103 protein-coding genes and 1 pseudogene (1 of these 104 only partly in view) are annotated in these 115,343 nt (G+C 69.1%); 41 read left to right on the forward strand and 63 right to left on the reverse strand.

Annotated features, from left to right (window positions below; genetic code table 11):
* Nucleotides 1–280, reverse strand: partial view of a TetR/AcrR family transcriptional regulator gene (locus tag ABH933_RS09905; RefSeq protein WP_429416184.1) — the beginning only. 311 nt of this gene lie to the left of the window's left edge; the window shows 280 of its 591 coding nt (coding positions 1–280); it begins with the start codon at nucleotides 278–280; its stop codon lies off the left edge, out of view.
* A gap of 87 nt (nucleotides 281–367) precedes the next feature.
* Between ABH933_RS09905 and ABH933_RS09910 the strand changes: the two genes are divergently transcribed.
* Complete coding sequence (locus ABH933_RS09910) at nucleotides 368–1,348, forward strand: quinone oxidoreductase family protein (protein WP_429416187.1); 981 nt, start codon at nucleotides 368–370, stop codon at nucleotides 1,346–1,348.
* A gap of 172 nt (nucleotides 1,349–1,520) precedes the next feature.
* Here ABH933_RS09910 and nusB read toward each other — a convergent pair whose 3' ends face one another.
* From nusB to ABH933_RS09925, 3 genes are read right to left on the reverse strand one after another with little or no spacing between them, the layout of a single operon-like run.
* The gene (gene nusB / locus ABH933_RS09915; protein WP_429416190.1) at nucleotides 1,521–2,030 is read right to left on the reverse strand and encodes a transcription antitermination factor NusB; all 510 of its coding nucleotides are present in this window, start codon (nucleotides 2,028–2,030) and stop codon (nucleotides 1,521–1,523) included.
* 20 nt (nucleotides 2,031–2,050) lie between these two features.
* Complete coding sequence (efp, locus tag ABH933_RS09920; RefSeq protein WP_215920940.1) at nucleotides 2,051–2,614, reverse strand: elongation factor P; 564 nt, start codon at nucleotides 2,612–2,614, stop codon at nucleotides 2,051–2,053.
* A gap of 41 nt (nucleotides 2,615–2,655) precedes the next feature.
* Nucleotides 2,656–3,777 carry a M24 family metallopeptidase gene (locus ABH933_RS09925; RefSeq protein ID WP_429416193.1) on the reverse strand — a complete coding sequence of 374 codons (1,122 nt, stop codon included), beginning with the start codon at nucleotides 3,775–3,777 and terminating at the stop codon, nucleotides 2,656–2,658.
* Nucleotides 3,778–3,997: 220 nt separating this feature from the next.
* Here ABH933_RS09925 and ABH933_RS09930 point away from each other — a divergent pair, with 220 nt between their 5' ends.
* The 4 genes and pseudogenes from ABH933_RS09930 (at nucleotide 3,998) to aroB (ending at nucleotide 8,713) form a co-directional block, all read left to right on the forward strand.
* On the forward strand, nucleotides 3,998–4,564 hold the full coding sequence (locus ABH933_RS09930) for a prepilin peptidase (RefSeq protein ID WP_429416196.1): 567 nt from the start codon (nucleotides 3,998–4,000) through the stop codon (nucleotides 4,562–4,564).
* Between the two features lie 362 nt (nucleotides 4,565–4,926).
* Nucleotides 4,927–6,150 (forward strand): chorismate synthase, encoded by a 1,224-nt coding sequence (gene aroC, locus ABH933_RS09935; protein WP_429416200.1) that lies wholly within the window; start codon nucleotides 4,927–4,929, stop codon nucleotides 6,148–6,150.
* Nucleotides 6,147–6,665: pseudogene (locus ABH933_RS09940) on the forward strand (shikimate kinase); the annotation flags it as partial. The gene aroC and the pseudogene ABH933_RS09940, both read left to right, overlap by 4 nt.
* 908 nt (nucleotides 6,666–7,573) lie before the next feature.
* Nucleotides 7,574–8,713 carry a 3-dehydroquinate synthase gene (gene aroB, locus ABH933_RS09945; RefSeq protein WP_429416203.1) on the forward strand — a complete coding sequence of 380 codons (1,140 nt, stop codon included), beginning with the start codon at nucleotides 7,574–7,576 and terminating at the stop codon, nucleotides 8,711–8,713.
* 205 nt (nucleotides 8,714–8,918) lie between these two features.
* Here the strand turns inward: aroB and ABH933_RS09950 are convergent, their stop codons facing one another.
* The 8 genes from ABH933_RS09950 to ABH933_RS09985 all read right to left on the reverse strand — a co-directional run bounded on the left by ABH933_RS09950 (nucleotide 8,919) and on the right by ABH933_RS09985 (nucleotide 19,210).
* Nucleotides 8,919–9,401 (reverse strand): B-4DMT family transporter, encoded by a 483-nt coding sequence (locus ABH933_RS09950; protein WP_429416206.1) that lies wholly within the window; start codon nucleotides 9,399–9,401, stop codon nucleotides 8,919–8,921.
* Nucleotides 9,402–9,479: 78 nt separating this feature from the next.
* Nucleotides 9,480–10,298, reverse strand: a complete 819-nt coding sequence (locus ABH933_RS09955) for a shikimate dehydrogenase (protein ID WP_429416209.1) — start codon at nucleotides 10,296–10,298, stop codon at nucleotides 9,480–9,482.
* A complete protein-coding gene (gene mltG, locus ABH933_RS09960; RefSeq protein WP_429416212.1) occupies nucleotides 10,288–12,315 on the reverse strand; it encodes an endolytic transglycosylase MltG in 2,028 nt (675 codons plus the stop codon). The genes ABH933_RS09955 and mltG overlap by 11 nt, the downstream gene beginning before the upstream one ends.
* Nucleotides 12,312–12,848, reverse strand: coding sequence for a Holliday junction resolvase RuvX (gene ruvX, locus ABH933_RS09965; RefSeq protein WP_429417761.1), 537 nt, complete (start codon nucleotides 12,846–12,848; stop codon nucleotides 12,312–12,314). Before ruvX ends, mltG begins: the two co-directional genes overlap by 4 nt.
* Nucleotides 12,848–15,511, reverse strand: coding sequence for an alanine--tRNA ligase (gene alaS / locus ABH933_RS09970; protein WP_429416214.1), 2,664 nt, complete (start codon nucleotides 15,509–15,511; stop codon nucleotides 12,848–12,850). The genes ruvX and alaS overlap by 1 nt, the downstream gene beginning before the upstream one ends.
* 76 nt (nucleotides 15,512–15,587) lie before the next feature.
* On the reverse strand, nucleotides 15,588–16,940 hold the full coding sequence (locus ABH933_RS09975) for a replication-associated recombination protein A (protein ID WP_429416217.1): 1,353 nt from the start codon (nucleotides 16,938–16,940) through the stop codon (nucleotides 15,588–15,590).
* 327 nt (nucleotides 16,941–17,267) lie between these two features.
* Nucleotides 17,268–17,894, reverse strand: a complete 627-nt coding sequence (locus tag ABH933_RS09980) for a TetR family transcriptional regulator (RefSeq protein WP_429416220.1) — start codon at nucleotides 17,892–17,894, stop codon at nucleotides 17,268–17,270.
* Between the two features lie 146 nt (nucleotides 17,895–18,040).
* The gene (locus ABH933_RS09985) at nucleotides 18,041–19,210 is read right to left on the reverse strand and encodes a phosphotransferase family protein (RefSeq protein ID WP_429416223.1); all 1,170 of its coding nucleotides are present in this window, start codon (nucleotides 19,208–19,210) and stop codon (nucleotides 18,041–18,043) included.
* Nucleotides 19,211–19,493: 283 nt separating this feature from the next.
* Between ABH933_RS09985 and ABH933_RS09990 the strand changes: the two genes are divergently transcribed.
* The gene (locus ABH933_RS09990; protein ID WP_429416226.1) at nucleotides 19,494–20,723 is read left to right on the forward strand and encodes a hypothetical protein; all 1,230 of its coding nucleotides are present in this window, start codon (nucleotides 19,494–19,496) and stop codon (nucleotides 20,721–20,723) included.
* On the opposite strand, the gene ABH933_RS09995 is transcribed toward ABH933_RS09990, so the two are convergent.
* Together ABH933_RS09995 and aspS are read right to left on the reverse strand one after the other, a co-directional pair.
* Nucleotides 20,724–21,647 (reverse strand): DUF389 domain-containing protein, encoded by a 924-nt coding sequence (locus tag ABH933_RS09995; protein WP_429416229.1) that lies wholly within the window; start codon nucleotides 21,645–21,647, stop codon nucleotides 20,724–20,726.
* A 289-nt stretch (nucleotides 21,648–21,936) separates the two neighbouring features.
* Nucleotides 21,937–23,742, reverse strand: coding sequence for an aspartate--tRNA ligase (aspS, locus tag ABH933_RS10000; RefSeq protein ID WP_429416232.1), 1,806 nt, complete (start codon nucleotides 23,740–23,742; stop codon nucleotides 21,937–21,939).
* Between the two features lie 174 nt (nucleotides 23,743–23,916).
* Between aspS and ypfJ the strand changes: the two genes are divergently transcribed.
* Both ypfJ and ABH933_RS10010 read left to right on the forward strand, forming a co-directional pair.
* A complete protein-coding gene (ypfJ, locus tag ABH933_RS10005) occupies nucleotides 23,917–24,837 on the forward strand; it encodes a KPN_02809 family neutral zinc metallopeptidase (RefSeq protein WP_429416235.1) in 921 nt (306 codons plus the stop codon).
* 92 nt (nucleotides 24,838–24,929) lie between these two features.
* Entirely contained in the window at nucleotides 24,930–25,661 is a 732-nt protein-coding gene (locus ABH933_RS10010; protein WP_429416238.1) for a hypothetical protein, read from the forward strand.
* Between the two features lie 28 nt (nucleotides 25,662–25,689).
* Here ABH933_RS10010 and ABH933_RS10015 read toward each other — a convergent pair whose 3' ends face one another.
* The 4 genes from ABH933_RS10015 to ABH933_RS10030 all read right to left on the reverse strand — a co-directional run bounded on the left by ABH933_RS10015 (nucleotide 25,690) and on the right by ABH933_RS10030 (nucleotide 30,973).
* Nucleotides 25,690–26,769 carry a 2-oxoacid:ferredoxin oxidoreductase subunit beta gene (locus ABH933_RS10015; RefSeq protein ID WP_429416241.1) on the reverse strand — a complete coding sequence of 360 codons (1,080 nt, stop codon included), beginning with the start codon at nucleotides 26,767–26,769 and terminating at the stop codon, nucleotides 25,690–25,692.
* Nucleotides 26,769–28,775 (reverse strand): 2-oxoacid:acceptor oxidoreductase subunit alpha, encoded by a 2,007-nt coding sequence (locus ABH933_RS10020; protein WP_429416244.1) that lies wholly within the window; start codon nucleotides 28,773–28,775, stop codon nucleotides 26,769–26,771. The genes ABH933_RS10015 and ABH933_RS10020 overlap by 1 nt, the downstream gene beginning before the upstream one ends.
* A gap of 135 nt (nucleotides 28,776–28,910) precedes the next feature.
* Nucleotides 28,911–29,927: an Rv2578c family radical SAM protein gene (locus tag ABH933_RS10025; protein WP_429416247.1), complete on the reverse strand. Its 1,017-nt coding sequence runs from the start codon at nucleotides 29,925–29,927 to the stop codon at nucleotides 28,911–28,913.
* A 50-nt stretch (nucleotides 29,928–29,977) separates the two neighbouring features.
* Nucleotides 29,978–30,973, reverse strand: coding sequence for an NAD-dependent epimerase/dehydratase family protein (locus ABH933_RS10030; protein ID WP_429416250.1), 996 nt, complete (start codon nucleotides 30,971–30,973; stop codon nucleotides 29,978–29,980).
* Nucleotides 30,974–31,217: 244 nt separating this feature from the next.
* Here ABH933_RS10030 and ABH933_RS10035 point away from each other — a divergent pair, with 244 nt between their 5' ends.
* The 3 genes from ABH933_RS10035 to ABH933_RS10045 all read left to right on the forward strand — a co-directional run bounded on the left by ABH933_RS10035 (nucleotide 31,218) and on the right by ABH933_RS10045 (nucleotide 34,496).
* Nucleotides 31,218–31,544 (forward strand): type VII secretion target, encoded by a 327-nt coding sequence (locus ABH933_RS10035; protein WP_429416253.1) that lies wholly within the window; start codon nucleotides 31,218–31,220, stop codon nucleotides 31,542–31,544.
* Between the two features lie 3 nt (nucleotides 31,545–31,547).
* Entirely contained in the window at nucleotides 31,548–33,152 is a 1,605-nt protein-coding gene (locus tag ABH933_RS10040) for a hypothetical protein (RefSeq protein ID WP_429416255.1), read from the forward strand.
* Nucleotides 33,153–33,626: 474 nt separating this feature from the next.
* Nucleotides 33,627–34,496 (forward strand): TIGR03619 family F420-dependent LLM class oxidoreductase, encoded by an 870-nt coding sequence (locus tag ABH933_RS10045; RefSeq protein WP_215920901.1) that lies wholly within the window; start codon nucleotides 33,627–33,629, stop codon nucleotides 34,494–34,496.
* A 296-nt stretch (nucleotides 34,497–34,792) separates the two neighbouring features.
* Here the strand turns inward: ABH933_RS10045 and ABH933_RS10050 are convergent, their stop codons facing one another.
* Entirely contained in the window at nucleotides 34,793–35,437 is a 645-nt protein-coding gene (locus ABH933_RS10050) for a hypothetical protein (RefSeq protein WP_429416258.1), read from the reverse strand.
* Between the two features lie 104 nt (nucleotides 35,438–35,541).
* A complete protein-coding gene (hisS, locus tag ABH933_RS10055) occupies nucleotides 35,542–36,819 on the reverse strand; it encodes a histidine--tRNA ligase (RefSeq protein ID WP_429417763.1) in 1,278 nt (425 codons plus the stop codon).
* 319 nt (nucleotides 36,820–37,138) lie between these two features.
* On the opposite strand from hisS, the gene ABH933_RS10060 reads away from it, so the two are divergent.
* Together ABH933_RS10060 and ABH933_RS10065 are read left to right on the forward strand one after the other, a co-directional pair.
* Entirely contained in the window at nucleotides 37,139–38,035 is an 897-nt protein-coding gene (locus ABH933_RS10060) for a peptidylprolyl isomerase (RefSeq protein WP_429416261.1), read from the forward strand.
* 440 nt (nucleotides 38,036–38,475) lie between these two features.
* Nucleotides 38,476–38,973 (forward strand): hypothetical protein, encoded by a 498-nt coding sequence (locus tag ABH933_RS10065; RefSeq protein WP_245401543.1) that lies wholly within the window; start codon nucleotides 38,476–38,478, stop codon nucleotides 38,971–38,973.
* Nucleotides 38,974–39,396: 423 nt separating this feature from the next.
* Here ABH933_RS10065 and ABH933_RS10070 read toward each other — a convergent pair whose 3' ends face one another.
* From ABH933_RS10070 to ABH933_RS10135, 14 genes are all read right to left on the reverse strand, one after another.
* The gene (locus ABH933_RS10070) at nucleotides 39,397–40,137 is read right to left on the reverse strand and encodes a DUF4913 domain-containing protein (RefSeq protein WP_429416264.1); all 741 of its coding nucleotides are present in this window, start codon (nucleotides 40,135–40,137) and stop codon (nucleotides 39,397–39,399) included.
* Entirely contained in the window at nucleotides 40,134–42,044 is a 1,911-nt protein-coding gene (locus tag ABH933_RS10075; RefSeq protein ID WP_429416266.1) for a type IV secretory system conjugative DNA transfer family protein, read from the reverse strand. Before ABH933_RS10075 ends, ABH933_RS10070 begins: the two co-directional genes overlap by 4 nt.
* Before the next feature lie 37 nt (nucleotides 42,045–42,081).
* Complete coding sequence (locus ABH933_RS10080) at nucleotides 42,082–42,630, reverse strand: hypothetical protein (protein ID WP_429416269.1); 549 nt, start codon at nucleotides 42,628–42,630, stop codon at nucleotides 42,082–42,084.
* Nucleotides 42,631–42,755: 125 nt separating this feature from the next.
* On the reverse strand, nucleotides 42,756–44,510 hold the full coding sequence (locus ABH933_RS10085) for a peptidoglycan DD-metalloendopeptidase family protein (RefSeq protein ID WP_429416272.1): 1,755 nt from the start codon (nucleotides 44,508–44,510) through the stop codon (nucleotides 42,756–42,758).
* Nucleotides 44,511–44,574: 64 nt separating this feature from the next.
* Complete coding sequence (locus ABH933_RS10090) at nucleotides 44,575–44,883, reverse strand: transposase (RefSeq protein ID WP_215920892.1); 309 nt, start codon at nucleotides 44,881–44,883, stop codon at nucleotides 44,575–44,577.
* Between the two features lie 61 nt (nucleotides 44,884–44,944).
* Complete coding sequence (locus ABH933_RS10095) at nucleotides 44,945–48,184, reverse strand: hypothetical protein (RefSeq protein ID WP_429416276.1); 3,240 nt, start codon at nucleotides 48,182–48,184, stop codon at nucleotides 44,945–44,947.
* Between the two features lie 6 nt (nucleotides 48,185–48,190).
* Nucleotides 48,191–49,681 carry an SCO6880 family protein gene (locus tag ABH933_RS10100; RefSeq protein WP_429416279.1) on the reverse strand — a complete coding sequence of 497 codons (1,491 nt, stop codon included), beginning with the start codon at nucleotides 49,679–49,681 and terminating at the stop codon, nucleotides 48,191–48,193.
* Nucleotides 49,678–51,147 carry a hypothetical protein gene (locus ABH933_RS10105; RefSeq protein WP_429416282.1) on the reverse strand — a complete coding sequence of 490 codons (1,470 nt, stop codon included), beginning with the start codon at nucleotides 51,145–51,147 and terminating at the stop codon, nucleotides 49,678–49,680. The genes ABH933_RS10100 and ABH933_RS10105 overlap by 4 nt, the downstream gene beginning before the upstream one ends.
* A 92-nt stretch (nucleotides 51,148–51,239) precedes the next feature.
* Nucleotides 51,240–52,067 carry a hypothetical protein gene (locus ABH933_RS10110; protein ID WP_429416285.1) on the reverse strand — a complete coding sequence of 276 codons (828 nt, stop codon included), beginning with the start codon at nucleotides 52,065–52,067 and terminating at the stop codon, nucleotides 51,240–51,242.
* The gene (locus ABH933_RS10115) at nucleotides 52,064–52,279 is read right to left on the reverse strand and encodes a hypothetical protein (protein WP_429416288.1); all 216 of its coding nucleotides are present in this window, start codon (nucleotides 52,277–52,279) and stop codon (nucleotides 52,064–52,066) included. Before ABH933_RS10115 ends, ABH933_RS10110 begins: the two co-directional genes overlap by 4 nt.
* Before the next feature lie 44 nt (nucleotides 52,280–52,323).
* Nucleotides 52,324–52,620: a hypothetical protein gene (locus ABH933_RS10120; protein ID WP_215920884.1), complete on the reverse strand. Its 297-nt coding sequence runs from the start codon at nucleotides 52,618–52,620 to the stop codon at nucleotides 52,324–52,326.
* A 122-nt stretch (nucleotides 52,621–52,742) separates the two neighbouring features.
* On the reverse strand, nucleotides 52,743–53,417 hold the full coding sequence (locus ABH933_RS10125; protein ID WP_429416291.1) for a hypothetical protein: 675 nt from the start codon (nucleotides 53,415–53,417) through the stop codon (nucleotides 52,743–52,745).
* Nucleotides 53,414–54,298 (reverse strand): MinD/ParA family ATP-binding protein, encoded by an 885-nt coding sequence (locus tag ABH933_RS10130; protein ID WP_429416294.1) that lies wholly within the window; start codon nucleotides 54,296–54,298, stop codon nucleotides 53,414–53,416. The genes ABH933_RS10125 and ABH933_RS10130 overlap by 4 nt, the downstream gene beginning before the upstream one ends.
* Before the next feature lie 16 nt (nucleotides 54,299–54,314).
* Nucleotides 54,315–55,877, reverse strand: a complete 1,563-nt coding sequence (locus tag ABH933_RS10135) for a hypothetical protein (RefSeq protein WP_429416297.1) — start codon at nucleotides 55,875–55,877, stop codon at nucleotides 54,315–54,317.
* Between the two features lie 1,112 nt (nucleotides 55,878–56,989).
* Here ABH933_RS10135 and ABH933_RS10140 point away from each other — a divergent pair.
* Nucleotides 56,990–57,985 carry a DMT family transporter gene (locus tag ABH933_RS10140; RefSeq protein WP_429416300.1) on the forward strand — a complete coding sequence of 332 codons (996 nt, stop codon included), beginning with the start codon at nucleotides 56,990–56,992 and terminating at the stop codon, nucleotides 57,983–57,985.
* Nucleotides 57,986–58,030: 45 nt separating this feature from the next.
* Here ABH933_RS10140 and ABH933_RS10145 read toward each other — a convergent pair whose 3' ends face one another.
* The 10 genes from ABH933_RS10145 to yajC all read right to left on the reverse strand — a co-directional run bounded on the left by ABH933_RS10145 (nucleotide 58,031) and on the right by yajC (nucleotide 70,831).
* On the reverse strand, nucleotides 58,031–58,774 hold the full coding sequence (locus tag ABH933_RS10145) for an SDR family NAD(P)-dependent oxidoreductase (RefSeq protein WP_429416303.1): 744 nt from the start codon (nucleotides 58,772–58,774) through the stop codon (nucleotides 58,031–58,033).
* Nucleotides 58,775–59,060: 286 nt separating this feature from the next.
* Complete coding sequence (locus ABH933_RS10150) at nucleotides 59,061–61,457, reverse strand: RelA/SpoT family protein (protein ID WP_429416306.1); 2,397 nt, start codon at nucleotides 61,455–61,457, stop codon at nucleotides 59,061–59,063.
* A gap of 270 nt (nucleotides 61,458–61,727) precedes the next feature.
* The gene (locus ABH933_RS10155) at nucleotides 61,728–63,317 is read right to left on the reverse strand and encodes an ABC-F family ATP-binding cassette domain-containing protein (protein ID WP_429416310.1); all 1,590 of its coding nucleotides are present in this window, start codon (nucleotides 63,315–63,317) and stop codon (nucleotides 61,728–61,730) included.
* Between the two features lie 189 nt (nucleotides 63,318–63,506).
* A complete protein-coding gene (locus ABH933_RS10160) occupies nucleotides 63,507–63,950 on the reverse strand; it encodes a nitroreductase/quinone reductase family protein (protein ID WP_429416313.1) in 444 nt (147 codons plus the stop codon).
* Between the two features lie 319 nt (nucleotides 63,951–64,269).
* The gene (locus ABH933_RS10165) at nucleotides 64,270–64,683 is read right to left on the reverse strand and encodes a hypothetical protein (protein ID WP_429416316.1); all 414 of its coding nucleotides are present in this window, start codon (nucleotides 64,681–64,683) and stop codon (nucleotides 64,270–64,272) included.
* Between the two features lie 52 nt (nucleotides 64,684–64,735).
* On the reverse strand, nucleotides 64,736–65,308 hold the full coding sequence (locus ABH933_RS10170) for an adenine phosphoribosyltransferase (RefSeq protein ID WP_429416319.1): 573 nt from the start codon (nucleotides 65,306–65,308) through the stop codon (nucleotides 64,736–64,738).
* Between the two features lie 65 nt (nucleotides 65,309–65,373).
* Nucleotides 65,374–67,089: an ABC transporter substrate-binding protein gene (locus ABH933_RS10175; RefSeq protein WP_429416321.1), complete on the reverse strand. Its 1,716-nt coding sequence runs from the start codon at nucleotides 67,087–67,089 to the stop codon at nucleotides 65,374–65,376.
* Nucleotides 67,090–67,145: 56 nt separating this feature from the next.
* Nucleotides 67,146–68,354, reverse strand: a complete 1,209-nt coding sequence (secF, locus tag ABH933_RS10180; protein ID WP_429416324.1) for a protein translocase subunit SecF — start codon at nucleotides 68,352–68,354, stop codon at nucleotides 67,146–67,148.
* 2 nt (nucleotides 68,355–68,356) lie between these two features.
* Nucleotides 68,357–70,297: a protein translocase subunit SecD gene (secD, locus tag ABH933_RS10185; protein ID WP_429416327.1), complete on the reverse strand. Its 1,941-nt coding sequence runs from the start codon at nucleotides 70,295–70,297 to the stop codon at nucleotides 68,357–68,359.
* A gap of 171 nt (nucleotides 70,298–70,468) precedes the next feature.
* On the reverse strand, nucleotides 70,469–70,831 hold the full coding sequence (gene yajC / locus ABH933_RS10190; RefSeq protein ID WP_429416329.1) for a preprotein translocase subunit YajC: 363 nt from the start codon (nucleotides 70,829–70,831) through the stop codon (nucleotides 70,469–70,471).
* A 511-nt stretch (nucleotides 70,832–71,342) separates the two neighbouring features.
* Between yajC and ABH933_RS10195 the strand changes: the two genes are divergently transcribed.
* Nucleotides 71,343–71,726 (forward strand): hypothetical protein, encoded by a 384-nt coding sequence (locus ABH933_RS10195; RefSeq protein ID WP_429416332.1) that lies wholly within the window; start codon nucleotides 71,343–71,345, stop codon nucleotides 71,724–71,726.
* A gap of 109 nt (nucleotides 71,727–71,835) precedes the next feature.
* A complete protein-coding gene (locus ABH933_RS10200; protein WP_429416334.1) occupies nucleotides 71,836–72,015 on the forward strand; it encodes a hypothetical protein in 180 nt (59 codons plus the stop codon).
* A gap of 43 nt (nucleotides 72,016–72,058) precedes the next feature.
* Here the strand turns inward: ABH933_RS10200 and ABH933_RS10205 are convergent, their stop codons facing one another.
* Entirely contained in the window at nucleotides 72,059–73,546 is a 1,488-nt protein-coding gene (locus ABH933_RS10205; RefSeq protein WP_429416337.1) for a flavin-containing monooxygenase, read from the reverse strand.
* Nucleotides 73,547–73,700: 154 nt separating this feature from the next.
* Between ABH933_RS10205 and ABH933_RS10210 the strand changes: the two genes are divergently transcribed.
* Nucleotides 73,701–74,252: a DivIVA domain-containing protein gene (locus ABH933_RS10210; protein ID WP_429416340.1), complete on the forward strand. Its 552-nt coding sequence runs from the start codon at nucleotides 73,701–73,703 to the stop codon at nucleotides 74,250–74,252.
* Here the strand turns inward: ABH933_RS10210 and ABH933_RS10215 are convergent.
* Both ABH933_RS10215 and ABH933_RS10220 read right to left on the reverse strand, forming a co-directional pair.
* Entirely contained in the window at nucleotides 74,249–75,259 is a 1,011-nt protein-coding gene (locus tag ABH933_RS10215) for an RNA polymerase subunit sigma-70 (RefSeq protein ID WP_429416343.1), read from the reverse strand. The genes ABH933_RS10210 and ABH933_RS10215 overlap by 4 nt on opposite strands.
* A gap of 46 nt (nucleotides 75,260–75,305) precedes the next feature.
* A complete protein-coding gene (locus tag ABH933_RS10220) occupies nucleotides 75,306–76,046 on the reverse strand; it encodes an SDR family NAD(P)-dependent oxidoreductase (protein ID WP_429416346.1) in 741 nt (246 codons plus the stop codon).
* Between the two features lie 432 nt (nucleotides 76,047–76,478).
* Between ABH933_RS10220 and ABH933_RS10225 the strand changes: the two genes are divergently transcribed.
* Entirely contained in the window at nucleotides 76,479–77,333 is an 855-nt protein-coding gene (locus ABH933_RS10225) for a C40 family peptidase (protein WP_429416349.1), read from the forward strand.
* A gap of 118 nt (nucleotides 77,334–77,451) precedes the next feature.
* Here the strand turns inward: ABH933_RS10225 and ABH933_RS10230 are convergent, their stop codons facing one another.
* Both ABH933_RS10230 and ABH933_RS10235 read right to left on the reverse strand, forming a co-directional pair.
* On the reverse strand, nucleotides 77,452–77,658 hold the full coding sequence (locus tag ABH933_RS10230) for a DUF397 domain-containing protein (RefSeq protein ID WP_215920840.1): 207 nt from the start codon (nucleotides 77,656–77,658) through the stop codon (nucleotides 77,452–77,454).
* Entirely contained in the window at nucleotides 77,655–78,527 is an 873-nt protein-coding gene (locus tag ABH933_RS10235; RefSeq protein WP_429416353.1) for a helix-turn-helix domain-containing protein, read from the reverse strand. The genes ABH933_RS10230 and ABH933_RS10235 overlap by 4 nt, the downstream gene beginning before the upstream one ends.
* Nucleotides 78,528–79,039: 512 nt before the next feature.
* Between ABH933_RS10235 and ABH933_RS10240 the strand changes: the two genes are divergently transcribed.
* The 4 genes from ABH933_RS10240 to ABH933_RS10255 all read left to right on the forward strand — a co-directional run bounded on the left by ABH933_RS10240 (nucleotide 79,040) and on the right by ABH933_RS10255 (nucleotide 83,107).
* Nucleotides 79,040–80,500: an AMP nucleosidase gene (locus ABH933_RS10240; protein ID WP_429416355.1), complete on the forward strand. Its 1,461-nt coding sequence runs from the start codon at nucleotides 79,040–79,042 to the stop codon at nucleotides 80,498–80,500.
* Between the two features lie 164 nt (nucleotides 80,501–80,664).
* Complete coding sequence (locus ABH933_RS10245) at nucleotides 80,665–81,813, forward strand: tetratricopeptide repeat protein (RefSeq protein WP_429416357.1); 1,149 nt, start codon at nucleotides 80,665–80,667, stop codon at nucleotides 81,811–81,813.
* 30 nt (nucleotides 81,814–81,843) lie between these two features.
* Complete coding sequence (locus ABH933_RS10250; protein WP_215920833.1) at nucleotides 81,844–82,185, forward strand: hypothetical protein; 342 nt, start codon at nucleotides 81,844–81,846, stop codon at nucleotides 82,183–82,185.
* 157 nt (nucleotides 82,186–82,342) lie between these two features.
* The gene (locus tag ABH933_RS10255; protein ID WP_429416360.1) at nucleotides 82,343–83,107 is read left to right on the forward strand and encodes a hypothetical protein; all 765 of its coding nucleotides are present in this window, start codon (nucleotides 82,343–82,345) and stop codon (nucleotides 83,105–83,107) included.
* Here ABH933_RS10255 and ABH933_RS10260 read toward each other — a convergent pair.
* On the reverse strand, nucleotides 83,092–83,631 hold the full coding sequence (locus tag ABH933_RS10260; protein ID WP_429416363.1) for a hypothetical protein: 540 nt from the start codon (nucleotides 83,629–83,631) through the stop codon (nucleotides 83,092–83,094). The two genes, ABH933_RS10255 and ABH933_RS10260, sit on opposite strands and share 16 nt — an antisense overlap.
* 163 nt (nucleotides 83,632–83,794) lie before the next feature.
* On the opposite strand from ABH933_RS10260, the gene ABH933_RS10265 reads away from it, so the two are divergent.
* Nucleotides 83,795–84,418 carry a hypothetical protein gene (locus ABH933_RS10265; protein ID WP_429416366.1) on the forward strand — a complete coding sequence of 208 codons (624 nt, stop codon included), beginning with the start codon at nucleotides 83,795–83,797 and terminating at the stop codon, nucleotides 84,416–84,418.
* Between the two features lie 7 nt (nucleotides 84,419–84,425).
* Here the strand turns inward: ABH933_RS10265 and ABH933_RS10270 are convergent, their stop codons facing one another.
* Nucleotides 84,426–84,848 (reverse strand): DUF1707 SHOCT-like domain-containing protein, encoded by a 423-nt coding sequence (locus ABH933_RS10270; RefSeq protein WP_429416368.1) that lies wholly within the window; start codon nucleotides 84,846–84,848, stop codon nucleotides 84,426–84,428.
* 347 nt (nucleotides 84,849–85,195) lie between these two features.
* Between ABH933_RS10270 and ABH933_RS10275 the strand changes: the two genes are divergently transcribed.
* Complete coding sequence (locus ABH933_RS10275) at nucleotides 85,196–86,590, forward strand: ATP-binding protein (RefSeq protein ID WP_429416371.1); 1,395 nt, start codon at nucleotides 85,196–85,198, stop codon at nucleotides 86,588–86,590.
* Nucleotides 86,587–88,539 (forward strand): vWA domain-containing protein, encoded by a 1,953-nt coding sequence (locus ABH933_RS10280; RefSeq protein WP_429416374.1) that lies wholly within the window; start codon nucleotides 86,587–86,589, stop codon nucleotides 88,537–88,539. The genes ABH933_RS10275 and ABH933_RS10280 overlap by 4 nt, the downstream gene beginning before the upstream one ends.
* Before the next feature lie 75 nt (nucleotides 88,540–88,614).
* On the opposite strand, the gene ruvB is transcribed toward ABH933_RS10280, so the two are convergent.
* The 6 genes from ruvB to ABH933_RS10310 form a co-directional block, all read right to left on the reverse strand.
* Nucleotides 88,615–89,697: a Holliday junction branch migration DNA helicase RuvB gene (gene ruvB / locus ABH933_RS10285; protein WP_215920821.1), complete on the reverse strand. Its 1,083-nt coding sequence runs from the start codon at nucleotides 89,695–89,697 to the stop codon at nucleotides 88,615–88,617.
* Nucleotides 89,698–89,851: 154 nt separating this feature from the next.
* Nucleotides 89,852–90,457, reverse strand: coding sequence for a Holliday junction branch migration protein RuvA (ruvA, locus tag ABH933_RS10290; RefSeq protein ID WP_429416379.1), 606 nt, complete (start codon nucleotides 90,455–90,457; stop codon nucleotides 89,852–89,854).
* Complete coding sequence (gene ruvC / locus ABH933_RS10295) at nucleotides 90,454–91,023, reverse strand: crossover junction endodeoxyribonuclease RuvC (protein ID WP_429417765.1); 570 nt, start codon at nucleotides 91,021–91,023, stop codon at nucleotides 90,454–90,456. The genes ruvA and ruvC overlap by 4 nt, the downstream gene beginning before the upstream one ends.
* Before the next feature lie 257 nt (nucleotides 91,024–91,280).
* Nucleotides 91,281–91,793 (reverse strand): O-acetyl-ADP-ribose deacetylase, encoded by a 513-nt coding sequence (locus tag ABH933_RS10300; RefSeq protein ID WP_429416382.1) that lies wholly within the window; start codon nucleotides 91,791–91,793, stop codon nucleotides 91,281–91,283.
* Nucleotides 91,794–91,930: 137 nt separating this feature from the next.
* Complete coding sequence (locus tag ABH933_RS10305; RefSeq protein WP_429416385.1) at nucleotides 91,931–92,521, reverse strand: hypothetical protein; 591 nt, start codon at nucleotides 92,519–92,521, stop codon at nucleotides 91,931–91,933.
* Between the two features lie 168 nt (nucleotides 92,522–92,689).
* The gene (locus tag ABH933_RS10310; RefSeq protein ID WP_429417767.1) at nucleotides 92,690–94,120 is read right to left on the reverse strand and encodes a mannitol dehydrogenase family protein; all 1,431 of its coding nucleotides are present in this window, start codon (nucleotides 94,118–94,120) and stop codon (nucleotides 92,690–92,692) included.
* Nucleotides 94,121–94,237: 117 nt separating this feature from the next.
* Between ABH933_RS10310 and ABH933_RS10315 the strand changes: the two genes are divergently transcribed.
* Genes ABH933_RS10315 through ABH933_RS10335 form a run of 5 tightly spaced genes read left to right on the forward strand, consistent with a single transcriptional unit; the run spans nucleotide 94,238 to nucleotide 99,580 of the window.
* A complete protein-coding gene (locus ABH933_RS10315; RefSeq protein WP_215920811.1) occupies nucleotides 94,238–95,209 on the forward strand; it encodes a sugar-binding transcriptional regulator in 972 nt (323 codons plus the stop codon).
* Nucleotides 95,210–95,215: 6 nt separating this feature from the next.
* Nucleotides 95,216–96,622 (forward strand): ABC transporter substrate-binding protein, encoded by a 1,407-nt coding sequence (locus ABH933_RS10320; protein ID WP_429416388.1) that lies wholly within the window; start codon nucleotides 95,216–95,218, stop codon nucleotides 96,620–96,622.
* Between the two features lies 1 nt (nucleotide 96,623).
* A complete protein-coding gene (locus ABH933_RS10325) occupies nucleotides 96,624–97,574 on the forward strand; it encodes a carbohydrate ABC transporter permease (protein ID WP_429416391.1) in 951 nt (316 codons plus the stop codon).
* Nucleotides 97,571–98,446, forward strand: coding sequence for a carbohydrate ABC transporter permease (locus tag ABH933_RS10330; RefSeq protein ID WP_429416394.1), 876 nt, complete (start codon nucleotides 97,571–97,573; stop codon nucleotides 98,444–98,446). The genes ABH933_RS10325 and ABH933_RS10330 overlap by 4 nt, the downstream gene beginning before the upstream one ends.
* 21 nt (nucleotides 98,447–98,467) lie before the next feature.
* Entirely contained in the window at nucleotides 98,468–99,580 is a 1,113-nt protein-coding gene (locus tag ABH933_RS10335) for an ABC transporter ATP-binding protein (protein ID WP_429416397.1), read from the forward strand.
* A gap of 34 nt (nucleotides 99,581–99,614) precedes the next feature.
* On the opposite strand, the gene ABH933_RS10340 is transcribed toward ABH933_RS10335, so the two are convergent.
* The 3 genes from ABH933_RS10340 to ABH933_RS10350 are packed head-to-tail and all read right to left on the reverse strand — an operon-like array spanning nucleotide 99,615 to nucleotide 101,179.
* The gene (locus ABH933_RS10340) at nucleotides 99,615–100,733 is read right to left on the reverse strand and encodes an ABC transporter permease (protein WP_429416400.1); all 1,119 of its coding nucleotides are present in this window, start codon (nucleotides 100,731–100,733) and stop codon (nucleotides 99,615–99,617) included.
* Complete coding sequence (locus tag ABH933_RS10345; RefSeq protein ID WP_429416402.1) at nucleotides 100,734–100,856, reverse strand: hypothetical protein; 123 nt, start codon at nucleotides 100,854–100,856, stop codon at nucleotides 100,734–100,736.
* Nucleotides 100,853–101,179 (reverse strand): ATP-binding cassette domain-containing protein, encoded by a 327-nt coding sequence (locus tag ABH933_RS10350; protein ID WP_429416405.1) that lies wholly within the window; start codon nucleotides 101,177–101,179, stop codon nucleotides 100,853–100,855. Before ABH933_RS10350 ends, ABH933_RS10345 begins: the two co-directional genes overlap by 4 nt.
* Before the next feature lie 49 nt (nucleotides 101,180–101,228).
* Here ABH933_RS10350 and ABH933_RS10355 point away from each other — a divergent pair, with 49 nt between their 5' ends.
* On the forward strand, nucleotides 101,229–101,471 hold the full coding sequence (locus ABH933_RS10355) for a hypothetical protein (RefSeq protein ID WP_429416408.1): 243 nt from the start codon (nucleotides 101,229–101,231) through the stop codon (nucleotides 101,469–101,471).
* 235 nt (nucleotides 101,472–101,706) lie between these two features.
* Here the strand turns inward: ABH933_RS10355 and ABH933_RS10360 are convergent, their stop codons facing one another.
* Nucleotides 101,707–102,303, reverse strand: coding sequence for a TetR family transcriptional regulator (locus ABH933_RS10360; RefSeq protein ID WP_429416411.1), 597 nt, complete (start codon nucleotides 102,301–102,303; stop codon nucleotides 101,707–101,709).
* Nucleotides 102,304–102,447: 144 nt separating this feature from the next.
* On the opposite strand from ABH933_RS10360, the gene ABH933_RS10365 reads away from it, so the two are divergent.
* From ABH933_RS10365 to ABH933_RS10405, 9 genes are all read left to right on the forward strand, one after another.
* The gene (locus ABH933_RS10365) at nucleotides 102,448–102,912 is read left to right on the forward strand and encodes a nuclear transport factor 2 family protein (RefSeq protein WP_429416414.1); all 465 of its coding nucleotides are present in this window, start codon (nucleotides 102,448–102,450) and stop codon (nucleotides 102,910–102,912) included.
* A gap of 337 nt (nucleotides 102,913–103,249) precedes the next feature.
* A complete protein-coding gene (locus ABH933_RS10370; RefSeq protein ID WP_429416417.1) occupies nucleotides 103,250–103,489 on the forward strand; it encodes a sensor histidine kinase in 240 nt (79 codons plus the stop codon).
* A 211-nt stretch (nucleotides 103,490–103,700) separates the two neighbouring features.
* On the forward strand, nucleotides 103,701–104,045 hold the full coding sequence (locus tag ABH933_RS10375; protein WP_429416420.1) for a response regulator transcription factor: 345 nt from the start codon (nucleotides 103,701–103,703) through the stop codon (nucleotides 104,043–104,045).
* Nucleotides 104,046–104,134: 89 nt separating this feature from the next.
* A complete protein-coding gene (locus ABH933_RS10380) occupies nucleotides 104,135–104,362 on the forward strand; it encodes a DMT family transporter (RefSeq protein ID WP_429416423.1) in 228 nt (75 codons plus the stop codon).
* 92 nt (nucleotides 104,363–104,454) lie between these two features.
* Nucleotides 104,455–105,774, forward strand: coding sequence for a DUF2254 domain-containing protein (locus ABH933_RS10385; RefSeq protein ID WP_429416426.1), 1,320 nt, complete (start codon nucleotides 104,455–104,457; stop codon nucleotides 105,772–105,774).
* 141 nt (nucleotides 105,775–105,915) lie between these two features.
* A complete protein-coding gene (locus ABH933_RS10390) occupies nucleotides 105,916–107,319 on the forward strand; it encodes an alpha/beta hydrolase-fold protein (RefSeq protein WP_429417769.1) in 1,404 nt (467 codons plus the stop codon).
* Nucleotides 107,320–107,578: 259 nt separating this feature from the next.
* Nucleotides 107,579–109,105, forward strand: a complete 1,527-nt coding sequence (locus tag ABH933_RS10395) for a MutS-related protein (RefSeq protein ID WP_429416429.1) — start codon at nucleotides 107,579–107,581, stop codon at nucleotides 109,103–109,105.
* Nucleotides 109,106–109,238: 133 nt separating this feature from the next.
* Entirely contained in the window at nucleotides 109,239–110,765 is a 1,527-nt protein-coding gene (locus tag ABH933_RS10400) for a MutS-related protein (protein ID WP_429416432.1), read from the forward strand.
* Between the two features lie 62 nt (nucleotides 110,766–110,827).
* A complete protein-coding gene (locus ABH933_RS10405; RefSeq protein ID WP_429416435.1) occupies nucleotides 110,828–111,472 on the forward strand; it encodes a TMEM175 family protein in 645 nt (214 codons plus the stop codon).
* 293 nt (nucleotides 111,473–111,765) lie between these two features.
* Here the strand turns inward: ABH933_RS10405 and ABH933_RS10410 are convergent, their stop codons facing one another.
* Complete coding sequence (locus ABH933_RS10410) at nucleotides 111,766–112,518, reverse strand: YebC/PmpR family DNA-binding transcriptional regulator (protein WP_429416438.1); 753 nt, start codon at nucleotides 112,516–112,518, stop codon at nucleotides 111,766–111,768.
* A 162-nt stretch (nucleotides 112,519–112,680) separates the two neighbouring features.
* The gene (gene pdxT / locus ABH933_RS10415) at nucleotides 112,681–113,298 is read right to left on the reverse strand and encodes a pyridoxal 5'-phosphate synthase glutaminase subunit PdxT (RefSeq protein WP_429416441.1); all 618 of its coding nucleotides are present in this window, start codon (nucleotides 113,296–113,298) and stop codon (nucleotides 112,681–112,683) included.
* A gap of 130 nt (nucleotides 113,299–113,428) precedes the next feature.
* Between pdxT and ABH933_RS10420 the strand changes: the two genes are divergently transcribed.
* A complete protein-coding gene (locus tag ABH933_RS10420; RefSeq protein ID WP_429416444.1) occupies nucleotides 113,429–115,234 on the forward strand; it encodes an APC family permease in 1,806 nt (601 codons plus the stop codon).
* Nucleotides 115,235–115,343: the final 109 nt, after the last annotated feature.

A 115,343-nucleotide genomic window follows, 5' to 3' on the forward strand; every position in this document is an offset into this window, starting at 1 on the left:
ACCGTTCCCGCGCGGGCGCACCGGGCCCCAGCGGCGGCGGGCCGTGCTGGACCGCCTCCCGCAGCGCGACCGCGCGCTCGCGCATCAACTCGTGCAGCAGGCCCGCGCGGCTGCCGAACCGATGGAAGACCGTGCCCTTACCCACCCCCGCAGCGGCCGCGACGCGCTCCATCGTGATGCCCTCGGCGCCGTGCTCGTACAGCAGCGCCGCGGTCGCCGCGAGTATCGCGCGCCGGTTGCGCGCGGCATCGGCACGTTCCTTGCGGGGCTCGTCGACCATTCCACCTCTTCTCTCGTTGACAACTTGACCGGCGGTCCATATCGTCGTTGCTATCAACTTGACCGTCAGTCCACTTATGGAGTTGTGATGCAGGCAATCGTAATGACAGCAGCCGGCGAGCCCGAGGTGCTCCAGCCCCGGGAGGCTCCCGAACCGCACCCCGAACACGGGGAAATCGTCGTGCGGACCACGGCGATTCCCGTCCTCTACGCCGAGACCCTGCTGCGCTCGGGGGCCTTCCCGATGCCCGCCGCACTGCCGGAGATCTTCGGTTTCCAGGTGACGGGATCGGTCGCGGAGATCGGCGCCGGCGTGGACCCGCAACTGCTGGGCGCGCGGGTGGTCGCGACGACCGCGGGCACCGGCGCATACGCGGAATCGGCCCGCGTCCCAGCCGAATTCGCCACCCCGATCCCCGACGGCGTTTCCGACGACGACGCCGCGGCCGTGCTGATGGGTGGTTCGGTCGCGCATGCCCTGCTCGACCGGGCCGCGCTGACCGGCGCGGAGACCGTCCTGGTGCAGGTCTCGACGTCCGGTGTCGGCGGCTATCTCACGCAGCTGGCCAGAAAATTCGGGGCCGCACGGGTCATCGCCACCGCGAGCGGCGACAAGGCCGACCGCGCGCGGGCGCTCGGCGCGGACGAGGTCGTCGACCATCGCGCCCCCGGCTGGCCGCAGCGGCTGCGCGAAATCCTCGGGGATACCACGGTGGACGTCGTCTTCGACGCCTTCGGCGGCGATACCGCGCGGGACCTCCTCGAGGTCATGACCCCGGCCACCGGGCGCATGCTCGGCTACGGCCAGCTGTCGGGAGCGCCCGCCGCGATCACACCGGCCGATCTAGCCCTCCGCGGCCTGACCTACACCTCCTGCACCGGTCCCGCGTGGCTCGGCCGGGTCGCCGCCACCCGCGCGGACGTGCTGGATCACGCGGCCGCCGGACTCATCACCCCGCTCATCGATCGGGTGCTCCCCCTGGACGAGGCGGCGCGTGCGCACCGCCTCGTCCAGGAGCGGGCCACGACGGGAACCATCATCCTGCGGCCGAATCGAGCTGTCGGATAGCGCGATTGCCCGCATCGCGCGGACAGACACCGGCACAGCGGCCGGTGTCCGGTCGCGTGCGCGATCGACGTGACACGGATTCGGTTCGGCGACAGCGCGATACCGGATCCGGCCCGTGACGCGACGAACCGCCCGGCCGAATCTCGAAGCGGCGCGGGCGGTTCGGGCTAGCTCAGGAACGCTCGGTGGGTCCGGTGGAGCGGGTCGCCGCCGCGGCGGCGCGAACCTGGGGCGCCACCTGGACGACCTGGCCGAGCACACCGTTGATGAAGCTCGGCGAGTCGTCGGTGGACAGCTCCTTGGCCAGCTCCACCGCCTCGTCCACCGCGACCACCGGCGGAACATCGTTGGCGTGGAACAGCTCCCACACCGCCACGCGCAGGATCGCGCGGTCCACCGCGGGCAGCCGGGACAGCGTCCACTCCTGCAGGTACGACTCGATGGTGCCGTCGACCCGATCCAGATCGTCCGCGACGCCCTCGACCAGGGTCCGGGTGTACGGATTCACCGGCGCGACCGACTCGTCACCGGTGGACAGCTGCACCCGCTCGTCGATCAGATCGGCCGGGTCCACATCGCGCGCCTCGGCCTCGAACAGCAGGTCCACCGCCCGGCGGCGGGCCTTGTGCCGCGCACCGAACTTCTTGTACTGGGACTTCTTGTCCCCCGACTTATCGGCCACATTTACCATTATCAGCCGGGTCAGGAGTTGACGCGGCTGATGTACGAGCCGTCGCGGGTATCGATGCGCAGCTTGTCACCCTGGTTGATGAACAGCGGCACCTGCACCTCGGCGCCGGTCTCGACGGTGGCGGGCTTGGTACCGGCGCTCGACCGGTCGCCCTGCAGGCCCGGCTCGGTGTGGGTCACCACAACGTCGATCGCGACCGGAAGCTCCACGAACAGCGCCTCGCCCTCGTGCATCGCGATCTGCACCTGCATGTTCTCCAGCAGGAAGCCGGCCGACCTGCCCAGCACGCCCTCGCCCAGGTGGATCTGGTCGTAGGTCTCGCCGTCCATGAAGATGAAGTCCTGCCCGTCGTGGTACAGGTAGGTCATGTCGCGGCGGTCGACGGTGGCGGTCTCCACCTTGACTCCGGCGTTGAACGTCTTGTCGACAACCTTGCCCGACATCACGTTCTTCAGCTTGGTGCGCACGAAGGCGGGCCCCTTGCCCGGCTTGACGTGCTGGAACTCGACGATCTGCTGCAGCTGATTGTCGATCTTCAGCACGAGGCCGTTCTTGAAGTCGCTGGTGTCCGCCACTGTCCTCGGATCTCCTGTCCTGGTCCTTACCGCGACCGGCGTCACTCGACGACGATCAGGTCTTTGCTGGTGAGCGTGAGCAGCTCGGAACCCCCCTCGTGTACCACGAGCGTATCCTCGATCCGGACACCGCCGCGGCCTGGGAAGTACACACCCGGTTCGACGGTCACCGCCACGCCATCGAGCAGTGTACCCGTGCCGGTTTTGGCGAGTCCGGGCGCTTCGTGAATCCGCAGGCCCACGCCATGGCCGAGGCCGTGCACGAACAGCTCGCCGTGCCCCGCCGCCTCGATCACCCCGCGTGCGGCCGCGTCCACCTCTGCGCAGCCCGCCCCGGGCTTGAGCGCCTTGCGACCGGCCCGCTGCGACTCGCGGACCAGGGCATACACCTCACACTGCCAATCGTCGGGCGCGCCGAGCGCCAGGGTGCGCGTCATGTCCGAGTGGTAGCCGTTGACGACCGCACCGAAGTCGAGCTTGACGAAATCCCCGGTCGCCAGGACCGCATCGGTCGGACGGTGATGCGGCACTGCGGAATTCACCCCGGTGGCGACGATGGTCTCGAAGGCCACGGCGTCCGCGCCGTGCTCGAACATCAGCCATTCCAGGTCGCGCGCGACCTGTCGCTCGGTACGGCCGGGCCGCAGCGCGCCCCGCTCGATCAGCGCGGCCAGTGCGGCGTCACCGGCCGCACACGCCGCGCGCAGCTGTTCGACCTCGTAGCCGTCCTTCACCATGCGCAGCTGCTCGACCAGCCCAGGCGCCGCGACCAGTTCCAGGCCCGTGGCCTGCGCGACGAATCCGCGATGCTCGTCGACGGTGACGATGTGGCTCTCGTACCCCACCCGGCCGGTCTGCCACTCACCCGCCAACTCCACGATCCGGCGCGCGCTCGCCCGCGCGATCTCCGCGCGCAGATCGGGCACCTGCTCGCCGACCTGGGTGATATACCGGCCGTCGGTGCAGATCACGGTGCGGTCCTCGGCCGTGTCCCAGGCATACACCAGCAGGGCCGCATTGGATCCGGTGAAGCCGGTCAGGTATCTGATGTTGATCAGATCCGTCACCAGCAGGGCATCGGCCCCGTTCTCCACGAGCAGGTCACGCAGCGCTGCCCGGCGGGCGGCATGATCCGGAATCCGGGCGTGGGGATCAGCAGACATGTATTCAACGCTACCGCTGCCGGGCCGTGGCATCGTCATGTCATATCCCCAACGCATCCCCAGGGCGCCGTCCGGCTCCACCACGGCAGGTCTGGATGAGCACCTGCAAGAATGCGTTCGACATCCTGATTCGTAATCGATGCCTATCCACATGCGCGGAGTTATCCACATTTCGCGATCGAGGGCCCCGCGGCACCCCTCCCGCAGGCACGATTGCGGCATGACGCTTCTCCCCGCCGCGGCCGCCCTGGTGGTGTGGTGTGGGCTGCTGAGCGCCATCGACCTGCGCGAGCGGCGCCTGCCGAATTCGTTGACCGTCACCGGCGCGGTGGGCGTACTCGCCTTCGCAATCGCAACCGGTCGTGCCGGCGCCGCGATCACGGGCGCGCTGCTGCTTGCGCTCCCCTACCTGGCGTGTCATCTGATCTCGCCCGCCGCGATCGGCGCGGGAGACGTGAAGCTGGCGCTCGGCCTCGGCGGCGCTGCGGCCTGCGGTGGCGCCCAGGCATGGGTGTGGGCCGCGATCATCGCCCCGGTTCTGACGGCCGTCGCTGGTGCGGCATTACTCGTTCCTTGGCAACGCGTTACCCCTCGGCTCGACATCCGAACGCACCGACGCCGCGGCCTGCAGCGGGACCATGTGAGTGGGTGCGAGGGACGCGCGACGGCAGCCGGACGTGATCGTGGGGCCGGGCTCGGCCCCCGGGCCTCGCCCCCGGATTCGGCTGTGCCGCACGGACCGTCGATGTGCCTGTCGACCGTAGCCGCGCTGCTGATGACTCGCTGACACCCGCATGCCGGTCGCGGGCACGCCGCCCCACGCCATAGTCCGGACACCCCGAGCGCCGATTGCCTCGTCCACATGCAACCCAGCCCTGCGGCATTCGGCGCCGAATCCGGCCTGGCCTCGGACAGTGCCGCAACTCGGCCGCGCCCGTCGTGCGTTGACGACAGCGCGCTCGCCGACGTCACCGGGAACGCCGTACACAGGGCACGGGCACGAATCCGCCCGCGGGTCCACGGCGACGGCCGTGTAGCTGCGATTTCCCCGCCCAGCTGCGGATCCGGGTGGCCGACACAGGCGGCTGATCCGGCACGTGGGCGGGCCAGATGTCCGGGTGGCCGCGCTGACGTGGAAAGATGTGAAGCGTGCTGCGCTGGATAACTGCCGGAGAATCCCACGGTCCCGCCCTGGTCACGATCCTGGAGGGGATGGTCGCCGGGGTCGAGGTGACCTCTGCCGATATCGCCGAGCAGCTGGGCCGCCGCCGCCTGGGCTACGGGCGTGGCGCGCGGATGAAGTTCGAGGCGGACAAGGTCACCGTGATCGGCGGTGTCCGGCACGGTCGCACCCAGGTCGGCCCGATCGCCATCGAGATCGCCAATTCCGAGTGGCCCAAGTGGACCGAGGTCATGTCCGCGGACCCGGTCGACGAGGCCGAACTGGCCGATATGGCCCGCAATGCGCCGCTGACCCGTCCCCGGCCGGGCCACGCCGATTACTCCGGGATGCTCAAGTACGGCTTCGACGACGCGCGCCCGGTCCTCGAGCGCGCCAGCGCCCGCGAGACCGCGGCGCGGGTGGCCGCCGGCGCGGTCGCCAAGGCGTTCCTGCGCCAGGCCCTTGGCGTGGAGGTCATCTCCCACGTGGTCTCCATCGGTACCGCGGCGGCCCCCGCCGGTGTCGTGCCCACGGCCGCGGATCTGCCCGCGATCGATGAGAGTCCGGTGCGCGCGTTCGACAAGCAAGCCGAGGCGGCGATGATCGCCGAGATCGAGGCTGCCAAGAAGGACGGCGACACCCTCGGCGGTGTCGTGGAGGTCGTGGTGGAGGGCCTGCCCGTCGGGCTGGGCTCGTTCTCCAGCGGCGACAGCCGCCTGGACTCTCGCCTCGCCGCCGCGCTCATGGGCATCCAGGCCATGAAGGGTGTCGAGGTCGGCGACGGCTTCGAGACCGCCCGACGCCGCGGCAGCGCCGCCCACGACGAGATGCGTCCCGGCCCCGACGGCGTGCTGCGGTCCACCAACCGCGCCGGCGGCCTCGAGGGCGGCATGACCAACGGCGAGCCGCTGCGGGTGCGTGCGGCGATGAAGCCGATCTCCACGGTGCCCCGCGCGCTGTCCACGGTCGACATGACCACCGGCGAGCAGGCCGTGGCCATCCATCAGCGCTCGGACGTGTGCGCGGTCCCGGCGGCGGGCGTCGTCGCCGAGGCCATGGTCGCGCTCGTCGTGGCGCAGGCCGTGCTCGAGAAGTTCGGCGGCGACTCGCTGCCCGAAACCGTCGGCAACCTCACCAGCTACCTGAAACGGCTCAGTGCGCGTCCGCACATGCCGTCCGCCCCAGATCCCACCACCTCGGTCAGCTCATGACCCCCGAGCCCGGCCCGCACCCGGCGAGCGTGGTGCTGGTCGGCCCGCCGGGAGCTGGAAAATCCACGATCGGCCGCAAACTCGCGCGCGAACTCGGCGCCGAACTGGTCGACACGGACGCCGTGATCGAGGCCGAGACCGGTCGCACCATCCCGGAGATCTTCACCGCCGACGGCGAACCCGAGTTCCGGCGCATCGAGGAGGACGTCGTGCGCCGGGCGGTCCTGGCCGAGCGCGGCATCGTCTCGCTCGGCGGCGGCGCGATCCTGTCGACAGCGACCCGCGAGCTGTTGCGCGACCGTACCGTCGTGTATCTGGAAATCAGTGTCGCGGAGGGACTTCGGCGCACCGGCGCGACGACGCATCGGCCGCTGCTGGCGGGCGCCGACCCCGCGGCGAAATACCGTGAACTCATGCGCACTCGCCGTCCGCTCTACCGAGAGGTCGCCTCGGTGCGGGTACGCACCGAGGGGCGCAGTCCCGGCCGGGTCGTTCGCAACATCCTCGCGCGGCTGGGCATGGAACCGGCGGAGCCGAAACCCGTTGTGACACAGGCACGACCGGCCGAGGGCTCGGGCGCCGCGAATCGGCGGTCGCGGCGACGCCGCCGCGGCGGGCGCTCCGGGGCCAACCGCGCCGCCGCCACCACCGCGCCCGCCACACGCGGCCAGGACGGTGGAACCCCCGAGAGCACCGGGGGCAAACCCACCGACACCGTCGCCGATTCGAGTGCGGCACAGCAAGACTCACCCGCGGGTGCGTCCGGTGCACCCCATCGGTCCCGCCGCTCACGCCGTGGGGGCCGCCGCCGCTCGAGAGGCCCGAACGCCGCGACGCCGCAACACCGGCAATCGTCCCCGACCGGTCGGAAAACCGAACCATCCACGGCGGACACGCAGTCCGGCCGGAGCCCAGCGCACGAATCGGGCTCCGGTTCGGCACGATGCGACAGCGGTTTCCCGAGCGCACCCCTCTCGGGAACGCCGCCCCTGCCCGCGAAGACCGCCGAGTCCGCAACCGGTGCGGCACAGCAGCGTTCGGCACGCTCGCGCGGCCACCGGGCCGCGAGGCGCCCCGCCGGTCCGCCCGCCCCGAGCTCGGATCCCGCGGCAGCCCTACCGGGTCCGGCGGGACGCACCACTGCCGCCGCATCGGACCCGACACGACGGACCACTGCGGCCGTGCCGGATCCGGCAGGACGGACCGCTGCCGCCGCATCGGATCCGGCGGCACGGACGACGGCGGCCGCATCGGATCCGGCGCGACGAACTGCGGCGAATGCCTCGGAACCGGCCCAATCAGACGCTGATTCCCCCGCCGCACAACAGAATTCCGGCGCATCGGCACGGTCCGGCCGCTCCCGGCGGGCCCACGCGCGGCGCCCACGCACCATACGAGCACAACGAGAATCGGAGCAGAGCGCATGAGTGAGCGCACCATCGACCCGGCCGAGCCGACCCGCATCGACGTTCGCACCGCCGATCCGTACCCGGTCATCATCGGGCGCGGGCTGCTGGGCGATCTCGTCGAACAGGTCACCGGCCGCCCCGGCGTGCGCACCGTCGCGATCTTCCATCAGCCGCCGCTGGCCGAGACGGCCGAGGTGGTCCGGGCGGCCCTGGCCGACAAGGGGATCGACGCACATCGCATCGAGATCCCCGATGCCGAGGCGGGCAAGGATCTGCCCGTGGCCGGGTTCTGCTGGGAGGTGCTGGGCCGCATCGGACTCACTCGCCAGGACATGGTGATCAGCCTGGGCGGCGGCGCGGCCACCGACCTGTCCGGCTTCGTGGCCGCCACCTGGATGCGCGGGGTGCAGGTTATTCACGTGCCCACGACGCTGCTGGCGATGGTCGACGCGGCGGTCGGCGGCAAGACGGGCATCAACACCGAGGCCGGAAAGAATCTCGTCGGCTCCTTCCACGAACCGGCAGCGGTCATGGTGGACCTGGCGACCCTGGAAACGGTGCCGCGCAACGAGATCGTCGCCGGCATGGCCGAGATCATCAAGGCCGGATTCATCGCCGACCCGGTGATCCTCGAGCTCATCGAGCGCGATCCGGCCGCCGCGCTGGACCCGACCGGCGATATGCTGCCCGAGCTGGTGCGCCGCGCCATCCAGGTCAAGGCCGATGTGGTGGCCGCCGACCTCAAGGAATCCAGCCTGCGCGAGATCCTGAACTACGGCCACACCCTCGGGCACGCCATCGAGCGCCGCGAGCGGTACCGCTGGCGGCACGGCGCGGCCGTATCGGTGGGCCTGGTCTTCGCCGCCGAACTGGGCCGCCTCGCGGGCCGCCTCGACGACGCCACCGCCGACCGGCACCGCGCGGTGCTCGCGAGCGTCGGCCTGCCGACCACCTACGACGCCGACGCGCTCCCGCAACTGCTGGACACCATGCAGACCGACAAGAAGACCCGCGCGGGCATCGTGCGCTTCGTTGTGCTGGACGGCCTGGCCAAGCCCGGCCGCCTCGAGGGCCCCGACCCCGCGCTGCTGGCCGCCGCCTACGCCACCATCGCCCGGGAGGACGCACCCAGCAGCGGCGCGGTACTGCTGTAAGACGCCGCCATCTTCGAGCTGGGCGCCGGCTCGACTCCCACGGCACCTGGGCAAACGCCTCGGAACGGTCGTCCGACCGGTATCGCACACTCATCGAGGTCGACAATGCCGCCCCGGACACTATGTCCGGGGCGGCATTTCATCGTCCGGTCAACCCGGCGCCGGGATTACCCAGCGCGGGTGAATCATTCGAGCGTGGAAGAGCTCAGGCAGGAGTGGCGGCGGCGGGTGCCGGCGGCTGGGTGCGGGCCGCGGCCTTGGTGTTCTCCCTGGCGACCAGGAAACGGCCGGCCGCGACGCCGATCATGGCCGGCACGAAGATCATCAGCAAAATGAACGCGGCGCCCGCGGTGATCTCGAAGCCCAGCCCGTTGTCGCCGAGATCGAACTTCGGGACGAAATCGAGCAGCCAGGCCACCACCGCAGAGCCGAGGCCGCCGGCGATGGCCGCCTTCAGCCAGCGCATGGTCAGATCCACGCCGCCGCGCTCCGGATCGGGATTGGCCCGCCGATCACCCCGGCCGTCGGCCAGACCCCACACCACACCCGTCGCGACCAGCACGATCAGGCACAGCAACCGCATCCAGGAACCCTGGGTCGGCCAGTAGATCATCCCGAAGCCCAGCACGGTCCGCAGGACGACGGTCAGCGCCCCGAGGACTACGGCGCGTAACACCCACGCATTCATGTCGACCACCCTAACGTGCCGGAGGATTCGAAAAAACAATAACCGGTTACAGAAATATCATTGCGTCGCGGCGCGGCCCTATTCCCTCAGGGCCGCGGCCATGGCCGCGCGGGGCGCGGGCCTGCCGGTGAACTGCTCGACCTGGCCGTATGCCTGATTCAGGAGCATATCCAGACCGCTGACGACCGTCCGGCCCGCACGCGCGGCTGCCGCGGCCAGCAGCGTCGGCCAGGGGTTGTAAATGGCGTCCAGCAGCACCGGCGCGACGGCCACCGCGTCGGCGATCGGCGCGGCAGCCACCGCGGGGACGGTGCTCACGACCGCGTCGGCGTGACCGCATGCCGCCCGCACCCCCGCCGGGTCGAAATCGATGACCGTGACCGACATGCCCAGGCGCTGAGCCAATTCCACCGCCCCAGCGGCCCGGCCGCGATCGCGCGCCACCACCGTCACCGCCTGCGCGCCCAGCTCCGCCAGGCCCAGCAGCGCCGGACGCGCGGTACCGCCCGCGCCCAAGACGACCGCGGCCGCGACCTTCTCGATCCCGCCGCCCTGCAGCGCACCGCGCACCCCGTCGACGTCGGTGCAGTCCGCGCGCCATCCGGTGGCGGTGCGCACCAGGGTGTTCGCCGAGCCGACCAGTACCGCGCGCTCGGTGCGTTCGCCGGCGACCGCCAGCGCGGCCTCCTTGCCCGGCATCGTCACCGACAGGCCCACCCACTCCGGGCCCAGCCCGGCGACGAATCCGGGCAGCCCTTCGGCGGTGCATTCGATGCGCTCGTAGGTCCAGTCCAGCCCCAGCTCGCGATAGGCGGCCAGGTGCAGCTGCGGCGAACGCGAATGCGCGATCGGGCTGCCCAGCACCGCCGCGCGGCGGTGGTCGCGATTATCGTCCACTGTCGAGAATTCCGCTCTGCCTGGCCTTTTCGATATTGCGCTGGTGCTCGCTGTAGCTGTCGGTGAACAGCGTCGTGCCCTGTTTGTCCACCGTGACGAAGTACAGCCACGGCCCCGCCGTCGGATTCTCCATCGCGCGCATGGCGCCCAGCGACGGCGAGGAGATCGGGGTCGCCGGCAGACCCGCCATCGCATAGGTGTTCCACGGAGTCTTGCGGTCCCGGTCGGCGTCGGTGGTGGCGACCTCCGTGCTCGACAAGGTGTAGTTCACGGTGGAATCGAACTCGAGCGGCATATTGGCGTTGAGCCGATTCACGATCACCCGCGCCACCCTCGGCATGTCCGCGGGCAGCGCCTCGCGCTCCACGAGCGACGACGCGATCAGCGTCTGATACGGACTCAGGCTGATGCCCGCGGCCGGGTTGGGTGTCAGCAGGCCCGTCGACTCGTAGCTGTGGGCGCTGGCCGAGACCAGCTGGGCCAGAATCTGGGCCGGCGTGCCGCTGGGATCGAAATCCCATGTGCCCGCAGCGATCAGGCCCTCGAGCTGGCGGGTGCGATCGGGCACCTGACGGACCTGGGCCATGGCCCACTGCGGTACCCCCAAGGCGTTCAGGTCCGTGCCGGCGCCCGCCTGGTCGAGCTGTTCGTAGGTCAGGCACTTCTTTGCCGCACCGGTGCCGATGCAACTGGCGTCGGCGATCTTTCGATAGATGCCGTCGTTGCGCGAGCGGGTGTTCACATCGGTCGAGTCGTGCAGCCGACGCCCCTCGGAGATCACCACGTTGCCGACGCGCGAATCCTTGCTCATCAGCGCGGTCGCCGCATCCTCACCCTTGATGTGGGTGGGTATCGCGTAATAGCCGGGCTGCAACGAATTCATGCCCGAATCGCGCACCGCCGCCTGATAGAAGGCACCGGTGCTCTTCACGACTCCTTTGTCGAGCATGGCCTTGGCGATCTGCTCGGCGGTATCGCCCGGATGCACCTGCACCACCGCCAGCGGACCCGGCGGGCCCGCGTAGTCCTCCGGGCCCCCGACCCGGCCCATGATCTTGTAGCCCGCATACACCGCGGCCACCGCGAACAGCACCACGAAGACGGTGCCGACATACATCAGGTTGCGCCGCCGCCGCTTTCGCTCGGCGGCCTTGCGCGAGGCGACACGGGACTTGCGGCCGCGCGATCCCCGGCCGCGCTCCGACGGCTCCCGCCGCCCCTTCTGCGCGCCGCCCTTGGTGGCCGTGCGCGGACCGCGAGCAGTCTGCTTGCGGGCGGGCTCCTCGGCCTGGCGCCTGCCGCGGCGCGGTGCAGGCCGGGCGGGCGATTCGGCCATCAGTTCCTGGTCGTAGGCTTCCTCCGGATATTCGCCGGTGCCATAACCTCGGCCGTCGTATTCGCCCTGCTCGGGCTCGCCGTAACCCTGGTCGGCATACCCGTGGTCGGGATAGTTCTGGCCGTAGCCTCGGTCGCCGTAGTCCTGGTCGGCGTAGTCGTGGTAGCCGACCTGCGGGTGACTCTGGTCGTAACCGTGCTGGTCGTAGCCCTGATCGCCGTAACCCTGCTGGTCGTAGCCCTGATCGGCGTAACCGTGCGCGCCATGCTGCGGCTCGTACCCGTGCTCGCCCTGGTAACCGCCGTCGTAAGCGTCGCTGTACCGCGGGATGACGCCGGTGTCCTGGTATTCGTCCCAATCGTCCTCGTCCGGGGCCGCGTGCCGGGCGCGACGACCGCGGGCGGGCCGACCCCCTCCGCCGCCCCGAGCGGCCTCCGCGGCCTTGGCCCCACGCCCGGATCCGAGGTCGCCGCCGCGGCCGGAACGCGCACGATCGCCGCGGCGCGCCCGGGGCTCGTCCCCGCCCGCCGCGCGCATCTCACCGCTGCGAGCGGCCGGGATTTCACTGCTGCGGGCCGCCGGGGACTCGGTATCGCCCCAATCCTGATCGGAACGGCGGTAACGGCGTTCCTCGGTACTCTGCCGAAGGCGTTCCTCCGCTCGGAGCCAGCGGTCATTCATCCGCCTACCCCGTCGCCTGCGTCACCGGCCGACCTTAACACCGCACTCCGTTCGTCCAACCATCCTTGCAGGATCGATACGGCCGCCGCCTGGTCGATCATCTGCCGCTGGCCACGTGCGCGAACTCCACTGTCTCGCAATGCACGTGCAGCTGTCACCGTAGTCAAACGTTCGTCGGAAAGTCGTATCGGCACGGCTGGGCACAGTGCTTGCAAATCTTTAGCAAATCTCACGGCCATGGTGGCGGACGTGCCGTTCTCGCCGCGGAGCGTGCGAGGAAGGCCGACGATCACCTCGACGGCCTCGTACTCCCGCATAATTTCGGCAATCCTGGCCAGATCCGTTGCCGGCGCGCGGTTCCCCCCGGACCGCCCGCTCTTGGCCCGTTGGACGGTCTCCACCGGCGTGGCCAGAATTCCGTCCGGATCGGACGAGGCGACGCCGATGCGGACCGTGCCGACGTCGATGCCGATGCGTCTGCCGCGGCCCGGGTCGGTCGCGGGGTCCGGCCGGTCGGAACTCGGCCCGGCCATCACCCGGCGAGCTCGGCCACCCGCGCCCGCACCGCGGCCAGCCCGGCCGCGATCCCCGACGGGTCCGAGCCCGCACCCTGCGCCATCTCCGGCTTGCCGCCACCACGGCCGGCAATGCTCGGACCGAAGCTCGCGACCAGATCTCCGGCCTTGAATCCGAGGTCCTGCGCGGCCTTGCTCACCGCGACGACGAACGGCACCTTGCCCTCGACGTTGCCCAGCAGCACCACCACGGCCGGCTCACTGCCGAAACGACCGCGGATATCACTCACCAGGGTGCGCAGATCGCCCGCACCCACGCCCTCCGGGGCGGCGGCGGCGACCAGCAGCACGCGGCCCACCCGCTCGGCCTCCTCGACGAACTTCCCGGCCTGCGAGAGCACCGCCTGTACCTTGGTGCGCTCGAGCTCCTTCTCGGCGACCTTGAGCCGCTCGACCAGCTGCTCGACACGGCCGGGCACCTCCTCCGAGGGCACCTTCAGCGCGGAGGCGACGCCGGCGAGCAGCGCGCGCTCCTTGGCCAAATACCGGTACGAGTCCAGGCCGACGAAGGCCTCCACGCGCCGCACGCCCGAGCCGACCGACGACTCGCCGAGCACGGTGATCGGCCCGATCTGCGAGGAATGCTCGACGTGCGTGCCGCCGCACAGCTCCATCGAGAACGGCCCGCCGATCTCCACGACGCGCACCTCGTCGCCGTAGTTCTCGCCGAACAGCGCCATCGCTCCCATCGCCTTGGCCTTGGGCAGATCGGTGACGAAGGTGTTCACCGGAAAGTCCGCGCCGACGGCGTCGTTGGACACGGCCTCGATGTCGGCCTTCTGCGCCTCGGACAGCTGGCCCTGCCAGTTGAAGTCGAACCGCAGGTAGCCGGGCTTGTTCAGCGAACCCGCCTGCACCGCGTTGGGTCCGAGCACCTGCCGCAGCGCGGCGTGCACCATGTGCGTGCCCGAATGGCCCTGCGTCGCGCCCCGGCGCCACGCCGGGTCGACCTGAGCCAGGACCGTATCGCCCTCGGTGAGCTGGCCCTGTTCGACCGTGGTCTTGTGCACCCACAGCGTCTTGGCGATCTTCTGCACGTCGGACACCCGCAGCTTGGCGCCCGTGGCGGTCATGCTGCCGCGGTCGGCGATCTGGCCACCCGACTCGGCGTAGAACGGGCTGCGATCCAGGATCACCTCGACGTCCTGGCCCACCGTCGCGGTCGGCACCCGCACGCCACCGGAGATCAGCGCCAGCACCTTCGCCTCCGAGCTGAGTTCGCCGAAGCCGGTGAACTCGGTGGCGCCGCGGTCGACGAACTCCTTGTAGATCGTCAGGTCGGCGTGGGCGTGCTTGCGGGACTGCGCATCCTCCTTGGCGCGCTGGCGCTGCTCGGCCATCAACTCCCGGAAACCGGTCTCGTCGACCTCGAGCCCGGCCTCGGCGGCCATCTCCAGGGTCAGATCGATCGGGAAGCCGTAGGTGTCGTGCAGCGTGAACGCGTCGGTGCCCGAAATACGCTTGCCGCCACCGGTTTTCACCTCGTCGACGGTCTCGTCGAACAGCTTGGTGCCGGTGGACAGCGTCTTGAGGAACGCGGTCTCCTCGCCGACGGCGACGTTCTCGATGCGCCGCAGGTCCGTGGCCAGCTCCGGGTACGACGGCGACATGAGCTCGCTGACGACCTTCATGAATTCGGACATCACCGGCTTCTCCGCGCCCAGCAGGCGCGCGGAGCGCACGATCCGGCGCAGCAGGCGGCGCAGCACGTAGCCCCGGCCGTCGTTGCCGGGGTTGACGCCGTCGGCGATCAGCATCGCGGCGGTGCGGGCGTGGTCGGCGATGACGCGGAAGCGCACGTCGTCGGCGTGCTCCACCGCGTAGGACTTGCCGGTCAGCTCCTCGGCCTTGGTGATGATCGGGCGCAGCAGATCGGTCTCGTAGACGTTGTCCACGCCCTGCAGCAGGAACGCGACACGCTCGACACCCATGCCGGTGTCGATGTTCTTCTTCGGCAGCGGGCCCAGGATCTCGAAGTTGTCCTTGCCGCGGCCCTCGCCCCGCTCGTTCTGCATGAACACGAGGTTCCAGATCTCGATGTACCGATCCTCGTCGGCCTCGGGGCCGCCCTCCAGTCCGTATTCGGGACCGCGGTCGAAATAGATCTCCGAGCACGGGCCGCACGGGCCGGGAATGCCCATCGACCAGTAGTTGTCGGCCATGCCGCGGCGCTGGATCCGCTCGGACGGCACGCCGATCGAGCGCCAGATCTGCTCGGCCTCGTCATCGTCGAGATAGACGGTGACCCACAGCCTTTCGGGATCGAAGCCGTAGCCGCCGTCCTCGACGGCATTGGTCAGCAGGGACCAGGCCAGCTCGATGGCCCCGCGCTTGAAGTAGTCGCCGAAGCTGAAGTTGCCCGCCATCTGGAAGAACGTGTTGTGCCGGGTGGTGATGCCGACGTTCTCGATGTCCAGGGTGCGCACGCACTTCTGCACGCTCGTCGCGGTCGCGTACGGCGGCGTCTGCTGCCCGAGGAAGAACGGCACGAACTGAACCATGCCTGCGTTCACGAACAGCAGGTTGGGGTCGGCCAGGATCAGCGAGGCACTGGATACCTCGGTGTGTCCGGCACGGACGAAATGGTCCAAGAAGCGCCGTCGAATCTCGTGGGTCTGCACAGATATCCAGCCTACCGGGAGGGGTCCAGGGAGTTTTCGGGGGTAGCGGGTCGAGCGCTGGTCAGCGGACCACGGTTCATTTCCCCCGGACGATCCGGCGCAGTTTGGTCACTCGGGAGCCGATTTCGCGCTCGTAGCCGTGATCGGTGGGCCGGTAGTAGTCGACGCCCACCAGCTCGTCGGGCGGATACTGCTGGGACAGCACGCCGTCGGGATGATCGTGAGGATATCTGTAGCCCTGGGCATTGCCCAGGGCTGCCGCGCCCGCATAGTGGCCGTCCCGCAGATGCGGCGGGACGGCACCGGCCTTGCCCGCGTTGATATCCGCCAGGGCCGCGCCGATGGCCGCGGGGACCGCGCCGGACTTGGGGGCGGTGGCGATGTGGATGGTGGCGTGGGTCAGGGCCAGTTTGGCCTCCGGCATGCCGACCAGCTGGACGACCTGGGCCGCGGCCACCGCGGTCTGCAGCGCGGTCGGATCGGCCATGCCGACCTCCTCGCTGGCCTGGATCATCAGGCGGCGAGCGATGAAGCGCGCGTCCTCGCCGGCGCTGATCATGCGGGCCAGGTAGTGCAGCGCGGCATCGACGTCCGAGCCGCGCAGGGACTTGATGAATGCGCTGATCACGTCGTAGTGCTGATCCCCGGCCCGGTCGTAACGCACCGCGGCCTTGTCGACGCTGGCCTCCACCAGATCGACATCGACCGTGCCGTCCAGGGAGGATTCGGCCGACGCCTCGAGCGCCGTGAGCGAGCGGCGGGCGTCGCCGCCGGCGATGCGCACGATGTGATCCAGCGCGGCATCGGTAACCGTATACGCGCCGTTCAGCCCACGGGGGTCGGCGATCGCGCGGCGCAACACCTCGCGAATATCGTTGTCGGACAGCGATTTCAGCTGCAGCACCAGCGAGCGCGACAGCAGCGGCGACACCACCGAGAATGACGGATTCTCCGTCGTGGCGCCGACCAGCAGCACCACCCGGTTCTCCACCGCGGCCAGCAGCGCGTCCTGCTGAGTCTTGGAGAAGCGGTGCACCTCGTCGATGAACAGCACCGTCTGCTCCCCGGCCAGCAGCCGCCGCCGCGCCAGGTCGATGACCGCGCGCACCTCCTTCACCCCCGCCGAGAGCGCCGACAGCGCCTCGAACCGGCGGCCGGTGGCCTGCGAGAGCAGCGAGGCCAGCGTGGTCTTGCCGGTGCCCGGCGGCCCGTACAGCAGCACCGACGCCGCCCCCGACCCCTCGATCAGCCGCCGCAGCGGCGACCCCGACCCGAGCAGATGCCCCTGCCCCACCACCTCGTCCAGGCTCGCCGGGCGCATCCGCACCGCCAGCGGCGCAAGCCTGCCGGCCGCCTCACCCATCGTGAACTCCCCCGCCCCATTCGGCGCCACCTCCACCCCGGGCGTGTCGAACAGCCCCTCGCTCACGCCTGCACCTCGCTGGCGCTCGGCTCCGGCGTGCGCGACGCGCGCTGTGTCGATGGCTCGCTCCGCTGCGCTCCGCTCACGCCTGCACCTCGCTAGCGCTCGGCTCCGGCGTGCGCGACGCGCGCTGTGTCGATGGCTCGCTCCGCTGCGCTCCGCTCACGACTCCACCCCACCGACACCTGGAGGCACGGCGGATGAAAGAGGCCGGGTGGAGGGCTTACTCACGAATCCAACCGTACCGGCGCACACCGACACATTTCGCTCGCCCTTCTGTGCGCGCCTCGACCCGCCCTCCAACCGCCGGCGGTTCACGCGCGGCCAGGAGCGTCACCGCTCCGAGCGGCTGCTCGCGCGGAGATCGCTGCGCTCGGCGTGGTCGGACAGGAAGATCCGGGCCGCCTCGGCGTCGATATCGTCCTGCAGGGCCGCATCGGACATGTCTCCGAGGTTTGCCGCGCCGCGCAGGAACGGGCCGAAGAGCTGCCAGCCCAGTTCGAGCGCCGCGACGTGCGCGACCGCCAGAGATGCGTCGTGATCGGTGCCGTGGAAGGGGCGGGCCCGCTCGATCAGCCGCGCGATGACCGGGAAGTCCTGCTGCATCGTGGCGACCGGGTATCCGTCCAGAATGCTGCGGGCCAGCACGGTTAGGTGCCGGCGCGGGCGGGCGTCGAGCAGCGACCGGTCGCCGACCTCGGACTGGCCGAACGCGGCGACCGACTCCGAGGCCAGATGGTCCAGCACCCGGGCGACCAGTTTCTCCTTGCTCCCGAAATGCCGGAAGACCAGGCCGTGGTTGACGCCCGCCCGTTCGGCGATGTCCCGGATCGAGGTCGCGGCGGGCCCGCGTTCGACGAACAGATCCGCGGCACTGTCGAGCACCGCGGCGACGACAGCCTCCCGCCCCACCGGGGCCTCACCGACGGGCTCGAGACTCCTTGCGCGATCCGTAGTCATGCGACTACATTAGCGCACAACCCACTGTAGTCGTCCGACTGCACACGAGTCACCGAAGGAGGGCCCGCGGTGCAGCGCACGGTGACGGCGCCCGGCTCACTGCCCCCGATTCACGAACCGGCGCGCACTCGTCCGCGCCGCGCGAATCACTCCTCCCAGTGCTCCTCGAGCGTCGCCGACACGTGTTCGGCGAAATCGCCCAGCACGTCGTCGCCGGTGCAACGGGCGTCCTCGGCCAGCGCGGCCCAGCGGTTGATCAGGGCCGCCGACCGCGGGATCGACAGGCCGTGCTCGCGCGCGGCGGCGATGCGGGCGTGATCGGCGGGCAGGAACCAGTACGTGGTCAGCCACACCCAGATCAGGCGGGCCTCGAGGATCCGCTCGGCCAGGACGTCGTCGTCGGCCAGGCTCGGCCACACGCCCACGACCTCCGACCGCCACGCCTCGACCAGCTGGCGGGCGCGCTCGCGGGAGAGCTCGACATCGCACAGACAGCCCGGGAACGAGACCAGCGCATACGCGATATCCAAAGTGGCATCGCGGAATCCGCCCCATTCGTAGTCCAGGAACCGGGCGCCCTGCTCGTTCAGGATGACGTTGTCGGGGCACAGATCCGAGGGGCTGAACGCGCGATAGCGGCCCGCGGAGAACAGCCGGTTACCCGCGACGATCCGCTGCGCGATCTCGCCGGGCACCTCGATGCCCAGTTCCCGCATCAGCAGCCCGGGCACCTCGCCGATGGCCGCCTCGGCCTGCTGGGCGATGCCGTCGATGCGATGCACCACATCCACCCGGCGCAGCAGCGCGACGAAATCGGCCTCGCGCCCGACGGTGGCGGCGTGCATGCGGCCCATCGCCTGCGCGAAGGCCATCAGCGCATTGCGGCTGGACGGCTCGACTCCGGACTGCAGCACGGCGGTGAGCGAGGCGTTCTCGCCCAGATCGCTCAGGATCAGCAGCCGTTCGGCCAGATTGTGCGCAAGCAGATAGGCGCCGGGACGATGCTCGCTGCTCAGGGCGGTGGTGAACTGATACGACACCGCCTCGCGCAGGAAGGCCGAATCGATGCTGGCGACGCCGGGCGCCAGGCCCCCGACGCGTCGATCGTGCGCGCCGCCACGCAGCTGCTTGATGATCAGCGTACGGGGTAGTGAAAAGGCGTTCTCCGCAACACGCACACGTAGCACAGTTGTCCTACCACTGCCGCTGAGTTCGATCGGATCGCTCAGCTTCACTGGAGCACCCATTCGCTTTGTGAGCAAATGCTGTGCCGCGGACACGACTTCGGCGGCGCGTTCGGCCAATAGTGCGGTCATCGCGATCCAAGTTACTCGCATGAGGTCACTTTCAGCGAGCGGTTCGGCAACCTTTCGCGCGTCGCCCGGCGTGTCTGTGTGAAGGGTCGGCCACCGGCGCGAGACCCTGGTCCCGGCAACACGGCAGGTCCCCGGCCGGCGCCGGCACCACGCCATCCCGGTATCGCGACATATCGGGCAGGTACACTCGATGGTTGTTTGACACCGTGGGGCGGGTCCGGTTGTCTCATCGCCAACTGCTGTGCGCCACACCGAAAATCAGGCGAATCGAAAGGTCCCCACGATGAGCGACAGCCCACAGTCCGCGCCCGGTGGCAGCCCCGGGGACCGCGCCCAGGAGCAGTTCACCCCCTCCGAACAGCGGGGGGATCTCCCGCGCCCGGCCACCGAGTATCAGGACGCGGGTCACGGACGGCACGAGATGGCGGGCCCGGCCGGGTACCCGCAGTTCGAGGGACCCGGCGCGGCGCAGTATGGCAACGAACCCGTCCAGGGCGCTCCCGCGGTCACCGCCCCGCCGCCACCACCTCCGGTGTTCGGCGCGCCGGTTCCGGTCCACTGGGCGAGTGGGCCGGTTTCCGCGCCGCCGCCGGGCTACGGCCAACCGCCACCGCCCGGGTACGGTCAGCCCGCTCAGCCGGGCTACGGCCAGCCCGTGGGCTACGCACCGCTCCCGGGTTACCCCGACGCCCCCGGAGCCGTGCCGCCCGATGCCACCGCGGCCTGGCCCTCCGGCGCGGCGTACCCCGGTACGCAGCCCGCCGGTCCTCCCGGCGTGCCGCCGTCCGTTCCACCCGGCGCCGAGGCACAGCCCGCACCCTCGCCCCGCGGGTTTCCGCCACCCCCTCCTGGCGAGCTGAGCGTCGGCCGCGCCCTGGGCTACGGGTGGGAACGTTTTCGCGCCAATCCGATTCCGTGGATCTCCATCACGCTGATCGGCTTCGTCGCGTATCTGGCGGTGACGCTGGTGATCCGGGCCGGCGGGGTGAATTCCGTGGTGCCGCTGCTCCTGATGTTCCTGGTGGTCGCGGTGGTGGTGTGGCTGTTGCAGGCGGCCATGATCCGCGGAGCGCTGTACGAAACCGACGGCACACCACCGGATTTCCAGGCGTTCTTCGGATTCGTCAACGCCGGCAACGTCTTGCTGGTCGCCCTCGGGGTGTTCGCGGCCAGCGTGGTGTCGATGATCGTGGTGTCGACCGTAATCGGGCTGGTGTCCACGGGGCTGGGAACCGTGCTGGGCGTAATCGCGGCCATGGCGGTCGGATTCCTGTGTATGTTCGCGCTGCACTTCGTGATCGATGTGGATCAGAGTCCGGTCGCCGCGATCCGATCCAGTTTCCGGCTGGTCTTGGCCAATGTGGGCCAGCTGATCCTGCTCGCGCTCGCGGTGCTGGTACTGACCGCGGTGGCGACCGCGCTGTGCGGGATCGGGCTGCTGGTCGCCGGTCCGGTCACCGTGATGGCGCTGACCTACTCGTATCGCACCCTGACCGACGGCCTCACGCTGTAGTCACTCGGCGGAGACCCACCAGCGTTTCACCCGATCCACCGGCCCGCCCTCGCTGCCGTGGCGAGGGCGCAGCCACAGCACGATCACCCCGGCAACGACGATCCCGGCCATGTTCACCGCCAGCTGAACGATCGACAGCAGCGCCTTGTCCCACTCGCCGAGCGTGGCCGCCACCACCGCGAAGCCGGCGGCCGGGATCGTCGTCACCGAGATGAAAACCCCCACCAGCGCCGCCGATTTCGACGACACCAGCGACAGCATTCCGGCCGCCCCCGCCAGCAGCGCCACCACCAGTGAGAACGGCCCGACCTCGTAGATGAACTCGACAGCGTTCACCCACCCCGCCGGCTCCGCAAGCTCCGCCGGCTTACCAGCCCCGTTGTGGATGCTGTCGAGGTTGTCCAGGGTCAGCCAGCCGAACTTCTCCCACACCAGCGTCGCCAGCATGGTTATCCCCATCGCGAGCGCGGCCAGCGGCCCGAACTCCGGCCCGACGACCATCGCGCCGACGATCGTCACCGGCGAATCGGTCGCCACCCCGACCGCGGCCAGCAGGCACGAGATCGTGATGAAGGCCAGGAACGTCGGGCTCAGCGGCGACTCGTCCCGCGTCTCGGCCAGCAGCGCCTCCCAGACGACCGCATCGGAGGGATCCCCGGGCGCCGCCTCGATCGCCCGCTCCGCGGCCTCCGAGATCGCCGTGTCGATCGGCCCGAGCATGATTCCGCCGTCACGCGAGATGCCCAGCGCATTCACCACATCGTTCGCGGATTCGCGAGCCACGTCGGCCTCGACGAGATCCCCGGCCGGTTCGACCGCCGCATCGCGCTGCACCGTGATCAGGGTGGCGCCCGGCTCGGCACGCAGCGCCGCGAGTACCACGTCGGTCGTCCCGGCCGGACTGATCACTCGTACATGCAGCACCCTGCAACCCCTGACTCTCGGCAGCCCGGCAGCGATAGGCTTCGGGTCCGCACGGTACCGACCGGACTCGAAGCTACGCCCCTGCGCCGGGCCGGCCGGGAGGCGCGGTGCCCACCGGCCGGCGTATCCGCCGCTCGCGCAGACCGATTCAAATCCGTTGCACCGGCGTCCAGTCCAGGATGTCGACCGATGGGCATCCGCAATTCACCGGCACGACGAACCCTCCCAGCCGACCGCAGACCGGGAGGGGCCGTACAGTGCAGAGCCGGTCGAAGTTGCGCGGACGCGCCTACTTGGGCGCGGCGGTCTTCTTCTCGCCCACCGGGTTTCCGTGCTCGTCGAGCACCACCTCGAGCCCCGCCTCCTTGCGCTGCTGCCGGGTGATGGGCGCGGGCGCGTCGGTCAGCGGGTCGACACCGCCGCCGGACTTCGGGAAGGCGATGACCTCGCGGATCGATTCGACGCCGGCCAGCAGCGCGACGATGCGGTCCCAGCCGAAGGCGATGCCGCCGTGCGGCGGGGCGCCGTAGGAGAACGCGTCGAGCAGGAAGCCGAACTTCTCCTGCGCCTCGTCGTGGCCGATGCCCATGACCTTGAACACCCGCTCCTGCACGTCGCGGCGGTGGATGCGGATACTGCCGCCGCCGATCTCGTTGCCATTGCAGACGATGTCGTAGGCGTAGGCCAGCGCCGCACCGGGATCGGTGTCGAAGGTGTCCAGGAATTCGGGCCGGGGCGAGGTGAAGGCGTGATGCACCGCGGTCCACGCCGAATGTCCCAGCGCCACATCGCCGCTGGCGGTCGCCTCGGCCGCGGGCTCGAACATGGGCGCGTCCACGATCCACACGAACGCCCACGCGTTCTCGTCGATCAGGCCGCACTTGCGCGCGATCTCACCGCGCGCGGCGCCCAGCAGTGCCCGCTGCGCCTTGGTCTCCCCGGCCGCGAAGAACACGCAGTCGCCCGGGTCGGCGCCGACGTGCTTGGCCAGGCCCTCGCGCTCGGCGTCGCTGAGGTTCTTGGCGACCGGACCGCCCAGCGTGCCGTCCTCCTGCACCAGGATGTAGGCCAGGCCCTTGGCGCCGCGCTGCTTGGCCCAATCCTGCCAGGCGTCGAGCTGGCGCCGGGGCTGGCTCGCGCCCCCGGGCATCACGACCGCGCCGACGTAGGGCGCCTGGAACACCCGGAACGGGGTGTCCTTGAAATACTCTGTGCACTCGGTGATTTCGACACCGAAGCGCAGGTCCGGCTTGTCTGTGCCGAAGCGGCGCATGGCCTCGGCGTAGGTCATGTGCGGAATCGGCGCGGCGATCTTGTAGCCGACCAGCTTCCACAGCGCGCTCAGGATGTCCTCGGCCAGCAGGATCACATCCTCCTGCGTCACGAAGCTCATCTCGATGTCGAGCTGGGTGAACTCGGGCTGCCGGTCGGCGCGGAAGTCCTCGTCGCGGTAGCAGCGCGCGATCTGGTAGTACCGCTCGACGCCCGAGACCATCAGCAGCTGCTTGAACAGCTGGGGGCTCTGCGGCAGCGCGTAGAACTTGCCGGGCTGCAGGCGCGCGGGGACCAGGAAGTCGCGCGCGCCCTCGGGGGTGGAGCGCGTCATCGTCGGCGTCTCGACCTCGACGAACGCATGCTCGGCCAGCACCGCGCGGGCGGCGGCGTTGGCCCGCGAGCGCAGCCGGATGGCATGCGCCGGGCCCTCGCGACGCAGATCCAGGTAGCGGTACTTGAGCCGGGCCTCCTCGCCGGGCTGCTCGTCGAGCTGGAACGGCAGCGGCGCGGCCTCGTTGAGCACCACGAGCTCGGTGACGTTGACCTCGATCGCGCCGGTCGGCAGGTTCGGGTTCTCGCTGCCGACGGGCCGCAGCTCGACGACGCCGGTCACCTGCACGCAGTATTCCGCGCGCAACCGGTGCGCCTGCTCGGCCGGGACGCCCTCACGGAACACCACCTGTGACACACCCGACGCATCGCGCAGATCGATGAAGATCACGCCACCGTGGTCTCGACGGCGAGCCACCCAACCGGTGAGGGTCACGGTCAGACCGGCGTGTTCGCTTCGCAGCGAACCTGCCAAGTGGGTGCGCAGCACGGGGTTCCTTTCGACGGCTCGGTGCATCGGCTGGTATGGACGGATGCGCTCCCATCCTAAAGAGACACGTTCGCCGACCGGAAACCGATATCCCCGCCAACCGTGCCAAGCTGTAGTTTGCGCGCGGCTTGCCCGCGTGCGCCATCCCATCGAACGCGGGCGAGAGGGCCACGGGTGACCTTCAACGAGGGCATGCAGATCGATCCGAATCGGGTGTCGTCCGGGGGCGGGCCCGGCAGGGGCGGCAAGATCGCCCTGGGCGGCGCGGGCGGTCTGATCGTGCTGGTGCTGGCCCTGCTGCTGGGCGGCGATCCGAGTTCGCTGCTGCACGACATCACCGGGGCGCAGTCCACTGCCGCACCGAAGGCCGCCCCCGGCACTCCCGCCCACTGCCGGACCGGCGCGGACGCCAACAAGTACGTCGACTGCCGGGTCGTGCTGACCACGCAAAGCCTGGATGCGGTGTGGGGCACGGAACTGCCCCGGCAGACCCGCACCGCCTACACGGCGCCGCGAGTGACGCTGTTCACCGGCGCGGTGAGCACCGGGTGCGGGCGGGCCACCAGCGCGGTCGGCCCGTTCTACTGCCCCGCGGACCGCACGGCCTACTTCGACACCGCCTTCTTCCAGGAGCTGGTCGACAAGTTCGGTTCCAGCGGCGGCCCGCTGGCTCAGGAATACGTGGTGGCGCACGAGGTCGGCCACCACATCCAGAATCTGCTCGGCGATTCGGGCCGCGCGCAGCGCGATCCCAAGGGGCCCGCGTCCGGTTCGGTGCGCCTGGAGCTGCAGGCCGACTGCTACGCGGGCCTGTGGGCGCACTACGCCGACAAGCTCCCCGCCCCGGGCGGCAGCCAGCCCTTCCTGAAGCCCCTGTCGGACAAGGATATTCAGGACGCGCTCTCGGCCGCGGCAGCCGTCGGCGACGACCGCATCCAGCAGGCGGCAACCGGACGGGTCAATCCCGAGTCCTGGACGCACGGCTCCTCCACGGAACGCCAGAAGTGGCTCATGGCCGGATACCGCACCGGCCAGGTGCGGGCGTGCGATACCTTCTCCGCCACCGATCTGAACAACCCCGCCGCCCTTCGCTGACGTCCCCTTCGGGCGCGTCGCCCGGAGTTAGCCACAGACTCGGTTCACAATCACCGGACGGCGACGCAAGGGACGACAGGAGAGTGCGGAACATGCGAAGGTTCGGGGCGACACGACGATTCGGGCTGGTCCGGCCGCTGATAGCGGGGACAGCGCTCGCCGTGCTGCTCCTCGGCGCGGGCCGCACGGGCACCGCCGCCGCGGACGCCCCGGCCACCACGCCCGCGACCTCGAGCCCGGCCGCATCGCCCACGCCCGCGCAATCGCCGGTCTTCGCCACTCCGGAGCCGCCGAACGATTCGACGACCCACATCCCCGCCGCCACACCGCCGGTACCCGCGGCGCCGCCGATGACGAGCCGGCAGGCGCCGAGTCCGTCCGCGCCGACCTCACCCGCCGCGGCGGTGGTCGCCGCGCCGGTCGAGGCGCCACTCTCGGTGGTGCTCACGACGATTCACGGCGGGTCCGGTTCCATCGATCCGACGCCGACGCTGTCGGTGCGGGCGGACGGCAGGGCCGTCGGTATCACCACCGACGCGCACGCGGCCCCGCATCCCACGGACGGTCACGTCCCGACCGACATCCTCACCGCGAGCTACGCCGAGGCGAAGAGCCTCGCGTCGGCGGATATGGGCGAACCCGCGGAGGGCCCGGCCGGCAGTACCCTGCTCGACTTCCTCGGGCCCACCCCGGATCAGGACATCCACCTGGTCGTGTACGGACCGGACACCAGCTGGGACCTCACGCCGGAGCAGCAGGCCAACCGCGCCCGCTTCGCCTATCTGTGCACGAAGCTCACGGCCGCCTTCGTCCCGGATCATTGAGATCCGGATCATCGGTATTTCGCCGAGCTCAGCCGACCGTCCAGGTCTCCTTGCCCGAGAGCAGCTGCTGCAGCGAATCCGGTTGCGGCGCTGTGCGTTCGCGCGCGATCTGCGCCTGAGCACGAACCCCGTCGTCGTAGGTGGGCCGCGTGACGCTGCGGAAGATGCCGACCGGCACGTGTGACAGGTCCTGGGCCGAGAGCCGCGAGAGCGCATAGGCGTACTCGAGATTGTCGGAGTAGGCATCGTGCACGACGATCTCCGATTCCGCGACCGAGCTCGCCGCCGCCACCTCGAGGCCGAAACCGCTTCGCACGACGGCCCATTCGCCCTCGGCCCCGAAGCGGATCGGCTCGCCGTGGCGCAGCCGGATCAGGTGCGATTCGGCGTTGTCGCGGCGCAGCACATCGAACGAGCCGTCGTTGAAGATCGGGCAGTCCTGCAGGATCTCCACGAACGACGTGCCGCGATGCTCGGCCGCCGCGCGCAGCACCTCGCTCAGCCCGGCCCGGTCCGAATCCAGCGCCCGCGCCGCGAAGGAGGCCTCCGCGCCCAGGGCGACCGACAGGGTGTTGAACGGGTGGTCCACCGAACCCATCGGCGTGGACTTGGTGACCTTGCCGGACTCCGACGTCGGCGAGTACTGCCCCTTGGTCAGGCCGTAGATCCGGTTGTTGAACAGCAGGATCGTCATGTTCACGTTGCGGCGCAGGGCGTGGATGAGATGGTTGCCGCCGATGGACAGCGCATCGCCGTCGCCGGTCACCACCCACACCGACAGATCGGGCCGCGTGACGGCCAAGCCCGTCGCGATCGCGGGCGCGCGGCCGTGGATGGAGTGGATCCCGTAGGCGTCCAGGTAGTACGGGAACCGGCTCGAGCAGCCGATGCCCGAGACGAACATCAGATTCTCCCGGCGCAGCCCCAGCTCGGCCAGGAAGCCGCGCATGGTCGCCAGGATGACGTAGTCACCGCAGCCGGGGCACCAGCGCACCTCCTGATCGGAGGTGTAGTCCTTCGCCTTCTGCGGCCCGTCCGCGCCCGGCACTCCGGACAGCCCGGTCAGGCCGAGATCCGTGCCGACGAGCGAGGTCTCGACGATCGTCATCAGTTACCCCCTGCGGTGCGGTAGGTGGCCTGCGCGCGGGCGGCGAAGGCCTTGGCGTTTTCCAGTTCCGTCAGGGAGCCGTCCAGCGCCGCGTCGATCACTCCGACGAGTTCCTGGGCCGAGAACGCGGTGCCGGCGATCTTCGTCCACGGCCGCACGTCCACCAGGTAGCGGGCGCGCAGCAGCGTCGCCAGCTGGCCGCCGTTCATCTCGGGCGCGACGACGGTGCGGTACCGGCGCAGCACCTCACCGGTGTTGGCGGGCAACGGATTCAGGTTCCGCAGATGCGCCTGTGCGACGGGCACCCCGCGGCGCCGGACGCGCCGGCACGCCTCGCCGATCGGCCCGTAGGAGCTGCCCCAGCCGATGATCAGCAGCTCGGCCCGGGGGTCGCCCCCGTCGTCGACCTCGAGATCGGGCACCGCGATGCCGTCGATCTTGGCCTGCCGCAGCCGGACCATGAGCTCGTGATTGGCCGGATCGTAGGAGATGTTGCCGGTGCCGTCGGCCTTTTCGAGGCCGCCGATGCGGTGCGTGCGCCCGCGCGTGCCGGGCCGCGCGAGGGGGCGGGCCAGTGTCTCGAGGTCGCGCGCGTACGGCTGGAAGGGCTCGGCCGAATCATCGTGCGGCGCATCGGGTTCGAATCCGGGATCGATCGGCTCGAGGTCGGCGACCTGCGGAATCGCCCACGGCTCCGACCCGTTGGCGATCGAGCCGTCCGAGAGCAGCAGGACCGGTGTGCGGTAGGTGAGGGCGATCCGTGCGGCCTCCACCGCGGCGGCGAAGCAGTCGGCCGGGGACCGCGGGGCGATCACCGCGACCGGCGATTCCCCGTTGCGGCCGTAGAGCGCCTGCAGCAGATCGGCCTGCTCGGTCTTGGTGGGCAGGCCGGTGGACGGGCCGCCGCGCTGCACATCCACGATGAGCAGGGGCAGCTCGGTCATCACGGCCAGGCCGATGGTCTCGCTTTTGAGCGCCAGCCCCGGCCCCGAGGTACTGGTGACCCCGAGCGCGCCGCCGATCGAGGCGCCCAGTGCCGCACCGATTCCCGCGATCTCGTCCTCGGCCTGGAAGGTGGTGACGCCGAAGTTCTTGTGCTTGCTCAGCTCGTGCAGGATGTCCGAGGCCGGGGTAATCGGATAGGTGCCAAGGAAGACCTGCAGGCCCGCCAGCTGTCCGGCGGTGACGATGCCGTAGGCCAGCGCGGTGTTGCCGGTGATCTGGCGGTAGGTGCCCGCGGGCAGCGTGGCCGGGGCGACCTCGTAGGTGGACGCGAACGCCTCGGTGGTCTCGCCGAAGTTCCAGCCCGCACGGAACGCCAGGATGTTGGCCTCGGCAATGTCGGGTTTCGCGGCGAACTTCTCCCGCATGAACTGCTCGGTGCCGCCGATCGGACGGCTGTACATCCAGGACAGCAGGCCCAGGGCGAACATGTTCTTGGCGCGCTGGCCGTCCTTCTTGCCCACCCCGGTCGGCTCGGTGGCCGCTAGCGTCAGCGAGGTCATCGGCACCCGATGCACGACGAAATCGGACAGCGTGTCGTCGGCGAGCGGATCGTCGGCGTAGCCGACCTTGGTGAAGTTGCGCCTGGTGAATTCGTCGGTGTTGACGATGACGGTCGCCCCGCGCGGCAGCTCCTCCAGATTCGCCTTCAGTGCCGCGGGATTCATCGCCACCAGCACATCGGGCTGGTCGCCCGCGGTGAGGATGTCGTAGTCGGCGATCTGGATCTGGAACGAGGAGACGCCGGGCAGGGTGCCCTGGGGGGCACGGATCTCGGCGGGGAAGTTCGGCTGTGTCGCTAGATCGTTCCCGAATGCGGCGGCCTCGTGGGTGAATCGGTCACCCGTCAGCTGCATGCCGTCGCCCGAGTCGCCCGCGAACCGGATGACGACCTTCTCGAGCTTCGATACGGACCCCCGCCCCAGCGCCCCGGCCTTTTTTGCGGGGCCGCCGTCTCGGCGAGCGCCGGCATCGTCCGGGGAGAGCGCTTCATCGGAAACCATGCGCCTGCATCACTTCCTCGTCGGTATGGGTTACCACACGCCAAGTTACTCCGCCGCATCGGGGCACACCCGAGTGATAAGCGGTCCAACATGATTCGCACCGCGCCGATTCCCGGACCCGGGTGGCGGGCCGCGCTAGGAGAACAACGTCAACTGCGAGGCGGACTGCCGCGGCGGCGCGGGCGGTACCCGCACCTGTGACGGCATGTCCCGGGTCAGGCCGTGCTTGGACAGCAACGGCTCGACCCGTTCGCGCAGCCACGCGGAGTACTCCGGTGTGACGTACGCCCCACGACCGTACAACTGCCTATAACGGCGCAGCAGTGCCGGGTGGCGCTCGGCCAGCCACTGCAGGTACCAGCCGCGGGTGCTGCCGCGCAGATGCATCGCGAACGCGACGGCGCTCACAGCGCCCGCCCCGGCGATCGCCCCGAACAGCGCATCGAGATGGCCCGCGCCGTCGGTGAGGTACGGAATCACCGGGGCCACCATGACGTGGACCGCAAATCCGGCATCGGCCAGCGCGCGCACGAGCTCCAGGCGGGCCCGGGGGGACGGCGTGCCCGGCTCGAGCGAGTGGTGCAGCTCGGGATCACCGATGGCGATCGAGACGGCCAGGCTGACGGGCACCTCCCGGGCCGCGAGGGTCAGCAGTGGCAGATCCCGGCGCAGCAGGGTGCCCTTGGTGAGGATGGAGAACGGGGTGCCCGAATCGGTGAGCGCGCGAATGATCCCCGGCATCAGCCGGTACCGCCCCTCCGCGCGCTGATACGGATCGGTATTGGTGCCCAGCGCGACCGGCTCGCGCCGCCACGACCGCCGGTGCACCTCGCGGCGCAGCACCGCGGCGACATTCGTCTTGACCACGATCTGGGTGTCGAAATCGCGGCCCGCGTCCAGATCCAGATACTCGTGCGTGCCGCGGGCGAAGCAGTACCGGCAGGCGTGTGAGCAGCCGCGCATGGGGTTGATCGTCCAGGAGAACGGCAACCCCGAACCCTCGGGCATGCGATTGAGGGCACTCTTGCAGAGCACCTCGTGAAAGGTCACACCGTCGAACTCGGGGGTCTGCACGCTCCGGACCAGACCGGCACGCTCCAGCCCCGGAAGGGCGCCGTCATCGGCATCCAGGGTCTGGCTCTGCCACCGCACCCTTCCAGTCGAACATCTGTTCTAATATCTGTCAAGCAACGCCGCACCCATCAGGCGACGCCGCTGCCCGCCTTCGGCGCCAACGGCTCGCCGTTGTAGAAGGCGACCAGATCGCGGACCGTATCGGCGGTCGGGCGCGGCTGGTAGCCGAGCTCGCTCGTGGCCTTGGCCGAGTCGACGACAGGGGCCGAGATGAGCGCACCCATCGCCGCCTTGGAGATGCGGTCGCTGCCGAACAGCTTGCCGATCGGCTCGAGCACCGGCAGGGCCGCGGTGATCACCTTGACGGGAATCGCGAACCGCGGGCCGCGCTTGCCGTTGACCGCCGCGGCGAGCTGGGACACCTCGAACAGCGAGCACATGCCGCCCGCGAGCAGGTAGTTCTCCCCGGTGCGGCCCTTCTCCCCCGCCAGGATCAGGCCCGCGGCCACGTCCCGCACGTCCACGAGATCGAATCCGCCGGAGATCATGACCGGCACCCGCCCGCGCGCGCAGTCCCACAGGGTGGTGTTAATCCGCGAGTTGGAGTGGTCGACCGGTCCGTACACCCCGGTCGGGTTGCAGATCACCGCGTCCAGACCCTTGTCGATGACCTTGCGCAGCTCGACCTCGCCCTGGAACTTGGACCGGTCGTAGACGGGCAGGTGAGGCTCGGTCGAGCGGGGCGCCTTCTCATCGATCCGGCCGCCGCAGCTGTATTGGTTGAACGCGTGAATGGAACTGGTGTGCACCATGCGCCGCACACCGACCTCGAGGGCGGCCTCCGCGACGATCCGCACCCCCTCGGTGTTGATCCGCCACGCCAGGTCGTGGTGGTGCGCCAGCGTGATCATCGCCACCAGGTGGTAGACCACCTCGGCGCCCTCGAGCGCAGAGCGCATCGACGCCGGGTCCAGCACGTCGCCGTTGACCCAGGTCACCTGCGGGTGTGGAGCACCGTCGGGCTGAACGCGGTCGATGGCGGTCACCTCGTGACCTTGCTCCACCAGTTGCTGGAGCAGATTCGTGCCAAGGAAGCCGGCTGCGCCGGTGACTGCGACCTTCATGAGAACGAGAATATAGAACGCGTTTCAAATTGCAACAAGTTCTAGTTTGTTTTCATTCCGGGCGCGCGACCGAAACCCGCAGGGGCACGGGGGCGGCTCATCGACTCGAAACCTGTCGTGCGGTTCGGCTATATTGAGGCTCGAGTACGATCCGCTGGTCGGGCGGGCGCGGGTACCGATTGCCGAATCCCCGGTTCCGACCGGTCTACGAAGACTACGGCGATGATGATTGGGGGGCAGCACGATGACTAATCCGTTCTCGGTCGAAACCGACCCACTCCGGGTGTTCGCGGCGACGCACGAAGGTATCGCGACACAGATCGCGGGGGCGGGGAATATGGATACCGCCAGCCACGTTGCGGCCATGACGCCCGTGTTCGGCATCATCGGCGGCGACTACCTGGCCATGTTCGCCGCCGCACAGGTGCTGCACTGCAAGGACATCAACGACCTCTCACAGAAGGTCAACGACATCAGCGGCGCGGCCTTCAACACCGCGGCAACCTTCGACAGCGGCGATTCGGAGTTCTCCACCGCCCTGAAGACCGCGACCAACGCGATCGGAGGCTGATCGGTGCAGGCACTCGACACCGGCGCCGGCGGGGTCATCGGCGCGCACACCGACCCGGTCGCCGCCGCGGCCTCGGCGGTCTCCCAGGCGGCGCAGAACATCGCCCAGACCGTGCAGAACGGCCCGTTCGCACACGTCTCACTGCCGCAGCTCCCGGCCGACATGCCGGAGGTGCACGCGCCCGAATTCACGCTGTCCCGCAAGGAATTCGACGACGATCACGGCTCCGCCCTCGGCAGCGCACACCTGCCGGGCCTGGGCGGCTCGGACACCTCGACCCATGCCGCGTCGTTCGACGGCGCCTCGGTGCTGGGCCAGGCCAACGATGCGCTCGACCACGCACAGAGCACCTTCGGCGCCATCCCGGGCGCGCAGAACGTCTTCGACACCGCCCATACCGCGCTGAACAGCGCCTCCCCCACGCTGATCGGCGCCGCTTCCTCGATCCAGCAGGCGGCCGCGCCGATCAGCTCGGCGCTCCACTCCAGCGATCCGATCGCCACGCTGATGCAGCACGGCATCTCGGTGCCGGCGATCCCGGGGATCGAGCAGCTGTTCCAGCCCATCACCAGCCTGCTGCAGAGCTTCGGCACGGGCGTCATGGGTGCCCTCAATCCGACCCAGATCCTCAGCGAGTCGTCCCAGGTCATCCAGGCCGCCATGCAGGTGGGCGAGGGTGCGATGAAGACGGTGAGCCAGGTGTGGCAGGGCAAGTCGTCCGACAGCGCCCAGACGGCGTCGGACAAGGCGCAGTCCAAGGGGCAGGACACCAGCCAGCGCGGCCTCGACATCTCCAAGCTCACCACCGAGGCCGCGGCCGTCGTGCAGAAGGGCAATGTGCAGCTCACCACGGTCGCGCAGTCCTTCGCCGCGCAGGCATCCGCGCTCGCGCCGACGTGGCCGACGCCGCCCGGCCAGGCCGCGCTGCTGGCCACGGCCACCGAGCATCTCGGCACCGCGGTCGGCATCGTCAACGCCACCCGCGGTGAACTGTCCGGATACACCGGCCAGCTCACCGGCGTGGTGAATCAGCTGCTCGGCCAGAGCGGAATCGGCCAGCAGGCCGCCCAGGTGGCACAGTCGGCGGCGCAGAACATCGCGCAGCCGGTCATGGAGCAGGCCAAGAATCTGCTGTCCGGCAACAGCGACAGCAACTCCAGCGACAAATCCAGCTCGGACCTCGGCACGAGCACCACCTCGGCCGGATACAACGGCATGAACGGCGGCTCCACCAGTCTCGGCGGCAGCGGCGGTACCGGCGGCAGCCTGAGCTCCGATTCGCTCGGTGGCGGCACCAACTCGGGCGGCGGCACCGGCACCTCGGTGCCGGGGACCACGGGCACCAACGCCGCCGCGGCGGCAGCCGCGAGCCTCGGCTCGGCCACCAGGACGGCGGGCGTGAGCAGCCCCGGCTTCATGGGCGGCGCCGGTGCGGCCAACGCGCGCAACACCTCCGACGAGGAGCACGAGCGCACGGTCCAGCCGTACCAGAGCATCACCGGCGACACCGAACTCGCCGGCGTGCTGGGTGAGATCGCCCCCGACGTCATCGGCCAGGTCCACTCCGACGAGGAGATCAACGGCTACTCTTCGGACATGAACCTCTAGCGGCACAATCCTTTCCGCGACGGCCCGGACCGAATCGGTCCGGGCCGTCGCGCCGTCCGGGTCGGACACAGTCGCGCGCAAGGCGTTCCGCGACGTCGATCGTCCGGACCGGACACTTCCACTACCGCACAACGCATTCCGGCGCATCGCCCCGCGCCCGCCGGAATCGAGCGCCCCCGCCGGGCGCGGCCCCTCATCCGATGGCGACCGCGCGGCGAGATCCGCTGCGTCCCATTCACCGGTCCCCGGACAGCCGATCCCCTCGACGGCGGGCACGATCGGTTCGTATTCCGATGCCGATCCGACCTGATGCCCGGATGATCGAATCGCCTGACACGGCCGGCCGGCCGGGCTACGATCGCGACAAAAATAGAATCTGTTCTAATTTCAGCCGGTCGAACGACGGGACCCGTGCCCGCGGCGTCCGGCTCCGGGCGAGGGCTCGAGGCCCGCCGACACGAGAGGATGCCCCCGATGCGCTTCACCTACGCGGAGGCGATGACGGATCCGTCGTACTACGTTCCGCTGGCACAGGCCGCGGAGGCCGCCGGATTCCACAGCATGTCGATCGCCGACAGCATCGCCTATCCGGAGGAGTCCGATTCGAAGTACCCCTACACGCCCGACGGTTCGCGCGAATTCCTGGACGGTAAACCGTTCATCGAGGCATTCGTGCTGTCCGCGGCGCTGGCGGCGGTCACGACGACGCTGCGGTTCACCCCGTTCGTGATCAAGCTGCCCATCCGCCCGCCGGTGCTGGTCGCCAAGCAGGCCACCTCGATCGCCGCGTTCAGCGGCAACCGCTTCGCGCTCGGTGTCGGCGTGAGCCCGTGGCCGGAGGACTTCCAGATCATGGACGTGCCGTTCGAGCGGCGCGGGCGGCGGATGGACGAGTGCATCGACATCGTGCGCGGCCTGTGCTCCGGCGACTACTTCGAGTACCACGGCGAGTTCTACGACATCCCGAGCATCAAGCTGACCCCCGCCCCGACCGAGCCGATCCCGATCCTGGTCGGCGGCCACAGCGATGCCGCGCTGCGCCGCGCGGTCCGATGCGACGGCTGGATGCACGCCGGCGGCGCGCCCGAGGACCTCGAGCGCATGCTGACCCGCCTGGACGAATTGCGCGCCGAGCGCGACGATTCCCGCCCCTTCGAGGTCCACGTCGCCTCTCTGGACGCCTACACCCCCGACGGCATCAAGCGGCTCGAGGATCGCGGCGTCACCGACGTCATCGTCGGCTTCCGCTACCACTACGCGCCGGGCCCCGACACCGAACCCCTGAAGAACAAGCTCACCGCCATCGAGCGCTACGCAGACTCGGTGATCTCCAAGGTCGGATAGCGAGCCCGGCCGGACCTCGCCCCCTCGGCCCGCGCACCTGTATCGGGTCACCCCGACCACACCCACTCGGGCGGGCCGAGCTCAACCTCCGCCGCCTGGCATCGGCGCGAAGCCAATTCCGGGGTCGGGACGATGGCTCCCGGCGGGGCGCGCTGCGCACCGCTCGGCGATATTCGACCGCGGTTCCGGGTCTGCCTTCGGTCATCGCGGCTGACGATGCACCGGATCGAGCCGCCGGATCAGCCCGGCACGGGGGCACTCCGGGCGGCTCACCCGCGCCACGATTTCGCGACAGCTCAGCCCAGGGCCGCGATGTCCGCGTCGGACAGGGCGACAGGCTGCACAAAGTCCTTGGCGCGCACCAGTTTTACAGCGCGGTAGAGCGGTCGCTCCTCGAGGCCCGCGTCGCGGGCCTCGGCGCGCAGCTGGCCGACCAGCATGCTCGAGACCGCGAGCGCGGCGGCGAGCGGGCAGGCGGCCAGGGCGTCGGCGAGCTTGCGCAGGCCCAGGATGTGGAGCTCGCGGCCGCTGCCCGCATCGGTGTACATCGCCAGTGGGACCACCTGGCGGCCGCCTCCGGCCGTCACGCGCAGCACGATGCGGCTCAGGCGCCCCGGGAAGACGAGAATCTCCACGCCGGTCGCGGCGGCGGCATCCACCCGCCGCCGCCCGAACAGGGTGCGGGCCTCGATGACGGTGCCCACCATCCAGATTCGCCGCCGGCGCGTCGAGACCGCGTACAGCGCGGGCGGCGTCACCAGCACCACCCCGGCCAGAACCGCGATCGGCCAGCGGACCACCAGTGCCAGCAGCACCGCGACGACGACGCCGACGCCGCACGCGATCAGGGTGAGCCGGCGCAGCATCGGCGCATACACCTCGGGGGCGATCAGGTCCAGGCCGACCGGTTGCGGCCGTTCGGAATTCGGTTGCTCAGTCACGCGTCCACATTCGTCCGGATGATCGGGCACGTCCGCCCCGAACCGAATCGTACGGCGCGACACGATATTCGGGGCGGCCCTCCCTGTACTGCACGGCGCGGCCGCTATCGGCCCTGGGCGAGGGCCGCGGCGACCTCGGCGGCCACCGCGTCGATCGCGATCTGCCGCTGCTCGCCCGAGGCCAGATCCTTGAGCCCGATCTCCCCGGCCGACAGGTCCCGATCTCCCAGCACCAGTGCGTATTTCGCGCCGGAGCGATCGGCGGCCTTCATCGCACCCTTGACCCCGCGCCCGCCGTAGGCGATGTCGACGCGAATGCCCGCGGCCCGCAGCTTGGCGGCCAGGACGACCAGGCGCTGGGTCGCGGCATCGCCCAGCGGTACCCCGAACACGTCCACGCGCGCCGGATCCGCGGCGGTCTTGCCCTCGGCCTGCAGGGCCAGGACGGTCCGGTCCACACCGAGACCGAAGCCGATGCCCGAGAGCGGCTGCCCGCCGAGCTGCGCCATCAGCCCGTCGTAGCGTCCGCCGCCGCCGATGCCGGACTGCGCGCCCAGACCGTCGTGCACGAATTCGAACGTCGTCTTGGTGTAGTAGTCCAGGCCGCGCACCATCCGCGGGTTGATCGTGTACGGCACGCCGAGCGCATCCAGGTACCCGAGGACCTGCTCGAAGTGCACCTTGGCCGAATCGGACAGGTGGTCGAGCATCAGCGGGGCGGCCGCGGTCAGCTCACGCACCTCCGGGCGCTTGTCGTCGAGCACCCGCAGCGGGTTCAGCTCGGCGCGGCGACGGGTCTCCTCGTCCAAAGGGAGCCCGAACAGGAACTTCTGCAACAGTTCCCGATACTGCGGGCGGCAGGTGTCATCGCCCAGCGAGGTGATCTCGAGCCGGAATCCGTCCAGACCCAGCGACCGGAACCCGGCGTCCGCGACGGCGATCACCTCCGCGTCCAGGGCCGGATCGTCCACACCGATCGCCTCGATGCCGACCTGCTGCAGCTGGCGGTAGCGCCCGGCCTGCGGACGCTCGTAGCGGAAGAACGGACCCGCGTAGCACAGTTTGACCGGCAGTTGGCCGCGATCGAGGCCGTGCTCGATCACCGCGCGCATCACGCCCGCGGTGCCCTCGGGCCGCAGCGTGACGCTGCGATCGCCGCGATCGGCGAAGGTGTACATCTCCTTGCTGACCACGTCGGTCGACTCTCCGACGCCGCGCGCGAACAGCATGGTGTCCTCGAAGACCGGCAGCTCGATATGCCCGTACCCGGCCAATCGCGCCGACCGCACGAGCGCGTCGCGCACGGCGACGAATTCGGCGGAACCGGGCGGGACGTAGTCCGGGATCCCCTTCGGGGCATTGAAGGTGCTGGTCTTGGTCACGATCGTCCAGTCTCCCCTACCGCGCCGCGGCAAGTCCAACCAGATACCGCGACCGGTCCAACCGATCTTGGTCACGTATCGCATCCGAGCTCGACCGCGTGCGATGCCTCGGGCCGCAACCACCGCCGTGCCCGGCGGCGAAGCGTCTGTGTCCGGCCGGGACTCGTCCGCGAAGCGCTAGGCTCAGCCGATAGACCTGCAGGTTTTTAATTCTCAGGGCGCCGAAAACAGACCGGAGCGGAGCGGGGGCCAATGGACACAGCTTTTAATGGCAGACTCATGCCCTGAAACCGCAGACCTTATACGGGAGGAACCGGTAGTGCCGAGCAACGAACAGCGAAGGGCAGCGGCGAAACGCAAGCTGGAGCGACAGATCGCACGGCGGGCCGAGCGGGCCCGGCGGCGCAAGCAGCTCACCATCGCGGGGTCCGTGCTCGGCGTGGTCGTCGTGGTAGCGGCCGGTTTCGGGATCTACTACCTGACCCATAACGACGACAACAGCAAGAATTCCGCCTCGGCCAGCAGCACGACCACCGACGCCTCGCTGTCGAACACTCCCCAGGCCGCGCCCCCGCCGAAGCCGAATCCCCGCGCGGCGACGGTGAGCTGCAACTATCGCGACGGCGGCGAGGTGTCCAAGAAGGTGGACAAGCCGCAGACCGCGGGCGTCTCCACGGCCGGCAGCCCCAAGGTCAGCATCGACTCCACGCAGGGCCCGATCGGGATCACCCTGAACCCGGCCGCGGCGCCCTGCACGGTGAACAGCTTCGTCAGCCTGGTGAAGCAGCACTACTTCGACAACGCCCCGTGCCACCGCCTCAGCACCGAGGGCCTGAAGATGCTGCAGTGCGGCGACCCGACCGGCACGGGCAAGGGCGGTCCGGGGTACGAGTTCGACAACGAGTACCCGACGGACCAGTACGGCAAGGACGATCCTGCCGCCCAGAACCCGGTCCTGTACAAGCGTGGCGTGGTCGCGATGGCCAACGCGGGCACCGACCCGTCCGGCGCCGGCACCAACGGCAGCCAGTTCTTCCTCATCGACGGCGACTCCCCGCTGCCGCCGCAGTACACCATCTTCGGAACCGTCGACGCCGCAGGCTTGAAGACCCTGGACAAGATCGCCGCGGGCGGTGACGACCACTCGATGGACAACTCCGCGGGCGGCGGAAAGCCGAACCTGTCGGTCACCTTCAAGTCCGCCACGGTGAGCTGAGGTCCGAGCCGGAGCGGAGATCGCGGGTTTCGCTCCGGCCCCAAGGCCTTTCACGCGTGTCGCTCGAGCATAGAAGATCCGGTTTCGGGCATCCTCCTTGTGAAAGACATCCGAAGGTTCCGGTGTATGCGCCGGAAATGTGCGTTATATGCTCTTCATGTACCCAGGGGGTAAGGCAACCCTGTATTTTCACTGGTAACCTCGTAATACGGAGCACGACGTGGCGCTGTCCCCGCCTTACCCGGCGGTGCTGTTCACGCAGTGCTCCCGGTGTCCAGAATGCAGGCGGGGGCGCCGCCGCTCGAACTACCGTTCCAGTGGCGATGTCCGTGACGATGCACCACAATCATCCATAGTGATCTCACTGCAGCATCGGGGAGCAGGCCATGGCCGAGGAACTCGACGACATCGGTCGCGAAACAGCGGCGATTATGAGGCAAATGTTGCAGCTTGCGACTCTCGTCGCGCTGCGCACCCGGGAACGAGGGCAGAAGGAGGCCGAGGCTCGCGTCAAGGTCACCGAGGCACGCGTCAAGGAGGGCCGCGAACTTCAGCTTCGTGAGGCCCGCGAGGCCAAGGCCAAAGACCCGCGCAACCTCGAGCTGTCGCGCATGCTGGAGAAGCCGCCCCTGGAAAAGGGCATCTCCCTGGAGAAGGACCGCTTCGCCGAGCACGCCAGCGAGGCACGCAGCGCCGCACAGGCACAGGCCGCGTCCCGCTCGCCCCTGCGGTACGACTCCAGCGAACGACGCAGCGCCCTGGCACAGCATCTCGAACGCATCGGCGTCGCACCCGAACTCGCCGCGGTGCGGATGCTCATGGAGGTCGGTCAGGCACAGCCCGCGTCCGAGGCGGTACGCACCGTTCCCGAGGACAACAAGCGGCTCAATCAGGCTCGCGAGATCGAGGGCCGAGGGCTCGCGCGCACGCGCACCTAGGTCCCGGCTCGCACGACCGAGGCCACGTACAGACACACGCTCTATTCGTCGTGGCCCCTGGTGGGGTCGCCTGCACGATCTCACCGCGGCGCGAATCGCCCTGTGCTCCAGGCTGTTTCCATGGCCAACCACCCGTTACGCGCGGCCGTCCGGGACGACGCGGCATAACGCCCGATCGGATCGCTCGCAGCCGTACATCAACGTCATGCCGCCGTCGGCAGATTCCAGGCTCGAACGCCGTGACGCACCGGCCGAAGAGCCCACGCCGCAGCGTTTTCCAACGGCTCAGTTACATCCGGTCATTCCCCGCGCGGCACACCGACGTTCGCGTGCTCTCCCGCCCGTTGCCGGCGCCGGGATACCCCAGCGGACCGCGCGGGACTGCACCGCTAATCGAAACCCTTCCCCCACAACGCAATCGGTTCAGATCTTGTATTCGTCGTCGGCAGCCTCCGGATTGCTGAACATCCCCGGCTCGGACTGGGCGATCGGGAGCGGGCTGAGCAGATCCTTGTGGCCGTGCCGCGCACTGCAATAGCGGAACGGCCCCGTCGGCGCGAACAGCTGCTTCATCTGCGGGTCGGCGTGGTCGAGGAACCACTCGCTCAGGCCCGTCGCGCCCTCCAGCCGAAAGTGCTCCCAGGACCGCCACAGCGCATCCAGGCGCGCGACCGCCTCGGGATGCTGCCACCACTCCGGGCACCACACCGTCTCGGTGGTGTCGGTAACCTGCCGCTGATAGGTCATGCTCAGGTAGTTCTCGACGAACTCGACCACCGAGTGGTAGACCGTATCGCTCGTCTCGGCGAACATGCCCGACGGCGGCGTGCGAAGCGGTAACGGCGCCAGCAGCTTTCGATGCCCGTGCCGCGCGCTGCAATATTTGAACGGTCCGGCCGGGTCCAGGAGTTTGGCCATGTGTGGATCAGCATGATCCACGAACCAGATGCTCAGGCCCGTACGCGGATTGCGACGGAAGTGCTCCCACGCCCGCCACAGCGCGTCGAGGCGGATCACCGCCTCGGTGTGCTCCCACCATTCCGGGCACCACACGGCGTCGGTGGTGTCGGTGACCTGGCGCTGGTACACGTAGCGCAAGTAGTTGTCGACGAACGCCGCGACGTTTTTGTAATGAGTGGGTGGCGACTCCTTCGGCGCACTCACAGGGGCTGGACCTCCTCCGGCTGGCCGTACTGCCGTGTCTGATCGACGGCGGTGAGCGCGCGCTCCTCCACCAGGTCGCTCATCTGGGTCCGCCCACGACCGCCGGGCTCGTAGCGCTTGATCGACTCACGCACCGCGTCAGCGTACTCGCCCTCCCACCACGGCACGGTCCGCACCAGCACGGCCGGGGCGCCCGAGGTGAAGACGACCACGCGCCCGCGGGGCATCGTGATCAGAGCGTTCACGTTCAAGGTGCGAGACGAACCCAATGACCGCGAATAGCTCTTGCCGCCCTTGGATTCGGAGACCGACCCCGAGATGGAGTCGTAGTCGCCGATCGCCTCGGACCGTTCGGTCAGGAATTTGATGTCGTCGATTCCGCTACCGATGACCTTGATGTTGGCGGCCGACCACAGCGCCTCCATCCCGTCCTCGCCCCAGCAGCGCGCGCCCTGGGCCCAGGACTGCAGCACCGTCATCACCACGATGCCGCGGGAGCCGAAGTGGCTGTACTGCTTCGGCAGATCCTTCCACCGCACCACGTTGGCGGCCTCGTCCAGGACTGCGAGCAGCGGAACTCGCAGGCGGCCGTGCGGCATGCCGGTGGCCGAGCGCATCGCCACATCGATCACCGCCGCGGTCAACGCACTGACCAGCGGTGCGGCCGACCCGCGGCCCTCCAGGGAGAGGCTGTACAGGGTGCCGTTGCGCTCGAGGAATTCCAGTTCGTCCAGTTCCCTGCGATCGCCGCCCGGAGTGATCCAATCGTGCACGTTGGACATCTTCAGGCAGCCGATCATCTTCTTGGCCGTGCCGAAAATGCCGCTCTTGGTGCGCGGATCGACGTTGTACTGGGAGGACAAACTCGATGCGGAACGCCCCAGGTCCGCCACTCCGGCCCAGAACGCGCTGGCCTGTCGCAGGATCTCGATCGGCTCCGCGAGACCGGGGTTGGTGACCCATTCCCAGACCTGCATGATGTCGCGCTGCGCGACGGCCGCGGCCAGGAACAGGTTCGCGAGCAGGTCTTCGGCCTCGGCGTCGAAGTACTTGTCGCCCTTGCCGTCCAGCCCGTTGTCGGCGTCGGCGAAATGACCCGCCAGCTGTGCCGCGCGCATCTCGCAACCGCGGCTGCGCGCGTCGACCCAGCGCAACGGATCCCAGTACCAGGTGACCGGCTCGTCGATGTCCAGCGCGACGCCCTGGGGGTCGAAGACGAAGACGTAGCGCGGGTCACCCTTGCGCTCGCGCACACCGCGCGTCGCATCCACCACGTCACGCTTGTTGGAGGTGGCGATCACCGGACCGATCGCGGACAGGATCGCCGGGATGACCCGCGAGGTCGACTTGCCCTGGCGCGGACCCCAGATGTCGATGTGCAGATCTTCGTAGGAGCCGTACAGCGGAATGCCCTCTGCCACCGAGACTCCGATCGGAACGCCGGGCGAATCGTTGTATCCCAGGCCCTGATTGCGGCCGATCTCGCCGAACAGCTCCGCGCCGGAACCGGATCCGACACCGAGCTGCTGGGCCTTGTCCCGCACGCCCTGCTCGGTGAGCGCGGCGATGGTGCCGCCCTGGCCCATGTACTGGGCCTTGGCGTCGATCGGGAGCTTGCCGCGGCCGGCGCGCTTCTTCAGCTCCGCGCGTACGATCAGGTACCCGATCAACAGCACGATCACCAGAATCACGATCACCGTGGCGGGGAAGGGCCAGCGCAGCTTGCCCTTCGCCAGGCCGATCCCGAGCGCGATCGGATTGATGGGGAGGGTCTGCTTGGGTGTGGACAGCATGTTGCCCACTTGCAGTGCCACCCACAGCGTTCCGAAGACCGCGAAGCCGAGGTAGACCAAAATCAGGGTGACATCGGGACCCGGTATTGCCGGGTCCTTTACCGGTTTCGCCATCTCCGCCTCCTGGGGTGACCGTTGACGTTGGTGCCGCTCAACGGAATCCGTCGAGCCGCCAGCCGCCGGCCGTCCGCACGACGGTCGCGATGACCGTCGCGGGCGGTAGCGCCTCACGATGACCGTCGGGGTAGACGGCGCTCTGCTCGATTCCAATCTTGTACTGCTGGTGATCCGGATCGCCGGTGTCCGGCGCCTTCTCTCCCGACGCGAAGGCGAAGGCCTCGACCTTCACCCCGGCCTTGGCCCACTCCGCCCACTGCAGCGAGGCTTTCGGCATCTCGGCCGCGGTGGTCGGGGTATCCAGGGTGCGAATGAGGTTGGGGCCCAGCCATTTGCGCGCCCGGGACAATGCCCCGCCCTGCGTCTCCGTCGCCGGATACCAGGTGTAGATCTCCTTCAACGCCGCCACCGCCACGCCGTCGGGAGTGCTCGGATCGGGCGGCGGAGCCGCCTCCAGCTGCCGCACGGTGGAGGTCGGCGACTGGACGGAATCGGACCCCGAGCCGCCGCTGCTGCACGCGGCGGCCGACACCGCAACGCTCACCACCAGCATCACCACCAGACTCGCATCTCGACCGGCCACCACGGCCCTGCCGCCCGGCCACCGAAGACGGTGTGCCAGACCATGTATCCAGGCTATCGGGAGGGACCGACAGTTCGCAGCTATCGGCGCGTCGGTTACCTCGGCGTGTCCGGTGGGTCCGTCGTTCACATCATCCTCCGCATCCGGGCATCGCCGGGGATCTGCGCCTGACCGACCCCGGACGGATCGGCGGCCCGCAGCATCCGGCCGCTGCCGAGGTAAATGCCCACCTGCGCCGGGCCGCGCCGGCCGAACCGCGAAAACACCAGATCACCCGGCCGTGCCGAGCGCAACGGAACCTCCGCACCCATCTCCCACTGCTGTTCGGCCGTGCGCGGCAGGTTCACCTGTCCCGAGGAGGCCGCGAAGACGGCCGCCGAGGTCAGGCCCGGACCGTCCAGCCCGCCGTCGGTGGGCCCGGCCGGGCCGCCGCCACCCCACACGTACGGGGTGCCGACCCACTGCTCCGCGGCCTGCACGACCGCGTCGCCGCCCGACTGCGTGCCGGGTTCGAACCGGCCGGTCGATCCCGGCGCCCGGTACCGCGGCTCCATCGAGAGGATATTCGTCACGTACGGCTGGGTCTCGGTGAAGTGCGCGGGCACCTGGTCGGGCATACCGCCCGAGGCCAGCACCGCGCCCTCGCCCGCGTTGTAGGCGGCGAGCGCGAGCGGCACGACGTCGCCGTGCACCTTGCCCTGTCCGATCCAGCCCTCGATTCGGTGCGCCAGCGAGCACATGTAGCGGCCCTGGGCGATGATCGCATCGCCGTCGTCCCACAGGCTGGGCGAGCCCCTGCCGTCCACGTCGAGCAGGAACGGCCTGCCGTCGTCGGGATCGATGGATGCCGCTGTGCCGGGCAGGAATTGGGCCAGGCCCTCGGCGCCCGCGGGCGAGGTCAGCCCGCGCTGGAAGCCCGATTCCTGCCGCCCCTGGGCGGCCAGCAGCGACGGGGTGATCTCCGGGCAGATCGAACCCGCACGGCGATACCAGATTTCCAGGTCCGCGGGCACCGTGCCATCGGCGAGAGCGCCCCCCGCGGTGCCGAAACCGCGGCTGCACAACGGATTCACCGAATTCGGCCACGCTCCACCGCTGGCCTGCGGGGTGGGTGCGCCGTCGAGCCAGGGCAGCGGGTCGATCTGCTTGCCACCGGTCAGCCGCCCGCCCGGCACGATCTCGAAATGCAGGTGCGAGCCCGAGGATTCACCGGCCGAGCCGACCGCGCCGATCTGCTGACCGGCGCGCACGGTCTGGCCGACGTGCACCCGCACCCCGCTGGTCCATTCGTGCCCGTACACGGCCGAGAACGGACGACCATTGACATCGGTCGAGTCGATGACGATCCAGTTGCCGAATCCCGAAGCCGGACCGGCCGCTACGACGGTGCCGTCGGCGACGGAGTAGATGGGCGTGCCGTCCGGGGCGGCCAGGTCCACGCCCAGGTGCGTGCCGCCGCGGGCGCCGAACGGATCCGACACGTAGAACGTGCCCTGCGGCAGCGGCCAGGTCCGGTGGATCGGGGCCTGGACGCCTGCCGCCGCCTGGGGCTGATCGTTTCGCGGATTCACCGCCGCCGCGGGGGAATTCGGCAGCTGCGACGCGACCGGGCCCGCGGCCCGCGGTGTGGTCGGCGCCGGCTGGCCGGGCGTATTCGTCACTGCCGCGGGCGCATTCGCCACGCTGCTACCGGGCGCGGCCGTATCGGGCGCCTGCGCGTCTCCCGACGGCGACCCGCTCGGGGTCGCGGAGCCGCTACTCGACACCGTCGGCTGATCCGCGCAGTCGTCCTCTGACGACGGCAGCACGATCACCATGATCAGCGTGATCAGGGCGATCACGCTCCCGAAGCCCACCCACAGCAGCGATTTCGGATTCACCGCACCCCCGTGCGGTTCCCCCGACCGGATGTGGCCGCCGGTTCGGCGCGGCGCTGGGCACCGATCATGTGGTGCGCTTGGTGTCGTTGAGCGTCTCGACCAGGGTGCGGTTCATCTCCGCCGCGGCGGCCAGCTGCTGTTGCAGCAGCGCCACCTTGCGGCGCAGCGCGCTCGTATCCATCCGGTCCAGGCCCGGGCCCTCCGCGGCACGCACCCAGTTGCGGACCGAATTGGTGTGCACGCCGATCTGCTCGGCCACCACCCGGCACGCCTCGGATTCGCTGCGCAGCTTACCCGTCAGCGCGATCACCTGCTCGACCGCGGCCTGCCGCACCTGCGGCGACACCCTGCGATAGGACCTGTGCGGCATCATCCGGCTAACCTCCCCGACGGCCGCATTCGCGAATTTTCCTGCGCCACCGCGTATCCGACTCTCACGCGGCACTCCCTTCGTCATCGTCGCCGCCGCCCTTGCGACCGTCACCGCGGGCTCCGCCGTTTGCGTCATCGCCGCCGCCGCCCTTGCGACCGTCACCGCGGGCTCCGCCGTTTGCGTCATCGCCGCCGCCGCCCTTGCGACCGTCACCGCGGGCTCCGCCGTTTCCGTCGCCGCCGCCGCCCTTGCGACCGTCACCGCGGGCTCCGCCGTTTCCGTCGCCGCCGCTGTCCACGCTGTAGGTATCGTCCGGACCCGCCGTGTCGCCGTCACGCCGGGCGGTGGGTTCGTTGAATTCGCTGAAACGCTGGTTGGTTTCGTGAATTCCGCTTTCCTTCTCCGAGATCGTGAATTCCATGTGGAAGGGTATGCCGGGCCGGCGATCCTCGCCGATCTTCAGCAGGAATTTGCCGGTGCCCGGCGCGGGCGGGCGTGTCTGGCCGGGCTTGAGCGCCTCGCCGGTCAGGGCCTGCGGCGCGGACCATCCTGTCACCATCTCCTCCTCCGCCGCGGTGAAGGGGATCGTCGAGTCCAGGCGCTTGATCTCCTCCGGCGGCAACGCACCGAAGATCTTCGCGCGGGCTCGCTCGAGGAAGCCGAGCGCCTTGGCGATCGCCGCCTCCGACCCCAGCGACTGCAGGTCCTTGATGGTGTGACTGATCATGATGAGCGAGGTGGCCAGGCCGCGCTGCAGGCGGGTCAGCTCGTCGACGCGGTCGACCATGAAGTCGCCCAGGCCCAGCACCTGCCACAGCTCGTCCATCACGACCTGGAAGTAGCGCTGCGCGCCCAGGTCGGCGTCGGCGAGCACGTGCGCCGCCTCCACCGAGGCGAAACCGTCGGCCCAGCAGGCCAGCATGACCGCGGCCTTGAGCTTCTTGTCGCCGGTGGGGACGTGCGAGACGTCGATGCAGACCGCGACGGCGGTGGTGTCGATCGGCGTGGTCGTCTGCCCGTTGAAGACCGCGCCGAACGGGCCCTGGGTGAGCGCGCGCAGCGAGCGGCGCAGCCCCTTGATCGACTCCTGGTATTCCTCCGGGGTGTCCGCGCCGGCGTCGAGCATCAGCTGGTCGCCGCCCTCGACGATCACCTCGAGCAGGTTGTCCATGATCGGCGGGTTCTCCGGCGCGAAACCGCTGCCGGGCCGGTACAGGATGCTCAGCGCGGTGGAGATCAGCGTCTCCTCGAAATCCCGGACCCGTGCGCCGCGAACGAGTTCCACCAGCCCCGCGATCAAGGTCACCTGCCGCGCCCGCAGCTCCTGGGTGACCTGCACCTGCAGCGCGGGCATCCCCTCCAGCATCGGCACGATCATGCCGAGCACCCCGCCCGCCAGCGGATTCAGCTTGCCGTGGCCGTAACCCAGGTCGATGACCTGGCCCCCGACCATCTCCACCAGCCTGCGGTAGTCCGGCTTGACGTCGGCCAGGATCAGCGGGGTGATCCCCTGCGCGACGCCGCCCAGCACGATCCGGCGCACCAGCGAGGATTTACCGAAACCGTTGAGGCCCAGTACGAACAGGCTCGGCGCGGTGATGAAGCTGCCGCGCATGAACCAGTTCATCGGGTCGAAGCAGACCGGCGCGCCGGTGTGCAGGTGCGAGCCCAGCGGCGTGCCGATCAGCGGGGCGCCCGCGCCGACCGACCACGGCCACAGGCCCGCGACCTGCGCCGTGGTGGCGCGGTACTCGACGGGGCGGCCGACCACGTTCATCCGGCCACCGCCCGCGCCCAGGTAGCCGCGATCGGTCAATTGTGCTGTCGTGCGGTCGAATCCGTCCTCCTGCACCGCCTCGATGCGGGCGGCCGCATTGACCCGTCGCAGGTCGTCGGTGCGGATACGGAAGGCCGCCCAGGCCGCGCGCAGGCCGTTGCCCTCGCGCGCGGTGGCCTCGAGCCGGGCGCGGGTGATGTCGTCCAGCAGCGACGGGCCCTGCTGACGCTGCTTGGCGTTCTTTCCCGTGCGACCCTGCTTCCTTCCGGCCGCGCCGGAGCCGTTGCGCCCGCTCGTACCGGACCGGCGGGAATCCGTTCGGGACCGGTCGCCGTCGCGATCGGTGACCCGCCGCCCGTTCCGCTCGGAGACCGGCGCCCGGTTGCGAGTAAGATGTTCGGCGTCGGCCCGCTCACCTCGGCCGCGCGAGGATCGCCGGGAACCGTTGCCGGACAGCGCATCCGGCTCTTGTGCCCGTCGATCGGCCTGGTCGCGCGGCGAGCGCTGACGCTGCCCCGGTTGCCCGTCCCGCATCTGCTCATACCCTCTCCCGCGCCGTTCCTGGCCACCGCGCACACCGGTGGATGGTGCCTCGGCCCGCCCCCCGCCACGAGCGGCACCGGCGGGCGGCACACCGCCGGACGCCGTCGCCGCATCCTCCGGTTCGGATCCGTTCCGCGCCTGCGTATCGCGCCGCGCGTCCGGACGCGCGGTCTCCACGACCGCCGTACTCACCGATTCGGCGGGCTGCTCACGGGCAGAACCGGATTCGAGCGCGAGTTGTTCGGACGGCCCCTGATCGCCGCGGCTCGGGGCGTCGGAGCCGGGGGTACGGCGATCGCCTGCTCGACGCTCCGAGCCCTGCGGTCGTCCCGGATCCGCTGCCGCCGACGCGAGCTCGCGACGATCGGCGATATCGCGGCGCGACCGGCGATCGGCCGATCCGGCACGTTCCTCGTGGTGCGTTGTACCCGAGGCGATCCCGTCGGCCTCGGAGACCTCGCGGCGCGGCCTCCGGGCACTCGCGGACCGATCCGGCTGCGCCGCAGGTGAATCGGACCGGTCGCGACCGGTTCCCTCGCGCCGCGCGCCGTACCGGTGCGTCTCGGCGGCTCCGCGCTCGGCGGTGTCGCGTTGCCCGGCACGGGATCCCGTCGCACCGCTGCGGCCGCGACCGTTCGATTCCCGTTCGGCGGCAATGCGGTCGTGTCTCTCGGCATCCCGGCGCGGGCCTGTCTCCGAGGATCCCGCACGCGCGCCGGCATCGCGCTGCGCGTCCAGGGAACGCCCTCGGCCCGAGGCGCTTTCGCCCCGCTCACGGCGCGGACGCAGCGGGGCGTCGTCCCAGTCGGCAGGCATGTTTGTGCGCGGCTGTCCGGGCGTGTACGCCTCGACTCCCCACTCGTCCTCACGCCGCGACCCGCGCCGGGTGGGGATCGGATTGCCCGTATCCACCACCCGCTCGCGGTAGCGAGGCGGCGCGCCGCGCGAGCGGATCGGCGCCTCGCCGTCGTCACCTGCCATGCGAGCTCACCCCGCCAATGCTTTCGGAATGGTCGCGTGCTCCGGCAGGATCACGCCGCACCCGAGCGAGGCCGCGAAGGCCGCCGCCTGGTAGCGGTAGCACCGCCGGATCTTCAAGCGCGCCTGCGTGGACAGATCGCGCGTGATGGCCTCGATGCGCGGCAGATCCCCGCGCAGGGGTTCGGTGATGGTCACCAGCGCGCCGAAGCGGGTCACCCCGTGGCCCCGGGCCTGCTCCTCCCGGGCCTGCTGGGTGGCGCCCACCCGCAGCGTCGCGGCCGCCGAGACGACACCGCGCTCGCTCTGCTGCGCCACCAGCGCGTTCTTGTAGTCGTCGTCGACGATCTCCGCGGCATCGGCCGCCGAGTGCGGCCGGTACACGATCGCGATGCGCTTGCGCGGCACCTCAGGATTGGGCGCCAGCAGCCGCTGCAGCACCCGCTCGTCCACCGCGCCCTCGGGGGCGGTGTCCATCTCCCAGGTGACCGACCGGCCGCCGTCGTGCAGGAAGTGATCCCAGCGCTCCTCGTGCGAGACCGGTCCGGCATCGGCCCAGTCCAGGCCGTGCCCGCCCGGCTCGCCCGCGGCCACCTCCAGATCCGCCTGCGCCGCAGGATCATACGAGCGCCGGATGAATCCGATCACCTCGTCGGCCGACATCGGCTGCGCCCGCACGCCGGCCTCGGCCAGCGCCGCGCAGATACCCGGCAGCCGCCGGCCGATCTCCACCGCCTCCTCCGCGGGATTCTTGCGGCGCTCGGCGGTGGTGGCTTTGAACGTGATCGCCACCCGCGGCAGCAATTGCACACGCTCCTGCGGCAATTCGGTGGCCAGCTCGTACATCACCTGCTGCGCCAGGTCCGGGGCCTGGGGGTGGGTGATGGTGGAAACCTCTGTCAGCAAACGGTTTCCGGTCTCGGGGACGGTATCGATCACCGGGACGACCGCGATGATGTCCGAGGTCTGCCCGAGCGAGGCCAGGAAGGTGCCCCAGGCTGAGACCCAGCGGTCGATCACCGGCTGATCGACCGCCTCGTGGCCCTGCGGCCACGCCCGCAGCACGACCGTGTACTGCCCGAACTGCGGCAGGTGGATCATGCCGAAGCTGTAGCCGCCCGCGTCGATGCCCTCGTACAACTTCGAGGGCGCCATCAGTCCGGGCAGCCGCGCGACGCCGCCGGGGATGCGGGAGAACCGGCCGCCGCGATAGACGTGCTCACCCTTGCCGCGGCCGCGTAGCCAATGGAACATCATCAATCCCGTCTCGTAGCCCGAGCGGCCGTTGGACCGCCACACCAGGGGAAGCATCACCACCACGCCGACGCCGCCGACGACGAACGCGGGTTTGGGTCCGGCCACCAGCGCCGTCAGCAGGGCGGTGATGACCACGACGAAGCCGAGCACCGTCTCGCCCCACCGCAGGCCGAAAAGGCCCGCGCTGCGCGGCTTCTGCCAGAGCCCGTACGAGCGCCGCTCGTAGGTTTCGGTCGTCGTCATCGTGGAATGGTGCTCCTGCCGAGGTCGGGCGAGCGGTTCGCCCAGGTGTCACCGGCCACGTCACCCATGGCCTCGTTGGCCCGCTGCAGCGGCGCGGTCGCGGCGCGGGCGGTCGCGATGCGGTTCATCACGCGGGACGGACCGGACGGCGCCGAGCCCGTACCCTGGGCGTTCCCCGGCGGCGCGGCCGCGTTGCCACCGCCGCCACCGCCGCCACCGCGCGGCGGGGCCGGACGGGGAGCTCCGCCGCCGCGCCCACCGGCGCCGCCCGGCGGCCGCGGGCGTCCCCCGCCGACGTATCCGGGTGAGCCCGACGCCGCCGCGCCGCGGAACGCCACGGCCTTGGTGCCGACCGCGCCCAGCGCCATCGCGCCGAGGACCACGCCGCCCGTGGCGCCCAGGCCCGAACCGCCCTGACCGACCATGCCCACCGTCGGCGCAATTAGGCGCATCAGCGTCGGCAGCACGAACGCGACGCTGCCCAGCAGCACGATCGCCACGAGCATGCGCTGCGCCTGATCGGCATCCGGGAGCCCGGCCGTGGCCGTGGTGTCGTCGGTGTTCCCGGCGGCCAGGAACGCGATCATGTAGACGATCGCCGCCACCGGTTTCCACAACATGAACGCGATGATCCAGCTCAGCAGCTTCTGATACGACCCCCTGCCCAGATTCGTGCCCGAGGCGGCCGCGGCCAGCGGCAGCACCCCGGCGGCGACCACCAGCAGACCCTGGCGCACGATGGCCAGGATGATCTGCGCCAGCGCGCCGAGCAGGCCGACGATCGCGATGATCAGCACCAGACCGGGCGAGAACGCCTGCAGCTTACTGGTTTTCACCATCAGCTCGGCGATGTTTTTGGCCTGGCCGTTGGTAGCGTCCTGAATCACCCACGCGGAGAACCGATCCGAGGCCTGCGTGCCCGCGACGATCACCGCGCCGAGCATCCAGGAACTGAATATCACCCGCGCGAACATCCGGAACGATTCGGCGGCCTCGGCCAGCACCGCCCCGCGTCTGGCCTCGGCCAATCGCACGCCGGACAGGATGATCGAGACGATCAGCAGCAGTATCTGCACCTCGTAGGTGTAGTCGTTGATCTTCTCGAACAGCTGCCCGCCGTTGCTCAGGCGCTCGTTGGGCACCTTCATCCAGAAGGTCAGCGCCATGATCAGCGCCTCGCCCAGGCCGTTCATCAGCGAGTCGACCACCTTGCCGAAGGTCGAGTCCCACGCCTTGTCGCGCACGGCCGTGGCGGCGTCGCCGGGATGCGTGGCGGCATTGCCCGCCTTGCACGCGGCCGAGGCGGCCGCGCCGAGCGACACACCGGGTAATCCGAGGTTGTTGAGGTCGTCGTAGATCTGATTGCACGTCTGGTCGAATCCGTACGTCTGGCCGTACGCCACCGTCGGAGTCGCGATCGTCACGGTGAAGACCACCGCGAGGATCGTGACGATGCGCCTCAGCATCAGGTTCACCCCTCCCTGCGTAGAAGCGAATCGATCCGGACCAACTACCGCCATCGTCAACGTCTCATCACATCCCCTGCTCACCGCTGTGCTCACCATTTGGTCCACCCATCCAGCGAATCCACGTACTCGGTCTGATCGGTGGTGGCATCGGTCGGCTTCAGATGCCAATCCCCGTTGTCCCACACCATGACCAGCCGCATCGCCGCCCACAACTGCTTGCTGTCGTTCACCGGGCCGCGGGTGGCCAGGCGGACGATCGCCATATCGTCGGCATAGTTCTCGACCTGAAATGCGTCCGGCGCCACCAGATATCGGGTGATGCGCTCGGGCTGCTGCGCGGGCAGCTTGCCGGCCGCGCGCGCGGAATCGTAGGCCGCCAGCTGCGCGGCCGAGGCCCGCACCTGATGCATGTACAGATCACGATCGGCCGGCCGGGCGTTGAGCCGGTAGGTGATCTGCGCCGCCGCCAGCACCGCACCCTGCGGGGTGTGCGAAAAGCCCACGGCCAGGCCCTTATCGATGTCGATCGGACCGTCGCTGGTGGAGAACGGCACCGAGGCGCCGTACACCCGTTGCCAGCCGCGCGCTTCGGTGGTGCCCTGCGGGGCCGCGGTCAGCCAGTCCGGATCCGACGGCTTGTGCTGCTTGCTCACGTCCTGCGGAAGCGGTTGTCCCGCAGGATTGTTCGGAATGTCGACCCGGCGGCCGAACAGGTCGACCCCCGGCGCGGCGAAACCGGTGGCGTTCGAACCCGCCGCGGGAGACGGCGCCGGAACGTTCGCCGACTGCTCGGCGCGCGAATTACCGTGCGTGACATACATGAAGACCCCGACCACGACGATCAGCGCCAGGACCGCCGCGGAGGCGATGGCGCCGAAGGAGATGCCGCGGCCCTCGTCCGCGTCCTTCTCTTTCATGTCGGAAGCAGGGTCAGCGCGATAGCGCTCGCAGAGGTGGCCACAATCGCTCCGATCAGGCTCATGACGATGCCGTGTGATGCGTCGTTGACGCCGAAACTGGAGCGCATCGCCGACCACAGCCGCCCGGCCGAGACGATCATCCAGGCCAGGCAGAACAACAGCACCACCCATAACAGCCAATCGATCAGCTGCATGATCGGCGCGAGCACCTCGGATGGGATCTGTTTGTAGGCAAGCACTCCGCGGCCCGCCCTCAGGATCCGATGGCGGCGTTCAGGATGGTCCCGGCGCTGGTGGCGACAATTCCGCCGATCATGGCGCCCGCCACCATCTTCGGTGATTCCAGGCCACCGCCGGTCCACTTCTCCCAGGCAAAGCGGCCACCCGCGTAGGTGATGCCCATGATTCCGGACAGCAGCACGAACCAGGTGAAGTAACGAACCAATTTCAGCAATTTGTCCGCGGCGGGTGGCGCCTCGGGCGTCGGATTCCCGACCTGAGCGAGAACAGCACTGTACGTCTCGTGCACAGCGAGCAGGATGGTACTCATCGAGCGTCCTTCTCCAATAGGTGAACCGAAAACAAAGCGGTGTACCGCGCGTACGCCGACACCTGAATGCCACCCCTGCGCGTGAGAACGCGACGGGCGCACAACTGCGGGGGCCATCGTTGTCACGGGGTGTCCTCTTCCTCGTATTGTGAAGCGGCACTTACCTTTTCACGAATAAGGGCAATGATGCCCGAGCCCAGCTGGTCCACCTCGTGCGGGACGGACTCGAGCACATCGACCTTCCGCTTGCGCTGCTGCGGCTGCGGATCGCCCGGCGACCACACCGGCAGCTGATCGGGCTCGACGAGGGTCCATTCCTCGTACCACGGCAGCTGCCAGACGGTGCCGGCCAGCGAGCCGACCACGTCGCGGTACCGGCGGATCTCGGCGGGTATGCGGCCCGGGCGCACCGCGACGGTGACCATGCCCAGCACCTCGCACGACCCGGCCAGGCCGGCGTGATGCTGACGCAGCAGATCGTGTGCGCGCGTGAGCCCGGAGATGGTCTCGCGGGCTACCAGGACGACGAAGGGGGATTCGCGCTCGAAGACTCCGGGCCAGCGGCGGTGCGAATCCGCCGCGGGCGCAAGCACATGCGCGAGGGTACTGGCGCCCGCGCCGCCGTGCACACCGAGCAACCACACCAGGGGGGCGCGCCCGGCACCCGGCACCGGCCGCTCCCAGATGGGCGCGCGCCGATTCTCCGGCGGCGCGATCACGCCCGCCGCGCCCGTGGGCAGGTGCTCCCCCGCGGGCGTTTCCGATGCTTTCCGACGTTCCCTCATAGCCGCGGTCATGATGCCACCCCCGCCAGCAGCGTGCGATAAGCCCTGCGTGTGTCGGTGGCAAGTGCGTTGTGTCGCACCAGTTCTCCGCGCGCGAGGTGCGGGTCGTAGGGAATCTCACGAATATCCCGGACCCAGCCCGTGAGATGTTCACGCAAATGTTCGGCTACCGGAGACTCGTCGCCGGGCAGCTGATGCGAGACCACGATCGTGGTGTCGCCGACGATGCCGCCGCCCTGGCCCTCGGTGTGGCCGCCGAATTCGTCGTCGAGCCACTCCAGGGTGACGCGCAGCCGGTTGGCCGCGTCCGCGCGTGCGGGAATGGCCAGGATCAGCGCGACCTCGGCGTCCTCGAGCAGCGGGCGCAGGTGCCGAGCGGCGATGGGGCTGCCGCCGTCGTAGACGGCGGTGTATCCCGCGTCCGCGATGGCGCGCGCGACGGTCAGATAGGTGGCGCGGCGCCGCAGCGGCGCGGCATCGCGCCACAGCAGGCCGATGCCCGAACCTGCCTGGGACAGACACTCCTTCAGCGGCGCGGGCTCGTCGTCGCCGCGGCCGTACAGCCATGCCTGCAGGCTGATCGGGCTCAGGTGCTCGTCGGCGCCGCGCAGCGCCAGATCGCTCCCGGAACTCGTCGCGTCGACCGCCACGGTCGGACCGCCGCCGAGGCCCATCTCACCCGCGATACCCAGTGCGGTCGTGGTGGTTCCGGCGCCGCCGCAGCCACCGACGACCAGGATCGGGCGCGGCGCGGAGCTTCCCGGGTCGCCGCCGTCTCCGTCGCGACGGCCCTTGCGTAACCGCACCACCGGAGCCTTCCCCCGCGCGCGGGAGCCCGCCGGGTCGCCCGCCTCGGGCGCCTCGTCGAGCCACTGGCTCCAGTCCTGTCCCATCGCCTCTGCTCTCCTCTTACCCGGCCGCGATGCCCGTGATCAGGGTGCGGCCGCCGTCCACCGTGGTGGTCACCGTCTGCTTGTCGTAGGTGGCGGGCGCGCCGCCGGGTCGTTGCTCGGTGATCTCCACCGAATACCTGCCGTCCCCGGACGGTGCAACCACGACGCAGTAGGCGGTGCCCGGCGGGACGGAATCGATGCCGCGCTGGATCTCCGCCGCCGGGGGCAGCGCGGCCCCGGGTGCGGCGACCTCGAGCGCCCGGTCGGCGGAGCGCTCGACGTAATAGGCGTGCTCGAACCACATCACGGCCTCGGGACCCGAACTCGTGCCGCCGGGTTCGGCGCCGCGCAGCGCGGCGCCGGATCGTTCGGTGGGGCACACCAGCGTGGTGCCGGTGGTGGCGCCGGTCAGCCGCACCGCCTCCGGGTGGGTGGCGAGGGCGTCGCGACCGGCCTCGTCCCGATAGTGGAGCAAATACAGAGCGAACGCTCCTGCAGCGGCGAGCACGAGGATCGCGACAATCAGCACGAGGGTGACGAGCAGGCTGCTGGGGCCGGTCTGATCGCGCAGGGTGAGAGCGGATTCACTGCCGCGGCGGGATTCCCGGCGCGCACGCGCGGCCTCGCGCCGGAGCTGCGGAGACATAGCCGCACCCGGACCGTCGGCGGGCCGGCCGGACGAGTCGCCGAGAAGTCCGCGCAGGCGGGAGAGGCCGAGGCGACCGCGGCGGCCCTTCGCGGGCCGCGGCGCGCTGGTCCACTCGCGGTCGTCGGCGAGCCAGTCGTCATCCATGCCCGGCCAGTCGTCGTTCTCGGCGAGCCATTCGGTGCGGGCGGGCCGTCCGGCAGTATCCCGGGCCGATCGCTTGGCGCGCCCGAGGAGACGACCTGCGGGGCCGGTGCGTTCTTCAGGGTCATCCGATTCGCGTGCCGATCGCTCGGCGGATGTCGAGTCGGCGATCTCCCTCGGCTCCGACGCGATGTCGTCGGCGGCCCGATGGGACTCGTCGTCCGATGCCGTATCCGCGCTTCGGGCCTTGGTACGCCCGTCACGGGCACGACCCGCATCGCGCCCGACCGCACGATCGTGCGACTCGGCCGAACTCTGCGCCTCGTCCTCCCGTGGGACGGCGAGGCGGCCACCACGAGGCCGTCCGGAACTCCGGTTCGATACGGGCTCGGGGTCGTCGTCACCCGGCTCGGCCTCGGCGCGGCGGGCCGCTGAGCGGCCTTCCGCGGCACGGCGGCGCGGTGCGGAGGCGGCGTCCTCGTCCCACGGGAACTGGACCAGCTCGGCGTCGCGGGCCGGGTAGTCGTCGCCGGGACCGGGCGCGTGGTCACCTGATACCCAGTCCGACCAGCCGCCCACGAACTCGCTGCGCCGGATGCCCGATTCTCCCCAGAACGGGATGTCGAACGGTTCGGGTTCGGTCTCCCGGATGTAGTGCGGGTATCCGCCCGCGCCGCCCTGCGACATGGCCTGTTCGAGGTCGGGATCGGTGCGTCCGCTCGGCGCCGCGGCGTCCTGAGGCTCGACGGCGGGGAACCAGCGACGCAGGTCTTTGTACGAGTTCAACATTCCCCCATCCCCGCGGAGCCTGGCGCGTCGTGCAGCATCGTCGGACCCTCTCGGCGATCAGTTCGTGGAGAACGGGCGGTCATCTTGGAAATCGGCGGCGGTCCGGACCGGTGCCACGCCGTCGGAGGCGGCATTGCCGCGGCCTGTCCCGAACGGAAATTCTCCCGTACGTGACGAATTCGGCGAACTCGACGCGCCGACGACGCGCCGTGAGATTCCCGCAGCCCCACGGAAAAGACCGGGACACACGTCCAATTCGGGAACGCGGCCCCCCGGTGGATCGGGCCGCGCACACCGCGCCGGGACGGGGTCGACAACCGGTCCCGAACGCCCGGTTCCGGGTGCGAATGCGGAACGGCCGGACCGGGAATCACTCCCGAACATGCGGATTCGCCTGGTGGCCAGGCACGATCGAACCGCGCCGCCCGCCAGGCCCGCGCGGATCGACGTACTCGTCTGTCCGGCGACTGCACCGATGGCGCGAATTGCCAAGGCGGACAGGGCTGGACGTGGACGGAGCCGACTGTCCGGCCGGGGCCGGGCGGCGAGCCACGGATACGCCTCGCCTGTGGAGCGCTCCGGGGCACTCACGATCGTGGTCAGCATGCTCCAGGTTGTGCGCGCGGTCGGCATCCTGCGACCCCCTTAACCAGCTGTGTGCAAGGCCTTCGGTGGGCGGTCGGACACGGCGGAGTGAGAGCAAGTGGTTATCGGATCGAGTTGCCGCCGTTGCCGGGTGAGCCCCGAAACGCAATAGACCGTAACAGAATCCGGCGAACTCCGCAGGGCAACCTCCACAACGCCGCCACATACCGGGAAGATCCACGTCACAGCGGCGACCGACCGAAAGAATTTCCCAGCGCTGGCGATACCCTGCGGTTCCCTTAGCAACAATCGAGCGATCCACCACCGAAACAGGCACTCGATGAATGAAACAGGCAATTGCGATGCCGAATAGTTGCCATTCCGTGAGCTTTCGGCGAATGATCCCTCGGTTCACCAATTAAATAGCCCTATTTCATACTTAGCCGACAATTTGCTTTTCGTTGGGCCGGTGGCCGTCGAAGGGGGTCTCGAACGCCCTGCCGGACCGAACCGGGCAGACTGTCGGCATGGCCGACTTACCCGTGGCAGCTGTGGGATGCGCATTCATCGGCGCGGTGATGTTCGCCGTGTCGGCGGTGGCGCAGCAACGCGCGGCCGCCGATGTCCCCGAGGGCGAGGCGCTGCTGGCCCGGCTGATCCGCAATCCCCGCTGGTGGGCGGGCATCATCGGCGACGCGGGTGGATTCGGATTCCAGGTGGCCGCGCTGGCCATGGGCTCGGTGCTGGTCGTGCAGCCGATTCTGGTGAGCGCGCTGGTGTTCGCACTGCCGCTGGCCGCGCACTACAGCGGCCGTCGCGTGACGCTGTTGATGTGGGGACAGGCGGCGGCGCTGTCGATCGCGCTCGCGGTCTTCCTGGTGGTCGGCAACCCGACCGAGGGGCACGTCGACGCGCCGTGGCGTTACTGGCCCGGACCGCTGGGATTGCTGTGCGCCCTGATCGTCGTGGGCGTCGGGGTCGCCACCGTCGTGAAGGTGCCCTCGTTGCAGGCGCTGCTGCTCGGCACCGCGGCCGGGCTGCTGTTCGGCATCTCGGCCGCGCTCACCGGGCACGTCACCCAGCTGTTCGGGCAGGGTGTGATGCCGGTGCTGACCAGCTGGCAGCCGTACACCCTGGTGGCCACCGGCGTGGCAGGGCTGTACCTGCAGCAGCGGGGATATCAGGTCGGCCCCCTGTCGGCCTCCCTGCCGGCGTTCACCGTCGCCGAACCGCTCGGCGCGGCCTTCATCGGCATCACCGTCCTGGACGAGCGCCTGCGTAGCGGCCCGCTCGGCACCGTCTTCGTCATGCTGTCGGTGGTGGTGATGTGCGTCGAGGCGATTCGGCTCTCGCGCGCGCAGGCGGCCGAGACGGCGCCACAGCCGGTTGTCCAGAAACCGACCGGGACAGTGGAGGATTCGGCGCCCACCGACGGCCCATTACCGTCCGGGTCCACTGCCGATACCGACCCCGGCCCCGACTCCCCCACGCACACCGCGGCCGAGACCACCCGCGGGCAATAACCGGATCTGTCTCGCGACCACCACCTGCACACCCGCCTCGCCGGTTCAGATGAAGTCCCGGCCGCCGTTCACCCCGACGGTCTGCCCGGTCACGAAGCCGTTGCCGACGAGCATCATGACCACATCGGCGATCTCCGCCGGCTCGCCCATACGGCCCACCGGCAGCTGGTCACCGATGCCGGCCGCCTTGAGCGGCGCGGCCATCTCCGTATCGATCGGTCCGGGTGCGACCGCGTTCACCGTGACGCCCTCGCGCCCCACGGCCGCCGCGTAGCCGCGGGTCAAACCCTCCAGGCCCGCCTTGGATGCGTTGTAGTGCACCCCCACCGCGCCGCCGGTCCGGGCCGCGACCGAGGAGACGTTGACGATCCGGCCCCAGCCGCGGGCACGCATGCCGGGCAGCACCGCCTGCGTGCACAGGAACGCGGACTTCAGATTGACCGCGAGGGTGCGGTCGAACTCGTGCTCGGTCAGCTGCTCCACCGTCCGGAACACGCCCGTCCCGGCGTTGTTGACCAGGATGTCGATCTCCCCGAACTCGGCACGGACCCGCTCGACCATCGCATCGACCTCGGCCGCGACCGACACATCCGCTCCGACCACCTTGCCCCGGCCACCGGCCCGCTCGATCTCGGCGACGACGACCTCGGCCTCGTCCTTGCGGCTGCGATAGTTGACGGCCACCGCCGCCCCGGCCGCGGCCAGCGCCTCCGCGGTCGCGCGGCCGATTCCCCGTGAGCCACCGGTGACGAGGGCCACCCGCCCGGCCAGTACCTTCTGTGCGTCCATGATTCGACGGTAGGCCCTGGAGCGCACTCCAGGTCAAGCCGGCAGCGCGTGTCCACCTGTGCCGCAGGGTATTCGGCTCTCAGCACCGTGCGCGAGCACCAGTCCGGGACGAAGATCCACACGCCACCCGGCCGCGTATCATCGTCCGCCGCGGCGGCGCACCCTGGTAGGCACCCTCCACATTGCGCACGACGTTCAGCCGGTAGCCGCGCACTATCGCGGCCACCCCCGGCGGAATCCCCGCGCGCACGCGCCCGTGAACACGGCCGATGCGGACGTCCGCAGCCTACGTCGCCGACGTCACCCGATAGACGTCGTAGACGCCCTCCACGTTGCGCACGACGTTCAGCAGGTGGCCGAGATGTTTCGGGGCGCCCATCTCGAAGGTGAACTTGCTGATCGCCACCCGGTCGCCGGAGGTCATGACCGAGGCGGAGAGGATGTTGACCTTCTCGTCGGCCAGCACCTTGGTGACGTCGGAGAGCAGGCGGGTGCGATCGAGCGCCTCGATCTGGATGGCCACCAGGAAGACCGACGACGGTGAGGGCGCCCAGGTGACCTCGATGATCCGCTCCTGCTGCGACTGCAGCGAATCGGCGTTGGTGCAGTCGGTGCGGTGGACACTGACCGCGCCGCCGCGGGTCACGAAGCCCATGATCTCGTCGCCCGGCACCGGGGTGCAGCACTTGGCGAGCTTGGCCACCGTGCCCGGGGCGCCGGGGATCTCGACCCCGGCATCGCCCCCGGTGCGCTGGCGCAGCGGGAGCGTGGAGGGCGTACTGCGTTCGGCCAGTTCGTTTTCCACGTCGCCGACGCCGCCGAGCTGGGCCATCAGGCGCTGCACGACGTGATGCGCCGACACCTGGTTCTCACCGACGGCCGCGTACAGCGCGGAGATGTCGGTGTAGTGCAGCTCGTGGGCCAGCGCGGACATCGCATCGACGCTCATCAGGCGCTGCAGCGGCAGGCCGGAGCGGCGGACCTCCTTGGAGATCTGCTCCTTACCGGTCTCGAGCGCCTCCTCCCGCCGCTCCTTCGCGAACCACTGGCGGATCTTGGCCTTCGCGCGCGGCGACACGACGAAGTTCTGCCAGTCGCGGCTGGGCCCGGCGTTCTGCGCCTTTGAGGTGAAGATCTCGACGACCTCGCCGTTCTCCAGCTGCCGCTCGAGCGCGACCAAGCGGCCGTTGACGCGGGCGCCGATGCACTTGTGCCCGACCTCGGTGTGCACGGCATACGCGAAATCGACGGGCGTGGACTTCTGCGGCAGCGTAACGACGTCGCCCTTCGGGGTGAACACGAAGATTTCCGGCGACTTCAGGTCGAAGCGCAGCGACTCCAGGAACTCCGCGGGGTCCGCGGCCTCCCGCTGCCAGTCCAGCAACTGGCGCATCCAGGCCATGTCGTCGACCTCGGCGACATCGCCGGAGTGCTTGCCCTTGGTCTCCTTGTAGCGCCAGTGCGCGGCGATCCCGAACTCCGCGGTGCGGTGCATGTCGTGCGTGCGGATCTGCACCTCGAGCGGTTTGCCGTCCGGGCCGACGACGGTGGTGTGCAGCGACTGGTAGACGCCGTACCGCGGCTGGGCGATGTAATCCTTGAACCGCCCGGCCATCGGCTGCCACAGCGAATGCACCACGCCGACCGCGGCGTAACAGTCCCGCACCTCGTCGCACAGGATGCGGATGCCGACAAGGTCGTGGATGTCGTCGAAGTCCTTACCCTTGACGATCATCTTCTGGTAAATCGACCAGTAGTGCTTGGGACGACCCTCGACATTGGCGGTGATGCGGCTCGCCGTCAGGGTATTGATGATCTCGGCGCGAACCTTGGCCAGGTAGGTGTCGCGCGAGGGCGCGCGATCGGCGACCAGGCGCACGATCTCGTCGTACTTCTTCGGGTGCAGGATCGCGAAGGCCAGATCCTCCAGCTCCCACTTGACCGTGGCCATACCGAGCCGATGGGCCAGCGGCGCAATGACTTCCAGCGTCTCGCGAGCCTTCTTGGCCTGCTTCTCGGGCGGCAGGAAGCGCATGGTGCGCATGTTGTGCAGGCGGTCGGCGACCTTGATGACCAGCACACGTGGGTCGCGGGCCATCGCGATGATCATCTTGCGGATGGTCTCCGCCTCGGCGGCGGCACCCAGATTGACCTTGTCCAGCTTGGTGACGCCGTCGACCAGGTGGGCGACCTCCTGGCCGAATTCGGCCTCGAGGTCTGCCAGCGCATAGCCCGTGTCCTCGACCGTGTCGTGCAGCAGCGCGGCCACCAGTGTGGTGGTGTCCATGCCCAGCTCGGCCAGGATGTTGGCGACGGCCAGCGGGTGCGTGATGTACGGATCGCCGGACTTGCGGAACTGATGGGCGTGCTTCTCATCGGCGACGTCGAACGCGCGCTGCAGCAGTTGCAGATTCGCCTTCGGATACAGCTCGCGGTGCACGGTGGCCAGCGGCTCGAGCACCGGCTTGACCGCCGCGATGCCGCGCTGCCCGGTCATCCGGCGGGCGAGGCGGGCGCGCACCCGCCGCGAGGCGGAGGTGGACACGACCGCCGGGCTGCTCCCGGGCTGGCGCGCCGGCATGTTCCGCGGGGTGGGGGCGGGCGCGGCGGCAGGTGGGGTGGCTGCGCCGCGATCGCCTTCGACCGATTGCCCGGCATTCGCCTTCTCCAGATGCTGAGTCATGCCACCACCTCTCCCGCCTTGACCGGAACACCCTAGCCGATGCGAACCTCCGGCTCAGACCACCAACTTTAATCCGCGGCACCGACAGCCGCCCGATCCTGAGAATCGGCGTCCGTTTCCACCACGGTCACCGGCAGTTTCCCCAGGCGGCATCGGACGAACGGTGAGTACCGCCCTGCCTGGACAACGCCGCACGTGCACCCGGAGTTCCCATAAATTCGCCGGGCATGCACAGTCGCCCGGACCCGGACCCCGCGCTCAGCGACGGCCTCACGACTCCTCGATCAGCCCGTCGCCGGTGAGCTCGATCCGCCGGGTCACCGCGATATCGTCGAGGAAGCGCCGGTCGTGGCTGACCACGATCAGCGCCCCCTCGAATCCCGTCAGTGCCTCGGTGAGGTGGGCCAGGCTCGGCAGATCGAGATTGTTGGTGGGCTCGTCGAGCAGCAACAACCGCGGGGCCGGATCGGCCAGCAGCAACATCGCGAGCGCGGCGCGCAACCGCTCGCCCCCCGACAGCGCGCCAGCCGCGACGTCGGCGTCCGCACCGCGGAACAGGAAGCGCGCCAGCTGCGCGCGCACCCGTTCGGCCGAGGCGTGCGGGGTCGCGGCCGCGACGTTCTCGAACACCGTGCGCGCCTCGTCGAAGATGTCCAGGCGCTGCGGCAGCATCCGCCAGGGCACCCGGGGCGGTTCGGCCGCGATCCGGCGCAGCAGCGTGGTCTTGCCCGCGCCGTTGCGGCCGGTGAGCGCGATCCGTTCCGGACCGGTCACCGTCAGGCTGACCACCGGACCGCATCCCAGCCGCACCTCGTCCAGCTCGAGGACGTCCTGGCCCGGATACAACCGGGTGCCGGGCAGATCCACCCGGATCTCCCGGTCGTCGCGCAGCAGCTCCTGCGCCCGGGTCAGGGTGTCCTGGGCCTGCTCCACCTTGGCGACATGGTTGTTGCGCAGCTTGCCCGCCGCGACCTGGGCCTGACGTTTGCGTTCTCCCATAACAATTTTCGGTTCACGCTTCTGCTCCTGCATCTTCTTCCCGTAACGAAGGCGCCGGTCCAGCTTGATGCGGGCCTCCACCAGTTCACGGGATTGTTTGCGAACGTCGCTGCGCGCGTCGCGGATTGCGGCACGAGCGGCGTCCTGCTCGGCCTCGATGATCTCCTCGTAGGTCGCGAAATTGCCTCCGAACAACCGGATCTCGCCGCGCCGCAGCTCGGCGATCGCGCCCATGCGGTTCAGCAGCTCCCGGTCGTGACTGACGATCAGCACAGTGCCGGGGAACTGCTCGACGACCTCGTACAGTCGTTGGCGCGCAGCATGATCCAGATTGTTGGTGGGTTCGTCGAGCAGCAGCACGTCGGGCTCGCGCAGCAGTTCGGCGACCAATCCGAGCAGGACGGTCTCTCCGCCGGACAGGCTGTCCAGGCGCCGATCCAGCTGTGCCACATCGCCCGCCAGATACCGCAGCCCGAGGCGGCCGAGTAGGGACACCGCGGATTCCTCGACATCCCAACGGCTGCCGACGATCTCGAAGTCCGCCTCGTCGCCCGCGCCGGATTCGATCCGGTGCAGCGCCCGCCGGATCCCGGCAATGCCGAGCACCTCGTCGACGCGCTGCCCGGCCGCCAGGCCGAGGTCCTGGCGCAGATAGCCCAGGCCGCCGCCGACGGTGATCGAGCCGCGTCCGGGCCGCAGCTCGCCCGCGATCAGCCGCAGGAGTGTGGATTTCCCGGCGCCGTTGGCGCCCACCAGGCCCAGGTGACCGGGGCCCAGCACGGCATCCAGGCCGTCGAAGACGGGGGTGCCGTCGGGCCAGGCGAAGGTGAGATCGGATAACGAAACAGAGGTCGTTGACATGTGCACACTCCCATGAGGTCGCGAGATATGCGGCGCGCGGGATGGCGGGCCACTCAGCGTTCACCTCAGAAGAGCAACGGCACGACTCCGATCAACGGGAACAAGACGCCTACAAAATTAACCACGAGTGTGCGATTGCGCAAGGGATTTCGGTGCCTTGCGCATCACACCCGGGAAAAGCATTGCCGCTCAGTTGATCCGGAAGACCGGGAAGCCGGGGGCGATCGCGGTCAGTTCCTCGTCGGTGGAGTCCTTGCTCACGCCCTCGAAGAACCTGCCGACCTCCCAGCCCCACTTCTCGAGGTACAGCCGCAGCATCGGCACCTTGTCCGCGTCGGCGATCTCGGTCACGGTGAACGCCTCGGTCTTGCGGCCCAGGCGCAGCTCGCCGCCCCCGGCGACGCGCATGTTGCGCACCCACTGGGTGTGGCCGCGGGGCGCCACCAGGTAGCGCGCCCCGTCGGCGGCGGTCAGCGGATTCACCGTGGTGGTGCGCCATTCGCCGGAGGTGCGTCCGCGCACCGCGAGCAGCCGCGATCCGGCCAGACTGATGCCCATCTTCGTCAGGCCGTTGATCATCTTGTTCATCACGGCCTCGGAGCCGGAAGCGGTGATGTTGCGGGTGGCGTTCATGACTTCTCCTCAGTCTGTGAGCATCGCTCTCTGTTAGGAACAGTCTGCACCCGCGACACCCACAAAGTCAAGAGCACTGCTCTCAAATTCTTGCAGTGCACTCCATAGCTCGCACCTGCGCGGTATATCCACAGGTAGAGGGAAAAAGAGGTCGACATAATGTGACGAGTCCAGCAAGCCTCGCTCCGAGCAGCAGGCCCGCGCTCGGGCGGGAGGGAAGTCGATTCGAGCAGCGAGCAGCACACGCCATCGGGCAGCGCGCTATGGCCGAACGTGTACGAATGTCAAGCGCTCCCGATGTCGCGCCGAGAACCGCGGCTCAGTCGCGCGGGGTGAGGAACTGCAGCCGGTGGTGCGTGAGGAATTCGAAGGCGGGGGCCCAATGGCCGGTGTAGACATCCTCTTCGTGCCCGACCGCATGCACCGAGGCCTCCCCGACGCGGGGGTTCTCGCACTCGATGCGGGCGTCGTGACGGCCCTGCCGCACCGGCCCGCTGTCGAGCTGCACCGTGCCGTCACGGCCGACCGCGCGCCACGGCATATCGATACCGGCGGCCGCGATGCGGCAAGACTGGCCCTGCTTCTCCCCCGAAACCTGGGCGGTGATGGTGTTGCCGCCGCGCAGGTCGGCCGACGGCGTCGCCGACGCGGTGGCCGCGCCGACGACGAGAACAACTCCGGTCGCACCGACAACGGCCGCGGTGATCCTCGTGGTGTGCTGTGATCGAACCATGGCCGCTCGAGCCTATCGGCCGCGCGCCCCGGTCACAACCACTCGCCCGAAATCACAGGCGCACAATCGAAGTCAGAGGATAATCGCCCTGACGCGAGCGGCCGTCCAGGAAGCTCAGCTCGAGCACCACCGCGGCGGCGACCACCTCCGCGCCGGCCGCGGCGAACAGTCCGGCCGCCGCCGCGAGGGTGCCGCCGGTGGCCAGCACGTCGTCCAGCAGCAGCACCTTGCGGCCCCGCAGGTCGATGCCGTCGGCGGGGATCTCCAGTGCGGCCGAACCGTATTCGAGGGTGTAGTCACGCGAGTGCACCGGCGGCGGCAGCTTGCCGGCCTTGCGCACCGCGATGACCCCCGTACCCAGCGTCGTCGCGACGCCCGCACCCAGCAGGAATCCGCGGGCGTCCACCCCGGCGACCAGGTCGGCGTCCGGCGCGCACGCACCCAGGCAGTCGATGACCGCATGAAAGCCCTCGGCGTCGGCGAAGACCGGCGTCAGATCGGCGAATCGCACGCCCGGGTTCGGAAAATCATCGTGCCACCTGGTCAGGCGCTGCACCGCGTCGGCCGCCCGCGCGGTGCGCTCCCCCAGCGCATCGGCCGATTCCACCATCCCGTGCTTGCTCATCTCGACACCCACTCCCTCATCCTGCGCCCGATGCCCGGACGGCGCACGCCACCCACCGGCGGTGCTCACCGCCGCAACACCCAGCGATCCATATTCCAACCCGCACCGGCCTTGGTGGGGCTCGCGATCCCGCTCTGCATGCCGTCACCGAATGCGATGGTGCGCGGCGTGTTGAACAACGGGACCGTCGGCATCTCGCTCCACAACAGATTCTCGGCCTCGGTCTCCGAACTGAGTACGTCGGTCGAATTGCCATCCGCGGCAAGCTGTTCCGCGATCGCATCGTAACGGCCGTTGCCGTAGTGACCGAAATTGAGCCCCTGACCGGTGCGCAGCGCCGCCCGCGCGCCCACATTCGCCAGCGAACCCGCCGGACCGGGGGCGCCCGCGGTGCCGCCCAGCACCGCGTCCACGGTGCCGCCGCCCAGCTGGGTCGGCACGAAGGTCGGCGAACCCGCGTCGACGACGTTTATTCCGGCCGCATGGCAGGCGCCGGCGATCATCGCCACGGTCTGCGCGCGCCGGTCGTCGGGTGCGCGGTAGCCGATGCGGACGGTGGGGTTCGACGCCCCGGCATCGCTCAGCGCCTGCTGTGCACCGGGCGCGTCGCCGCTGGCGTATTTGCCCGCCGGGCCGATGATCGCCGGGTAGTACACCGAATCCGCCTGCACCGTGCGCGAATTCAGCGGCCCCGCCCCGAGCCCCGACTTGGCGTCGAAACCCGGATGGCCCAGCTTGTCGAACAGCGCCTGCCGCGGCACGCACAGCGCGAACGCCCGGCGCGCCCCGGGGGAAGTGAACACGCCGACCGTGGAGAGCACCAACTGCTCGGCGCCCCGGCCGGGTACCTGCTTCACCGAAAAGCCGTCCAGGCTCAGGTCCTTCACCGAACCCGAGCCGATATCGACGACGTCGACCTCCTTGTCGGACACCTTCTTCTTCAGATCGGTGCCCTTGGGCCACACCACGATTCGCGGCGTCCGGGGCGGAACACCCCACCACTTGTCGTTCTTCACCAGCACCAGGCCGTCGTCGGCGGTGTAGGACTCGATGCGGTAGGGGCCCGACGAGGGCAGCACCTTGGGATCGATGCCGCCGGGCTTCAGATTCCAGCCGGTGTTCCAGAAATCGGCCAGCTTCTGCATCATCGCCGGATCGCCCGTCTGCACCGCCGCAACCACATTCGGCACGCCCGCGGCCTGCGCCGCGATATGGGCGGGCATCAGATCCCCGGCATTGAACAGCGTCTGCCAGTCCACGAAGTGATGTTCGGGCCGGAAGATCACCGTCGCGTCCTTGGAGCCGGCCTGGCACTCCACCCGCTCGATATCGGAGTACCCGGCGCTGGTGGCGGCGTCGAACATGGGCGCCTGCCCGCCGGGTTTGGTGAAACGGCCACTGCGTGCGGCCCATTCGAGCACCAGATCGTCACACGAGGTGGGGATCCCGTCGGAGTAGACGCCGTCCGGGTTGAGCCGGTACTGGATGGTCTGCGATGCGCCCGGCACCTGTTTGGCGGTGCCGTAATCGGTGTCGGCGATCGACTGGCCGTCCGGTCCGGTGTAGAAGAATCCGGTCAGCACCCGCGAAAAGATCGCCGCCCCACCGCCGTTCGCGCCCAGGACGGTGCCGCCGTTGTAGCTGGCCGGCACCGCGTCGACCGCAAAGCCGATGGACGGGACCTTGTTCTTCGACGAGCATCCTGCCAACACGCCGACGACGAGCGCGCCGGCCGCCAGTGCGGCGGCCGGCCGGACGTACGGACGTCGGTGATTGCGCACACTTCCTCCGCTGAATAGACCGGACCTGCCAGAGTGCGCCGGAGCACCGGCCACTCTCAGTGCCGTCTCTTCTGCCGCTTCCCCGTCGGACGGGCGCCGGGACGCGGTGCGCCCGTTGCGGTCTCACGCGGACGCTCCGAGGCGGCGTTACCCGAGCCACCCAGGGCCGCGGCCCGCCTGCTCGCGGCCTCGCTCACCCGGGCACTCGCCGCACCGGACCGCTTGGCCAGCACCTTCTTGGTGTGCGCGGCGGTCGGACCCCAGCGCTCCTTGATCGACACCAGTAGCGGCACTGCGAAGAAGATCGAGGAGTACGCGCCCACGATCATGCCGACCAACTGCACCAGCGCCAGGTCCTTCAGCGTGCCCACGCCGAGCAACCACACCGCGATCACCAGCATGCCGATGATCGGCAGGATGCCGATGACGGTGGTGTTGATCGAGCGCATCAGCGTCTGGTTCGCCGCCAGGTTGGCGAATTCGGCGTAGGTGCGGTTATTGCGGTGCAGCACCCCGCGGGTGTTCTCCTCCACCTTGTCGAACACCACGACGTTGTCGTAGAGCACGTAACCCAGGATCGTGAGCAGGCCGATGACCGCGGCCGGGGTGACCTCGAAGCCGACGATCGAGTAGATGCCCGCGGTCACAACGAGATTGAAGAACAGCGAGGCGATGGCCGCGATGGACATGTCGCGCTCGAACCGGATCCCGATGTACACCATCGTCAGCACGATGAACACGGCCAGCGCGATGAGCGCCTTGCGGGTCACCTGCCCGCCCCAGGTGGAGCTGATCTCGGCGATGCTGATCGCGTTGCGGTTCACCGCGCCGCTGGAGTCCTTCGGATGGAAGGTGTCGAACAACGCGGCCTGGACCTTGTCCTGCTGCGCGGCATCCAGTGTGTCGGAACGGATCTCGTAGGACGCCGAGGACCCCGAACCGACCTTCTGCACGGTGACCGGCGCGTGCCCCATGGTCTTGCTGTAGACGTCGGAGACCTGGGAGGTGCTCGCGATGCCGCCCGCGGGGATGTCAATGCGGGTGCCGCCCGCGAAGTCGATGCCCAGGGTGAATCCGCGCAGCCCGATGCTCAGCGCCGCGATCACGATCATCGCCGCGGCGATTCCGTAGTACATCCGGCGGCGCCCGACGATGCGGAACCCGCCGGTGCCGGTGTAGAGCCGCTCGAAGAACCCGTGCTGGGGCGCGGCGTCCACGACCTGATCGTCCACTGGACGGTCCTCCATGACTCGGGAGTTACTCATGCTCACGCCTCCCTGCTGCCGACCGGGATACCCGCGGCGGCCTTGCGTTCGCGGGCGTACTGCGCGACCGCACCGAGGCCGTTCACCGAGGGCTTGGCCCAGAACGGCGAGCGCGAGGCCAGCATCATCAGCGGCGAGGTGACCAGGTACAGCACGATCACGTCCATGATCGTGGTCAGGCCCAGGGTGAAGGCGAAGCCCTTCACCTGCCCCGCGGCCAGGATGTACAGCACCGCCGAGGCGATCAGGCTGACCGTCTTACCGGAGAGGTTGGTGCGCTGGGCGCGGGACCAGCCGCGCGGCACCGCCGAGCGGAAGCTGCGGCCCTCGCGCATCTCGTCCTTGATGCGTTCGAAGAACACCACGAACGAGTCCGCGGTCATACCGATACCGATGATCAGACCGGCGATACCGGCCAGGTCGAGGGTGAAGTTGATCCACCTGCCCAGCAGCACGATGATGCCGAAGACCGCGAAACCCGAAGCGACGAGCGAGAATCCGGCGAGGAATCCGAGCATCCGGTAGTACAGCAGGCAGTACAGCAGCACGGCGATCAGGCCGACCGCACCCGCGATCAGGCCCGCGTGCAGCGAGGACAGCCCCAGCGTCGCGGAGACCGTCTGTGCCTCGGAGGTCGCGAAGGACAGCGGCAGCGAACCGTACTTGAGCTCGTTGGCCAGTTCCTTGGCGGTGGTGCCGTTGAAGTGACCGGTGATCGAGGTGCTGCCACCCTGCTGCGGGCCCTGCTGCACGACAGGGGCGCTGACCACCTTGGAGTCCAGCGTGAACGCGATCTGCCGGTTGACGTAGTCGCCGGTGAGCTTGGCCCACGGATCGCTGTGCTTGAAGGTCAGATCGACCGACCACTGCCCCTGCTGCTGGTTCAGCGAGGCGCTGGCGTCCTTGATGTCCTGGCCGTCGATCGCGCTCTTGTCCAGCAGGTAGGTGACGCCGCTGCCGTCGGTCGCGCAGGTCACCAGCGGCAGGTTCGGATCGTCGTTACCGGCCAGCGGGTCCGGCTTGCTGCAGTCCAGCGTGGCCAGGGCCAGCTGCTGGATCTGCGGGTTGGTGCTCTGACGCAACTCCTTGGCGTTGGCGATGGCCTGCTGGGTCTGTTGCGCCGGGGTCAGGTTGCCGGCCGGGGCCGGGGTGGGAGACGGCGTCGCCGGGGTGGGCGCGTGCGTCGGGCTCGCCGGGGCGGGCGCCGCGTGCGACGGAGTCGGCGCGGGCGTCGAGGGCGCCTGCTTGGGCTCGAACCGGGTCTGCACGGGGACCTGGTAGTCCGCGGGAACCATTCGTGCCGAGCCGGAGGCGGCGGGCTGATAGGCGGCCGGAGCCTTCTTGGTGGGGGCGGCCGCGGGGGCCTGCTTGGTCACCGGCGGCTTCGCCGCACCCGGAGCGTCGGCTCCCGGCGTCGCGGCTCCCGGCGTCGCGGCTCCCGGCGCGGGGGTGCCTGGCTGGGTGGCGCCGGGGGGCGGGGTCAATCCACCCGGCAAGCCGGGGGTGATGTTCCCCGCGGGCCCGCCCGGCAGGCCGTTGGGCAGGCCGCTGCCCGCGCCCTGCTGCTGACCGGTCTGGATCACCGGACGGATGTAGAGCTTGGCCGTGGTGGCGAGCGACTTGGCCTGCTGGCCGTTCTGCCCGGGGACCGTGATCACCAGGTTGCTGCCGTCGATGACGACCTCGGAGCCGGAGACGCCGAGGCCGTTCACCCGGGATTCGATGATCTGCTGAGCCTGCTTCAGGCTGTCCTGGCTCGGCTTGCCGCCGTCGGGAGTGCGGGCGGTCAGCGTCACCTGCGTGCCGCCCTGCAGGTCGATACCGAGTTTGGCCGCCGCAGACTTCGGACCGGTGAAGAACACCAGACCGTAGACAACGATCAACAACAGCGCGTAGACGCCGAGGAACCGCAGCGGATGCCCCGTTCCCTTGGAAGGTGGCACAGTTCTAATCTCCTGGCAGTGTCGATCCGGTCAGTGTGGGCAGACTACTAGCGCTGGGCCGGGCGGTACCTGAACGGTGCCGGGCACCCCGAGGGACAGGCGCGCGCGGACGCCGGACACAGCGCATCGCCGCCGCACGCCGCGTGGCGGTGGTGCGACGGCTCGGGCCGGTCAGTCCTTGCTGAGCCGGGCGTTGGTGTCCTCGACGGACTCCTCGGCGACAGGCTCGGTCCCAGCGGTGACGTCCTCGTGCTCGGCGGTCACGCCGGTCTCGGCCTCGTCGGCACGAACCTCACGGATCGCCTGGCGCAGCCAGGTGGTCACGACTTCCTCGGCGATCTCCAGGTCGACGGTGGTCTCGTCCAAATCGACCACGGTGCCGTACAGGCCCGAGGTGGTCACGATGCGATCGCCGACCTTCAGGCTCTCCTGCATGGTCGAGACGTTGGCCGCCTCGCGCTTCTGACGCCGCACGCTGAGGAACATCGGCACCAGCAGGGCTACCAGCAGCAGGGGAAACAGCAGTTGCGCCATCGTTGTAGTCGGTCCCTCGGTATTGTCAGTGGATTGAAAGGCGGTCCGGCGGACGCCGAACTGCCAGCGTAGTACCCCAGTCTGCCATCAGCCGCACATTCGCGCCCACGCGGACCTGCCGTCGCCGGAGCACTCCACCCGGCACGGGGGCCGCGGCCGCGGTCTCGACGGGGGCCGATCGCCCGCGCGTGTCCCGGCGAACCATTTCCGCGATAACGCTTCGGGCGAACCATCGCAAACCCAATTGCGTTGCGCTACGGTAATTCTCGAAGGGATCACGCGCTCGCTCGATGTCCCGGCGGTGCGGCCGGGGCCCTGTCCCTGTTCCACCGGGCCACCGGGGATCCGAACGCGCCCGAACTCTCCCGGACGACCGGCCTGTCCGCCTCTGGGCCCTGGTTCGGCATGCCCGCCGCCCGCCCCGGCGCTCCGGCCCGCGCCCGCTAACCAGGAGTGGCCGCTGCGGTCACGCCGCCCCTACCTGGGCGTCCACGGCCGCGGTACCGCCCGGGTGTACCCGGCCGACGGCCACGACGCGCCGGTGCGCTCGTTCCTGTTCGCCGACGGCCTCGCGTACGGGCCGAGCGATCTGGACGGGCTGTTCGACCGGCTCGATGCCCCGTATGCGGCGGGCAGCGACCGCTTCCTCGAGCAGCTGCTGTCATCCGGGGTGGACGTGATCCTGATCGGATTCGACAAGCGGCACGACTACGTCCACGTGAACGCGGGCGTGGTCCAGGAATGCATCCATCGGGCGCAGCGTGCGGGATTCCCGCTACTCCGGCCCCGTGGCCACCTCCTCACCGCTGCGGATGCAGCTCCTGCACGAACTACATGCGATGGGCGGCTTCCCGCACCGGCCGATCAAGCTCGGCGTCGCCAACGGGCGCGGTGACGGCGCGGGCTCGGATCGTGCCCGGCGAGATCGCCTTCGAGAAGCACTATCCGCACGACGCGGCGGGCGCGACCGCCCGGTTCCAGCCCGCCGAAGGCGAGCTCGAGCGGTGTGGCGCGCCCTCGACTACGATCCCGTCGACTGGGAGACGGACCCGCACTGGGATCTGCGCGCGCTGGACCCAACCCACAGCCTGCTCGACGAATTCTGTTGCAACGAAGCGAATTCCGAGCACGGAACGGTGACTCGCACACTGGCCGAGTGGATTCTGGCCCGCATCGCCAAGTAGGGCTCGAAAGCCTTGGGCCCTCGAGGGCGCCGGAACGCCCGGCTCAGGCGGCGCCGTACGTGTAGTCCTCCAGCGGGAAGCTGACCGCCTCACGGTGTGCGTTCAGCGTGCTGGTCGGGCGCAGCAGCGCGGCCTCGCCGTGCTGGTTGAAGTAGTAGCTGCGGGCGGTCGAGCACTGGCCGCCGTAGAACACCGAGGACCCCAGCCTCTCGGTGACCCGGTCGAGGAATTCGGTGTTGGCCCGCTCGGTCACCTCGAACACCCGCTCGTTACGCCGGAACATCTCCCCGAACAGCCGGCCTATGTGCTTCATCTGCGCCTCGATCGTGGTGAAGTACGACAGGCCGCTGTACGAGTAGGGGCTGTTCAGGCTCAAGAAGTTCGGGAACTTGGGCACGGTGATGCCCTCATAGGCCTGGAAACGGTTGTCCCGCCAGAACTTTCCGAGATTCACCCCGTCGCGCCCGATGATCTCGATGGCCGGGAAGTTCACGTCCCACAGGTTGAAACCCGTTGCCAGGATCAGGGTGTCGATCTCGGTCTGGTGGCCGTCGGCGGTGACGATGCCGTCGGGCTCGATGCGCTCGATGGAGTTGGTCTCGAGGTGCACGTTCGGCTGGTTGAACGTCTTGAAATAGGTGTTGGAGAACGTCGGCCGTTTGCAGCCGAAGTCGTAGTGCGGGGTCAGTTTGCGACGAGTCTCCGCGTCGCGCACCTGGGCGCGCAGATGCGCCTTGGCCAGCACGCCGGCCCCCCGGTTGAGCAGTTTGGCCTGGCGGAAGTGCAGCACACCGATCACCATGAGGGCCTCGAGGGCAGTCGTGTTGGCCAGCCGCGCGGCCTTCTGTGTGAGGGGCAGCGAGGCGAACAGGCGCTGCACCGCGGGCGAGATCGGCATGTCGACCTTGGGCACCACCCAGATCGGCGTGCGCTGGAATACCGTGAGCGCGTCCACCTTCCGGGCCACCTCGGGCACCAGCTGCACGGCGGTGGCGCCGGTGCCGATGATCGCGGCGCGGCGGCCGGTCAGGTCGTAGTCGTCGTCCCAGGCGGTGGTGTGGATGATCTTCCCGGCGAAGGTCTCGATGCCGGGGAACGGCGGGGTGTATGGCTGGGACAGGAAGCCCGTCGCGGTGGCCAGGTACCGCCCCGTCAGCTGCTCCCCGCCCGCGATGGACACCACCCACTGCTCGTTCTCGGCATCCCAGCGGGCGCCGTCGACGACCGTCTCGAAGCGCATCCGGCGGCGCAGATCGTATTTGGCCGCAACATGTTCGGCGTACTTCTTCAGCTCGGCCCCGGGCGCGAACAGGCGCGACCAATGCGGATTGGGCTCGAAGGAATACGAGTAGGTAACCGAGGCGATGTCGACCGCCAGGCCGGGGTACCTGTTCACATGCCAGGTTCCGCCCAGGTCGGCCTCCCGCTCGAGGATCACGAAATTACTCAGGCCGAGCCGGTCGAGCTCGATGCCCGCACCCATCCCGCCGAACCCTGCTCCGACCACGATCGCATCGAATTGAGGCGCCACGCCGAACCTCCTGTTACGCGAAGTATCAGATACAGGATGACACACTATCCAGGTCCGGGGTATCCGGGAGTGCGCACCCACCCCGATCGTATCCGCCGGCGGCGGAGTCGCCGTCCCGCTGACAGCCCGCGCACCGGGTTGCGACAATGTGTGCGTGACTCTCGAGCACGTGTGGCAGATGCGCTTCCCCAGGGCTCCCCTGGGCCACCGCGGCTACGACTCCGGCCATGTCGATGCCTTCTGCGAGCGGGTGGCCAGGGCATACCGGGGCCACGAGCTATTGACCGCCGCCGACATCCGCGAGCACGAATTCCCCGACGCCCCCTTCGGGCACCGCGGCTACGACCGCGATCAGGTGGACGATTTTCTCGATCGCGCCTGCGTCGAACTGGAATTCGCGCGCTGCGGCAGCGCCCGGCATCCCGGCCAGACCGACCTGACCCCCCGCGACGTGCAGCGGCTGCGATTCTCACCGCCGCCGACCGGGCACGCGGGCTACGACTCCGACGAGGTCGACGTGTTCCTGGACCGGGTCGCGACGACGCTCGCGCACGTGGGGCCGAACGGCCTGACCAGTCAGGACGTACACACCGCCAACTTCGGGCTGGCGCACGCGGGAAGCGCGGCGTACTACATCGATGAGGTGGATGCGTTCCTGGATGTGGTGACCCGGACGCTGGCCGCGCAGGAGGCCCCCGGCCGCTAACCGCCGTCGGTTCCCGGCCGGGGGTCGATGCGAGACTGGTGCGCCAGCACGGGGGCGTAGCCGAAGGCCTCGACCAGACTCGGGTCGTTGAAGGCGGTGATGCGGGCGATGCGCGCGCCGATCAGCGTCAGGACCTGCACACCGTGCGCCTGGTAGCGACCGACCCCCGCATACATGTACTCCACGAAGGCGGGCTGTCCGTTCGCCCGAGCGGGCAGCATGAGCCACTGCGACCCGTGGCGCAGCACCCGACTGGAGAGAAAGCCAACCACGGCCCGACGGCCGGTGAACCACGTTGCGACGGGCGGCATTTCGAGTTCCACATCGGCGCGCAGCAGATTCACGAGCGCGTCCGCGTCGGCGCGGGTGAAGGCGTCGACATAGCCGTCGAGCAGGTTTCGCTGGATGTCCGCGTCCGGTTCGGCCAGATCCTCCTCGACCGGTCCCGCGGCGGCCATCGCGCCACGGGCCCGTCGCAGCGCGCTGTCGACGGCCGCGCTCGTCATGTCCAGCATCTCGGCGACCTCGGCGGTTCGGAATCCCAGCACATCGCGCAGTGTCAGTACCGCGCGCTGGCGGGCGGGCAGGTATTGCAGCGCGGCAATGAAGGCGAGCCGAATTCCGGTGTGGGCGGCCACAATTGCCGCCGGATCGCCGATGTGCTGGTCCGGGATCGGCTGCAGCCAGAGCACTTCCGGGTCGGGCGCGGCCAGCGCCACGCGGTGATCGTCCTGCGGCGCACCCAATCCGGACGGCAACGGGCGGCGGGTACGGGCCTCCAGGGCGCTGAGGCAGGCCCTGGTCGCGATCGCATACAGCCAGCGCCGGACCGAGGAGCGTCCCTCGAATCGGTCGTAACCGCGCCAGGCCCGCAGGTACGTCTCCTGCACCAGGTCCTCGGCGTCGTGGATCGAGCCGAGGAGCCGGTAGCAGTGCGCGCGCAGCTCGGGCCGGAACCGCTCGGTGGCGGCGGCGAAATCGGTGTCGAGATCGGTGTCGCGGGGCATCGCGGTGTCTCCCGGGCTGGGCGCTGTTTTCACTGTAGGCCGCCGCTCAGCCGATCGGGTGCAGCCCGGCGCCGTCGAGCCGGTACTCCGGCCCGGTGTCCGCATCGGCGGCGAGATCCAGTACCGCCTTGCCGGCCAGCTCCGGGGTGAGAACCGGCTGCATCCGCGCGGTGAGCGTTTCGGGGTCGACGCCCTGCCGTGCCGCATACCCGGCCACCCCCACGGCCCCGAGATCGGTGCTCGGGGACAGGTTCGGCAGCACCGCGACGAACCGGATGCCCAGCTCCCCGCGCTCGGACTCCTCCGCCGCATAGCCGCGCAGGTACCGGATGGCGGCCTTGGCGGAGGCGTAGCCCCCGCTCAGCGGCGAACCGGCCAGGGCGGCCGCGCTCGACACCGCCACTACCGCGCTGCCCGGAGCCAGCGGTTCACGCAACGCCGTGGTGATCCAGGCGAAGGCATGCTTGGCGTCGGCATTCCAGTTGCGGCCGAACGTTTCCCACGTCTGCTCGTGGATGGGGGCCATGTGCGGGACGACACCCGCATTCAGTACCAGCAGCCCCGGCCGGTACTCGCGAATCACCCGCTGCGCCACGGCCTCATCGGTCGCATCCCCCACCACCGGCACGAACCGTTCCCCCAATTCCTTTCCGACGGCGCGCAATTGCTCCTCACCGCGCGCGATCCCCACCACCGTGTAGCCCGCGCCCACCAGCGCCGCGGCGATACCCCGGCCGAATCCTCGGCTGGCCCCGGTGACGACGGCGGTCTGAGTCTGTTCTGACATCGGATGCTCCCGGATGTTTGTGTTTCGTTCGGTCGACATCGAGACCATCGACGCCGGGGAAATCCGTCAGCCAGACCAAAAATGTGATGTAGATCACATCATGGCGGATCTTGCGATAGGCCTCATACCCGAGCCGTGACCGTCCCGCGGGCCGCGAGCCGGCAGCCCCCTCCCTCGTCACCGGCTCGACTTCGGAATTCGCATCACCTCAGCAGACTCTCCGACGATGCACTCGCCGTCTGGACCGTCGAGCATCGGATTCCACCGCACGCGATGAGCCCCGCGCGCTTCGCACGACCACCGGGACCACCGCTAAGACACTGCGATGACCGGACATCGGACTCGGCGGCGCCGGAAGCCCGTCTGCCGTAGTACATTCGGATGTCGGCCGGGCGTTCGGTTCGTTCGGTGTCGTGACAAAGGGGCGGGATCATGGCTGATGTAGATCTGACGCAATCCGATGCGGACGGCCTGCCGGGCCCGACCACGGCGCCCGATACCGTTCCGCCGGGCCAGAATCCGGCCTACATCGCCGCGACGACCGCGACGAATCCGGATGGCAGCGTTACCACCACCTATCCGCACGGCGACCGGGTGACCGTTCGCGACGGCGCGTCGCTCGAGAGCGGCGGGCGGGCCACCGTAGACACCATCACCGGGAACGGCACGGTCGTCTACCAGCTCGCCGACAAAGCCGTCGCCGCAACGACTATCGCCGCCGACGGTTCGTCCCGGTCGATCGTGAAGGCCGCGGACGGATCGGTGACCGCCATCTCGCGAGCGTCGGGCGGCGCGCTGTCGCTCACCGTCGGCGGGCAGCAGGTGGCGAATCCCGCCGTGGGCGACGTCGTACTCGCCGCGGCCCGCAGCTATGCGGGCGCACCCTACGCCTGGGGCGCCGGCGGTACCTACGGTCCGACGAAGGGCGAGGCCGACAACGGCCAGGGCGCAAACCAGTTCGGCGATTTCAACAAGGTCGGATTCGACTGCGAGGGGCTGGTCCGCTACGCGACCTATCAGGCCACCGGACACGACATCGGCCCGGGCACAACGAATCAGGTCACCTCGCAGTACCTGACGACCGTGGCGCCGACCGGCAATCTCGGCGTCGGCAACGCCCAGCCGGGAGACCTGCTGTACTTCGAAAACCCGCCGGAACACGTTGCGGTGTACGCGGGTTCGCAGAACGGCGCGCCGACGATCGTACAGGCGCCGGAATCGGGGGAAACCGTCGAGGAGGTTCCGCTGAATCGCAACGACCTCTACGGGATCCGGCGGCCGAGCTGATCTCGCGCCGGACCGCGTCGGAGTTACCGCGTCGCGAGCTCGGCATCGCTGCCGACATCGCCGTCGGGAATAGGCTGCGACTCAGCCGATTTCATGGTCGGCCGAGTCGCAGTGCCTCTCAGGGTAGATCGAACTTCCGGTCCTGGATGCCTGCTGTGAAGGCATCCCAGGCAACGGGTTCGAAGACCAATGCCGGGCCGGACGGATCCTTCGAGTCGCGTACGCCAACCAGGCCCTCGCCGAGATGCGCCACCTCGACACAGGTGTCCTGACTCGCCGACCGACTGCTCTTGTACCACGCAGCGCTGGACAGATCGATGTTCATGCTTGGTACTCTCTCGAAATAGTCAGGAGCAGTTGCCTGCTCGCGTCTACATCCAACGCTACGCGCTGAATCTCCTTTGTCGCATACCGAAACTGCTCGACCTCGACCGCCTGATCGAGATACAGCGCCCCCGTGTAGCCCTGCATGTAAACAACGGGCGGTTCGGTCAACCGCGCGGTCGAATGCTCGGGGAAGTCCATCATGACGAACGAACCGGTGAGCAGCCCCTGATGGCCGCCGACACGATCCGGAACGATCTGGATCGCAACGTTCGGCAGTGACGACATGGCGTACAGGTGCAGCACCTGATCCGTCATCACCGCCGGTCCACCCATCGGTCGCCGCAAGATCGATTCGCACAGCAACGCGCGCAACTCGAAACCATTGCCCCGCAACCGCATCTGCCGTCGCTGGAGGATGTCGAGGTACCGCTCCAGATCCTCTGGCGATTTGCCGGGAAATTCGACCCACATGACCGCCTGCCGATACTCGGGCGTCTGCAGCAGGCCGGGAAGAACGGCCAGCTGAAACGTCGCCACCCGGGCCGCGGCCTCCTCCAGCCCGATGAACAGATCGAAGTGATCAGGAACGACTTCGGCAAAACTGTGCCACCAACCAGGTTTCTTGGTCTCCCCCACTAGCGCCGCCAACGCCTCGGTCACCTCCTCACTCGCACCGTACATCTCGCACAGAATCTTGACGTAAAGCTCTTTCAGTTTCGGCCCATCCTGCCCGGACTCCATGCGCCACAACGTCTGCGGCGACACCTCGATTGCTCGGGCGGCGACCGGCACCGTCACGCCGGATCCTTCACGTAGTTTCTTCAACTCCCGCCCCAGCATACGCCGCGGTACGGCCGAACCCGTCATTTGATCCTCCCATTCTGTTATCTCTCAGTTTGGAATGCGATTCGGGTCTCAGTTTGGAAGAGCACCAATATTTCCCGCGAATCGTACGTTTTTGGCTTCCGTAATGCCGCGCGCCACTGTACTACTGAATTCGCCCCGATGGCCGGGATGCACCCACCACCCGGATGTCGTATGTACCAGGCGGTTTCGGCCTCGGCCACCGGGGATTCCAAATCGGTAATTCCAGTTTTCAGGGGTGCTCACATGTACGGACTTCCGATCACCGACCACCGCCGATTGCCAGTCATGACAATCGCCTACGCCCACCTCATCATGCAGACCCATCTGGAATGTCCAGCACGGATATGTCCAGTAAAAGGACAGGCCAAACAGCGCCTCATCGACGCGGGCCAGCTAACCCCCTCCGACACACCACATATGGGTTTCTGACCGCTGGACGTGGCCGCCAACCGCACAAATCGGCCCCATCCTTACGATGGCAGGCACAGTTGAGCCGAACGCACGGGAGAGACATGCCGGACAGGGATACCGCTACCGATCTGACCGCGGCGCAGGCCCTGCAGGAGTTGCAGGGCCGGTACGACCGCGCGGTCGAGAAGTTGCGGGCGGCGGTGCGCGAGTTCATCCACGACGGCGTGGCCCCGGACTGGCGGCAGCGGGCCGAGGGGGCGTTCGTCTATCCCGAGCTGCGCCTGTCCTGGGAGGGTGAGGTGCATCGGGAGAAGGGGCCGCGGTCGTGGGGGCGGTTGACCCGGCCCGGGTTCTATTCGACGAGCGTGACCCGGCCCGAGCTGCTGCGGCGGTATCTCACCGAGCAGCTGGAGGTGATCGAGCGGGACTACGACGTGCGGATCGATGTCGGACCGTCCCGGCAGGAGATCCCGTTCCCGTACGTGATCGACGGCTCCGACCTGGCGCTGGACCGATCGATGAGTGCGACTATCGCGCGCTACTTCCCGACCACCAACCTGGCCGACATCGGCGACGAGACGGCCGACGGGACGCTCGTCCTCGACGAGCCCTTCCCACTCAGCCACTTCGACGCGCTGCGGACCGACTTCTCGCTCGCACGGCTGCGGCACTACACCGGCACGGCGGTCGAGGACTTCCAGCCGTTCGTACTGTTCACCAACTACACCCGCTACGTCGACGAGTTCGTGCGCTGGGCCGGTGACGAAATTGCGGATCCGGACAGCCCGTACCGGCGGCTGGCCTGCGCGGGCGGCGCGGTCGTCACCGCCGACACCCCGGACCGCGACACGACGGTGTCGGATCTGGCCTGGAAGAAGCATCAGATGCCGGCTTGGCATCTGAGCGCCGCCGACGGTCCGGGCATCACCCTGGTGAACATCGGGGTGGGGCCGGCGAACGCGAAGACCATCTGCGATCACCTCGCGGTGCTGCGCCCGGCCGCCTGGATGATGATCGGGCACTGCGGCGGGCTGCGGGAGAGCCAGGAGATCGGCGACTACGTGCTCGCGCACGCCTACCTGCGCGACGATCATGTGCTGGATGCGGTCCTGCCCCCGGACATCCCGATCCCCAGCATCGCCGAGGTACAGCGGGCCCTGTACGACGCCACCCGGCTGGTCAGCGGCATGCCCGGCGACGACGTCAAGGAACGCCTGCGCACCGGCACCGTCGTCACCACCGACGACCGCAACTGGGAACTGCGCTATTCCGCCTCGGCGCTGCGCTTCAACCAGAGCCGGGCCGTGGCGGTCGACATGGAGAGTGCCACCGTCGCGGCCCAGGGCTACCGGTTCCGCGTCCCGTACGGCACCCTGCTGTGCGTTTCGGACAAGCCCCTGCACGGCGAGATCAAGCTCCCGGGCCAGGCGAACCGCTTCTACGAGGGCACCATCTCCGAGCACCTCCAGATCGGCATCCGAGCGGTCGAACTGCTCCGCGCCGAGGGCGACAACCTGCACTCGCGCAAGCTCCGCACGTTCAACGAGCCACCGTTCCGCTGACCGGCTGATCCGCGCGCGCCGATCCGCCCGATCGGCCCACAGTCGTTGTGTCACAGTCCGATTCGGTTGAATGACCAGTTGGCTAACACCTCTTGTTATGTGCCGCCACTTGACGTTATATTACACAAAATAGTGGCATGGTTCATATCGCAGGAGGCCAGAGCATGACAGCCGCCGCAGCTGCCATCGCGTACGGAGCTGACGACCCCGCCGCCGAGCGCATCGTCGATCACGGCCGCATCCCTAGCATGCGCTCCAGCGAATTCGGACCGGCGCGCGGCGACTTCGGGGTCGAGGAGATGATCGCGCGCCTGGACGGCATGTTCGACGGCCGGCCCCGCCACTGCCGCCTGGACATCTACCAGGTCGTCGCAACGCTGCCCGCACCGGAGGTGCACGGCGGGGACGCCAGCTCCGCACTGCTGGCCAACCTGCCGCACACCCAGCCCCGCCAGGCCCTGGATCTGTTGCGGCGCATACCCATTCGCACCGAGAGGCCGCGCGGACCGGCGGGATCCTTCGAGCTGGAGGCCGCCCTGCAGATGATCCGGGTCCTGCTCGAGCTCGGCGAGACGAGCACCGCCCACACCCGGCTGGAGGCGCTGCGGAACGCCTACCTGGGCGATTGGCGGATCTCGTGGTACACGGCCGTCGCGGCGCTGCTCTGCGCCGAATACCGCCGCGCGTACCGGCAGTTCGACATCGTCCGGGTGATGCTGCCGCACGAGTACGCCCCCAGCCTGGCCATGGCGGTCACCGCGGAAATGCTGCTGAACTCCCAGGGCGCACCGCAGGATATCGACGACTGGCGACACGCGTCGATCGACCACTACCGGCACGCGTGGGGCATGAATCGCACTGCGGCGAGCGCCGCGTTCGGCCTGGCCCGCCGCCTGGCCGCGCACGGCGACTTCGCCGGGGCGGTAGCCGTCCTGGACGAACTGCCCGCGGCCTGCGAGCACCGCGACACCGCAGGGCTGGCCGGATGCATTCTGCAGGTGTCAGCCCCGGTGACCGAGCTGAGCGAGACGGACCTGCGGATCGCCGCCGGGCGCCTGGCGGGACTGTCGAAAGCGTCGCGCTATTTGCCGACCCGGATCGTGCTGCTGTGGACGACCCTGGTCTGGCTGCGGGCGGGCGGGAGCCTGCGGAGCCCGGAGACCTCGATCCTGGGCACCCCCAACACCGAAGCGGGACTGCGGTGTGGCCTCGAGGCGGGACTGCGCACGCTGGCCCGGAACACCACGTGTCCCGAGCACCGAATTCGCTTGGTGGACTTGGCCAATCAGGTCCGTCCACGCACCTGGTTCTAGTAGTACGAAGTTCGGAAGGATTGAGGCGTTATGGGTACCTGGGATGTCGGGGAGGTGGTGCTCGTGGCCATGGCCGGCGGGGCCTTGCTCTCCACGGGCTTCGCCCTGCTGTGGTCGATGGGACACTCACGGCCGGTGCTGTCGGCCGATCGCGGCTCCCTGCGCCGCTCGAGCCGGGATCTGGGGCTATGGCCACCGGCGCTGTCGTGTTCGGCGCCGGACCATCCGCTCACGCTCGCCGAGGCCCACCTGGCCATGCAGCTGCACCGCGAACACCAGTGCACCCGCAAGCGCGCCGCGTTCACCGAGCTCGTCGCCGCGGGCCACATCAAGCCCGACTCGTCCCGCCCGAACGAAACCCCGGGCGACTAGCAGGACCCCCGTCGCTCGCATCGGTCGAGCGCTCGCCTCGCCGCACCGCCGCTCGCCCCACCGCCGCACAACGCGTCCCGCGCACCCCGGGATCCGAGCCGGCAGGTATCGTTCCAGGTTGCCCTTGCGTAGCCAGTAGAGCGAGAAAGTGGGTGCGATGCACTGGGATCAGATGTCGGCAACACCCGACGACCTGCGCAAGCGGGCCACACGTCTCCGGCGCGGGGTGGGGCAACTGGGAATTCTCGAATCGATCATCGAGGTTGCGGATGGGCCGTGGCTCGGCGCGATGGATGCCGACGGACGCGGAACCGCCGAACTGCGCATGCACCTGGCGGGGCGATACCGGCTCACCACCGTCGTGACCAGCGCGGGCAAGCTCAGCCTCGTGCAACTGCACTCCCCCTCCGGCGCCGAGCGGGTGCTGTCGACCAAACCGGCACTGCGCCAGGGCTGGACCGACTCCGAGCCGATGCCCAAACAACCCACCTGGCTCGATTACGTCATCGACTGGGTGAGCACCGCGAGCGCGGATGTGAACCGCCGCACGGTCATCGAATGGCAACTCGTCGGCGCGGACCGCCGCCTGGCCGCCATGGACGACACCATCGAGGGCATGCGCACCAGCCTGCTGGAACGCGAACAACTCCGCGCCGGCCTCGCGGCCGAGATCTATCAGCTCCGCTCCGAACTCGATAACCTACCCCTCGCACCCACACCCACACCCGAGGATTCTGCGACATCTCCGGCACCCGAGCGCACTTCCGCGCTCCGCGCCTTCCGGGCCTGCGACGATGTCGACGCGCCTCGCCGCGCCGAGGCACTCTCGACACACACGACGCCCGACGAGCCCGCGCAATCCCCAGCCTGGGATACGCAGCCCGCCGGGCTGCCGTGGGATCCGGATTACGGTGTGGCGTAGCCGATCAGGGCGCCGATGCCCGCGCCGATCGGGATGGTGACCAGCGCGCCGACGCCGCCGAGGAAGAATCCGATCACCGCGCCGATGCCCGCGCCGATCAGCGCGCCAACACCCGCGTTGTACTGCTTGCGGGCCTGCGTGTCCTGATCGTCGATGGCCTGTGCGGTCCGCGGCGTCGCGGACTGCGGTGTGAGCGTGAGGGTTCGGCCGTCGTTCCCGATGCGCGGGGTCAGCCCGGCGATCCCGGCCGCGGATTGCAGGCCGAGCGGAACGGTCGCGACCACGGCGCCCGCCGCGTCGGTCAGGGTGACCGAGCGGGCATCCGGGGCGAGCGCGAACCGCCCGGCGGCGACCGTGGTGGTCACACCCATGTCGCCGGCGGCCGGCGTCACGGTATAGCCGACGCCGTGGTCGACGCCGTGGAAACCGGTGTAGGCCACCGGCTGTGCCCCGGCGATCCCGGCGGTCAGCCCCGTGGCGCCGACCGCGAGTAATGCGGTGGCAGCGATCTTATTGACTCTCATTGCTTTTCCCCTCATTCCGTCGGCAAGCGCCGACACAGCCCCCGACGCCCCTGTACGGTGCGCTCCCATTCTCGCGCAACCCCCGGTCTGGGCGGTCGGTTTTGGATTACATTGCGTGGCACCGCTTCCCCGCATGTGCGCCGAACCTCGTTACGCTGGCCGCATGCCCGCGATCCGCTACCCCGATCGTTCCCTCATCGGCACGCTGCTCCCGGCGATGTCGGACCGCCGCAGCGGCGCGCCGGCGGACGACACCGCCCTGGTGCACGTCTGGGGTTTCACCGGCACCGGCCGCCCGGACGAGACGAACGCCGCCGGTTTCACCCCCTTCTCCCCCGGCGAATCCCGGACCGAGGGCTCACCCATCCTGGACATAGCCACCCGGATGATGGAGGGCATGGGCGGGCGGCTGTGGGGATTCGGCCTGGCCTCACGAACCGTTGTCGAGGCGGTACATCGCGAACTCGACGAGACGGACACCTCGGGTGGGCCCAGGGTCTCGGTATCGCGCCCGCTCGCGGCCCGCACCGGTCTCGCTGCCGAGGAAGTCTGGGCGGCAACGATTTTCGACGGCCGCGGCCGGGAGTACACCCGGATCCAATACCTGCACCTGCCCGATCTCGAACCGATCATCTGGGACGACGACACGGTGCCGCAGTCCGCCGCCTGGATCGATCGCATGGCCGCGGGCGTCGTCGTGGCGCATGTGTGGGCCGCGGCCATGGCGCTGGACGCGACCCGCAATCACGGCGTCCTGGAGCACATCCAGCGCAAGCTCAACGAATGACCCGGCATCACATCCGGTAGTACCGCCGCCGGTATCCCGGCCGCCAGCCCCGCCGGGCGCGCACGATCACCAGGAACAGCACCGGGAACAGGAAGAACGGGAAAATGTGCGTGGTCACCACGAGTGCGACCGCGGCGACGAACGCGACGATCGCGGCCACCTGCAGCACGCCCCGGTCTCCCCGGCGCACTCTCGGGGCAGTCGGCGGCGCCGGCCGCGGCAGATCGGTGAACAGGACCACCAGATCCCCGGTTGTCTTCGCGGAAAAGGCTCGGGCCACTCGCTCGTCGTATTCATCGACCTCGAGCCGCCCGGCGGCGAAGTGCTCGCCCAGCGCCGCGGCGGCCTTCTCGCGTTCGGCCGTTCCGACCCGCAGGCCGGTGGACCCTAGTGCCGCGGGGTCGAATACCGCGGGGTTCGAATCGGTCATGCCAACCCCTAATCGGAGAACGAATATCACGCTGCCACCAGGGTAGGTCGTGCCCGATCCCAGCGCTTACGCCTGCTGACGTATTTCCTCGGTACGCGCGCACCGGTCGTCGCCGACATGGGATGTTCCAAGGAGCACAGGCGATGCCGACCGGTCATGTTCGCTCAGAGCCGAATTGGTGGTGGCCGGATGGAATCGGAAACGCCGTGGTCAGGCATTTCTACCGGCACGGCGGGGCACCGGTGAAGGTACGTTCGGCGATGCATGCCTGTCAAGCGATTTTCCGGGTCATCGCGAGGTGCCCGCTCCCGTCGACGGATTCGCAAGATCGTCGTAGCGTCGTTGTGGTGACCGCACCGGAGAACCTGCCCACCACCGCGGGCGAGCTGCGCGCCGCCGGATATCTGCCGCGCAGCGTCAAGTCCGAGATCCGCGAAAACCTGCTGGCCCTGCTCGGCTCCGGTGGCGACCCGTGGCCCGGCATCGTCGGATTCGATCGAACCGTGCTGCCGCAGCTCGAACGCGCGCTGCTGGCCGGGCACGATGTCGTGTTGCTCGGCGAGCGCGGCCAGGGCAAGACCCGCCTGCTGCGCACCCTGATCGGCCTGCTCGACGAGTGGACACCCGTCATCGCGGGCGCCGAGCTCGGCGAGCATCCCCTCGATCCGATCAGCCCGGCCGGTCGCCGCCTCGCCGCGGAGCTGGGCGACGATCTGCCCGTGGCGTGGCGACACCGCTCCGAGCGGTACGCCGAGAAGCTGGCCACCCCGGACACCTCGGTCGGCGACCTGATCGGCGACGTCGACCCGGTGAAGGTCGCCGAGGGCCGCAGCCTGGGCGATCCGGAGACCATTCACTTCGGGCTCGTGCCGCGCGCGCATCGCGGCGTCGTCGCGGTCAACGAGCTACCCGATCTGGCCGAGCGCATTCAGGTCGCGCTGCTGAACGTGATGGAGGAGCGCGATATCCAGGTCCGCGGCTACACGCTGCGCCTGCCCCTGGACGTGCTGCTGGTCGCGACGGCGAACCCCGAGGACTACACCAATCGCGGCCGCATCATCACCCCGCTCAAGGACCGCTTCGGCGCGGAGATCCGCACCCACTACCCGCTCAGCGTCGAGGCCGAGGTGGATCTGGTCCGCCAGGAGGCCGAGCTCGTCGCCGAGGTGGGCGATCCGCTGATCGAGGTGCTGGCCCGGTTCGTCCGGCAGCTGCGGGAATCCGCCGCGATCGACCAGCGCTCCGGTGTGTCCGCCCGTTTCGCGGTCGCCGCCGCCGAGACCGTGGCCGCCGCCGCGCTGCGCCGCGCCGCCATCACCGGCGAGCATCCCGCCGTCGCCCGGCCCGTCGACCTCGAGTCCGTGCCGGCGGTGCTGCGCGGCAAGCTCGAATTCGAGTCCGGCGAGGAGGGCCGCGAACAGGAGCACCTGGTGCACCTCATGCGACGCGCATTCTCCGAGACCGCGCGGGCGCGCCTGGGCGGAATCAACCTGCGCCCCTTGGCCGCCGCCGTCGGCGATGGCAACCTGGTCACCACGGGCGAGCGCGTCCCCGGCAAGGACGTGCTCTCGGCCCTGCCCGAGCTGCCGGTGCTGCACGAGGTCGCCGCCCGCCTCGGCGTCGAGCCGACCGAGCCGTCGACTCGCATCGCCTCCGCGGTCGAGTTCGCCTTGGAGGCACTGTATCTGGCCCGGCAGGTGGCGAAGGACACCGACGACGGCATGGCGGTCTACGGCGCATGACCGCCCCTGATCACTATTCCTACGGCCCTTATCATGACGGACCGGATCCGCTCGCCCCACCGCTGGATCTGCGCGATGCGCTGGACCAGATCGGGCGCGACGTGATGGAGGGCAGTTCGCCGCGCAGCGCGCTGGAGGAGCTGCTGCGGCGGGGCATGAACGGCATGCGGGGGCTCGACGATCTGACGCGGCAGGTGTGGCAGCGGCGGTCCGACATCTCCCGGCGCAACCGGCTCGACGGGACCCTGCAGGAGGTGCGGCGGCTGCTGGACGAGGCGCTGGATGCCGAGCGGCGGGCGTTGTTCCCGGATCCCAGCGACGACGCGCGGTTCGCCGAGGCGCAGCTGGACGCGCTGCCGCCGAGCACCGCGGCGGCGGTCGGCGAGCTCGCCGAGTATCCGTGGCGCTCGGAGCAGGGCCGGGAGAATTACCGGAAGATCCGCGATCTGCTCGGTCAGGAACTGCTCGAATCCCGTTTCCAGGGCATGAAACAGGCGCTGCAGAGCACCACGCCCGAGGACGTCGAGCGGATCAAGGAGATGATGTCGGATCTGAACGATCTGCTGGCCGCCCACGCCCGCGGCGAGGACACCGACCAGCAGTTCGCCGAATTCATGGACCAGCACGGGGAGTTCTTCCCCGAGAATCCGCGCAATACCGACGAGCTGATCGACGCGCTCGCCGCCCGTGCCGCCGCCGCCCAGCGCATGATGAATTCGATGACCGCCGAACAGCGCGCCGAACTGGGCGAGCTCATCGGGCAGGCGTTCGGCGATCCGGAGGTGGCCGCACAGGTCGCCGCGCTGGACGCCAATCTGCGCGCGCTGCGACCGGGCGAGGACTGGGAATCAGGGCAGCGCTTCCGCGGGCAGGACCCGCTCGGCCTGGGCGAGGGTGCGCAGGCGATGCAGGATCTGGCGGAACTCGATGCCCTTGCCGAGCAGCTCGGCCAGTCGTATCCCGGTGCGCGGCTGGAGGATATCGATATCGACGCGCTGACCCGCCAGCTCGGCCAAGACGCCTCGATCGATGCCGCGCGGCTGGCAGAGCTCGAGCGGGAACTGCGTCGTCAGGGCCTGTTCGAACGCGCACCGGACGGCTCACTCCGATTGACGCCCAAGGCATTACGGCGCCTGGGCGAGACCGCGCTGCGGGCGGTCGTCGGGCAGCTGCGCTCGCGGCGCGGCGAACGCGATACCGCGCTGGCCGGTGCGGCGGGCGAGCCGACCGGGGCCTCGCGGCCGTGGCGATTCGGCGACACCGAGCCCTGGGACGTCTCGCGGACCGTGCGCAACGCGGTCCTACGGTCGGCCTCGGCGGGCAGCCGGACGGTGCGGCTGGATGTCGCCGATGTCGAGATCACCGAGACCGAGCAGCGTTCCCGAGCCGCGGTGGCGCTGTGCGTCGACACCTCCTGGTCGATGGTGCAGGAGGGCCGGTGGGTGCCGATGAAGCGCACCGCGCTGGCCCTGCACCAGCTCATCACCACGCGGTTCCGCTCCGACGCGCTGGACGTCATCACCTTCGGCCGCCACGCGACCTCGGTCGACATCTCCGAACTGACTGCGCTGGAAGGGGTCTGGGAGCAGGGCACCAACCTGCACCATGCACTACTACTGGCCGGCCGTCACCTCCGCCGCCATCCCGACGCGGTGCCGGTCGTCCTGGTAGTCACCGACGGCGAGCCCACCGCCCACCTCGAATCCGACGGCGAGGCCTACTTCAACTGGCCACCCCAACCCCGCACCCTGGCCGCAACAATGGCCCAGGTCGACGCCCTGGCCAAACTCGGCGCCTCGGTCACGGTCTTCATGCTCGGCGACGAACCCCGCCTGGCCGCCTTCGTCGACCTGGTAGCGCGGCGCAGCGGGGGGCGCGTGATCGCCCCGGATCTAGACGGCCTGGGCGCGGCGGTCGTCTCCGACTACCTACACGGCCGCCGAGGCTGACTCGCCGACGGCAAATTCAAATATGAGTGTGCCGCAATGGATGCACACTCCTGCACAAGTCCGCCGCGGCGGCGGTCACTCGAATAGGTCCAGAGTGGGGTGCGGTTCGCGGCCGCGGACCTCGATGGAGCCGAAGACCAGGTCGGGGGGTGGGACCAAGCCCAGGTGTTCCCACGCCGCCGCGGTGGCGACGCGGCCGCGAGGTGTGCGGGCGATCATTCCGGCCCGGACCAGGAACGGTTCGCAGACCTCCTCGACGGTGGCGGCCTCCTCACCCACGGCCACGGCGAGGGTCGAAACCCCTACGGGCCCACCGCCGAAGCTGCGGACCAGGGCGCCGAGTACGGCGCGGTCGAGGCGGTCCAGGCCCAGTGCGTCGACGTCGTAGACCGCCAGCGCGGCCCGGGCGATCTCGACGGTCACCAGGCCGTCGGCGCGGACCTCGGCGTAGTCGCGCACGCGGCGCAGCAGGCGGTTGGCGATGCGGGGGGTGCCGCGAGAACGCCCGGCGATCTCGCCGGCGGCATCGGATTCCATGCGCACACCCAGGATTCGGGCCGAGCGCTCCAGAATCCGTTGCAGCTCATCGGGTTCGTAGAAATCCATGTGCCCGGTGAACCCGAACCGGTCGCGCAGCGGGCCGGTCAGCGCGCCCGAGCGGGTGGTCGCACCGACCAGCGTGAACGGCGCGATATCCAGCGGAATCGAGGTCGCGCCGGGCCCCTTGCCGACGACGACGTCGACTCGGAAGTCCTCCATCGCCAGGTACAGCATCTCCTCGGCGGGGCGGGCCATACGATGGATCTCGTCGATGAACAGCACATCGCCCTCGACCAGATTGCTCAGCATCGCGGCCAGATCCCCGGCGCGCTCGAGCGCCGGGCCGGACGTAATACGCAGCGCCGTACCGAGTTCCGCGGCGATGATCATCGCCATACTCGTTTTGCCGAGGCCGGGCGGGCCGGACAACAGCACGTGGTCGGGGGTGCCGCCGCGCTGCTTGGCGCCGCGCAGCACCAGCGCCAGCTGCTCGCGCACCCGCGGCTGACCGATGAAATCGTCCAGCGACTTCGGGCGCAGGCTCGCCTCGATCTCGCCATCGGAGCTGAGATAGCTTGCGGTGACCTGTGATTCGGACTCGTCGAACTCCTCGGTCACGATCCCGCCTCACTGCCCGGGCGCACCGGCCGCCGCGGAACGCACCGAGCCACCGCTGTGCACGCAAGCCCATCCCCCGGCTGGGTCGGTACGTATTCTGCACGCCCGTAGCTGAGCACGAACCTCTTCGTGAACCTGGCCCGCATGCTGCGCATCACCGGTTCTTACCGAGCATGCCCAGCGCCGCGCGCAGGGCCTTGGACGTATCCAGATCCGGCTGGTCGGCCAGCACCGAATCCACCGCGGGCTCGGCCTGTTTCGCCGCAAATCCGAGGCCTATCAGCGCCTCCACCACCTGATCGCGGACCGGGGTGACCACGGCCGCCGGGCCCGATCCGGGCGGACCCGACTGCACCGGAACGAGATCCACCTTGTCGCGCAGCTCGACGACCATGCGCTCGGCGCCGCGCTTGCCGATGCCGGGCACCCGGGTCAGCGCCGCGACATTGCTCTCCGCGAGGGCCTTGCGCAGCGCCTCGGGCTCGAGCACCGCCAGCACCGCCATCGCCAGGCGCGGCCCGACCCCGGACACGGTCTGCAGCAACCCGAACAGCTCCCGCGCCTCGGTGTCGGCGAAGCCGTACAGCGTCATCGAATCCTCGCGCACGATCATCGCGGTATACAGCCGCGATTCCTCGCCGCGGGTGAGGGCGGCCAGCGTCGCGGGGGTGGCGTTGAGCCGGTAGCCGACCCCGGCGGCCTCGAGTACCGCGTGGTCGAGGCCGATCTCGAGCACCTCTCCGCGCACCGACGCGATCACCGGGTTACCGCCTTTCGTTGCTGGGCCAGTCGTTCGGCATATTTGCGCTGCTGTTCGGCGGCCATCGCCTCGGCCTTGGCCATCCGATCCAGCATCGGCGCCCGCCAACAATGACAGATCGCCAGGGCGAGCGCATCGGCGGCATCGGCGGGCTTCGGCGCGACCTGCAGACCCAGGATCCGCGTCACCATCGCCGTCACCTGCGCCTTGTCCGCGGACCCGTTGCCGGTGACCGCCGCCTTGACCTGGCTCGGGGTATGAAATGCCACCGGGATCGACCGGCGCGCGGCCGCGAGCGCGATGACCCCGCCCGCCTGCGCGGTGCCCATCGCGGTGCGCACGTTGTGCTGGGAGAACACCCGCTCGATCGCGACAGCCTCGGGCTTGTGCGCGTCCATCCAGTGCTCGGCCGCGTCGGAGACCGCGAGCAGCCTATGAGCGAGATCCATCTCCGGCGGGGTGCGCACCACATCGACATCCAGCGCCGTGACCTGCCGCCCGAGCCCGCCCTCGACGAGGCTCAGACCACACCGCGTGAGCCCGGGGTCGACACCCATCACCCGCACCAGCAGCACCCCTCGAGTCAGCGAACAGTTGTTCGAAGTCTAGAGGATGAGTGAGTGCGAACTCGACACCGACACAGGCTGATCGAGGCCCGACCGCCCCGCATCGCCGTACAGTGCTCGGCGTGGAGAACGTAGCGCACGAACAGCGAATCACGATCCACGCACGAACACACGCACTTTCGGCTGCTGCCCGATGATCTCGGATAGCCGGAACCAGCCTCGCCGTCAACGGCAACCGGATACCTAACCGCGTGGAGTCAGCTGCTCAGGCGCGCGGCGAAAGCGTCGTAGGCGGCCGAGGTGAACAGGACGAAGCAGATCTCCTCGACGGCCGTGTCGGCCGCACGCGCCGTCTCGACCGCGATGCGGGCGCCGTCGTCCAGCGGCCAGCCGAAGATTCCGGTCGAGATCGCCGGGAACGCGACGCTGCGGGCACCCAATTCGTCTGCCACCCGCAGGGATTCGCGATAACACGACTCCAGCAGGGCCGAGCGGTCCTCGGTGTCCGACCAGACCGGGCCCACGGTGTGGATCACCCAGCGAGCGGGCAGGTTGCCCGCGGTCGTGGCGACGGCCTGCCCGGTCGGCAGGCCCCGGCCGTACCGAGAGGCGCGCAGGTCGCGGCACTCGGACAGGATTGCGGGTCCGCCTTTGCGGTGAATCGCGCCATCCACACCGCCACCGCCGAGCAGTGCGGAATTCGCCGCGTTCACCACGGCGTCCACGCGCTGCTCGGTGATATCGCCCAGCACCAGTTCGAGTTCCGCCACGGGGCTATTCTGCCGTCGGAGCGCAACGATCCGCGAGCAATTTCAGCCGCGCCGCGCGACGCTCCCAGCCCGGAGACGCCCCGAGGCACGGACTCGACCAGCGGTACTACTTCGATATCTGCCGGCTGAGCGGAAGTTCAGCAGTACTGACAGATACCGGTGGCCGGGAGCTGGATGAAGCACTGCGGGCACACCGCGGGGGCCGGCTCAGGCTCGGGAGCCACCGCGGTCGTGGCGCGCGCGGTCGACTTGTTACGCTTGGCCGCGACCTTCGGGGTGAGCGGGGGCACGCCGCCGTCGGCGGGGATCTCCGCACCATAGGTCTGGTAGCACTGCCAGCGCGCGTAGGCGGCGTGCAGCTCCATGTCCTCCGGGGTGGGCAGTCCGGCAAGTTCGAGGACGTACTTGTAGGTGAGGTCGACCGTGTGGTCGGCCCGCACGCACAGGGACGTCAGCGGCGGCTCCCCCGCGCCGTGGCAGCGGCGGGCGACCTTGCGCAGGATGGCGTCCATCCAGGTGCGGGTCGGGGCGTCGGTGTGCACGCCCGAGATCTCCTGCACGCGCTCGGCGAGTTCGTCAATGGTCACGAAATGCCCATAGCCGGTGGCGGTTTCGGCCAAAACCTCGTGGGCGGCCAGTGCCCATGCCACCGCGGCCTCGCGGAACGGCACCGTGGCGCCGTCGCTCGCGAGCCAGGCTCCGGAAGATGATGTAGCGGCTTGCTTCATAGCCTCCCTACGGTACCGCGAGACCGCCAGCGCACTCCACCGGCCCTGTGCCACACCCACTCTCGCCACGCCGAACGTGGCGTCCGTCACGTCCGGCGTGGCGTCACCCGGGCGCCCGCGGCGACGGGCCTGACATCACGACGGGCGCGCCGCCACCGCCGCCGTCTATTACTCGTTCCCGACAAGATCGGCCAGCGTCGCTCGCGCTCCCTTTGCGTGCAGCGATTCCAGCGCGGACACGTAGGCCCGGACGAAACGCGGCTCCTCGATCAGATCACCGAAAACCTCACGCGCGCTCAGGAATGCCGTGGGCTCGGCCCGCTGTCGGCGGGCCAGCGGCATCAGCTCGCCGCGCAGCCGGTCCACGACCTCGATCGGCTCGCCCTGCTCGTCGACCCCCTCGGCGTACCGTGCCCAGCCGGCCACGATCGCGGCAGCGCATTCGATCTCCCCGTCCACGGCCAGGCGCTCGCGGATCACCGGCAGCACCCATTTCGGGATCCGGTCGGAGGATTCGGCGCACAGGCGGGCGATGGTGTCGCCGATGGCGGGGTTGGCGAAGCGCTCGATGAGGGTGCGCTTGTATCGGTCCAGGTCGACGCCCGGGACCGGGCGCAGCGTCGGGGTGGCCTCCAGGTCCATGTACCGCATCAGGAATCGGTCGAACAGCGGGTCCTGCGCGGCCTCGTGCACCAGGCGATACCCGCACAGGTGCCCGAAGTAGGCGATGCCCTGATGGCTCGCGTTGAGCAGGCGCAGCTTCATCAGCTCGTACGGGGTCACGTCGGCGACCACCTGCACCCCGGCCCGCTCGTAGGGTGGGCGCCCGAGCGTGAACGAATCCTCGAGCACCCACTGCGTGAACGGCTCGGTGACCACCGGCCAGCCGTCCTCGATGCCGGTCCGCCGCAATACCTCGGCCGCGGCGTCGGGCGGCGTCACCGGGGTGATGCGGTCCACCATCGAATTCGGGAATCGCACCTGCTGCTCGACCCAGTCGCCCAGCGCGGGATCGCGCAGCCGGGCGAATGCCCCGAACACCCGGCGCGCGACGTGCCCGTTGCCCTCGATGTTGTCGCACGACATCACGGTGAAGGGTGCGATCCCGGCCGCGCGCCGCCGCGCCAGCCCCTCGACCACGAGCCCGAAGACCGTGCCCGGCACCGCCCCCGGCGCGAGATCCGCGGCGACGGCCGGGGCGGAGGCGTCGAATTCGCCGGAGACCGCGGAGATCCCGTAGCCGCCCTCGGTGATGGTGAGCGAGACGATGCGCGTGGCCGGATCGGCGAGCTTGGCCAGCACCGCCTCGGGATCGTCGGGTGCATACAGGTATTCGACGATCGAACCGATCACCCGGGTGTCCCAGGAGCCGTCGGGCTCGACGACCGAGAGGGTGTACAGCCCGTCCTGCGCGGTCAGCACGTCGCGCATGCGGCAGTCGCCGGGCAGCACGCCGACACCGCAGATGGCCCAGTCCCGCGCACCACCGCCCCCGAGCAACGTGTCGACATACATCGCCTGGTGAGCGCGGTGAAATCCGCCGACACCGAAGTGCACGATGCCGGTGGTCAGTCCGCTCCGGTCGTAGCCGGCTCGCATAAGTGTTGTGTGCGTCACACTCGCGATGGTACCGTACGTGAGCAACAGATCACCCAGTGAGCAAATGCTCATGCGGCGGCATACCGATGCGGTGATCGCTCAACGGTGAGGAGCGTCGTGGCCCCCGAACCCCGGCCCAGCAATCCGGAGGATGTCCGGCTGGCCCTGCGCGCCGCGCGCCTCTACCACCTCGAGGGCGCCACGCAGGCCGAAATCGCCGCCGTCCTGGGGGTTTCGCGCCCGACCGCCGGGCGGCTGATCGCCCGCGCCCGGGCCCAGGGCCTGGTCCGCATCGAGATCGTGGTCCCCGAGGAGTTGAGCGCCGCCGTGCACACCGAGGTCGAGCGCGAGCTCGAGGCCGCCTTCGGGCTCACCGAGGTGGTCGTGCTGGGCCAGTCACCCGACGCGGGCCTGGCCCCCCTCGCCGAGGCCGCGGTGTCGGTGCTGGCGCGGCGGCTGCGGCCCGAGTCCGCGCTCGGATTCACCTGGGGCCCCGAAACGATCGCGATCGCCACCGCGCTCGGCCCGCATTCGGCCCGCTGCGCCACCGTCGTCCAGCTCGACGGCTCGCTCACCGCCTCGGACTATCAGACCGGCGTCGAGTTCACCCTCGGCCGCTGCGCCACCCAGCTGCGGGCCACCCCCGTCCGGCTGCACGCTCCCCTCTACGCCGACGCCGCGACGGTGACCGCGCTGGAACAGGATTCGGTGCTCGGTCGCGCGATGGCCCTGGGCCGCGCCGCCGAGGTGATGATGTTCGGGGTCGGCGCGGCGTCCACCGCCGGAACCCTTTTCGAGGGGAGCTTTCTCGATACCGCCCTGCTCGACGAGCTGCGCGGGCTGGGCGCGGTCGGCGAGATCGGCGGCCGCTTCTTCCGCGCCGATGGCACCGATGTGCCGGGAAATCTCGCCGCGCGCACGGTGTCGGTATCGCTCGAGGCGATCCGCGCCTGCCCGACCACGCTGCTGATCTCCGGCGGCGCCGCCAAACGCCAGGCCGTCCTGGGCGCACTGCGCGGCGGGCTGGCCACAATCCTGGTCACCGACATCGACTGCGCGCGATGGCTGTTGGAAAAGAAGGAGGGCTGAGGCCCCATGAAGATCCGGCCCAGCGGAATCAAGCCCCGAAACAAGAACGGCCCCCTGCGTCGTCGCGGGCGCGTGAAGAGCCTTGCGGCACTAGCGGTTACAGGTGTGCTCACCCTCACCGGCTGCGCGGGCGCGGGTTCGTTCACCTCCGGCGGCGGAAGAACGGTCACCATCGCGATGGTCTCGAATTCGCAGATGCAGGACGCGATCTCGCTCTCGGGCGAATTCGAGCGCGCCAATCCCGGTATCAAGCTCAAGTTCGTCTCGCTGTCCGAGAACGAGGCCCGCGCGAAGATCACCTCCTCGGTCGCGACCGGCGGCGGCGAGTTCGACGTGGTGATGATCAGCAACTACGAGACCCCGCAGTGGGCCGCGGACGGCTGGCTCACCGATCTGTCCCCCTACCAGGCCCGCAGCCCCGGCTACGACCCGCAGGACTTCATCTCCTCCCTGCGCAGTTCGCTGTCGTACAAGGGCGACATGTACTCGGTGCCGTTCTACGGCGAGTCCTCGTTCCTGATGTACCGCAAGGACCTGTTCCAGCAGGCCGGGCTCACCATGCCCGACCAGCCGACCTGGGATCAGGTGGCCCAGTTCGCCCAGAAGCTCAACGATCCCGCGCACGGGCACTCGGGCATCTGCCTGCGCGGCAATCCGGGCTGGGGCGAGTCGCTGGCCCCGCTGGATACGGTGGTCAACACCTTCGGCGGGCGCTGGTTCGACCAGAACTGGCATGCCCAGCTCACCAGCCCACAGGTGGAGAAGGCCTGGAACTTCTACGTGAACCTCGTCCACAATTACGGCGAACCCGGTGCGGCGACAAGCGGTTTCAGCGAATGCGCGACGCAGCTCTCGCAGGGCGACACGGCGATGTGGTACGACGCCACCTCAGCGGTCGGCGTGCTCGAGGATCCCGCGTCCAGCAAGGTGGTCGGCAAGATCGGCTATGCGCTGGCCCCGATCGAGCAGAAGCCGAATTCCGGCTGGCTCTACACCTGGTCGCTGGGCATCCCCAAGACCAGCCACAATCCCGATGCCGCATGGAAATTCATCTCCTGGATGACCAGCAAGGAGTACATCAAGCACGTCGGTGAGAAGCTCGGCTGGTCACACGTGCCGCCCGGCAGCCGCAATTCGACGTATCAGATCCCCGGATACGCCGCCGCGTCCAAGGCATACGGTCCGGTCACGCTGCAGGCCATGTCCACGGTGGATCCGGAACATCCCACGCTGCAACCGGTTCCGTACACCGGCATCCAATTCTTGGCCATCCCCGAGTTCCAGGATCTCGGCACCCGGGTGAGCCAGCAGCTCAGCGCCGCGATCGCGGGCCGCGAAAGCGTGCAGACCGCGCTCGAGCAATCCCAGCAGTATGCCGAGACAGTCGGCAAGTCGTACCGAGGGAATCAGTAGCATGTCCGTCACCACCGCGGCCCCCGCCGCTGCCCCACCGTCGGAAATAGTCCGCCGCGCCCAACGGATCTCGCGCGCCGAGGGCTGGCGCCGGCGCGGTCCGCTGCTGCCCGCCCTGATCTTCATGATCGTGGTCACCCAGGTCCCGTTCGTATTCACGCTGTACTACTCGACGCAGTCCTGGAACCTGGTCCGGCCCGGCTCCCGGCACTTCGTCGGGTTGAGCAACTACGCGGATGTGTTCCGGGACAGCCAGTTCTGGTCGGTCACGCTCAATACCATCGTTCTCATCGTCGGCACCGTCGTCATCTCGGTCGTCCTCGGGCTGCTGCTGGCACTGCTGCTCGACCGCGCCTTCCTCGGCCGCGGGGTCGTCCGCACGCTGCTGATCACGCCGTTCCTGGTGACTCCCGTTGCCGCGGCGCTGATCTGGAAGACCACGATGCTGGATCCGGTGTTCGGCCTGGTCAATTTCGTGCTGAAACCGTTCGGGGTCGGCCAGCTCGACTGGGTGAGCAAATTCCCGCTGCCCGCGGTGATGGCCGACATGGTCTGGCAGTGGACGCCGTTCATGATGCTGCTGATCCTGGCGGGCCTGCAGTCCATGCCGCGCGACATCACCGAGGCCGCCCGCGTCGACGGGGCCAACTCGGTCCAGGTGTTCCGTGAGCTGACGCTGCCGCATCTGCGCCGCTTCATCGAACTCGGCGCGGTCCTGGGGGCGATCTACCTGGTCAACACCTTCGACTCGGTGTATATGATGACCCAGGGCGGGCCCGGCATCGCCAGCTCGAACCTGCCGTTCTACATCTATCAGCGCGCCTTCCTCGGCTTCGACATCGGCCAGGCCGCGGCCATGGGCGTGGTTACCGTCATCGGCACCACCGTCGTCGCGACGCTCGCGCTGCGACTGCTGTTCACCTCGTTCACCGGCAAGGAGGAAGCGGCATGACAACCACCACCGCTCCCGCAACCACACCACCCGCGGCACAACGAGTTCCGGTGCGCCGCAAGCGGAACCGAGCCGGAATCGGCTGGGGCGTGCTGGCCTGGGTGGTCGGCATCGCGATGTTCTTCCCGGTGCTGTGGATGGTGCTCACGGCCTTCAAACAGGAGGCCGATGCCTACACCAATACCCCCAAGCTGTTCTTCGTCCCTACGCTGCAACAGTTTTCGTCGGTATTCTCCGGCGGCATCGGCACACCCCTGCTGAATTCGGCGTTCGCGACCTTCGCGTCCACGATTCTGGTTCTCGCGCTGGGCATTCCGGCAGCGTTCGCGCTGTCGCTGCGCCCGATCAAGCGCACCCGCGACGCGCTGATGTGGTTCATCGGCACCAAGATGCTGCCGATCGTCGCGGCGATCATCCCGCTGTACGTGATCGTCGGGAACATCGGGATGCTGGACAACATCTGGACCCTCGTCATCCTCTACACGGCAATGAATCTGCCGATCGCGGTGTGGATGATGCGCTCGTTCTTCCTGGAGGTACCCGGCGAACTCCTGGAGGCCGCGAGCATGGACGGGGCGAGCCTGTGGACCGCGGTGCGTGAGGTCATCCTGCCGCTGGTCTCCCCCGGGATCGCCGCGACGGCGCTGATCTGCGTCATCTTCTCCTGGAACGAATTCTTCTTCGCCGTCAACCTGACCGCGGTGCAGGCCCAGACGATGCCGGTGTTCCTGGTCGGCTTCATCACCGGCGAGGGCCTGTACTGGGCCAAGCTGTCCGCCGCGGCGACCCTGGCCGCATTGCCCGTCGTCCTGGCCGGGTGGTTCGCGCAGAACAAGCTGGTGCGCGGACTGTCCTTCGGCGCCATCAAATAAGAGCTCGAGTGAGGTAACCCCATGGCCACCATCCATTACGACAGCGCCTCGTGTGTCTACGCCGGTGCCGACACCCTCGCGGTCGACTCGCTCGACCTCGACATCGCCGACGGCGAATTCATCGTCCTGGTCGGGCCGTCCGGCTCCGGCAAGTCCACCGCCCTGCGCATGCTCGCCGGTCTCGAGGAGATCGACGGCGGCAGCATCCGCATCGACGGCCAGGACATGGTCGGGGTCCCCTCCAAGGACCGCGACATCGCCATGGTGTTCCAGAACTATGCGCTGTATCCGAACAAGACCGTCGGCGAGAACATGGGCTTCGCGCTGAAGATGATGAAGGTGTCGTTGGACGAGCGCAAGCGCCGCGTCGCCGACGCGGCCGAACTGCTCGGGCTCACACCGTATCTGGACCGCAAGCCGGCCAAGCTCTCCGGCGGACAGCGCCAGCGGGTGGCGATGGGCCGGGCCATCGTGCGCGAGCCGCGGGTGTTCTGCATGGACGAGCCGCTGAGCAATCTCGACGCCAAGCTGCGCGTGCAGACCCGCACCCAGATCGCCGCGCTGCAGCGCCGCCTGGGCACCACCACCGTGTACGTCACCCACGACCAGGTGGAGGCGATGACGATGGGCGACCGGGTGGCGGTGCTGCGCGATGGCAAGCTGCAGCAGTTCAGTACGCCCGCAACGCTGTACGACCGCCCCGCCAACGCGTTCGTGGCCGGGTTCATCGGCTCGCCGTCGATGAACCTGTGCACCGCGCCCGTGGTCACCGGCGGCGTCGACATCGCGGGCGTCACCGTCGAGCTGCCCCGCGAGCGCATGACCCGCATCGCGGCGGCGGGGCTGGACACCGTCACCCTCGGCATCCGGCCCGAACATCTCGAATTGCGCCGCGACGCAAGCGGATTCACGGTCACCGTGGAGCTGGTCGAGGAGCTCGGCAGCGAATCCTACGTCTACGCCCGCGTTCCCGGCGGCCCGGTGCTCGGGCTGGACGGCGAGCCCGTCATCCTTGTCTCGCGGTCGGCCGAGCGCGCCCCGGCCCGCCTCGCGGAGACGGTCTCGCTGCACATCACCGATCCCGCGGCGGTGCACCTGTTCGACCCGGCGAGCGGAGACCGCCTGGAGGACTGAACCCTCCGCCGACCGAATGTCACATGCGCTCGAATCAATGAAGCGAACGTGACATTCGGTCGGTTCGCCCAGTGCTCTCGAGGTGCACCCGACGGAGGAGGGTGGGTTGACCGAATGTCACATTCGTACAGGATGCGCGTTGGTGGCGTTGGGTGGGCGCGATGAGATTGGGAACGCCCTGGTAGGCCGGTTTCCAGCGTTGGCGGACGTTGGCGGCCTCCAGGGCGTTTAGGGCAGAATTCGTAGCAGATTCGTAGCCGCGGGCACTGACCGGCATGGCGGTTCGCGCCGCAAAGGGTAGCGCGGCGACGCGGTGGCGACACGCCGAACGTGCGGGCATAAGTCCGGGCTTCACACCCCGCCGCTCCAATACTTGCGGTTGAATGCCTCGATCTCCGCACGGCACTCCGGGCGGTGCGCCCGGCACAAGGATCGTCGTAGACGCGGACAACGGTAAACGGGGTGCGAACACCCCCGCGGTTTTGAACCGTGGGGTGTGCCGCGCGACGATTACGGGTCGAAGGGATGAGCGGGTGCGTAGATGGAAAGCGGCCAGTCCGGCGAGGGCGCTCGCGGTGAACCAGGTCAGTTGCACGGCGAAGCCCGCCAATAGTGTGGTGTCGGAGAATCCGGCCGCGGTCGCGGCCTGCATTGCCCCGTAGGAGGGCAGCCAGTGCACGAATTCGCTGTTCGCCCCTACGCTGGCGATCGGATTTTCCACGGCCATGTCGACGCAGCTGAACATTGTGATGGCGAACATGCCCTCGACCTCGCGACGCAGCAGCGCGCCGAGCGCGACACCCAGCGCCCCGTAGGTCATCGCCGCGCAGAACAGCGCCGCAGCGAGCACGACAGGCTGCCGAGGCGGCCAGAAGCAGCAGATGACAGCGGTCGCGTACGCGCACACCACCAGTGAGGCCACTACCAGGCAGGCGATCTTCGCCAGAGCGAGCGCGCCCCGGGGATATCCGGCCATCGACAGCCGCCGGTCGAATGCTCCGCTGCTGAAAGTCGCGGCGAACATCATGAAGCCGATGATCATTGTGACCGTGGCGATGGCTGCGCTGATCTGGGCGAGCTCGTTGCCGTTGGCGTGCAACACGAGACCGGTGCCGCGGAGCCGGAACGGTACCTCGATGTCCGCGAGGGCCACCTACACCAGAGCGATCAATACGGGGACGAAGCCGGCGACCAACAGCATGGCGAACCGGTTACGCGCATGCTCGATGAGGCCGAAGCGCGTGGCGATCAGGAACAGCCGCACACCGTCGCTCATCGGACTTTCTCCTGTGTGCCTTGTAGGACGCCGTCGTGCAACTGCCACACCTGATCCAGTTTGTCGGTGTCGTGGGCCAGATGTGAGACGACCAGCACCGATCGGCCGGTGTCACGGAACTGCGCGACGAGATCCCAGAAACGCAGATAGGTTTCCCAGTCGAAACCCTGGTATGGCTCGTCGAGCAGCAGCACCTGCGGGTCGTGCATCACCGCCTGCGTCAGGTTGAGCTTCTGCCGGGTGCCGCCGCTCAGCGTCGCGACCCGCTCACCGGCGTATTCGGAGAACCGCAGGATCTCCATGGTCTCCTCGGCCCGCCGCAAGTCGGGGATCGCGTAGGCCGCGGCGGAGGTGCACGGCTCGCAGGTAGCTGTGGACGGCCCCGCGGATTATGCCGAACTCGATGGCCAGCAGAGACTTCCGTTCCCGGGCCGCGGCCTGCACACCCAGCTGCTGGACCTGCTCGGGGGTGAAGGCCGGGTTGTGGGCAGTGAAGGCGTCGCGAGCGTGCTGGTGGGGCAACCGACGTCGCCCGACGGTACCGGTGGCTCCGGTCACGAGAATGTATCGGCAGGTGGCGGGCATGTCCCGCCCGCAGACCAGGGTGCCCGCTGAGACTGCGAAAGGTCCATGCAACCGGGCGGGGACACCGATATCCTCCAGAACCGCCGTGATCGTACGGTACTACCGCCGACCGACGGCCAGGTCGACGCCGAATCCCACCATGACCGCTCCGGTGACCGCATCCATCGTCCGACGTACCCCGTCCCGGTTCAGCCAGGTCCGGGCCAGGCCCGCCGCAGTGGCGAGACGTGTCGCGGCGGATGGTTGTGCCGCCGAGTGCTGTGTGTCAGATAGTTACTGCCTCGGACAGATAGGACATGGCCTTGTTGCATGCGTCGATAAGGGTGCCGCTTTGGTGTCCCTGTAGCCACCAGGTCACTGCGATCCGCAGGGTATCGCTGACGGCGTGGGCGATGACCCGCGCTCGCAATTCGGCATCACGGGTGCGCTCGACCCCATCGAGCAGGGCATCGACGAACGGTTCATGATCGGCGCCCCACATCAGGCGGAACATTCGCGCCTGCAGGGCGGGCACCGACTGGATCAGGCGGTACGAGCGTGCGGTGCGTTCGGGGTCACCGGCGGTCAGGCCCGCAAGCATTGCCCTGGTGATGAATTCGGCGTCGGTTTCTCCCGGACGGCGCTGGGACAGGGCGGTGGCGGATGCCGCGCGCCCATCGGGATTGCCGAGGATCACATCTTCCTTGGCGGGAAAGTAGCGGTAGAAGGTGCGCGGTGCGACGTCGGCGGCCGCGGCGATCTCCTCGATGGTCACCGCGTCGTAGCCCTTCTCCTCGAACAGCCTCAGCGCGCAGTCCACGATCGCGTCCTGGGTGCGCTTGCGCTTGCGAGCTCGTAGGCCGGTCTCTGCATCGTCAGCCACCACAGGAGCCAGCATAACAACTGATGTCACCTATGCAAAAAGACATACGCGCCTTCAGGCAGTCTTGCCAATTGGCAGTTCTGCCATATATTGTTCAGGTATGCGGCTCGTCGCCGAGGCGAGCCATGTGAGAAAGAGAAACCGATGAACCACGCCGATACCCTTCGCCAGCTCTTCCGCGCCTACAGCGACCACGACCTCGAAGCCCTGCTGGCGACACTGGCCGACGATGTGGTCGTGCGGTTTCCGACCAGCCCCGAACCGATTCTTGGCAAAGAGCAGTTGCGGCCGGTGTGGGCGGAGGTGCTCGACACCGTGATCCCGGACGTAAAGCAAACCGTGCAACGCATCGTGGTCGAAGGCGACACCGCCGCAACGGAATTGACCGAGACCGGCACCGTCGTCATTCCGGAGGAGGCTGCCGCGTCCGTGTCCCTGGAGCCCGGCGGTCGGCCCTACAGCCTGGACATGGTGTCGCTCTATCATTTCGACAAGGACGGCCGAATCGACCGGATCCGGTCCTACTGGGATACCGCCGATTTCGCCAGGCAGCTCGGTATCGACATCGCCGTCATCCGCGCCATGCAGGAAAGCGCGCACAGCGCCTGATCTCCAGATCGACCCACCGTGAGCAGGCTGCCGACCGGATGCGTGCGAGGCGCCCCGCGACCACCGTGATCACGTAGATACCGTCTGCCGTATGCGGTCTCGACCCCGTACGCCCAGTTGCCGGTTGTTCACGGTTCGGTCGGTCTGTGCAGGCGGGTAATAATGGTGTGATCGTCGATGCTATCGGCGTAGGTATGGCCAATGCCTATACCTACACGTCGCAGATGCTGATGGTGGCGAACTCGCCAATGCGCGAACGGCCCTGCGCGCGGCGGGAATCAAGGCGGATCTGCCGGATGCCGAATACCGTGGCGAATACGGCCCGGTCTTCGGCTGGGTGCTGCGTGAGTCGGTCACCAATATCGTGCGCCACAGTGCGGCCAACCATTGCACGGTGCTGGTGAGCCCGTCTCGCATCGAGGTTCGCGACGACGGGACCGGCATGGGCGCCGGCGCCGAATTCGGTTCGGGCCTGGCGGGATTGCGGGAACGTGTGCGCGCCGAGGGCGGCACGCTGACGCTGGCGGCGGTACCGGGCGGCGGCGTCCGGGTGACCGCAACCTTCCCGGAGGTGTGAGTTCGCCGCCGGACCCGCATGATCGCGCGGCGGGCCGGGCCTGCAGCCCCGGGGGTCCCGGCCTGCGTCGTACCGAGCCGCATCGGAACCGGGTGGCCTCGGCCCGGTAGTGCGCTGCGTACGGCACCGGGCGCTATGGTCGTGGACGACGATGCGGGCGTAGCGATCGGGAGGGCGAGGGGTCGATGGGCGGCACGCGGGTGTCCGGGCGGTGGCTGCGGCGATCCGGCTGCTGCTGGCCGACGATCAGGCGCTGGTGCGGGGCGCGCTGGCCGCGCTGCTGGGGCTGGAGTCGGATCTGGAGGTCAAGGACACTCCTGCCCGGGAGTTGGCCGATGCGGTGCGCCGGGTGCATCTGGGCCTGCGCGTAGTGGATCCGGCGCTGGCCACCGAGACGCTGACGGCCGGAACCTCACCCCTGACCGCCCGGGAACGCGAGGTGCTGGCCGCCGCGGCGGACGGCTCCACCGCGGGCGTCATCGCCGCGCGCCTGCACCTGTCCGAGGGCACCGTCCGCAACCATCTGTCCGCGGCCATCGGCAAGACCGGCACATAAACCCGCGCCGAGGCCATCCGCACCGCCGAACATCGAGGCTGGTTGTAGCGGTCGGGCCCATCGGTACGTGAGTTCGGTTCAGCCGCGCGGTGCCAAGCATTGTTTTCGTGGTCACCCTCGCGCTCAGCATGGCCGGGCTAGGAGTAGCGTTGCGGACGGTCCCCGTCGGCACCGGTTACGCGGTCTGGGTCGGCATCGGAGCGGTCGGCACGGCGGTGGTCGGGATGATCTGGCTCGGCGAGTCCACCACCGTCGCCCGTATCCTGTGCCTGGTGTTGATCATCGCGGGCGTGGTCGGGCTGAGGGTCTATCACTGACCCAGGTCCCTTCGCTCCCGCAACGATCGGGTGTAAATTTTCCATCAAGGTGTGCCGGGAAGGCTGGTCGGCGGGAGTATAAGGAGCTCGCCGTGCGTGGTGGTATCTATCTCGAGACGGACAGGCGGCAGGAGAAGCTGCGGACCAATCTGTGGTTCGTCCCGACCCTCGAAGTGCTCGGCGCCGTGGTCCTGTTCGCGATCACCTGTGCCCTCGATCGCGCCGCGTACAGCGGCGCGTTCCGCATCCCCAGCTGGGTGATCGGCGGCACCCCCGATGCCGCGAGGCAGGTGCTCACTGCGATCGCAGCGGCCATCATCACCGTCGTCGGTGTCGTCTTCTCGATCACGATCGTGGCGCTGACCCTGGCCTCAACCCAGTTCGGGCCGCGGATGCTGCGCAATTTCATCCGCGACCGCGGCACCCAGGTCACCCTGGGCACCTTCGTCGCGACGTTCGTCTACGCGGCAGCGGCCCTGGTGGTGATCGGCAAGGACTTCGTGCCGCACATCAGCACCACGGTGTCGATCGCGTCGATGGTGCTCGATCTGGGCGTCCTGATCTATTTCATCAACCACATCGCCGGGCAGATCCAGCTGCCGAACGTGATCGCCGACATCGCCCGGGAGGTCAACACGGCCGTCGAGGCCAACCTCGACACCGCCGAAACCGCCCCCGCCTGCGGGCCCTCGACCGTCGAACTGCTGGCGCTGATCGCGGAATCCGGCGGCGAGGTACGCACCACGAGCAGCGGATACCTGCAGTACATCCGCTACGACCGGCTGATGCGACTGGCCGTGGCCGAGAACGCGGTCATCCATCTGCCGAACCGGCCCGGCCATTTCCTCACCGAGGGGCAGGTGGTGGCCACGGTGTGGCCGGCCGAGGCCGCCCCGCGGATCGCCGAAGACTTCGCACGGGGGCACGTCACCGGATCGATGCGCACGCTGGTGCAGGACGTGTCCTTCGGCATCGACCAGATCGTGGAGATCGGCCTACGCGCCCTGTCGGCCGCGGTCAACGACACCTTCACCGCGCTCACCTGCATCGACTGGCTCGGCGACTGCCTGTCCAAGATCGCCGTCGAATGGGATCCGAACCCGGTACGCCGCGACAAGGACGGCTACATCCGGGTCATCGCCGCACAGGTCAGCTACGAGCGCCTGGTGCAGCGCGCGTTCGAGAAGATCCGCCAGTCCGGAGCCGGCCAGCCCGCGGTGATGATCCGCGAGCTGGACGCGCTGGCACAGATCCTCGATCGCACCGACGACCCCGCGCGCCGCCGGGTCGTGGTCGAACAGGCCGCGATGATCGAACGCCAAGTGGCCGTGTCGATTTCGGAAGAGGCGGACCGTGAGGACGTGCTGCGCCGGTGTGAGGTCTTTCGCGACCGGCTGGCGGCGGTGAGTTGATCTTCCGGCCCCTCATAGGGGCCTCACAGTAAACCTCGAGGTAGGCCGTCAACAATGACAGCCGTGTTACCAGTGCAGACGGACGTGACGACAACGCCCACACAAACACCCGGCGCGGTGGCCCCTCCCCCCGCGCCGAAGATGCCCACGGCCCACATCAACCAGTTCGGGGGCTTCCACAAGGGCGTCTCGCTGCTGCACGGCTGGTTACCGCTGACGATCGAGATCGTCGCGATGGTATTGCTGATCATCGCCATCGTCCGGCTGACCCGGCGCTGGTGGTACATCCGGCTGCCGATCGCCGTCGTGCTCGGAGTGGCCGGGGCGCTCGCGGGCTGGTGGTACACGAACAACCAGGGCCTGGCCTCGGATCCGGCACCGCTACTGCTGTGGATCAGCGTGGGCCTGATGGTCGGCTCGATCGCCGTCGCGGTGATCGGCTGGCCCCGCGCGCGCTGGTGGCAGCGGGTCGCCGCGATTCTCGCCATCCCGTTCGCGGTGGCCAGCACCGCGATGGTGATCAATCAGTGGGTCGGCTACTACCCGACGGTGCAGTCCGCCTGGAGCGCGTTCACCGCCGGACCGCTACCGCACCAGACGGACCTGGCCGATCTGGCCGGGATGCGCGATACGAATCCCAAGACCGGCGTCATCGTGCCGGTGGACATCCCGGACACCGCGAGCGGCTTCCAGCACCGCACCGAATACGTGTACCTGCCCCCAGCGTGGTTCGCGGGGAAGACCCCGCCCAGCATGCCCGCGGTGCTGATGATCGGCGGCGAGTTCAACACCCCCGGCGACTGGATGCGCAGCGGCGAGATCATGCCGGCGATCGATAAATTCACCGCGGCCAACAGTGGTCAGGCCCCGATCCTGGTGTTCGCGGACTCCGGCGGCTCGTTCAACAACGACACCGAGTGCGTCAACGGCCCGCGCGGCAATGCCGCCGACCATCTCACCAAAGATGTTGTGCCGTACGTGGAGAAGACCTTCAACGTCTCCGCCGATCCCGCGCACTGGGCGGTCGTGGGCTGGTCGATGGGCGGCACCTGCGCGGTCGATCTGACGGTGATGCATCCCGAGCAGTTCCACACCTTCGTCGACATCGCCGGCGACGTGGGCCCCGATTCGGGCACCAAGGATCAGACCGTCACGCGCCTGTACGGCGGCAACGAAGCGCTGTGGGAGCAGTTCGATCCGATGACCGTGATGCAGAAGCACGGCCAGTACACCGGCATCGCCGGCCTCTACGACGACCTGACCGCGACGCACTTCGACCGGTCCAAACTGCCCAAGGGCTTCACGATGCCCAAGGTGAGCGAGGATCAGATCGGCAAGGGCGGCCAGGACGACATGGGCGGCGGCGGCAACAGCGAGGTCGGCGCGGCCGAGAAGCTCTGTGCGGAGAACAAGAAGGTCGGCATCGAGTGCACCATCCACACGACACAGGGTGGGCACACCTGGCAGTTCGCGGAGGCGGCGTTCGACTCGTCGCTGGCCTGGGTGACCGCGCGGGTCGGGCTGCCGGTGCCTGCGAACAGCTGACGCCGCCCGTCATCCGAGAACTTCACAGCCCTTCAGGCGCCACCACTTCCGGCACGAACGAGACGAACGTTCGTGCCGGAACTACGTTCGGCGACGGGACGTCGATGCCGAGACGACCGGGTGGGCGATCCCGGCACAACGGCAACCATGTCCGGCGACACGGCGCAGATTCATTACTTGACGGCCGGTAAGTAACGGATTTAGCCTGCCTTACGGGCACGGTTCGGCCGGTTACGGATTCGCCAGCGGGGGGACAGAGATGCAGGCATTCAGCATCGTGTGGCCGGATTCGTCAGCTGTCATCACACCGATTCCGGTAGACGACACCGCCCGTTCCGACCTGGGCATCGACCGGGTGCTCGCCGCGGTGCTGCGCTTCGGCGACGACTACGACCTGGCCGGATTGTTTTTCGCGCCGGTGCGCGAGCGCGACATCGTGGCCTATCGGCAGGAGGTCTTCGCCGATCTGGATGCCCCGGCCGTGCGCGCGGTCCTCGACGAATTCGCCGCGGGCATGCGGCGGACCCGGCGCGAGCTCGCACAGGCCCAAAAGCTGGTGCATCCGCATCAGCGAGGGCGCTGGCGCCTCGATGCCGCCCTCGGACATCTCGAGGCACTCGCCCGCCTGGACGCCGGGCTGGCCGAGCTGCCGATCGCCTCGCGGGGGCTGCGCCGCTGGCGAGACCTGCTGCGCGCCTACGTGTCCGGGCCCGAATTCGCCGATCTGACCGAGCGGGTCCGCGACGTCCGGCGAGGCCTGGACGAGATCCGCTACAGCATCCGCGTTGTCGGGCGAACCGTCGAGGTGAGCCCGGACGACGGCGCGCCGGACTACAGCGCCACCATCGCGAATCTATTCGCGCGCTTCGGGTCCCAGCCCTCACCACCGCCCCGGCCGCGGCCGCAGTGGGCCGATATGAACCAGGCCGAGGAGCAGATCCTGGACCGCGTGGCCGCGCTGCACCCCGCCGCCTTCGCCCGGCTCGACGAATTCTCCCGCGACCACCCGCATGTCATCGATCCCGTGGTGGCGCGGTTCGATCGCGAAATCCAGTTCTATCTGGTCTATCTCGCCTTCGCCCGGCGCATCGCACACCCACTGCACCTTCCGCGGGCCCTGGCCCCGGAGCAGGACATCCACGCCCACGACGCCTTCGACCTAGCGCTCGCCTCGCGGCTGAAGCCGGGAGAGGCGCTCGTCCGCAACGACTTCCGGCTATCCGGGCCGGAGCGGGTACTCGTCGTCACCGGCCCGAATCAGGGCGGCAAGACGACCTTCGCCCGAATGTTCGGTCAGCTCCTCTATTTCGGCGCCCTCGGCTGCCCGGTCCCCGCGCGCGATGCCCGCCTTCCGCTCCCGGACGCCATCTTCACCCACTTCGAGCGCGCCGAGGACCCCGGAGACCCGGACGGCCGGCTGCTCGGCGAACTCACCCGGATGCGCGAGGTCCTCGACCGCGCGACCGCCGAGAGCGTCATCGTCATGAACGAAAGTTTCAGCTCCACAAGTACATCCGATGCCATCCGGATCGGCGGGGACATCCTGGACCGGATCATGGACCGCGGCGCGCTGGCGCTGTGGGTCACCTTCTTCGACGAACTGGCCCAGGGCTTCCCCGCCGCGGTCAGCATGGTCGCCGCCACCGCCTCGGACGGGCCGGACGGCGACGCCCGCCGCACCTTCCGAATCGAACGCAGGCCCGCCGACGGCCAGGCATACGCCCTCGAACTTGCCACGCGCCACGGCCTCACCTACCACGACATCACCACCAGGATCTCCCGATGAGACTCGAACCGCGGCGCCAGCCCGAGCACACCGGCACTCCGAACCCGGTGCGCACCAGCCAGCCGGGGCACTCCCTCACGCACACGGCGCATCACCGACAGGCCGACCACCCCCGCGACACGAGGATCTCCCGATGAGAGTCGCACTGCTGCAGCCGCCCGGGATCATGGTCCGGATCGCCCGTGCCGAGCAGCGCACCCTGGACGATCTGGGTGTTGAAATGCTCTGCGCCGCAATGGCTCTGGATGAACATGGCGACGCCGATCCCACGATTGCCGATGCGGTGCGGGCGGTGTTGCCCGCGAGTGTGCTGGATCCGGCTGTGATCCGCTATCGCCACGCGGTGCTCGCGGACTGCTGTGCTCATCCCGGCGCGGTGCGGGAGTTGTACGACATCACCACGCGGGCAACGCAGGTGCGGCGCTGGAAGGTCGGGCCCGGACATCGCCCGAACGGCAAGCTGCTGCTCGCCCTCGAACCGCTCAACGAGCTCATCGGCTGCCTGCGCACGCTACGAACTGCCTGCGCACGGCATTTCGGGAAGTTCGAATCCGACGGGTTCGCGGACCTGAACGCCATCGTCGCGCGGCAACTGGACGACGACTACCTCGACTCCATCTCTCGGCAGCTGGCCGAAATGGACTTCGAGCACGGCCTGCACTTCAGCGCGGGGCTGGCCACCGGAAACAAGATCGCCGAGGTGCGGCTGCACGCGCCGATCCGCCCGCAACGCCGTTGGTTCGGCCTCGACCGCCGCTCTGCGCGCGCGTTCGAGGCGATCGACGATCCCGAAGCCGAGTCCAGTCCCCTTGTGCAGCTGACGAATCCAGCGCTGACAATCATCGCCGACGTGGTCAGCGACGCCACCGACCGCGTGCAGGAGTTCTTCGCGCAGTTGCGTACCCAGCTGGCCTTCTACCTGGGCTGCGTGACGCTGCAACGCCGCGTGGCCGCTATCGGGGCGCCGGTGTGCCTGCCGGTGATCCACCCCGCGAGCGCCGCGGGTCCGCGCTGCTCCGGCCTGCGCGACATCGGATTGTGCCTGTCGAGCGAGAGTCCCGGCGTTGGAAACGATCTCGATGCGCTCGATCACCCGCTGATCATGATCACGGGCGCAAACAACGGCGGCAAGTCCACCCTGCTGCGCGCCCTCGGCCTGGCCCAGCTGATGTTTCAGGCCGGAATATTCGTCGCCGCAGACAGTTTCGAGGCGCCCGTACACGAGGGCGTGTTCACCCATTTCGCCGCCGACGAGGACCGGACCCTCTCGCACGGCAAACTCGTCGAGGAACTGGTCCGCATGAGCGCCCTGATCGACCGGATGGCCCCCGGATCCCTGCTGCTGTGCAACGAGTCGTTCGCCTCCACCGGCGCCCGCGACGCCGCCCGCATCGCCGCCCCACTGCTCGATGCGCTGCAGGCCACCGGCGTCGCCGTCGTCTTCGTCACCCACCTCACCGAATTCGCCTGCCTACGTTACGAAGCCGCCCATCCCGGCGACCTGTTCCTGCGCGCCGAACGCCTCGCCGACGGCACCCGCACATTTAACCTCGTCCCAGGTCCACCGGAGTCCGGCAGCCACGCCGCCGACATTTTCCGCCGGGTCTTCGACCGCGACCCGCGCGCCCTGCCCGAGGACGATGCTGCACACAGTAGGTGACAAGCCGGTCGCGCCCCGCCATGTGACGCCCTCGAAGGGCGGTTCTCGGTAGTCTTTGCACGATGAGCGAGCGCACCACCGAAACCGGCACGACCGGACCGCGTACCCAGCGCGGGCTCGAACGGCTGATGTTCTTCAGCGATGCCGTGGTGGCCATCGCCATCACCCTGATCGCGCTGCCCCTGGTCGACAGCGCCCGCGATGTCGCGAAGGAATCCACCTCGAAGTTCCTGTCCGACAACAGCTACGCCCTACTCGCCGCCGCGATCAGCTTCGCGGTCATCAGCGCGTTCTGGCGCGAGCACCACAGCCTGTTCGAGCGCGCCACCGGCTATACGCCACTGCTGCTGCGGGTCAACATGTTCTGGCTGGTGGGCATCGTGGCCCTGCCGGTGGCGACGGTCCTGGACGTGTATTCCCACCGGGACCCGCTCGCGGCCGGAATCTACCTGCTCGCGGTGATCTTCACGATGGCGGTCGACCGGGTCGAGGAGCTGATCCTGTACCGCGCGCGGCTGCTCTCCGACGGCGACCGGATCACCCGGCCGGAGCTGATACTGCGCTGGTCGATGGTGGTCGGGGCGGGCATCGCCGTGCTCGTCTCGCTCACCCTGCCGGCCGTCGGACTCTGGTCCCTGGTCCTGGTGTTCGCCGCGGGACAGTTCGAGGCGGTCTCCAGGCGCCGCCTCCGGGCGCGGACCGCGTGAACACGGTCCGGCACGCCGTGATTCAGTAGCGCAGCAGATCGACGCCGACTCCGACGATCCACGCGATCCAGCCGACATCTACGCCGCGCTGTGCAATATCGATGGATACACGACGCTCACCGTCGAACGCGGCTGGTCACCCGAGCGGGTCGAGCAATGGTGGATCGACGCGTTGTCCCGGGAGCTGCCGGCGTGCCCCACGCCGCCACGGCGTGCGCCGGATCCGGGTCCCGCAACGTCGAAGGCCGCCTCCGCGAGATCGCGGGGGCGGCCTTCGAATGCTGCCGGGGATGTCAGGCGTCGAGCTCGGCGAGCACCTCGTCGCTGATGTCCACGTTGGTGTACACGTTCTGCACGTCGTCGCTGTCCTCGAGGGCGTCGACGAGCTTGAACACCTTGCGGGCGGCCTCGGCGTCGACCGCGACCGACATCGACGGCTGGAAGCCGGACTCGGCCGAGTCGTATTCGATGCCGGCCTCCTGCAGCGCGGTGCGCACCGCGATGAGATCGCCGGGCTCGCTGATGATCTCGAAGGACTCACCGAGGTCGTTGACCTCCTCGGCCCCCGCGTCCAGCACCGCGGTCAGCACGTCGTCCTCGGTCTGGCCGTTCTTGTCCAGCGTGACGATGCCCTTGCGGTGGAACAGGTACGATACCGAACCCGGATCGGCCATGTTGCCGCCGTTGCGGGTCATGGCGACGCGGACCTCGCCGGCGGCGCGGTTGCGGTTGTCGGTGAGGCATTCGATCAGCACGGCAACGCCATTGGGGCCGTAGCCCTCGTACATGATCGTCTGCCAGTCGGCGCCGCCGACCTCTTCACCGCTGCCGCGCTTGCGGGCGCGCTCGATGTTGTCGTTGGGGACGGAGTTCTTCTTCGCCTTGTCGATGGCGTCGTAGAGAGTCGGGTTTCCTCCAGGGTCCCCACCACCCGTCCGCGCCGCGACCTCGATGTTCTTGATCAGCTTGGCAAACATCTTGCCACGCTTGGCATCGATCACGGCCTTCTTGTGCTTGGTGGTGGCCCATTTGGAGTGGCCGCTCATTCCCCTACTTCCTTCACGTCGGTGTGCTCGAGATCCGGGCAGTCAACTGCGCCTCGGGCAGTCAACTGCGCCTCGGGCAGTTAACTATGCCAGTTTACTGCCCGGTCCCACTTGTACTACTTCGCGGTTGAGATCGCCCTCACAGGGGGTCGAACCGGCTGTTCAGGAGACCCGGGCCGCCGCGTTCTCGCGCACGATGTCCACGAACATCCGGTGTACTCGCAGATCGCCGGTCACCTCCGGATGGAACGACGTCGCCACCACGTTTCCCTGACGCACCGCGACGATCCGCCCCTCGGCCGGTCCGGACGGCACTCGCGCCAGCACCTGCACCCCCTCGCCCGCGCGCTCGACCCACGGCGCCCGGATGAACACCGCACGCACCGGCCCGTCGTCGAGGCCGGCGAAGTCCAGATCGGTTTCGAACGAATCGACCTGCCGCCCGAAGGCGTTGCGCCGCACGGTCATATCGATGCCGGACAGCGACTGCGCGTCGGGCCGGGTGTCGAGCACCTCGTCGGCGAGCAGGATCATGCCCGCGCAGGATCCGTAGGCGGGCATGCCCTCGCGCAACCGCTGCCGCAGCGGTTCCAGCAGCCCGAACACCTCGAGCAGCTTGCTGATCGTGGTGGATTCGCCGCCCGGCAGCACCAGGCCGTCCACGGCGGCGAGTTCGGACTCGCGGCGCACGTTCACCGGCTCGGCGCCGCAGTCCGCCAGGGCATGGAAGTGCTCGCGCACGTCGCCCTGCAACGCCAGCACTCCGATCGTCGGTTTCACGAGTCGAGCATACGAGCCGCCCGTGACGGCCCGGTTCCGGCCGGGACCCGTTGTGGTACTGATCACGCGACCGTCAAAATCTTGTAGGCGCGCTGTTACAAGTCCCTTCCAGCGGGGAACACTCGCGCAAGTGACTGATGTGTTGCCGGATACCGAGCCCGCCGACCGAACGCGGGTGCAGACTCCGCCCACCGGGCGCGGGCTCACCGTGCTGACCGGCCTGGCGGGCCTGTCTCTGGATGCGATGGCCTCGGTGGCTTACGGCCCCGAATCCATCGTGCTGGTGCTGGCCGCGGCCGGCAGCGCCGGATTGGGCATGACCCTGCCGGTAACGATCGCCATCGTGGTTCTGCTGACCGTCCTGATCGCCTCATATCGCCAGGTGATCGCCGCCTTCCCGAACGGCGGCGGCGCGTACGCGGTGGCCCGCAGCCACCTGGGCCACCGGACCAGCCTGGTCGCCGCGGCCTCGCTGATCGTGGACTACATCCTCAACGTGGCGGTCTCGATCGCCGCCGGAGTCGCGGCACTGACCTCGGCGATCCCCGCGCTGCTGCCGTACACGGTGTGGATCTGCCTGGCCGTTCTCGTCGGGATCACCGCTTTGAACCTGGCCGGAATCCGCGAGAGTGCCCGGGCGTTCATGGCGCCGACCGTGGTCTTCGTCGCCGGCATTCTGGTGGTCATCGCCGCCGGTTTGCTGCGGTCGGAACCCGCGAGCGTGACCAGCGCGGCGAGCACGCTCGGCGCGAGCCGCACCATCGGAATCCTGTTGCTGCTCAAGGCGTTCTCCAGCGGATGCTCCGCCCTGACCGGTGTGGAGGCGATCGCGAACGCGGTACCCAGCTTCGAGCGGCCGCGGGTGCGCGGGGCGCAGCGGGCCGAGGTCGCCCTCGGGGTGCTCCTCGGGGTGATGCTGCTCGGACTCGCGACGCTGATCGGCAAGTTCTCCATCCACCCGGTCGACGGGACGACGGTGCTCTCGCAGCTCACCGCGGCGGCGCTGGGGCACGGAATCGCCTACTACGTGGTGCAATTCGCGACGGTCGTGCTTCTTGCCCTGGCCGCCAACACCTCCTACGGCGGCCTGCCGACGCTGACCAAGATCCTCGCGGACGACAACTGCCTGCCGCACCGGTTCGCGGTCGCCACTCCCCGGCAGGTGTACCGCTACGGCGTGCTGGCCCTGGGCATTTCGGCCGCGGTGCTGCTGATCGCGGCGAACGGCAATATGAATGCGCTGGTGCCGTTGTTCGCGATCGGGGTGTTCGTCGGATTCACCATCGCGCAGGTCGGCATGGTGCGGCACTGGCGCGGCGATCACGTCCGCGGCTGGCGGTGGCGGTTGGCGCTCAACGGTTTCGGCGCGGTGCTGACCTGCGTCGCGGCGATCGTGACCATCGCGATGAAGTTCACCTCCGGCGCCTGGCTGATCGTGCTGGTCCTGCCGCTGCTGGTGCTGATCATGGAGCGAATCCGCAAGGAGTACAACCGGATCGACGGCCGCCGCGGCACCGGCTGCCTGCCCGCGCCGCCCCGGGCCACCGGCACCGTGATAGTGGTGCCGGTCTCGGAGGTGTCCGAGCTGAGCCGCGAGGCGCTCTCGGCCGCGCTCTCGCTCGGCCACGACATCGTCGCGCTGCACGTCTGCCTGCCCGGCGAGAACACCACCGCCTTCACCAAGGCCTGGGAGGCCTGGCACCCGGACGTGCACCTCGAGATCATCGACGCGGGCGACTGCACCGTCGGCGCCCCGGTCGCGCGCTACGTCCGGGACAACTTCCCCGACCGCCGCAAGGTGGTACTGATCGCCGAGGTCGACCCGTCCACCGGCTGGGACCGGGTGCTGCCGAGCCACCGCAGCGATGAGCTGGAGCGCCAGCTCCGCCGCCTCCCCGACACGGTCGTCTGCCATTTGCGGGTGCAGACTTCGTAATCCGGGCCGAGTCCTGGCTTCACGCCGGAAGCTGGGCCCGGTAGCCGATCGGCCCAGCCGCTCGCCTGTGGCCGATTCGCCGCAGCCGTAGACCAACTCGGTGTGCCGC

Origin of the sequence: Nocardia sp. GP40, from assembly GCF_050434125.1 — a bacterium.
In the GTDB taxonomy this organism is placed as follows: domain Bacteria; phylum Actinomycetota; class Actinomycetes; order Mycobacteriales; family Mycobacteriaceae; genus Nocardia; species Nocardia albiluteola.

Bases quoted from the DNA above. Each gene is read 5' to 3' on its own strand.
- ABH933_RS10410 (WP_429416438.1), bottom strand. From the start codon at position 112,518: ATGAGCGGCCACTCCAAATGGGCCACCACCAAGCACAAGAAGGCCGTG.
- ABH933_RS10035 (WP_429416253.1), top strand. From the start codon at position 31,218: ATGACTAATCCGTTCTCGGTCGAAACCGACCCACTCCGGGTGTTCGCG.
- ABH933_RS10125 (WP_429416291.1), bottom strand. From the start codon at position 53,417: ATGACCGCGGCTATGAGGGAACGTCGGAAAGCATCGGAAACGCCCGCG.
- ABH933_RS10230 (WP_215920840.1), bottom strand. From the start codon at position 77,658: ATGAACATCGATCTGTCCAGCGCTGCGTGGTACAAGAGCAGTCGGTCG.
- ABH933_RS10330 (WP_429416394.1), top strand. From the start codon at position 97,571: ATGACAACCACCACCGCTCCCGCAACCACACCACCCGCGGCACAACGA.
- ABH933_RS10145 (WP_429416303.1), bottom strand. From the start codon at position 58,774: ATGGACGCACAGAAGGTACTGGCCGGGCGGGTGGCCCTCGTCACCGGT.
- ABH933_RS10250 (WP_215920833.1), top strand. From the start codon at position 81,844: ATGGGTACCTGGGATGTCGGGGAGGTGGTGCTCGTGGCCATGGCCGGC.
- ABH933_RS10345 (WP_429416402.1), bottom strand. From the start codon at position 100,856: ATGAGCGACGGTGTGCGGCTGTTCCTGATCGCCACGCGCTTCGGCCTC.
- ABH933_RS10325 (WP_429416391.1), top strand. From the start codon at position 96,624: ATGTCCGTCACCACCGCGGCCCCCGCCGCTGCCCCACCGTCGGAAATA.
- ABH933_RS10140 (WP_429416300.1), top strand. From the start codon at position 56,990: ATGGCCGACTTACCCGTGGCAGCTGTGGGATGCGCATTCATCGGCGCG.
- ABH933_RS09990 (WP_429416226.1), top strand. From the start codon at position 19,494: ATGAGCGACAGCCCACAGTCCGCGCCCGGTGGCAGCCCCGGGGACCGC.
- ABH933_RS10150 (WP_429416306.1), bottom strand. From the start codon at position 61,457: ATGACTCAGCATCTGGAGAAGGCGAATGCCGGGCAATCGGTCGAAGGC.
- ABH933_RS10165 (WP_429416316.1), bottom strand. From the start codon at position 64,683: ATGGTTCGATCACAGCACACCACGAGGATCACCGCGGCCGTTGTCGGT.
- ABH933_RS10260 (WP_429416363.1), bottom strand. From the start codon at position 83,631: ATGAGAGTCAATAAGATCGCTGCCACCGCATTACTCGCGGTCGGCGCC.
- ABH933_RS10305 (WP_429416385.1), bottom strand. From the start codon at position 92,521: ATGAAGCAAGCCGCTACATCATCTTCCGGAGCCTGGCTCGCGAGCGAC.
- ABH933_RS09930 (WP_429416196.1), top strand. From the start codon at position 3,998: ATGACGCTTCTCCCCGCCGCGGCCGCCCTGGTGGTGTGGTGTGGGCTG.
- yajC (WP_429416329.1), bottom strand. From the start codon at position 70,831: ATGGCGCAACTGCTGTTTCCCCTGCTGCTGGTAGCCCTGCTGGTGCCG.
- ABH933_RS10240 (WP_429416355.1), top strand. From the start codon at position 79,040: ATGCCGGACAGGGATACCGCTACCGATCTGACCGCGGCGCAGGCCCTG.
- ABH933_RS10395 (WP_429416429.1), top strand. From the start codon at position 107,579: ATGCAGGCATTCAGCATCGTGTGGCCGGATTCGTCAGCTGTCATCACA.
- ABH933_RS10365 (WP_429416414.1), top strand. From the start codon at position 102,448: ATGAACCACGCCGATACCCTTCGCCAGCTCTTCCGCGCCTACAGCGAC.
- ABH933_RS09925 (WP_429416193.1), bottom strand. From the start codon at position 3,777: ATGTCTGCTGATCCCCACGCCCGGATTCCGGATCATGCCGCCCGCCGG.
- ABH933_RS10270 (WP_429416368.1), bottom strand. From the start codon at position 84,848: ATGACCGATTCGAACCCCGCGGTATTCGACCCCGCGGCACTAGGGTCC.
- ABH933_RS10310 (WP_429417767.1), bottom strand. From the start codon at position 94,120: ATGCGAGCCGGCTACGACCGGAGCGGACTGACCACCGGCATCGTGCAC.
- ABH933_RS10280 (WP_429416374.1), top strand. From the start codon at position 86,587: ATGACCGCCCCTGATCACTATTCCTACGGCCCTTATCATGACGGACCG.
- ABH933_RS10170 (WP_429416319.1), bottom strand. From the start codon at position 65,308: ATGAGCAAGCACGGGATGGTGGAATCGGCCGATGCGCTGGGGGAGCGC.
- ABH933_RS10045 (WP_215920901.1), top strand. From the start codon at position 33,627: ATGCGCTTCACCTACGCGGAGGCGATGACGGATCCGTCGTACTACGTT.
- ruvX (WP_429417761.1), bottom strand. From the start codon at position 12,848: ATGGCCGGGCCGAGTTCCGACCGGCCGGACCCCGCGACCGACCCGGGC.
- secF (WP_429416324.1), bottom strand. From the start codon at position 68,354: ATGAGTAACTCCCGAGTCATGGAGGACCGTCCAGTGGACGATCAGGTC.
- ABH933_RS10075 (WP_429416266.1), bottom strand. From the start codon at position 42,044: ATGGCGAAACCGGTAAAGGACCCGGCAATACCGGGTCCCGATGTCACC.
- ABH933_RS10220 (WP_429416346.1), bottom strand. From the start codon at position 76,046: ATGTCAGAACAGACTCAGACCGCCGTCGTCACCGGGGCCAGCCGAGGA.
- ABH933_RS10235 (WP_429416353.1), bottom strand. From the start codon at position 78,527: ATGACGGGTTCGGCCGTACCGCGGCGTATGCTGGGGCGGGAGTTGAAG.
- ABH933_RS10105 (WP_429416282.1), bottom strand. From the start codon at position 51,147: ATGCTGAGGCGCATCGTCACGATCCTCGCGGTGGTCTTCACCGTGACG.
- ABH933_RS10225 (WP_429416349.1), top strand. From the start codon at position 76,479: ATGGCTGATGTAGATCTGACGCAATCCGATGCGGACGGCCTGCCGGGC.
- ABH933_RS10390 (WP_429417769.1), top strand. From the start codon at position 105,916: ATGCCCACGGCCCACATCAACCAGTTCGGGGGCTTCCACAAGGGCGTC.
- ABH933_RS09980 (WP_429416220.1), bottom strand. From the start codon at position 17,894: ATGACTACGGATCGCGCAAGGAGTCTCGAGCCCGTCGGTGAGGCCCCG.
- ABH933_RS10030 (WP_429416250.1), bottom strand. From the start codon at position 30,973: ATGAAGGTCGCAGTCACCGGCGCAGCCGGCTTCCTTGGCACGAATCTG.
- ABH933_RS10265 (WP_429416366.1), top strand. From the start codon at position 83,795: ATGCCCGCGATCCGCTACCCCGATCGTTCCCTCATCGGCACGCTGCTC.
- ABH933_RS09985 (WP_429416223.1), bottom strand. From the start codon at position 19,210: ATGACCGCACTATTGGCCGAACGCGCCGCCGAAGTCGTGTCCGCGGCA.
- ABH933_RS10015 (WP_429416241.1), bottom strand. From the start codon at position 26,769: ATGACGATCGTCGAGACCTCGCTCGTCGGCACGGATCTCGGCCTGACC.
- ABH933_RS10090 (WP_215920892.1), bottom strand. From the start codon at position 44,883: ATGATGCCGCACAGGTCCTATCGCAGGGTGTCGCCGCAGGTGCGGCAG.
- ABH933_RS10155 (WP_429416310.1), bottom strand. From the start codon at position 63,317: ATGTCAACGACCTCTGTTTCGTTATCCGATCTCACCTTCGCCTGGCCC.
- ABH933_RS10255 (WP_429416360.1), top strand. From the start codon at position 82,343: ATGCACTGGGATCAGATGTCGGCAACACCCGACGACCTGCGCAAGCGG.
- ABH933_RS10095 (WP_429416276.1), bottom strand. From the start codon at position 48,184: ATGGCAGGTGACGACGGCGAGGCGCCGATCCGCTCGCGCGGCGCGCCG.
- ABH933_RS10245 (WP_429416357.1), top strand. From the start codon at position 80,665: ATGACAGCCGCCGCAGCTGCCATCGCGTACGGAGCTGACGACCCCGCC.
- ABH933_RS09910 (WP_429416187.1), top strand. From the start codon at position 368: ATGCAGGCAATCGTAATGACAGCAGCCGGCGAGCCCGAGGTGCTCCAG.
- ABH933_RS10120 (WP_215920884.1), bottom strand. From the start codon at position 52,620: ATGAGTACCATCCTGCTCGCTGTGCACGAGACGTACAGTGCTGTTCTC.
- ABH933_RS10335 (WP_429416397.1), top strand. From the start codon at position 98,468: ATGGCCACCATCCATTACGACAGCGCCTCGTGTGTCTACGCCGGTGCC.
- ABH933_RS10320 (WP_429416388.1), top strand. From the start codon at position 95,216: ATGAAGATCCGGCCCAGCGGAATCAAGCCCCGAAACAAGAACGGCCCC.
- ABH933_RS10215 (WP_429416343.1), bottom strand. From the start codon at position 75,259: ATGCCCCGCGACACCGATCTCGACACCGATTTCGCCGCCGCCACCGAG.
- ABH933_RS09950 (WP_429416206.1), bottom strand. From the start codon at position 9,401: ATGAATGCGTGGGTGTTACGCGCCGTAGTCCTCGGGGCGCTGACCGTC.
- ABH933_RS10405 (WP_429416435.1), top strand. From the start codon at position 110,828: ATGAGCGAGCGCACCACCGAAACCGGCACGACCGGACCGCGTACCCAG.
- ABH933_RS10400 (WP_429416432.1), top strand. From the start codon at position 109,239: ATGAGAGTCGCACTGCTGCAGCCGCCCGGGATCATGGTCCGGATCGCC.
- ABH933_RS10135 (WP_429416297.1), bottom strand. From the start codon at position 55,877: ATGTTGAACTCGTACAAAGACCTGCGTCGCTGGTTCCCCGCCGTCGAG.
- ABH933_RS10130 (WP_429416294.1), bottom strand. From the start codon at position 54,298: ATGGGACAGGACTGGAGCCAGTGGCTCGACGAGGCGCCCGAGGCGGGC.
- ABH933_RS10010 (WP_429416238.1), top strand. From the start codon at position 24,930: ATGCGAAGGTTCGGGGCGACACGACGATTCGGGCTGGTCCGGCCGCTG.
- ABH933_RS10020 (WP_429416244.1), bottom strand. From the start codon at position 28,775: ATGGTTTCCGATGAAGCGCTCTCCCCGGACGATGCCGGCGCTCGCCGA.
- mltG (WP_429416212.1), bottom strand. From the start codon at position 12,315: ATGAATGACCGCTGGCTCCGAGCGGAGGAACGCCTTCGGCAGAGTACC.
- ABH933_RS10160 (WP_429416313.1), bottom strand. From the start codon at position 63,950: ATGAACGCCACCCGCAACATCACCGCTTCCGGCTCCGAGGCCGTGATG.
- ABH933_RS10065 (WP_245401543.1), top strand. From the start codon at position 38,476: ATGTTGCAGCTTGCGACTCTCGTCGCGCTGCGCACCCGGGAACGAGGG.
- ABH933_RS10100 (WP_429416279.1), bottom strand. From the start codon at position 49,681: ATGACGACGACCGAAACCTACGAGCGGCGCTCGTACGGGCTCTGGCAG.
- ABH933_RS10110 (WP_429416285.1), bottom strand. From the start codon at position 52,067: ATGAAAGAGAAGGACGCGGACGAGGGCCGCGGCATCTCCTTCGGCGCC.
- aroB (WP_429416203.1), top strand. From the start codon at position 7,574: ATGAGTGAGCGCACCATCGACCCGGCCGAGCCGACCCGCATCGACGTT.